The following is a 115,343-nucleotide window of genomic DNA, read 5'->3' as shown; positions in this document are numbered from 1 at the left end:
TAGCCTTGAATAAACCCGCTTTTTCAATCTACGATGCCTCCGCCGGATCGGGTAAAACGTTTACTTTGGTAAAGGAATATTTAAAAATTATTCTCTTATCCAAAAAAGAAGATGCCTATAAAAATATATTGGCTATCACTTTTACCAACAAAGCTGTAGGTGAAATGAAATCGCGAGTAGTTGAAACCTTATCGCAATTTGCCGCAGACGAACCATATGCAAAAGCTTTGGCAGTGATGAATGCAATCGTTCAAGAAACCGGTTTGTCCGTTCAGGAAATTAATCAAAAATCGAAAGCCATTATTCGAAATATCATTCATAATTATGCCGCTTTTGATATTTCCACGATTGATAAATTTACGCACAAAGTCATTCGAACGTTTGCACATGATTTGAATTTACCATCCACATTTGAAGTTTCGTTGGAAACGGATAACCTTCTGCAAGAAGCCATTGATGCCATTATTGCTCAAGCAGGTGATGATGAAATGCTCACACGTTTGCTGGTAGATTTTACGTTAGAAAAAACCGACGATGACAAATCATGGGATGTTACTCGCGACATCAAAGAAATTTCAAAATTGTTGACTAATGAAAACAACCGAAACGAAATTGTTCATTTTAAAGACAAACAAATTCCGGAATTCATTGATTTGAAGAAAAAAGTAATCGAAAAAATTAAATCAATTGAAAAAGAGTGTTTCGAAGCCGGGCAAAAAGCGATGCAACTAATTCATTTACAACAGTTGGATGCCAAATCATTTAATAGAAGTGTAGTTTTCAATTATTTCACCAAAATAGCTCATGGCGAAATCATCAATAATCCCAAAATAGAAGACTATTTAGCAGAAGGAAATCGCTATTCCAAATCCATTCCACAATCACAAAAAGAGGCAGTGGATTCAATTGCAACTGAATTACTGAATTTTTTCAAATTGATTCATTCTTCCGTTAAAGAATACATGTTGTATGTAGCTTTTTTGAAAAACATCACACCCTTATCGCTTTTAAATCGAGTGAGTCAGGAATTGGATAAAATTCAAGAAGAACAAAATATTTTATCAATTTCAGAATTCAATGCCATCATTCACAATGAAATTCAAAACCAACCAGCTCCTTTTATTTATGAACGAATGGGTGAACGGTATAAACATTTTTTTATTGATGAATTTCAGGATACCTCACAAATGCAGTGGGAAAATCTTATTCCGTTGATTGATAATGCTTTGTCAAGCGAAGATTTGAACCAAGAAAGGGGTTCGTTGATGATTGTGGGCGACCCAAAACAATCGATTTACCGTTGGCGTGGCGGAAAAGCCGAGCAATTTATTGAATTAAGTAAAGAAGAAAATCCATTCAATAACCCTGAAAAAAAACTTTTTCATTTAGATACGAATTGGCGAAGTTATAGCCAAATTATCGATTTTAATAATCAGTTTTTTGCCTTTTTGTCCACTAATTTTGAGCATCCGGATTATAAAGATTTGTATGAAAATCATAGCCATCAGAATGAAAATGATAAAAAAGGTGGTTATGTGAGGCTTTCTTTTATTCCATCCAAATCAGAATGGGAAGAAGAGGTTGAAAAAGATGATTTGTATTTAGAGGCCGTCCTTCAAACGATTGAAGAATTAAATGCAAAAGGATTTTCGTATCGCGATATGGTTGTTTTGACTCGGAAAAAAGAACCAGGTGTAAAAATTGCTGCTTTTTTAACGGAGAAAAGTATTCCGATTGTTTCTTCTGAATCATTGCTGTTGCAAAATTCTTCCGATGTAAATTTGATCATTACATTGTTGCGATTTTTAAAAAACGGAGCAGATAAAGAATCAAAAGCACATTTTTTATATTATGTGGCAAAAAATCTTCAGCACGAAATGCCAACCCACGATTTTGTAGCAAAAGGAATGGAGTTTGAACAAGAAAGTGAATTAGAAACTTGGTTAACTTCCCTAGATTTATCTTTTTCGTTTCAACAAATTAGAAAAAAATCATTGTACGAAGCAGTTGAAATTATTGTTCGAACTTTCATTAAACCCAAACAATCCAATGCATACATTCAAGATTTTTTGGATAGAGTTTTAGATAGAGATAGTAAAAATCAATCCGGGATATCCGATTTTTTAGAATATTGGGATAATAATAGTGCCAAATTCAGTATTCCATCGCCGGAAGGGAATAATGCTATTCGGATTATGACCATTCACAAATCAAAAGGATTGGAGTTCCCAGTGGTTATTTTTCCGTTTGCCGAAGAAAGTTATACCAATTCACCCAAAGATAAATTATGGATTGAACCGGAATCTGATTTAATCGAACTGCCCAAAGTTTTAATTGATAATAATAAAAACGTAGAAGAATTTGGCGAATCGGCAGCCCTCGTGTTTCATCAAAAAAAGGAGGAAGAATTATTGGACAATACCAATATACTTTATGTAGCATTAACCCGAGCAGAGGAGCAACTTCACATTATTTCGAGTATGAATTTGACTTCCAAAGGAGAAATTGTTTCCAATAATATGTCTACTTTCTTTCTCACTTTTTTACAAGACATTCATTTATTCGATTCGCAAAAAAAAGTGTATGAGTGGGGAAATGGGGAAAAAGTTTCAAACGAAAGTAAAAAAGTTCAAGAGTTAATTCCGATTAATTTGGTTAGGAAAAATCTCCATCCAAATTCCATCAAAATAACTCAACGCGAAAGCTTAATGTGGGGGACGCATCAACAAAAAGCCATTGAATATGGCAATGTGATTCATGAAATTTTATCCTATATAAAAACCAAAAACGACATTGATTTGGCGGTTACAAAAGCATTGGAAAACGGAATTATTGCCTTGAGCCAAAAAGAAGCTGTTTTATCAATTGTTAATAAAATTTGTTTGCATCCGGAATTATCCCTCTTTTTTGATGAATCAAATAGCATATTGAACGAGCAGATTATTTTACGAAAAGAAGAGACAGTTATAAAACCCGATCGCATTGTCATTAATCAGCAAAATCAAGCCATGATTCTTGATTACAAAACAGGAGAACCGCTCGCTAAACATCATAAACAGTTAGAAATATATGAATCTGCTTTACAAAACATGGGTTTTAAAGTCGTTAAAAAAGCACTGGTTTATATTGGTGAAACATTGGAAATAGTAACTTTGTAAAAAATAAATCAACATGTACGGTAAAATACAACAGCATTTACAAAACGAATTAGATACGATTCAACAAAATGGATTGTTTAAAAAAGAACGCATTATTACTTCGCCACAAGGAGCAGAAATCACCATTTCTACCGGTGAAAAAGTTTTGAATTTTTGTGCGAATAATTATTTAGGACTTTCTTCGCATCCGGAAGTGGTTCAAGCGGCTAAAGATGCTTTAGATACTCATGGTTTCGGAATGTCGTCTGTTCGATTTATTTGCGGAACGCAAGATATTCACAAACAATTAGAACAAAAAATAGCCGAATTCTATGGAACCGAAGACACCATTTTATATGCGGCAGCTTTTGATGCCAACGGAGGCGTTTTTGAACCTTTGTTAGGCGAAGAAGATGCCATTATTTCCGATAGTTTGAATCATGCGTCTATTATCGATGGTGTTCGATTGTGTAAAGCAGCTCGTTACCGTTATGAAAACAACAACATGAACGAGTTGGAACAACAATTAATCAAAGCCAATCAAGAAGGAAGACGCTTTAAACTAATCGTAACCGATGGTGTTTTTTCGATGGACGGTTTAGTAGCTCCGTTAGATAAAATATGTGATTTAGCTGATCAATATGATGCGATGGTAATGGTAGATGAATGTCATGCTGCCGGATTTATAGGAGCAACCGGAAAAGGAACATTGGAAGCAAAAGGAGTAATGGGTCGTGTAGACATAATAACCGGTACACTAGGCAAAGCATTAGGCGGAGCAATGGGCGGTTATACTACTGCTAAAAAAGAAATTATTGAAATTCTAAGACAACGTTCCAGACCGTATTTATTCTCAAATTCCTTAGCACCTTCAATTGTTGGTGCCTCTTTAAAAGTTTTTGAATTGTTGGAAAAAGACACAACACTTCGTGACAAATTGGAATGGAATACCAATTATTTCAAAAAAGGAATGAAAGAGGCCGGTTTTGATATCATTGATGGAGACTCTGCTATAGTTCCCGTTATGCTTTATGACGCAAAATTAGCACAACAAATGTCGAATGAATTGCTAAAAGAAGGCGTTTATGTAATTGGTTTTTTCTTTCCTGTAGTTCCTAAGGATAAAGCAAGAATTCGCGTACAACTTTCTGCAGCTCACAGCAAAGAACACCTCGATAAAGCTATTGAAGCGTTCACAAAAGTGGGTAGACTGTTGAATGTCATCTAGTTTTCTTATTAATATTTTTAACATTAAGTTTTGTAGTTAGCGGAAAACAACTTATTTTTGCACCAATTAACAATGTATTGTAATCAAAACAAATCAAGTATGAAACATCTTAACAAATTAGTTGTCGCTATCTTTATGTTTGCTGGACTAAGTTCTCAGGCTCAGGATAGTAATAACCCATGGGCAATCTCTTTTGGAGCGAATGCCGTAGACGGAGGTAGAGTTAGTGCTGCCGAAAGTGTTAAAAATCAGTTTTCTGAATATTTTAATGCGAAAGATTTTTGGAACATCGTTCCTTCAGTATCTTACTTAACAGTATCTAGACACGTTGGTGACAATTTCTCTTTTGGAGTAACTGGATCTTTTAACAAAATTGACAAGTTTGTAACTGAAAAATCACCAATGAACAATAATGATTATGTGGTTACAGATATTGATGAAATGTACTATGCGATTGATGGTACAATCAATTATAGCGTGGGTACTTACTTCAAATTTATTGAGCCTGTTTTACACATTGGTGGAGGTTACACTTTCTTAGGTGATAACAGTGCTGGAACAGTTAACGGAGGATTAGGATTTAACTTTTGGTTCTCAGAAGTAGTTGGTCTTTCAGTAAAATCTACATATAAGCATTCTTTCGAGGATGACAGAACTGTTATGCCTGCTCATTTACAACACTTTGCTGGTCTTACTTTCAAATTTGGAGGTAAAGATACAGACGGTGATGGAATCTATGACAAAGACGATGCTTGTCCAGAAGTATTTGGTTTAAAACAATACAATGGATGTCCTGATACTGATGGAGATGGAATTATTGATGGAGATGACTCTTGTCCAGAAGAATTTGGTTTAGCTGAATTCCAAGGTTGTCCTGATACTGATGGAGATGGAGTTGCTAATAAAGATGACGAATGTCCAGAAGTTGCCGGCTTAAAAACAATGAAAGGATGTCCTGATACAGACGGTGACGGAATTGCCGATAAAGAAGATACTTGTCCAAACGAAAAAGGACCAAAAGAAAACAAAGGATGTCCATGGCCAGATAGAGATGGTGACGGAGTTCTTGACAAAGATGACAGATGTCCAGATGTAAAAGGAACTGTTGCTAATAACGGTTGTCCTGAAGTATCAGAAGAAGTTGTTAAACAATTGAATGATTACGCAAAATCAATCTTATTTGACACAGGTAAATCTACTATCAAATCCGGTTCATTTGAAACGTTAGCTTCAATCAAAAATGTAATGAATGAGTATTCACATGCAAGATTTAGAATTGAAGGACATACTGATAGTACAGGTAGATTAGCTACAAATGAAAGACTTTCTAAAGAAAGAGCTGCCGCTGTAAAAGATTACTTAATCGCTAACGGTGTAGATGCATCAAGATTAGAGTCTGAAGGTTATGGTCCATCTAGACCGGTTGCTGATAACAAAACAGCTGCAGGTAGAGCACAAAACAGAAGAACAGAAGTTGTTGTTATAAAATAATTTCTTTTTAAATAATTGAAGAAACGCTCCGATTTATCGGGGCGTTTTTTTATTTTTATAACATGAAGACAATTTCTTTTTTATCGTTACTTGCAAAGCATATCGTTACCAATTATTCAGCTACAATTGAAGAATTAGTTATTGTTATGCCCAACAAAAGAGCAAAAGTTTTTTTGTTGGAAGAACTAAAAAAGGAAGTTAAACAAAACAGTTTTGCTCCCAAAATAATCAGTATCGAAGACTTTATTCAAGACATTGCAGGAATACGTTCGGTAGATTCCGTTGAATTGTTATTTGAATTCTATACTGTTTACACTAGTTTAACTGAAAAAGACCAGCAACCTTTTGAACAATTTTCCAATTGGGGGAAAACTTTATTACAAGATTTTAACGAAATAGATCGCTACTTACTCGAGCCTAACCATGTCTTTTCGTATTTAAAAGATATAGAAGCAATCAAACGATGGAACCTTGAACCACAAGACAAGACAAAACTAATAGATAATTATCTCTTGTTTTGGGAAAACATGCCTTTGTATTATGATGCATTTTATAAACACCTACTTTCCAAAGGAATTGGTTATCAAGGTTTGATATATAGAGAAGCGGTTGAAAATTTAAATCATTTCTCAAATTCTATCCATCATAAAATTATTTTTGCCGGATTCAACGCATTAAATCAAGCAGAAGAGAAAATTTTCCAACATTTGCTTTCCCTTGAAAAAGCAGTTGTTTTGTGGGATGTGGAAGAAACTTTTCTCAACGATCCTTACCACGATGCCAGTTTGTTTGCCAGAAAAATCAAGAAGTCTTGGCCGCATTACAAATCAAATCCGTATGAATGGCTTTTTAATGAGTTCAAGCAACCCAAGCATATCCAAATTATGGGAACACCCAAAATGATTGGACAAGCCAAATTGGTTGGTGAAATCATTGAAACCATTTCATCCGAACAAAATCTTGAAAATATTGCAGTTGTTTTAGGTGAAGAAAATATGCTTATTCCGCTTTTGCATTCGTTGCCTGAATCGGTTTCGCACCTCAACATAACCATGGGTTATTCAGGAAAAAACAATCCTGCTCAGTTGTTGATTTCCAAGCTTTTTAAAATGCATCAAAACGCATTTAATCGAAGCCAAACCAGTTATGTTTTTTATTATAAAGATGTGTTGGAGGTACTTCAAAATCCGCTCGTAGAACCTTTCGCAAAAGCAAAAGCCGTTGTAAAGAAAATAAACGAAAACAATTATACTTTCATCACACATTCCAAATTAGTTGAATTCTGTGAAAAAGGAAATGATTTTTTTACCCTTTTATTCCAAAAATGGGAAGCCAATCCAATTACGGTTTTAGAGAAAATATCATCTGTACTACTTCAAATTAGAAATTTTTTGCTGGATGAGTCTTCCAATGATAAACTAACCAATGCCTTCGTTTATGCGGTTTTTAAAGTAATAAACAAGTTAACAACCTATTGTGAAGAACATAAACATATTACATCCATCGAGGGATTGTTTTCGCTTTACAAACAAATTATTGATTTTGCTGAAGTTTCTTTTGAAGGAGAACCACTTCAAGGATTGCAAATCATGGGTGTTTTAGAAAGTCGTGTGCTCGATTTTGAAACGGTCATCATCACTTCAATGAATGAAGGGGTTTTTCCCGCCGGGAAATCGCAAAATTCGTTTATTCCCTTGGATGTAAAACGAGAGTTAGGTTTACCTACTTTTAAAGAAAAGGATGCCATTTATACGTATCATTTTTACCACCTTTTGCAAAGAGCCAAAAACGTTTATCTGCTTTATAACACAGAATCAGAAGGAATCGATGCAGGCGAAAAAAGCCGTTTTATCACGCAATTGGAAGTGGAAAAACAACCCAATCACACCATTACGCATCAAATTTATAACGCATATTTACCGGAAAAAGCCAGGGAACTCATTCAAGTAGAAAAATCTGATTTGGTGATGGAACGATTGAAAGAAATGGCTGAAAATGGATTTTCACCATCCACTTTAACAACGTATATTCGTAACCCCATTCAGTTTTATTTTCAACGAATTTTACGAATCTCTGATGTAGATGAAGTGGAAGAAAATATAGCGGCCAATACACTCGGAACCATCATTCACGGTGCTTTGGAAGAATTGTATAAACCCTATTTGAATACTTTTTTAAGTGTTTCTATCATTGAAAGCATGTTGCAATTGGCCAATGAGGAAGTTTTAAAACAATTTAAATACGTTTACAAAGAAGGAGAAATCACCAAAGGTAAAAATCTACTCGCTTTTGAAGTGGCCAAGCGAAATGTTTTTAATTTTCTTCAGCTGGAAAAACGTTTGCTCGAACAAGGTGATGCTGTAAAGGTGCTGTTTTTAGAGCAAAATTTCGAACAAATATTGACTGATGAGCGTTTACCTTTTCCTATCAAAATAAAAGGAAATGTAGACAGAATTGAACTGAGAAACGGAAAAATCCGCATCATCGACTACAAAACCGGAAAAGTTGAGCAAAACGGATTGGCCATTCAACATTGGCAAGGCTTAACCGAGGACATTAAATACGACAAAATCATTCAATTGTTGTGTTATGCCTTTATGGTTCAATCGGAATTCCCGAACAAGGAATTGGAAGTCGGCATTATTTCCTTCAAAAATTTAAAAGTAGGTTTTATGCCTTTTCAAATTAAAGAAGGTAGAGAATTGGTAAGTGATTTGGTAGATGATTCTGTTTTGAATGATTTTAAAACCGAATTGATTGTGTTGCTAAATGAAATTTTGAATGTAGAGTTGTCTTTTGAGGAAAAAATAATATAAACCTTATAACCCTATAAGTTTAATTAGCTTTTCTTATATGACTTATATGGTAAAAGAAATTATATTTTTTTCAGAAAGTTAACCAAAACCGTTTTTAATTCCACTTCATTTTCAATATGACTCATGTGTCCGTCAGGAAAGGAAACTAGTTCTACTTTCGTGTTTTCAATTTGTTCCAAACTGTCTTCGAAGTTCAAAACACCATCTTTTTTACCTAAAATTAATAAAATGGGATAAGGCGAAAAATGCAATAAAACCTCTCTGTCTTTTCTAATTTTCATCCCTTCTAATGCGGCGACAATGCCTTGAAGTGGCGTTTTTAAAGCTTCGTTACGAACTGCTTCAATTTTATCGGCTAAGCGTTCCCGATTATCTTCGCTGAATAAATTGGCAATACTCATACGGACAAAAGCGGTGTAATTTTGTTTCACAGCCGCAATGGCTCGATCTCGATTTAGTTTTCGTTCCTCACTATCGGCACGCGAAGTTGAATTCAATAAAACCAATCCTTTTACATTATCAGGATACAATTCGGCGAATGCCAACGCCACATAACCACCCATCGAATGCCCAATCAAAACCGCTTTTCTGATTTTGAGTTCATACAAAACGTGATGAACCATATCCGCCTGATCTTCCATGGTGTGAATGTAACCCAAACATTCTGTTTCGCCATGACCCAATAAATCAATGGCGATAATGCGATTTTTCTTCGAAAATTCATTCACAAACGCATTCCACATTCCTAAATTTTCCAAAAAACCGTGCAATAAAACCACGGCTGTTCCTTTTCCGGTATCGGTATAGTTGATTTTGGTGTTTTTGTAGAGGATGGATTTCATTGTTGCAAAAATAGATTTTAACCACGAATTCGCGAATTAATTTTTCTTAAATATGTATTTCAAAAAAAACGACCCACATTCCTGCAAGTCGTCTATTTTCTATACTCTATTTTCTATATTCTTTTAACTATTCATTAAAGATTCAATTTCTTCAATTTCAATCGGAATATTTCGCATCAAATTAAACGGTTCACCACTTTTTTGAATCACTACATCATCTTCCAAGCGAATCCCAAAACCTTCTTTCGGAATGTAAATTCCCGGTTCCACCGTAAAAACCATATTGGCTTGCATCGGTTCATGCAACAATCCGTAATCGTGCGTATCTAAGCCCAAATGATGAGAGGTGCCGTGCATAAAATATTTTTTATACGCCGGCCATTCCGGATTTTCATTTTGCACATCGGCTTTGTCCAAAAGTCCTAAACCTAACAATTCGGAAGTCATGATTTTACCCACTTCCACATGGTATTCTTTCCATAACGTTCCAGGAACTAATAGTTTAGTTGCTTCGTTTTTCACTTTCAAAACGGCATTGTAAACCGCTTTTTGTCTATCAGTATATTTCCCCGAAACCGGAATCGTTCTCGTCATATCGCTCGAATAATTGGCATATTCTGCACCTACATCCAACAAAATCAAATCGCCGGCCTTGCATTGTTGGTTGTTTTCAATATAATGAAGAACATTCGCATTATTACCGGAAGCAATAATCGGCGTATAAGCAAATCCTTTCGAACGATTTCGAATGAATTCGTGGGCAAATTCGGCCTCAATTTCATATTCCATTACGTTCGGTTTCACAAAAGATAGCACTCTACGGAAACCTTTTTCAGTTAAATCACACGCTTTTTGCAACAAATCAATTTCTTCACTTTCTTTCACTGAACGAATTCGTTGCAAAATCGGATTGCTTTTTTCTACTTTATGAGCCGGATAATTTTCTTTCCACCATTTGATAAAGCGAGCCTCACGGGTTTCTGTTTCAATCGAAGCACGGTAATGTTCATTAGTGTTAATGTACATCGTATCCGAATAGGCCATCACTTCTTTCAAAATCTTATAAAAATCGGTTAACCAATACACACTTTTGATACCCGAAACTTCAAAAGCACGTTCTTTGGTTAGCTTTTCGCCTTCCCAAACGGCTATGTGTTCGTTGGTTTCTCGTAGAAATAAAATTTCTTTCAAATGTGCATATGGTGCATCGGGAAACAAAAGCAAAATACTTTCTTCCTGATCCACGCCAGATAGATACAAAATGTCTCGGTGTTGTGCAAACGGCAACGTCGTATCGGCACTCACCGGATAAATATCATTGGAATTAAAAACAGCCACACTATTTGGCTTCATCTGAGCGGTGAATTTCGCTCTGTTTTTGATATATAAATTGCGATCAATCGGATGGTATTTCATAGTAGAAAATTGTAAATTAAATAATTTCAAAAATAGCAAGAATACAACGATTTGCGGTTAATTCAACGATAAAATTTTGTCAACAGCGTAGTTTTGCCTAATTTTCCGTACTAAATTTATTCAAATGAAGAAAGAACGCTTCGGTTTGGTTTGGCTTTTCTTTTTTGTTTCCTTTTCATGGGCTCAAAACACCTCAATTTCACATGAACATTCTCTTGTAAAAAACATTGCTTTTCAAAGTGTTGGACCAACCATCATGAGTGGAAGAGTGGTGGATGTAGAGGTAAACCCCAACAATCCAATTGAATTTTATGTGGCGTATGCGTCGGGCGGTCTCTGGTATTCCAACAACAACGGAATGAGTTTTGAACCCGTGATGGATTCTGCACCAACGCAAAACATTGGCGAAATTGCGGTAGATTGGAAAAACGGCACCCTTTGGGTGGGTACCGGAGAACACAATGCCTCTCGTTCATCCTATGCCGGAATCGGAATGTTAAAATCTTCCGATAAAGGGAAAACATGGCAAAACATGGGTTTAAACGACAGTCATCACATCGGAAAAATCGAAATTAATCCGAATAATTCCAATGAAATTGTAGTTGGGGTGACCGGACATTTGTATTCAAAAAACACCGAAAGAGGCATTTATAAATCAACTGATGGCGGGAATTCGTGGAAAAAGACACTTTATATTGATGATGAAACCGGAATTGTTGACATTTCTGTTTCGCCAAAAAACTTCAATATTCAATATGCTGCTGCTTGGAAAAAAGACCGAAAAGCATGGAATTTTTTAGGAAATGGTTCTACATCAGGAATATATAAAAGTGAAGATGGCGGAAATTCCTGGAAACTGATTTCAACACCGGAAAGCGGTTTTCCAACTGGAGACGGTGTGGGCCGAATTGGTTTAGCTGCTTTTGATGACCAAATCGTCTATGCCGTTGTAGACAATCAATTCAATCGACCTAAAAGTGAAGAAAAGAAAAGCAATTTGCCAACCATGTTTAGTGTACCGGGTGATGTTTTTTTGCAAATTTCAGATAAAGAAATCAACACTGTTCTAAAAAAGCACGGACTTACCGAGAAATACAGAGCACAAAATCTAAAAAACATGGTTAGTAATGGTAAAATGCTACCCGAAGAAGTGAAAAATGCAATTTCTGATGCAAACAAAGCGTTATTCGAAACCGAAGTCATTGGAGCCGAAGTTTATAAATCCACCGATGGAGGAAAAACTTGGAAAAAAACACATACCGATTTTATTGATGATTTCTTTTATACGTATGGCTATTATTTTGGACGAATTGCAGTTGATCCGTCTAATGCGGATAAACTTTATGTATGTGGCGTACCGTTGATTAAGTCGGACGATGGCGGAAAAACCTTTGTTTCTATCAATCGGGAAAATGTTCATTTAGATCATCATATTGTTTGGGTTAATCCGAAAAAACCAGGTCATTTAATTAATGGGAATGATGGCGGATTAAACATTTCGTATGATGATGGAGCAAACTGGACAAAATGCAATTCACACGGAGTGAGTCAGTTTTATTCGGTGAGTGTAGATTATCAAAAACCGTATAACATTTATGGTGGAATGCAGGATAATGGCGTTTGGGTCGGCCCTAGTAATTATAAATACAATGTAGAATGGCATCAGGAAGGAAAATATCCGTTTGAAAGCATAATGGGCGGCGATGGTATGCAAACACAAATTGACCGAAGAAATCCCAACATCGTTTTTACCGGTTTTCAGTTTGGGAATTATTATCGTATAGACAGAAGTAAAGATGAATCAAAATACATTTCGCCTAAAGCAAAAAAAGACGAAAAACCCTTGCGATTCAATTGGCAATCTCCGATTTTATTGTCTTCGCACAATCAGGATATTTTGTACATGGGTTCGCAATATTTGCACCGTTCTTTCGATCAAGGGGAAACGTGGACACCCATTTCTTCTGATTTAACACAAGGAGGAAAAGAAGGAAATGTGGCCTATGGAACGCTCACCACTATTAGCGAAAGCAAAAACCAATTCGGAGTAATTTATGTGGGAAGTGATGATGGTTTGGTGCATGTTACAAAAGATAGTGGAGTAAATTGGCAGAACATTTCAACGAGTTTCCCAAAAGATTTATGGGTTTCCAGGGTTGTGGCTTCTACACACAAAACTGAACGTGTTTATGTCACATTGAATGGTTATCGTTGGGATGATTTTAAGCCGTATGTATATTTTTCTGATGATTACGGACAAAATTGGACTTCCATTGCTCCAAAATTTCCAACGATTTCAGTGAATGTTTTGGTGGAAGACAATGTAAATCCAAATATTTTGTACTTAGGTTCAGATAATGGTGTGTATATTTCATTCGATCAAGGGAAAAATTGGCAGATTTTCAATAATGGAATACCTCCGGTTGCCGTTCATGACATGGTTATTCAAACGGATGCAAAAGATTTAGTGGTTGGAACGCACGGAAGGTCAATTTATAAAGTGAATCTAAAATCAATTCAGCAATTGAATGACGAAACGTTGGCTTCGGATTTAAAAATATTCTCAGTTGATAATCTTGCTCATTCGAAATTTTGGGGAAGCACTTGGAGTAAATGGTTGCCTGCCAATGAACCAAAAATTAACGTGGATTATTTTGTAAAAAACCAAGGCGAAGTAACCTTTCAAGTCATTCACGAAAACGGAATTGTTGTGTTCGAAGAAAAACAAACTGCTTCAACCGGAATCAATCAATGGAACTATGACGTTGAAATTTCAAAATCAGGAATGGAAAAATGGAAGAAAAAAGACAAGAAAGTTACTTTAACAGCTTCCAAAAACGGAAAAACGTATTTAATTCCCGGGAAATATCAAATCAAAATTACTCAAGGAAAAGTTTCACAATCCACCCCTTTTGAAATTGTAAAAAATGAAAGAAATAATTATGAATAATTTTTTAAGTAAGTTTCTGTTAGAGCGTTTTTTATTGGTATTAATAGCAACATCTTCATATTCTCAGAACAAATCCCCTTACCAAGTTTTCGATAAAAACGGTAAAAAGTCATCCTATGAAAAAATTCTAAAAGCAGCCCAAAAATCTGAGTTGGTTTTATTTGGTGAACACCATGATAATTCGGTGGTACATTGGTTGCAATTGGAGTTTACCAAAGATTTAGCCGAAAAAAAAACATTGGTTTTAGGTGCAGAAATGATTGAAGCCGATATTCAAACGCAATTAAATCACTATTTGAATGACGAAATCGATCAAAAGCAATTTGACACAACAGCTCGTTTGTGGAACAATTACAAAACAGATTACAAACCATTAGTTGATTTTGCGAAAGCGAAAAAATTCCCTTTCATCGCTACCAATATTCCACGCCGGTTTGCCAGTATTGTTTTTAAAAAGGATTTTGCAGGTTTAGATGATTTGTCAGTTGAAGAAAAAAGTTGGATCGCTCCGTTACCCATACCATTTGATATTAATTTGCCCGGGTATCAAAAAATGTTAGAAATGATGGGCGGTCATGCCGGAGAGAAAATGCCAAAAGCACAAGCGATTAAAGATGCAACGATGGCTCATTTTATTATTCAAAACCTAAAAAGCGGTACCGTTTTTGTTCACTATAATGGAACCTATCACAGTGATTTTTTTGAAGGAATTAGTTGGTATGTTAATCAGTACAGAAAAGACACTAAAATTGTAACAATAGCTACCGTTGAACAAAAGGAATTAACAAAACTAGAACAAGAACATTACAATAAAGCCGACTTTATTCTCGTTATAGACAAAGATGTGACCAAAACCTACTAATATGACCAAACTGATTAAATTGACAACTGTAATTTTTCTCCTAACGATAAGTTACGGATTTTTTTCGTGTAGTTCCGAGGATGGAGCTACCGAGCCGGCTAATTTAATCATCAAAATTAAGTTTGACTCCAATCAAATTCGGTTGAATAACCTAGGTCAACCTTCGGTTATTCCCGACGGAAATGCAGCTCAAACTCCGGATATGAAAAATATCAGTGCTCATTACTTAGAATTAGCACCGTCTGCAACTACTTTATTAGGTCAAGGAAAAGTGCTTTATCATGCTCCTGAAACTGATTTAGGCGACTCAATGGCGATTGATTTCAGTCAGGCAAAAATAGTAGGTCAAAATGAAGTTTTTCTAACCATTCCTATCACACCACAAATGGCAGGGTCATATGAATGGGTACGACTTTCATTGTCTTACCAAAGTGGAAAAATACAAGTACTTAGCCAAGGCACAACCTATACGGGTACTTTAGACAGCTTTTTAGGTTATAATACATATATTGGCACACACAGCATAGGAAACAACGTTTTCCCTGTGAATGGAAACAAATTACAAGGCTATTGGGCTTTTGCATTGGATTCCTTCCCATATATGACATCCGGTCAAGCTCCTGCTGGTGCTACAACCGTGCCTAATCCTTTATTTCAAACTTCGCCCGTTCCTCAAGGTTCTTGTGTGGTTACCGGTAAATTTGAAAACAGTCTTGCCTTGGTTGGTAACGAAAAAAACGATGTGGTTGTAACCTTATCACTTTCAATTAATAATAGTTTTGAGTGGACAGAAGTAAATACGGATGGTAAATATGAGCCCTCTGTAGGTGAAAGCGTCGTTGATATGGGAATACGCGGAATGATTCCGAGTTTTGTTCAGTAAATTGTGTTTAATTTTTTTTGAAATAATAAGCTTTCAAAGAATTCCTTTTTAAACACATGTTAATCCTTCTTTAAAATCGTTTTAAATAATAGCGAAAAGGTTGTAGTTAATACTAAATAGCTGTAAATTTGTGTGAAATTTTTAAAAATTTATTTACACAACGTTATGGCAAAATCTGCACTTTTAAAGTCGTCCATTGGAAAAAAATATTGGATGGCTCTTACGGGTTTATTTTTATGCTTGTTTTTAGTGGGTCATTTGGCGGGTAATTTACAATTACTTATGCCAAACAGTCAATTGCAATTTAATCAGTATGCATTGTTTATGACTACTAATCCGGCCGTAAAAATTCTTTCTTATCTTACTTACATTTCAATTCTATTCCATGCTGTCGATGGAATTCTGTTAGCTATTCAAAACAAAAAAGCAAGACCGGTTGGTTATGCAAAATCAAACCCTTCTGCCAATAGTAGTTTCGCTTCAAGAAACATGGCGGTTTTAGGAACGTTGGTGTTAGTATTTATTGCTACACATATGATTAATTTCTGGGCAAAAATGCATTTTGATGAAAAAATGCCTTTAATGACTCAAACAATTGAGCCTGCTCCCGGAATGAAGAGTGAATATTATGTAGGAAGAGCCGTTGGTCAATATTATCAAGTTGATCAGGTAAAATTACCAGGAGAAAAAGAACCTGAAGCCGGTTTACCACCAAAACAATTAGAAGTTAAAAACGGAACAGATTTATACAATGTGCAAGCCAATGTAAAAGTGGGTGAACTTTACAAGGATTTACATAAAATTACTTTCGATTTCTTTAAAGACAAGAAATACGGTTTATATTTTACACTTTTTTACGTTTTTTCAATGCTAGTTTTGGCATTCCACTTATGGCATGGATTCCAAAGTGCTTTTCAATCACTTGGTCTAAATAATCCAAAATGGACACCCATCATCAAATTTGCAGGAAAAGCTTTTGCGGTAATAGTGCCAATACTATTCGCCATCATCCCGCTGTATATTCATTTTAGTAAATAATCAACATCAGATATAGTATGAAGTTAGATTCAAAAATACCGGAAGGTCCATTAGCACACAAATGGACAAACCATAAAAATCATTTAAAATTAGTTGCTCCCAATAACCGTCCAAAAATTGATATTATTGTAGTAGGTACCGGATTAGCCGGAGCTTCTGCTGCCGCATCTTTTGGAGAGATGGGTTATAATGTAAGTGCTTTTTGTTTTCAAGATTCACCTCGTAGAGCTCACTCAATTGCCGCACAAGGAGGAATAAACGCTGCCAAAAATTATCAAAATGATGGTGATAGTGTTTACCGTCTTTTTTATGATACAATTAAAGGAGGTGATTACCGTGCTCGTGAAGCAAACGTACACCGTTTAGCCGAAGTTTCCGGAAGCATCATTGACCAATGTGTGGCTCAAGGTGTTCCTTTTGCTCGTGAATATGGTGGAATGTTAGACAACCGCTCTTTCGGTGGAACGCAAGTACAACGTACATTTTACGCAGCCGGTCAAACCGGACAACAATTACTTTTAGGGGCATATTCTGCTTTATCCAGACAAATCGGTTTAGGACGTGTAAAAATGTATAACCGTCACGAAATGCTAGAATTGGTGAAAGTGAATGGAAAAGCCCGTGGAATTATCGCTCGTAACTTGATTACCGGAGAATTAGAAAGACATTCAGCTCACGCTGTAATTATTGCATCAGGAGGTTATGGAAATGTTTATTTCCTTTCTACTAATGCAATGGGAAGTAATGTAACCGCTTCCTGGAAAATCCACAAACAAGGAGCGTTATTCGCCAACCCTTGTTTTGTGCAAATTCACCCAACGTGTATTCCGGTTCACGGAACCAATCAGTCCAAATTAACGTTAATGTCTGAATCATTGCGTAATTCAGGACGTATTTGGGTGCCTAAAAAGAAAGAAGATGCCGAAGCGATTCGTGCCGGAAAATTAAAACCAACTCAAATTACCGAAGAAGACAGAGATTATTTCTTAGAAAGAAGATATCCTGCGTTTGGAAACTTGGTACCTCGTGACGTAGCTTCCAGAGCTGCCAAAGAGCGTTGTGATGCCGGTTACGGAATTGAAGCAAACGACACCAACGAAGGCGTTTACCTTGATTTCTCTACCGAAATCAAAAGCAAAGGAAAACAAGCCGCTTATGCTCAAGGAAATCACAATCCTTCTGAAGAAGAAATCATCAAATTAGGTAAAAAATGGTTGGAAGAAAAGTATGGAAACCTTTTCACTATGTACCAAAAAATTACTGATGAAAATCCATACGAAACCCCAATGAAGATTTATCCTGCCGTGCATTATACCATGGGTGGCGTTTGGGTAGATTACAACTTAATGTCAACCATTCCGGGTTGCTTTGTGGCGGGAGAAGCCAATTTCTCTGACCATGGAGCCAACCGATTAGGGGCTTCTGCCTTAATGCAAGGTTTAGCCGATGGTTATTTTGTATTGCCATATACCGTTTCCAACTATTTAGCAGACGAAATCAGAACAGGGAAAATTTCAACTGATTTACCTGAATTTGCAGAAGCAGAAAGCAATGTTAAAAAACAAATTGATACGTTTTTAAACAATAATGGCTCTAAAACCGTAGATCATTTCCATAAACGTTTAGGTTTAATTATGTGGAATAAAGTAGGTATGGGGCGTAACGAACAAGGTTTAAAACAGGCTATTGCTGAAATTGCTCAATTAAAAGAAGAATTCTACAGCGATGTTTTTGTGCCCGGAAGTGCAGATGAGTTAAATCCTGAATTAGAAAAAGCTTTACGTGTAGCCGATTTCATTGAATTAGGACAATTAATGGCGATGGATGCTTTACAACGAAATGAATCCTGTGGAGGTCACTTCCGTGAAGAATACCAAGATGCCGAAGGCGAAACACTGCGTGACGATGAAAACTTCAAATTTGTGGGTGCTTGGGAATACAAAGGTTCAGACATATCAAAAGCCGAGTTACATAAAGAAGAATTGAAGTACGAAGAAATTAAAATTGCAGCTAGAAATTATAAATAAAAGACTATGAGTGCAGCTAAAAATATAAATATTACCTTAAAAATTTGGCGTCAAAAAAACGCTAAAACCAAAGGTGGAATAGAAACTTATAAACTAGATAACGTTTCAACAGCGAGTTCGTTTTTGGAAATGTTAGACCAATTAAACGAACAATTAGTTAACGAAAGAAAAGAACCGGTTGCGTTCGATCACGACTGTCGCGAAGGAATCTGCGGAAGTTGTTCATTGTACATCAATGGTCGTGCACACGGTCCGGATACCGGCATCACCACTTGTCAATTACACATGCGTATGTTCAACGACGGTGATACCATCTTTGTAGAACCATGGCGAAGCAAAGCTTTCCCGGTTATCAAAGATTTAGTAGTAGACAGAAGTGCGTTTGACCGTATCCAACAAGCCGGTGGTTTCGTATCGGTTAACACTTCCGGAAGAACCATCGATGCCAATTCCATTCCGGTGCCTAAAGACGATGCCGACAAAGCCTTTATGGCAGCCGCTTGTATCGGTTGTGGTGCGTGTGTGGCGACTTGTAAAAACGGTTCAGCCATGTTGTTCGTAGGAGCAAAAGTATCACAATATGCTCTTTTACCACAAGGAAAAGTAGAAGCAACAGAACGTGTATTAAATATGGTGCGTCAAATGGACGAAGAAGGTTTCGGAAACTGTACCAACACCGGTGCTTGCGAAATCGAATGTCCAAAAGGCATTTCTTTAGAAAACATCGCTCGTATGAACCGCGAATATTTAAAAGCGAGTTTATAAAACATACATAAACCACGAATGAATTTGAGAAAATTCGTGTAATTTGTGGCAAAAATAGAAAGCATTCAGCACTAGTTGAATGCTTTTTTTGTGGGCGTTACCCAAGGGTCGGGCTTTCCGCTCTATCTTTTGTTCCGCAAGCTCCACAAAAGGATGCCGCTGCAATCCCTAACGCAAATCCTGCTCTAAAAAGAAATTTCAGTATATTTGAACAACAAACAAACAACAACGAATGCGATTCATTATTCTCTCAGTATTTCTATTCATTTCCGGAATAAATTTTAGTCAAAACTACCAACAATACGTCAACCCTTTCATCGGAACGGGCGGAACCGGACACACTTTTCCCGGAGCCACAGTGCCTTATGGAATGGTGCAACTTTCCCCCGACACCCGAATCGATGGCAGTTGGGAAGGCTGTTCCGGTTATCATTATTCCGATAATCGCATTTATGGATTTTCACATACACATCTTAACGGAACCGGCGTTTCTGATTATGGTGATATTTTGTTAGTGCCCACCATGGGCGAACCTTCTTTTGACAACAAAATCTATTCTTCCTCTTTTTCACATGCCAACGAAAAAGCTTCTGCCGGATTTTATTCCGTCAAATTAGATAAACACAATATTGATGTGCGTTTAACCACTTCTACACGAGTAGGTTTTCACGAATATACCTTTAATGAAAGTGGACAAGCCAACATTATTTTAGATTTAAATCACCGTGATGTGTTGTTAGAAGGCAGAATTCGTATTATTGACGGAAGAACTATAGAAGTTTTAAGACGAAGTGAAGCATGGGCAAGAGATCAATATGTTTATGCAAGAATAGAATTTAATATTCCAATGAATATTTCCAAAATTTTGGCCGATTCTGCAGATGACAATGGAGATTACTATGGTAAGAAAGTGGCTTTATGTTTCTCCAAAAAAGTCAAAAAAGGCGAGAAACTACTCGTAAAAGTAGCCCTTTCACCAACAGGATATGACGGAGCACAACTCAACAGCACGGAAATTCCTCATTGGGACTTCGAAAAAATAAAAAAAGAGGCAGAAGAAATGTGGAACAAAGAATTGTCTAAAATTGAAGTCACTTCTTCCGATAAAAATAAACTCACTATTTTTTACACCGCTTTGTATCACACGATGATGCAACCCAACATCGCTCAAGATTTAGATGGAAAATACCGAGGCCGAGACAATAAAATTCACCAAGCCGAAGGATTTGATTACTACACCGTTTTTTCCCTTTGGGACACCTTTCGAGCTGCTCATCCACTGTATACGTTGATTGATAAAAAGCGAACTTCCGATTACATCAACACCTTTATCAAACAGTTTGAACAAGGCGGTCGCTTACCCGTTTGGGAATTGGCTTCCAACGAAACCGATTGTATGATTGGCTACCATTCCGTTTCCGTGATTGCCGATGCTATGGTCAAAGGCATCGAAGGTTTTGATTATGAAAAAGCGTATGAAGCCGCCAAACACTCTGCAATGCTCGATCATTTAGGGTTGGATGCCTACAAAAAACAAGGTTTTATTTCCATTGATGATGAACATGAAAGTGTTTCCAAAACATTAGAATATGCGTATGACGATTGGTGTATAGCTCAAATGGCTCAATTACTTGATAAAAAAGAAGATTACAAGTATTTTATGCTTCGCTCCCAAAATTGGAAAAATCTTTTTAATTGGGAAACCGGATTTATTCAACCTAAGAAAAATGGCGGCTGGGATAAACCCTTCGACCCCAAAGAAGTCAATAATAATTACACGGAAGCCAATGGTTGGCAATACACTTTTTTTGTGCCACAAGACATACCGGGAATGATAGAAGCAATGGGTGGTAATGAAAAATTTGAAGCCAAATTAGACGAAATGTTTAATTCAGTCAGCGAAACTTCAGGTCGTCATCAAGTCGATATTACGGGTTTAATCGGGCAATATGCTCACGGAAACGAACCAAGTCATCACGTAGCGTATTTGTACGATTATGTGAACAAACCTGAAAAGACGAAAGAAAAAGTACATTTTATTTTAGACAATTTCTACAAAAATGACCCTGACGGCTTAATTGGAAACGAAGATTGCGGACAAATGAGTGCGTGGTATGTATTGAGTTCAATGGGAATTTACAATGTTACTCCCGGTCAACCAAGTTGGGAAACTGTAAAACCATTTTTTGAAAAAGTTAAGGTAAATTTTGAAAATGGAAATGAAGGCATTATTTCTAATTTAGATTCTCATTACCAGAATAATAGTTTTGGATTTTTTAGCATGAAAAGTTTTGGTTCTTATTATGATATTGAAGGTATAGAATCTGATAAATATATTTCTGTTCCAGTAATTGAGGCTCAAAGTAAATCCTTTAAAGATAAAATGAAAATAGAAATAAAAGCCAATAAGCTTTCATTCGAAAAATTAAATAAACCTGAAATTCTTTTTAGAGTCATTCAAAATGATTCTGTTAAAACTAATTTTAGTATCTATAAAAATCCAATTGAAATAGACAAATCTTCAAGAATTGAGGCATATTTAGTTGATTTATTTGAAGCTGTAGAAACAAAAAGCAGCACTGTCTCCGCCACCTTCTTCAAAAAACCCAACAATTTCACCATCGATATTAAATCAACCTACAATCCGCAATACCACGCCGGTGGTCCGGACGGCTTGATTGACGGCATTTTTGGTACCGAAAACTGGCGAAAAGGTGATTGGCAAGGCTATCAAACCCATGATTTTGAAGCGGTAATCGATATGCAATCTACCCGCGAAATAAGTCAAATCACCGCCAATTTTCTACAAGACACCCGTTCGTGGATTTTGATGCCAACCAAAGTGGAATACTATATTTCAAATGACAACGTGAATTTTACCCTTTTTGACACGCAAAACAACACGATTGACCCGAAAGACTACAATTCTATTATTAAAGGATTTAAAAGCGTTAAAAAGCCTGTAAAAGCTCGTTACGTGAAAGTAAAAGCGAGCAACTTTGGTAAACTACCGGAATGGCATCAAGGTTTTCCATTTGATGGGGAAGCGTTTATTTTTGTGGATGAGATTACGGTGGAGTAGTAGAAAGTTGTCCGTTGTCTGTTTTCAGTTTTTGATTCTGAAATATAAAGTATTCAGTCGCAGTCACAGTTTTCAGCAGTAGTTAGCAGAAAGAAATTCGTTTCAATCCATTTTAACCGAAGCGAATCAAAGGAATCAGAAAAAATCTATTAAATCCATACTATCTGTGTTCCATTAAAAGGTTTACTGTTTTAAGTGGGCAATTAATCCTTCCAACCCCAAGGCGATTCAGGATTTTCAACCGGTTCGCTTAAGTCAAACGACACCGAAAAAACCCGATCTGTTCCTATTCGGCGTAAATTATAGGTAAATTTCTTATCATCCACGGTAATCCACCAGACATTCATAGAAGCATACGGAATTAACTCGCTCGTAAATTCATCCGCAGGAAAAAATTGCATGTTGTGCGAACCTCCGTTGGTTGAGGTTCCACCATATTGCGTTACTTTGTCCGGATTGCCATCTTCGTGACGGTGGTCGTGTTTGAGTGTAATTTTACCATTTTTATAGGTCAACACCCAAGTTCTGGATTTATCCTCTCCCACAAAAAATGGAATTTGAATTTTGTTTTTTTCACAGCTTTTTACATGCATGACCAACTTTTTTCCCCGAAATTCATCGTTGGCAGGAGCTTCAATTATTTCGCCTTCAAACGATTTTCCACAGTGTTTTTGAAGAGCTTCCCAAAATTTTTGAGTAGTTGATTTTTCTTGAGCATTCATTGAAAAGCAAATCAATAAAGCCAATAAAAAAGCCAATTTTTTCATACAGATGTTTTTTGTGAAGATAAGAAAAAATCTCAAATTCGTATTTTGTATCTTTATCAAAAAAGAAAAAATGATAGTTTCACTCATTCAAGCTCCTTTAGTTTGGGAAAGTCCTTCAGAAAATCGACTTTATTTTGAACAAAAGATAAAAGCAATTTCGCAACATACTGATTTAATTGTGCTTCCCGAAATGTTTAGTACCGGATTTACAATGAATCCAAAACAAGTTGCGGAAACCATGCAAGGCGTCACGATTTCTTGGTTAATTGAAATTGCAAAAGCAAAGAATACGGCTATAACTGGTAGTTTAGTCATTCAAGAAGAAGAACAATTTTTTAATCGGATGGTGTTTGTTTTTCCTTCCGGTAAATTAGAATATTATGACAAAAGACATCTTTTCACTTTAGCAGGCGAAGAAAAAGTGTATCAACCCGGAAAAGAAAAGAAAATAATTGAATATAAAAACTGGAAAATCTGTTTACAAGTGTGTTATGATTTACGTTTTCCTGTTTTTGCCAGAAACATAGAAAATTATGATTTACTGATTTATGTGGCAAATTGGCCAAAAGTAAGAATAAATACGTGGGATATTTTGCTGAAAGCCAGAGCAGTAGAAAATTTATCCTATGTCATTGGTCTAAACAGAATTGGTTTGGATGATAACGAACATGAATACATTGGTCATTCACAAGTGATTGATGAATTAGGGAATTATCTCTTGGAACCACAACGCGATGAACATGTTTTTCATCTCGAGTTAGATAAAGAAAAAATGCTTGAAACCCGAAAAAAATTGAATTTTTTGAATGATAGAGATGAATTTTCCATTTCATATTAAACTGTCATCATCCACCACTAAACTTCAAGGTTTGATTCACGTCCCAATTGGCTCGGACTTCTACAGGTGTTGGGAAATAGCGGACTTCTTCGGTTTGGCGTTTTTCTAAATAATTTCCGGTATCCCAAACCTTGTTTTTGTTCTCGTCATAAATGATTCTAACTGTAAACATTGCCGGTTCTATCAAATCAAAATTCAATACCGTTTCTCCTTCTGAGTAGGCAGTAGCCAATACTTTTCCTTTATCATCGGTCAATTCAATAATGATTGGAAACGATTTTATTCCTTCCAATTGAAGCCGCAGATTGCCATAATCAGCCACATCTTTCGTCGAAACTCTATACCCGGTAGAATCGCTTTCGCGTTCCAACAAATCAGTAAAAGCACCTTTTTCAAGGATGAAATTATACTTTTCGAGCGGTTCTTTTTTAAAATCTATTTCAACTTCTTGTTTTTCGGCAATGTATTTTGTTGAAAAAGGAACAGCAACAGAATCTTTGTTGATCAATTTAATTTTTGATTCATCAATTTTTATCAATGGAATTGAACTCGAGAGTGTAAATTTATTCCTAAAATGGAGCGTTCCGCTTTGTTTGGTTTTAATAATCAATGAATCAGCTTTTTGATTTTTCATTTTTACCGTAAATTCTTTTTCAAAAGCATTTCGGTTTAATTTTAAAGAAAGTGAATCGGTTTTAATCGGTTTAAACCAAATTTGAACAGAATCTTTTCCCTCAAATGGTGTAATGATGGTGGGAATAATTTCGTTTCCGTTTTTCAGTTCTGCTATTAAGCCATCTGCTTTTCCTTCGTGGCCAACGATTATTCTATTTCCGGAGGCTTGTATCGGTTTTAAAGGCTTAAAAGGCAATTCTTCTTTGAACAATTCTAATTCATAAGCAAAATCGCTTGGAACGGTGATAATTTCATTAAAAAACGCAATTTTATCGGTTTTGGGGTCAAATTTGTTATTATTATTTGCGTCTTTTAGAGCAATTAAGAGATAATTTCCTTCTTTTAAATTTTCAAGTTTAAATGTTTTTAAACTGTCTAAAGTATTGGTTACATAACGCGGAACTTCTTTATAAACAACTGAATCATTAAACTTTTCGTTTTTTTCATACAACATCACCGAAACAAAATTGTCTGTTTTACGATCAAAAGCATCCTTAATTGTTCCGTTTAATTCGAGTGAGTCGATATATGTTCCGGTAGAAAAAATATATTTAAATTGTTGATAAGGGTTCCCTTCGTTGTTGTCTTGAATACTATTTCCAAAATTGAGACTGTACGTCGTATTTTCCAGCAAAGTATCTTTTATCGTGATTTTAATTTCCTTAGAAGCGGCCATAGGCGAGAGGAGTGGCTGCGTTTTCATCGGAGGAGAAATAATCATTTGCTTATTCACATCTTTCAATTTCACGTATTCATCAAATTGAAGTTTAATGGTATTTCCTTTAAAATTGGTTGAAAAATTCTTCGGCTCACTCAGTTTCAATACAGGTGCAATGGTGTCTTTCATACCACCCGTAATATAACCTCGCTTGGCACAGCTTGTAAACAAAACCGAAATAAGAAGAAAAAAAAGAATTCTCATAATTTTATTTGATGCTTAAAGTGACCACAAAATAACAATTATATTTAGTGTAAAAGAAATGTTTTAGGTTTTTCTTTACGTATAATTAGTGCGTGTAGGCCATGCATACTATACTTAAACGAGCTCCCGGAATTTTAAGTATTGCTTTTCCGCATTGTTCTAACGTTGAACCGGTTGTAATGACATCGTCAATTAAAAGAAAATGTTTGTTGTGGTGATTTTCATTGAATTCAACTTCAAAAACGGTTTTTTTTGCCTCAGTTCGCTCTAAAAAAGACTTCTTGGTTTGGGTGATAGCATAAGTGTTTCGATGTAAAACATCTTCAAAAAAGGGTATTTGTAGTGATTTTGAAAGTGCTTGACCAAATGTGGTTAATTGATTATAACCTCGCTCTTTCATTCTCTTTTTGTGTAAAGGAACCGGAATAATGGCGTCAAATTTTACTTCTGAATGAATTTTTTGCAGCTCTTCACCATACCAATCACCTAAAAATTTACCCACTTGTTGCCGATTTCTATATTTAAGATGATGAATCAGTTCTTGCACTATTCCTTTTTTGTGAAAATACAGCAAGGAGGAAACGTGCTCTACCGGTAAACGACCATAAAATTTTCGTATTACTTCATTATCCGGATTTTCAATGTGTAAGGTTAATGGCAACTGATGTCGGCATTGTGCACAAAGGGAAATTTCATTGGTAAACAGTGGATTTTTGCAGGATAAGCAAACTTCGGGATAGAATAAATGGAGTAAACTTTTTAGCATTTTGGCTTATATTTTATTTAAAACTGCTCACAGCAGACAAACAAATTTATAATTTTTTTTAAAACTTTAACAACTTTGTCGCTTATCGAGCCACTTTTTATATTTTTGCACCATTATGGCGAAACAAGAAGATAATTTTAAGAATGTAATTTCACACGCAAAAGAGTACGGATTCATTTTCCCGTCCAGTGAAATTTATGACGGTTTGAGTGCCGTTTATGATTATGCTCAAAATGGAGCAGAATTAAAGAAAAACATCCGTGAATATTGGTGGAAATCGATGGTGCAAATGCATGAAAATATCGTGGGGATTGATGCGGCGATTTTTATGCATCCTACGACATGGAAAGCTTCCGGGCACGTAGACGCGTTCAATGACCCGTTGATTGACAATAAAGATTCGAAAAAAAGATACCGTGCCGATGTGTTAATTGAGGACTATGCCGAAAAATTAAATCAAAAAGCACAAAAAGAAATCGATAAAGCCAAAGAACGTTTTGGAGAGGCATTTGACGAAGGGCAATTTGTGACTACCAACGCCCGTGTGATGGAATATAAAGCCAAACAACGTGAGATTTTGGAAAGAATGGCACGTTCTTTAGGCAATGAAGATTTGGCTGATGTAAAGGCTTTAATTGAAGAATTAGAAATTGCTTGTCCGGAATCCGGTTCACGCAATTGGACCGAAGTGCGTCAGTTTAACTTGATGTTTGGCACCAAATTAGGAGCTTCTGCCGATTCTGCGATGGATTTGTACTTGCGTCCCGAAACGGCACAAGGAATTTTTGTAAATTTCTTAAATGTTCAAAAATCAGGGCGTATGAAAATTCCGTTTGGAATTGCTCAAACCGGAAAAGCATTCAGAAACGAGATTGTGGCTCGTCAATTCATCTTCCGTATGCGTGAATTTGAACAAATGGAAATGCAATTTTTCGTAAAGCCGGGCGAAGAAATGAAATGGTATGACTACTGGAAAGAAACCCGTTTAAAATGGCATTTATCATTGGGTTTAGGCAAAGAAAATTACCGTTTTCATGACCATGAGAAGTTAGCACATTATGCCAATGCGGCAGCCGATATCGAATTTAATTTCCCCTTTGGATTCAAAGAATTGGAAGGAATTCACTCCAGAACCGACTTCGATTTGAAAGCTCATGAGCAATATTCCGGTAAAAAACTGCAATACTTTGATACAGAGGAAAATAGAAATTATGTGCCGTATGTAGTGGAAACTTCGGTTGGTTTGGATCGAATGTTTTTAGCTGTTTTCTCCAATTCTTTGGTCGAAGAAGCGTTAGAAGACGGTTTGACCCGTACCGTCTTACGTTTGCCCTCGGTTTTAGCTCCTACCAAAGCCGCCATTTTACCTTTGGTAAAAAAAGATGGTTTGCCTGAAATCTCCAGAAAAATCGTGGATGAACTAAAATGGGATTTCAACGTGGCGTATGATGAAAAAGATGCCGTAGGACGACGTTACAGAAGACAAGATGCGTTGGGAACACCTTTCTGCATCACAGTTGACCATCAAACCATAGATGATGAAACAGTTACCATTCGTCACCGCGACACCATGCAACAAGATCGTGTGAAAATCTCTGAATTAAGAGCAATTATTGCCAATGATGTTTCAATGCGAAATTGGTTGATGAAAATGTAAAATTGATATATTCACAAGTATAAACAGTCCAAGTACTATCAAAACAGTACTTGGACTTTGTTTTTAAACGACATTTTTTTACACCTTATCGAAAGCTTTGCCCGTTACTTTTTTTCGATTATTTTTTAACTTATGTTTGTTAATAATTATAAAAAACGAAATCATTTTACATTCTTTATTATAATTAACATTGCAGTGTAGAAAAACCGCCCTGTTTTATACATTTTAACCTACAAATCAATTTTTTTTAACGAATAAAGGCAGGAGTGATGTCCTGATTTTGAATTCAGAAGATTTTGTAGGTTTATGATGCATTCTTACCTCATTCTTGACGATGATAGCAAAAGCATTTTGAAAATCCAAGCCGTGATGGAAGGGTTTTCAAATTTTCAGCTTATGGCTACTGCGACCAATTATGAGGATGGATTAAATGCCATTTTAGAATATCAACCGGATTTTGTTTTTTTAGAGATTAATCCACTTTCTGCCAATTCCAACCTTTCTCTTTTGCTAATTAACGAATTACATCGTTTTTTAAAGAAGATTCCAAAAATTATTGCGATTTCACACGATACAAGCAAAGCGTTTGAAGCGGTGAAGTATGATGTGCTGGATTTTTTAGTAAAGCCATTTGCTGAATCAGATGTTCGCAAAGCCTTATTGCGTTTTGAAAAAAACAACGATACTCCTGTCATCCGGTTAAATCCTGAGCCTAGAAAAATTTCCGAGTTTAAAGTTGTAGAACCAAAATTAGAGGTTCAAGAAAATGACAATTTAGCAAGAGAATTAATTTCGATTCAACCGGAGTATGTTCAAGTAAATTCGGTGAACGAGGAATTAATTACATTACTGAAAACAGAACTATCCGGTTTAAAGGAAGCTATTTTAGAAATAGCCAATCAACAAAAGCCAACGTTTGATTCTGACGCGATTACTTCTCAAATCATTGAAAAGTTAGAAGAGGCTCTTCCTAAAGAAAATTCGTCAGTAGATTTAGAACCTTTACTTTCCGAAATTAAAAACATCACATTAGATGCTCCTAAAACGATTGTTTCAAATGAGGAAGTACATCGTAATTTAATTTGCATCAAATCATACGGCGATTATCGCTTTTTAGAATTAGACGAAATTGCTTTTCTAAAAGCGGATAATAATTCCACCGATATTACATTAAATAACGGGGAGGTAATTACAGCATTTAAAACTTTAAAATATTTTGAAGAAAATCTTCCTTCCTACTTCTTTAGGATACACAATAGTTATATTGTGAATAAAAACTATGTTTCCCGAATTCATACCGGAAACACGGTTTGTTACATCAAAAATTCGAAGACACAACTCCCGTTTTCCAAGAGCTACAAAGAGAATGTAGAGCAAATAATAGCCCAATTAGCAGGCTCTGAATTCAAAGACATCTAAAAAGAGTTATTTCACCAGTATTTTAGCTTAATCCACAATCAAACGAACACCATCTACCAATCATCCCTTGATTTTATTGGCTGTGCGTGATATGCACTATACTTTTACACCGTGAATGATTGTCTCCACGTGATACAAATAAAAATACAATATACAGTATTAGAAATTCACTCAAAAAAAAAGAAATTCAAATCATAACTAAATATCACAACATTATGAAAACTTTATTCGCATTATTAGGACTTTTTATGTTTGTTTCAGTATCTTCATCTGATTTATCAGTAAATTCTACATCTGAAAATGGAGATGGATCTGCTGTAACAGGAGGTAAAAGAGCATTGGTTATCCAAATGTCTGAGAATGGAGATGGATCAGCTGTAACAGGAGGTAAAAGAGCTTTAGTTATCCAATAATTAAAATAAGTATATAATTTCTCTACATTAGAGAATTATTTTCTACAATATATAAATCTTTTTAATATTTTTGATGTAAATATCAGAAGTATTGAAAAGATTTTTTGTTTTTACTATTATACTAATTTCTGTGTTTGCCTGTAATAATATTTCTTCGACAAAAGAAAATAACAGTGCGATTCAGGACAGTATTCAATATTATATTCAAAACGCACATAATTTTGAATTGCCAGAGAATGAAGTAGTCCAATCATTAAATAAAGCTCAGGACTTAATTAAAACACTTCCAAGAGATTCAGTTTATTTTAAAAATAAAATTTATGTTGCTTTTATTTATGATAACATTGGAAAAAAGCAAGAGTTTAAAAATACAGTTTTAGAACTCATAGATGAAGCGATTCAAGCTAAAGATTCGTTTTATCTTGCTAGAGCCTATACTTACTTAGGAGAATATTATGCCGATAATGTCGTGATGGATAGTGCGGTTATCAATTTTCAAAATGCAGAAAAAATATATTTTGGAATCAAAGACAATATTGGGATTGGCCGTATGCATGTAAAAATGGCTACAGCTAAACACAAGGTTAGAGATTACTTGGGTAGTGAGAAATCGGCTGTTTTGGCTTTAACTTATATTCGATTAGAGAATAATAAACTTTTAGAATACGAGGCTTATAATATATTAGGAATAACTTGTTTGGATATAAAAGATTATGAAAAAGCGAAAGAATATTTTCAAAAAGCCTTTAAAATAGCCAGTGAAGAACAATTAATAAATTTTGGTTCTTACCAAACAATGGCAGTTTCATTAAATAATTTAGGCTGGATTAATTTAAAAACAAGTAATTACAGAGAAGCTTTATCTTATTTTAATCAAGCTATTCAAGAGCCGGATTTATTACAAGAGTACCCGGCTTTGTATGCAACAATATTAGATAACAAAGCAAAAGCAAAATTAAGACTTGGTGATTTTTCTAATTTACCTAATGATTTTTATGAATCCTTAAAAATACGTGAAGAACTTCAACTTGTCCCTGAAATTGTAAACAGCCGTATAAATTTATCAGAATATTATGAAAAAAAGGGTGTTTTAGATAGTGCAAAGCAATATGCAGAAGAAGCCTATAAATTAGCAAAGCAAACAAATATTATTAATCTGCAACTTTCAGCCATAGATCAACTTAACACAGTTGAACCGGAAAACCAAAGTATTTTTGCGAAAGAATACGTTAAGTTAACAGACAGTTTATTTCAAGGAGAACGTCAAGTTTCTGAAAAATTCGCACGCATTGAATACGAAACCGATGAAATCAAACGACAAAAAGAGCAATTAGCAGCTCAAAACCGCAATATTATTCTTTTTGCTTTATTGGCGGTTTTTATTGTGGTACTTCTTTATATTATACGTGACCAACGGAGTAGAAATAAATACTTTCGATTGCGGGAAGAACAACAAAAGGCGAATGAAGAAATTTATAGTATGATGCTTAGCCAGCAAAAGAAGATGGACGAAGTGGTTTTAAAAGAAAAACAACGCATTGGTCAGGAATTGCATGATGGAGTGCTGGGGCGTTTGTTTGGAGCACGACTCAATTTAGACAGTTTAAATAAAAAAAATGATGAACTTGCCATTGCCGGCAGAAATCATTACATATCGGAGCTAAAGTTCATTGAACAAGATATTCGTGAAATTTCGCACGAGCTTAGCCGTGAAAAATTTGCGTTAATCAATAATTTTGTTGCTATTTTAACCAATTTGTTTGAAGAACAAAAAAATCTTTCCGAAGCAACCGATTTGAAATATTCAATTGACCAAGCCATTAAATGGGATAAGGTGGATAATGATTTAAAAATTAATCTTTACCGAATCATTCAAGAATCATTGCAAAACATCAATAAATACGCCAAAGCAAAAAATGTTTCAGTAAACTTGTTAAAAGATGCCGAACATTTACATGTTACTATTATAGATGACGGAATTGGATTTGATGTGTCGAAAAAAAGCAAAGGGATTGGTCTTCAAAATATCACTTCCCGAGTGCAAACCTGCAAAGGAACTTTTGAACTAAAATCTAATCCGGGGAAAGGTACAAGAATTACGATTGACTTGCCGTTTAAAAAATAATTTTAAAACAAACACTTTTGAATTTATCAAAAGTGTTTTTTCTTTTTTATATTTGACTGTTATTTTCAACCAAATAGACAACCAACAACTAAATCATGTCAAAAAATTACCAAATTGTTATTGTGGATGATCATCCGTTTATCATCGAAGCCTATAAAAATGCTTTAAAAAGCTACAGTGCTAATTCGTTTGAATATACGACCACACAAGCCAATAATTGTAAAACGGCGTATGAAACCATTACAACGGCCACCCAGGCATTTGACATTGCATTTTTAGACATTAGTATGCCGCCTTATGAGGAAAAAGGGATTATGTCAGGTGAAGATTTGGCTAAATTACTTCGTAAACTCATGCCGGACTGCAAAATTATTTTGCTCACCATGCATACCGAATTAATTAAAATCAATACCATTATTAAAGAAATTAACCCTAACGGATTAATCATAAAGAACGATTTAACCTTTGATGAGTTATTGAATGCGTTTGATAAAATTCTAAACAACGACAATTACTACAGCCAAACCGTAGTGAAGTTCGTGAGTCAATCACAATATGAAAATTTACAGGTAGATGAGTTTGATAAACAGATTTTATACCATTTATCAAAAGGAATAAAAACCAAAGATTTACCGAGCTATGTGCCACTTTCCTTAAGTGCCATTGAAAAGCGAAAGCTCAATTTAAAAGAAATTTTAGGCGTTAAAGGAAGTAGTGATATCGAACTGATTACCGAAGCAAAAAACAAAGGGTTGATTTAGTCAACCCTTTTTTAATACACAAAACCGTACTAAAATTGGCAGGAAACCACAATGAATTTTGCGGTTAACCGTAACTAATTGTCTGAAAATCAAACTACTTTTACATCGAGTTAGTGAACATACTGAAGTTTCTGAGTAACCTAGGAACGAAAGAAGAGTAAACCGAAAAAATACCACCCTTTTGTAAGTCCCCAAAGACTTAACCTACTAATCGGAACTCAAAAAATCTAAAGAGCGATAGGCCCCAAACTATCGCTTTTTTGTTTTAATGAGCTAGTAAAAACCAATGAATTAAAACCTAACATTTAATTTGCGAATTTGCGGTTACATCAAGTTTACGGGAAACCACAATGAAAAAGGCAGAAACCCGTAACACATTCTGAGTAAAACCGTATTTAAATTTCTAGTAGGTCGCTATATCTTTACATCATCAATAACGAAGTAATTATTCATAATTAAAATATTGACCCAAGGACGTTCTGAGTAGCCAAATCGAATTAAAATACCACCCTTTTGCCCCAACAAAGGTTTATTTCATAAAAAAGCTACTGTGTTTTTGAAAGTTTAGATAAAAAAAGCGATAGCCCCAACTATCGCTTTTTTTATTATTCTGCTAAGGCATTCCAGCCTCTGGCTTTGAGTTCTATTTTTTGATTGGCTCTAGTGACTAAATGTTTGCCTTCACTTTCTTTTACCATGTGACCAATTACAGTTAAGTTTGGATTGGCTTTGATTTTATCGAAGTCTTCCAAAGCTATCGTAAATAACAATTCGTAATCTTCACCGCCGTTAATGGCTACTGTAGTGCTGTCGATGTTGAATTCTTCACATACCGAAATCAACTGAGGATCTAATGGTAATTTTTCTTCGTAAATCGTACAACCTACGTTAGATTGCTTACATAAATGCATGATTTCAGAGGAAAGTCCGTCGGAAATATCAATCATCGAAGTAGGTTTTACTTCCAGTTTTTCGAGTAATTCTTTGATGTCTTTTCGAGCTTCGGGCTTCAACTGTCTTTCGATTAAATAGGTATAATTATCCAAATCCGGTTGGTTGTTGGGATTCACCTGGAAAACTTGCTTTTCGCGTTCTAAGACTTGCAAACCCATGTAGGCCGCACCGATATCGCCGGTTACCACTAACAAATCGTTTGCTGCGGCTCCGCTTCGATACACAATATCTTCAGCATTCGCTTCGCCTAATGCGGTAATGGAAATGATCAATCCTTTTTGAGACGAAGTGGTATCGCCACCAATCACATCTACCTTATAGTGTTTTGAAGCAAGTGTAATTCCGGCAAATAATTCTTCCAACGCTTCGAGCGGAAATCGATTCGAAACCGCAATGGAAACCGTTATTTGAGTAGGCGTTGCATTCATCGCACAAATGTCGGAAACGTTCGCCACCACAGCTTTGTAGCCCAAATGTTTTAACGGCATATACGCCAAATCAAAGTGAACGCCTTCGATTAATAAATCGGTGGAAACAACGGTTTTTTTATCCTTGAAATCCAACACAGCTGCATCATCACCAATTCCTTTTAAGGTGGAAGATTGATTGATTTCAAAATGCTTCGTTAAATGGTCAATTAAACCAAATTCGCCCAATTGAGCAATGGAGGTGCGTTGAGGTGATTTTTCTTCTAACATAGTTTTTTTTCAAAAGACAAAGGTACGAAGGTTTTGAAAATAATTGAATTTAAAAAAACCCAACAACGCTCGTCATTGGGTTCTCATATACTTCTCAGCCACTCAGCATCTCTACTAATCATTCAACTTCAACACCGCCATAAACGCTTCTTGCGGAATCTCTACATTCCCCACCTGACGCATTCTCTTTTTCCCTTTTTTCTGTTTTTCCAACAGTTTTCGTTTACGAGAAATATCTCCTCCATAACATTTTGCTGTAACGTCTTTACGTAAGGCTTTTATCGTTTCACGAGCAATGATTTTGGCTCCAATAGCCGCCTGAATAGGAATGTCAAACTGTTGTCTTGGAATCAATTCCCGCAGTTTTTCACACATTTTCTTACCAATATTATACGCATTGTCTTCGTGAATCAAAGCGGATAAAGCATCCACTTGATTGGCATTCAAAAGCACATCCAATTTCACCAATTTCGAAGCACGCATCCCAATGGGGTGGTAATCAAAAGAAGCATATCCTTTGGAAACCGTTTTCAAACGGTCATAAAAATCAAATACAATTTCGGCCAACGGCATATCAAAATTCAACTCCACTCGCTCTGTAGTCAAATAGGTTTGATTAGTAATGATTCCGCGTTTTTCGATACACAAACTCATGACGTTCCCCACAAAATCGGATTTCGTGATGATGGTAGCTTTGATAAACGGTTCTTCAACTCGATCTAGTTTTGAAGGTTCCGGTAAATCAGAAGGATTATTTACAATCAAAGCTACATCCGGTTCTTTTTTGGTATACGCCAAATACGAAACGTTAGGAACAGTTGTAATCACCGTCATGTCGAATTCACGCTCCAAACGCTCCTGAATAATCTCTAAATGCAACATTCCCAAGAATCCACAACGGAAACCAAAACCAAGAGCCGCTGAACTTTCCGGAGCAAAGACCAAAGAAGCATCGTTCAGTTGTAATTTCTCCATCGAAGCCCGTAAGTCTTCAAAATCTTCAGTATCTACCGGATAAATTCCGGCAAAAACCATCGGTTTTACGTTTTCAAAACCGGTAATCATATTGGTCGTTGGGTTTTTGGCATCGGTAATCGTGTCACCCACTTTTACCTCTTTGGCTTCCTTAATTCCGGAAATCAAATAACCTACATCACCGGTAGAAATGACGTCTTTCGGAACTTGATTTAACTTCAACGTACCTACTTCATCGGCAAAATATTCTTTGCCGGTAGCCATAAATTTAATTTTCTGGCCTTTTCGAATCTCGCCGTTTTTCACACGGAAAATAACTTCAATACCACGAAACGGATTGTAATGTGAGTCAAAAATCAACGCTTGTAACGGTTCTTCTTTTTCCCCTTTTGGTGGCGGAATTTTCTCGATAATTGCCGCTAAAATATTCTCCACACCAAAACCGGTTTTTCCCGAAGCATGAATAATATCTTCTAAATCACAGCCTAATAAATCAATGATATCGTCGCTCACTTCCTCCGGATTGGCACTTGGTAAATCCACTTTGTTCAACACCGGAATAATTTCCAAGTCGTTTTCCAAAGCCAAATATAAATTGGAAATCGTTTGAGCCTGAATGCTTTGAGCCGCATCTACAATCAATAAAGCTCCTTCACAAGCGGCAATGGATCGCGAAACTTCATACGAAAAATCCACGTGTCCCGGCGTATCAATCAAATTCAAAATATATTTTTCGCCTTTGTAGGTATATTCCATCTGAATCGCGTGACTCTTAATCGTAATCCCACGTTCACGCTCCAAATCCATGTTATCCAGCAACTGAGCCTTTTCCTCACGAGCCGTAACGGTTTGAGTAGCACTTAGCAATCGGTCGGCTAGCGTACTTTTTCCGTGGTCAATGTGAGCAATAATGCAAAAATTTCGTATGTTCTTCATCTTCGTTTAATTCAATTTTTTTTGGGCGTTTTCTTTGGGCGTTCCCCAAGGGTCGGGCTTTTCGTTCCAAGTCCTCGTCACGGTTTCGCTATCGCTACACCGTTCCTGTGGGCTTTCCACTGCAATCCCTAACGCAAACCCTGCTCCATACAGAATTGTGTGCAAATATAAAGCAAAGTTTTGGATTTTAAAGGGATTAAACCTGACAGGTTTTCAAAACCTGTCAGGTTTAAAATTACCCCATTTTGCAAACCCCACCCGTTTCCCTATCTTTGCAAAAAAAATTCAATGCCAACAATCGGAAACATCATCTTACCCGACTTTCCCTTACTTCTTGCTCCCATGGAAGATGTGAGTGATCCGCCGTTTCGTCGCTTGTGCAAATTGCATGGAGCCGATTTGATGTATTCTGAATTTATTTCGTCTGAAGGATTGATTCGTGATGCGATGAAAAGCAAACAAAAATTGGATATTTTTGATTACGAACGTCCGGTGGGTATTCAAATTTTTGGTGGCGATGAAGAAGCGATGGAAATGTCTTCCCGCATTGTAGATGCAGTGCAACCCGATTTAGTAGATATTAACTTTGGTTGTCCGGTTAAGAAAGTGGTGTGCAAAGGTGCCGGTGCCGGCGTTTTAAAGGATGTTGATTTAATGATTCGCTTGACCAAAGCAGTGATTAAAGGAACCAATCTTCCGGTAACAGTAAAAACCCGTTTAGGTTGGGATGAAAACTCAATCAACATTGATGAAGTCGCGGAACGTTTGCAAGACATTGGTGTGCAAGCGTTAACTATTCACGCAAGAACGCGTGCTCAAATGTATAAGGGCCATTCCGATTGGTCGCACATTGCTCGTGTCAAAAATAATCCTAGAATTACGATGCCAATCTTTGGAAACGGCGACATCGATTCGCCTGAAAAAGCATTGGAATACAAAAATAAATATGGTCTTGACGGAATGATGATTGGCCGTGCCGCCATTGGTTATCCGTGGATTTTTAACGAAATCAAACATTATTTCAGAACCGGAGAACATTTACCGGAACCCTCTATGAAAGACCGTATTGAAGCCGCCCGAAATCACCTAATCTGGTCAATGGAATGGAAAGGAGAACGAGTTGGGATTTTTGAAATGCGTCGTCATTACACCAATTATTTCAAAGGCATACACGGATTCAAAGAATACAAACAAAAATTAGTTACCACCGATGGAGCAATGGCTTTAATGGATGTTTTTGAAGAGATTGCACAGGTATATGCGAATTACCAGACAGTTTAATTTATTCCAGTAGTTTTTTATTTACTCTACTACTGGCAATCCAAGAGGCAAGAAATCCTAAAACGGCAATCGTAACAATCACAATTAATACATTTGTAAAGGAAAACCGTACCGGATAGGCCATGCTTTGATTAATCATAATAAACCCAAATTGTTGTTGAAGAAGCGTGACAATAATTCCCATTACCAAACCAATCACACATCCTAAAAAGCAAATTAAAAACCCTTGATAAAGGAATATTTTTCTTAAATCTTCTACATCAGCACCTAAATTGAACAAGGTTTTTAAGTTTGATTTCTTTTCTATGATAATCATAATCAAAGCACCTACTAAAGTGAAAAGCGTCACAGTAATTACCAAAGAAAAAATTAAATATAAAACCAAATTTTCTGTGTTCAACATTTTATAGAGCGATTCATTGAGTTGAGCTCTGTTCTTGATGACAACAGTATCTTCCAGAATTTTTTCAAGCGAAGCAATAACCTCCGATTCGTCGGCATTTGGTTCAAGTTTTACCTCGATTCCTGAAATTTGATTGGGTTGATAGGCCAATAATTCTTGAACAATACTTAAATCGGCAAAAACATATTTTTGGTTGAGGTCTTCATTGATAAAATAAAACCCAACCGGAACTAAAACGGAACGGTTAAATGCTCCATCCGGTGAATCAATTGTCCCTTTTCCCGGTTTAGGGACGAAGGTTTCAAATACATTGACCAAATCAAACAAACCCATGGAAAGTTTTTGACTTATCCCATGTCCAACCACAACTTGCTCTGAATTTTCTTCAATCCATTGCCCTTGAAAGATAGTTTTTTCAACTTGGTTTACTTGATTAAAATTTTTGTCAACACCTTTAATGTTGGACAAAATATCTTTTCCGTTAAAGGTAAAAAGAGCTCGTTCTTCAATGATTTTACTGAAATGAGATACTCCTTCGATTTTGCTGATTTCGTTTTCCTGTTGCGGACTGATAAAGATTGTTTTTCCGGTTTTGGCAACCGCCTTTAAATCCGGATCAAAGTCGTTTGAAAAGGATAAACTGAAATCTTTTAATCCACTGAAAACAGACATAACCACAAACAAAGCCATAGTTCCAACAATTATTCCCACGGAGGCAATGATTGTGATGATGTTTATAGCAGTGTTTTTACTACCGCTAAATAAATAACGTTTGGCTATGTAAAGCGGAAATTTCACGTTAGAATTTCTTTCTTTTTTCTAGAAGATTTGGGTTTTCAATTGGGTTTTCATCACCGGTAAGGGCTTTGTCAATTTTTTCTATATAATCTAATGAGTCATCTATATAGAACGATAAGTTGGGTACTTTTCTCAATTGAAGCTTTACCCGCTGTGATAAGTCATGTTTAATTAAAGGCGTATTCGATTTTATAGCCGCTAAGATTTCCGGACCTTTATCAGTCGGAAATACACTTAAATATACTTTAGCAATTGATAAATCGGTTGTAACCGAAACTTTTGAAACGGAAATGATTAAGTTAGTAATTCCGTTTTTACGTACTTCTCCTTGCAAAATATCTACCAAATCATTTTGCAAAACGGTTCCTATTTTCTTTTGTCTGTTTGTTTCCATGATGCAAAAGTACAGATTTTTGTGCTTATTTAAATTTTAAATGGTTTCACTTCCAATTTATTTATTGAATCTTTAGCAATAAGTTAGAAAATTTATAAAAGGCAACTTCTTATCTTTGCACAAACAAATAACTTATGAAGTTCAATACAAAAGTCATACATGGTAATCAACACCATGATCCAAGTACGGGAGCGGTTATGCCACCGGTTTATAACACCTCTACTTTTGCACAAAAAAGTCCGGGTGTTCCGATTAATCATTACGAATACAGTAGAGCAGCCAATCCTACTCGTCAAGCATTAGAAGATGCCTTGGCCAGTATTGAAAACGGTGTTCGCGGTTTAGCATTTTCATCAGGTTTAGCGGCAACAGATTCCGTTTTAAAATTGCTTAAACCTGGTGATGAAGTAATCTCAATGGATGATTTATACGGAGGAACGTATAGAATGTTCTCTCGTATCTATCAAGATTTTGGGATTAAGTTCCATTTTGTGGATATGAATGATTTGGAGAAATTTCAATCGTTAATCAATGCCAATACAAAATTAGTTTGGGTTGAAACTCCCACTAATCCATTGATGAAATTAGCGGATATAGCTGCAATTGCTAAAATTACAAACGAAAGAAAACTGCTATTTGCTGTTGACAACACTTTTGCCACAGCATATCTTCAAAAACCATTGGATTTGGGTGCGGATATTGTCATGCATTCCGCAACCAAATATTTGGGAGGACATTCCGATGTGATTGCTGGAGCTCTAGTGGTGAAAGATGCGGAATTAGGAGAAAAATTACACTTTGCTCAATTTGCTACCGGAGGAACGCTAGGGCCACAAGACAGTTATATGGTATTGAGAGGAATTAAAACCTTACACCTTAGAGTACAAAGACATTGCGAAAACGGCATGAAAGTGGCTGAATTTTTGAGCAACCATCCGGAAGTAGAGAAAGTTTTTTATCCGGGTTTACCGGATCATCCGTTTCATGCCATTGCCAAAAAACAAATGATTGGCGGTTTTGGCGGAATGGTTTCCTTTACTTTCAAATCTGGAAAAAAAGCTGATTCAATTTCTTTTTTAGAAAAATTAAAAGTGTTCACTTTGGCAGAATCATTGGGGGGAGTTGAATCATTGGCGAATCATCCGGCTTTGATGACACACGCTTCCATTCCGGAAGAAAAACGAAAAGAAATCGGAATTTCAGACGATCTGGTTCGTTTAAGCGTTGGCGTAGAAGATATTGATGATTTGTTAGCCGATATTGAACAGGCTTTCAGATAAAACAAAAACCCGTCAACTTTTTGCTGACGGGTTTTTTGTTTTGTATTATAAAAATTCGATTAATCTAAATAATAAATGTAACCTACATTTAACCAAACCAACCAGTCGTTCGCTTTATTTTCTTTGTACACATCCGGATTCGGATTTAAACCATCCACCCAGTTGGAGAAATAATATTGCCAACGCAAATCAATCATTAAATCGGAAAGAACGGTTAATTTATATCGCGTTCCAATACTAGCCACTACAGACCAAACTGTTCCGGCTTCGTTAGTCACTCCATCGATATATTTCACCGGAGTAACTTCTAATAACTCACCTAAACCTGGTCCTAATGTGGAATAAGCCTCTGGTTTGTAGAAACTAAATTGTGCTCCTAAACTAACAAAAGGGCCTAGCTTACCTTGCGTGGCAGAAAATTCTCTTATACTTAATGGGAAATATTCCAATTGCATTCCAATGTTGGTTACAGATGTGCTTCCTTTCATACCTCTTAACTGTTGAGCAAAGACTGAAGTTCTGCTGTCATCAACCCATTTTCCATAATGCTCCAAGTTAGTTTTATTGTATGATAGTTCACTTCTTAACTTAAAATGGTCATTAAAATAAGTAGGAGTTGCATAACAGTTACAATCTGCTCGGTAGGAAAAGTTCATGTAATGAATAATTCCAATTCCAAAGCCGGTATTTCCAAAGTTTGTTTCGCCGTCGCCACGAACGCCATAGTCTGATTGAAAAGCAACCGGACCAACAATCGCACCAACTTCATGCGAAAAACCAAACTGTGCTTTAACGGTATTGTTAAAACCAAATAATAGCAATAAGGTAATTATAAGATATTTGGGCATTTGCATATATTTTAAATGACAATTCTCGACAAATATATAAAAACATAATTCACTTGTAAAATAAAATGAAAAAATACTTCTATATATACGAAAAAAACTAAAATTTGTTTTAAATGTTGTGAATTTGTATTGATTTAATCTTGATTCCTTAACAAAAAAATAAATCTACTGAGAATATAAAAAAAATTATACCTATATTTTAATAAAATGTATATTTGTCGCAACAAACGAAAACGTTTTCATAAAGCGTTATTAAACTAATAATCATGACAGAAAGTATTCACTCTTTTGTTGAAGCAGTAGCTAAAAAAAATCCAAACGAACCTGAATTTTTACAGGCTGTTAAGGAAGTTGCCGAAACGGTTATTCCTTTTATTGAGCAAAATAAAAAATACCAAAACCAAATGCTTTTGGAGCGTATGGTTGAGCCGGAACGCGTGATCATGTTTCGAGTAACATGGATTGATGATGCCGGAAAAACACAAGTAAACCGTGGTTACCGAATTCAAATGAATTCTGCCATAGGTCCATACAAAGGTGGAATTCGTTTTCATCCTTCTGTTAATTTAAGTATATTAAAATTCTTGGCTTTTGAGCAAACATTCAAAAATAGTTTAACAACTTTGCCAATGGGTGGCGGTAAAGGAGGTTCAGATTTTGATCCAAAAGGAAAATCAGATATTGAAATTATGCGTTTTTGCCAAAGTTTCATGACTGAATTGTCCAAACACATTGGAGCAGATACCGATGTTCCTGCCGGAGATATTGGTGTTGGAGGTAGAGAAGTTGGCTATATGTTCGGTCAATACAAAAGACTTAGAAACGAGTTTACAGGCGTTTTAACCGGAAAAGGGATTTCTTTCGGAGGATCGTTAATTCGTCCGGAAGCTACCGGTTACGGGAACGTATACTTTGCTCAAAGTATGTTAAACACCAAAGGAGATAGCTTTAAAGGAAAAATTGTAACTGTTTCCGGGTCCGGAAACGTAGCACAATATGCAGCTGAAAAAGCAACCGAATTGGGTGGGAAAGTAGTAACATTATCTGATTCATCAGGATATATTTATGATGCAGACGGAATTGATGCTGAGAAATTAGCTCACGTCATGCACATCAAAAATGAATTAAGAGCTAGAATCAGTGAGTATGTAAAAAAGTATCCAAACGCAAAATATGTTGACGGGAAACGTCCATGGGAAGTAAAATGTGATATTGCATTGCCTTGTGCTACTCAAAACGAATTAAACGAAGCAGAAGCAAAAGCTTTAATTGCCAATGGATGTATTTGTGTGTCTGAAGGAGCCAACATGCCTTCTACACCGGAAGCTATTGAAGCATTCTTAAAAGCAAAAATATTATTTGCCCCGGGAAAAGCATCTAATGCAGGTGGTGTAGCTACTTCTGGTTTAGAAATGTCGCAAAATTCCTTGCGTTTAAGCTGGACATCTGAAGAAGTTGACCAACGTTTAAAAGGAATTATGGCCAATATTCACGAAGCATGTGTAAAATATGGTTCAGACGGGAAGGGCTATGTTGACTATGTAAAAGGAGCAAATGTGGCCGGTTTTGTTAAAGTAGCCGATGCCATGTTAGGTCAAGGAGTAGTATAATTTCAACCTTAATAATTAAAATAAAGAGCTGTCTGAAAATGACAGCTTTTTTTATTCTCCAAATATTAAAAGTAGGATTCTTTCGTTTTAACTATATTTGTGTGTCAATTTAATCTGCTGATGAAGAACTTTTTTTGGATTGTAGTATTATTTATATTTCCGTTTGAGAATATTTCACAAAACCTTTTGTGGCAAGGTTATTTTTCCTATAACGAAGTTCGCGATCTGTCAGAATCTGAAAACCGACTTTTTGCCGCTTGTGAAACAGCATTGTTTTCTAAAAATCGTTCTACCAACGAAATAAATACAGTCAACACGGTTGATGGACTTTCCGGAGAAACCATTTCCACAGTTTACCACAGTCAACAATATAACAGAACTTTTGTGGGGCATAACAACGGGTTATTAATTATGATTAATGAAGCCACTGAAGAAATAACTTTATTAGTTGGAATTCGTGATCAAGCCGGTGGAATTCCGCCCAATAAAAAGAAAATCAATCACATTTATGAGTACAATGATAAACTCTATATTTCCACAGATTTTGCTTTAGTAGAATTCAAATTAACCGATTTTACATTTGGCGACACGTTTTATATCAGTCCAACCGGAGCCCAAGCAGAAGTATTAGAAACGACAGTATTAAACGAAGAAATTTATGCTGTTACCTTAAATCACGGGATTCGTCAGGCTCCATTATCTAATCCAAATTTGGTTAATTTTAATGCTTGGCAAACGTTCTATGGTGATTTTTGGAAAGGGATTGTTACGTTTAACAATCAACTTGTAGCGATTAACTCCAATAACATACTGTATAGGTTTAACGGAACCAATCCAATTGCAATATTAAATGTTGGTCAGCCTTTTGTTGATTTACGAAGTAGGGGAGATAAATTGGTGGCAACTACATCCTCTCGTGTTGTGGTGATGAATGAATCGTTTGCACAAATAGTAACGGTTCAAAGTTCATCAATCCCGGATTTAACCTTAACTTTTACATCAGGCACTATCATCGGAGACTCCATTTATATTGGCACATTTGAAAACGGTGTGATAGAAACAACAATAACGAATCCATCTTTATTCGAAGTTTTGTTACCACAAGGACCAAATAAAAATAATATTTTTTCGATCACCATTACACCATCAGGAACGTTATGGGCTACTTTTGGGGATTATTCTCAATTCAACAATCCTTACCCTTTAGACGAATTTGGAATCAGTAAATTGTCTCAAGAAGAATGGTTGAACATACCCTATGAAGAATTACTTGAGGCAAAATCTATTGTTCGTGTAACCGTAGACCCAACCAACGAAAACATTGTTTATGCAAGTTCTTATTTTTCTGGTTTATTAAAATTAGAAGATGATGTTGCTACCACAATTTATAACACTACAAATAGTGGGTTACAATCTTTAGTTATCCCCGGTAACCCAACCTACGGTCCTGATATTCGGGTTGAACAAACCGCTTTTGACAAAGAAGGTAATCTTTGGGTTTCAAACGGTTTAATTGCCAATATGCTTAAAGTGTTTCGTGCAAATGGACAATGGCAGTCTTATGATGTAAGTGATGTTTTAGGAGGTTTTACCAGTAACTCCAGAATGTCTGTAGACAAGAACAATACCAAATGGCTTTGTACTTTAGATGAGGGACTTCTTGCTTTTAACGAAAATTTCGGCAACCGTTTGATAAAAATTACAGAAGGACAAAACGAAGGGAATTTACCCTCATCTGCTGTGCAATGTGCTGTTGTGGACAATAGAAATCAATTGTGGATTGGCACCCGAAGAGGATTACGCGTTTTGCCCTCTGTTGATCGTTTTTTAAATGAAGAAGAACTCACTACCAATTCCATTATTATTTTAGATGAAGGTTTGGCTCAAGAACTTTTATTCGGTCAATTTATTACCGATATTGCTGTAGATGGAGCCAACAACAAATGGATTGGTACAGCCGATGCCGGTGTGTTTCAGTTTTCGCCAAATGGTCAGCAAACGTTACAGCGTTTTACTTCGGCCAATTCGCCTTTGCCAAGCAATGTTATCAATGATATCGAAATAAATGGAACCACAGGTGAAGTTTTTATTGCCACTTCCAAAGGAATGGTGTCTTTCAAAGGAACCTCCACCAAACCCAATGACAATCTTAAAGACGTGTATGTTTACCCCAATCCGGTTCGTCCTGGGTTTGAAGGTACTGTAAAAATCTCCGGACTCACAAGCAAAGCCAACGTAAAAGTGACCGACATCGAAGGGAATCTAGTCTACGAAGAAATCTCCGAAGGTGGCACGATTGAATGGGATACCACCGCATTTGGAAAATACAAAGTAGCTTCCGGTGTCTATATGATTTTTATTTCTACGGATGATGCGTTGGATACTACGGTTAAGAAGGTGATGATTGTAAGGTAGATAATTGAAAATCGTTTATTTTTTTTAAATAAAAAAAGACCTCACATTTCTGATAAATTTTAAATGAATATTATTTTGTTAAATTGTGTTTAAAAAATCTATAAGCCAAAGAAATAGCAAAACACCATAAGTAATTACAAGCACACCAATACAGCCTATTACAAACGCAAATTTATGCTTTCTACATTCAGTAAAGGATTTACTTTTATTTGAAAAAATCCATATAAAAAATCCACCTAATACTACTATAGTAAAATGACCTCCAGACATTTTTTTTGTTTTGAATCTATAAAATTGGTTTTGGACTTGATCCCTTTCCATCTTATAACAAAAATAGAAAATGTTTCAGATATGTTTCAGTCAATAAAAAAAAGCCTGACATTGCTGTCAAGCTTTTTGCTCCCCCTCTTGGGCTCGAACCAAGGACCCTCTGATTAACAGTCAGATGCTCTAACCAACTGAGCTAAGGAGGAAGGTGTATAACCTTTTTTGCGAGTGCAAATATAAAGCGAAAAATGATTTATCCAAACAAATTCTGCACTTTTTTACACTTTTTACTTTATTATTTTCCGGTGACCAAATGCCAGATGTCGTTACCAAATACTAATGCCATCAATGTCAGCAAAATAACTACACCAATCGTTTGAGCCACTTCTAATGTTTTTTCCGTTGGTTTTTTGCGGGTTATCATTTCGATTAGAATAAAAACAGCATGACCGCCATCTAAGCCAGGAATCGGAAGCACATTCAAGAATGCTAACCACACTGAAAACATCGCCGTAAACGACCAAAAGAAGGTCCAATCCCACGTTGGTTTGAAAATTTTAAACATTCGCAACGGACCACTCACTTGTTTGTATGCTTCGGTTTTGGTATTAAAGATAATTTTAAATTGTTTGATTTGTCCGGTTAAGGTGGAAATGGTTTTATGAAAGCCGGCAGGAATAGATTGTATAAAAGAAACTTCTTTTGTTACATATGCTTTTTCCAAAACACTAAAACGGTTTGCAAAACCAAGTTTTCCTTCTTTGGTTGTTTTGGCTTTTATGTTTAGCGTTTCATTTCCTCTAATTACTTTTAAATCTATGGAATCATTTTTATGTTGACCGATTACCGTGTTGAATTCATCAAAAAAAGTGGTATTTTTATCATTAATAGCCACAATTTTATCACCCACTTTTAATCCGGCCATTTCTGCTTGCTTCCCGGGAAGTAGTGAATCCACAACGGTTTCTTCTCGTGCAGCTAAAAAGTTTTTTCCGGCTCTTTTGATTACATCACGTTTACCTTCGTCAGACAAATCAAAAGTCAATTCTTTGCCATCTCTTAAAATGGTAATATTATCGCCAAATAAAATTTCCAAAGGCAATTGCTCAAATTTTGTTTGCGTTTTTCCATCCACTTTTAAAATTTGATCTCCGTTTTTTAATCCCAAAATGGTTCCAACCGAATCGACTGCAATTCCGTGTTTAATTTTTGAATTATCTACAAAATTATCTCCGTGGTTAATGAATAAACACGCATAAATGATCCAAGCCAAAAAGAAATTGACAATCACACCACCCATGATGATGATTAAGCGTTGCCAAGCCGGTTTACTGCGGTATTCCCATGGTTGAGGTTCTTGTTTCAATTGCTCCTTGTCCATGCTTTCATCAATCATTCCGGCAATTTTTACATAACCACCCATTGGCAACCATCCGATACCGTATTCGGTTTCGCCGATTTTTTTCTTTACCAACGAAAACCAAGGATTAAAGAAAAGATAGAATTTTTCAATTTTTGTTTTAAAATATTTTGCCGGTAAAAAATGACCTAACTCGTGCAGAATAACCAAAAAAGAAAGACACAAAATTAATTGTGCTATTTGAATTAATGTTTCCATTGATGTGTTTTAAATTTCAAAATCGTGCACAAAAGTAAGGTTTTCACATTACAATTGAATTGATTTTGTAGAAAGGCATTAGTTTTTTATAAATTTTTTATGAAAAGTTCCTTCAGAAGTAGATATTGTCATATAATATACGCCGGTTGATAAGGAATTCACATTCAACAACGGATTTTGAGATTCTAAAACAAGTTGACCTAAATTAGAAAAAACCTGAATGTTCTCTATGTTGATGTTTTGAGGATAGTCCACTCTCAAATCAGCTTTAGTCGGATTTGGAACAAGTTGAATGACATTTGATAAATCCAATGTGTTGAGCCCCAAAGTAGCCGAGTTATTTCTTGAAATGATGTGTCTGTTTGGGTCAAAATCAACATCCGTCACTACAAAAGGAACGTTTACAATGAATTGTTGTCCGTTAGTGGTGTGTTCTAACACCACGTCAAAAACTTGATTCCCTTGGCCATAAAGTCTAACTTCTACCGGCATTTCGAAAAAATCTACACTTGCATTTGATTGACTTTGGTTTATTGTGATTGCAGCTTGATTGTTTCCACTATTACTCACCGAAACGGTATAAGAAGGATGTCCTTGACCATATACCCAATCTTCAAAAAACTCCGTTAAATCCATGCCGGAGGCGGCTTCCAAATGTATTTGCAAATCGTCTGTCACCACATAGCCAAAAGCCAAAAGAGGATCTGCTAAGTAATTCTTAATTCCTTGATAAAAATCTTCATCACCCATTTTCCATCGTAACATGTGTGCAACCATCGCTCCTTTGTTATAGCTCAATCGACTGTTGAAAATTCGATTGACACTTGTAGCTTCTGAATCAGTTAAATAAACCGCACCATTATTCGATGAGGTAATGTTGTTGATTAAACTGTTTTTCCAACTCACAAAACTGGTTGGGCCATCAAAATCCTCAACTACTAACCCTGATAGATAGGTTGCGAAACCTTCGTTTAGCCAAATGTCTTTCCATGTTCCACAAGTGACTTTATTGCCAAACCATTGGTGAGCCAATTCGTGAGCAATTAAATTTCGACCAAAACTTCCCATAAACGAAACCGTCGTGTGCTCCATTCCTCCGCCCATGTTCGTTTGAGCATGACCGTATTTTTCGTTGGCAAACGGATAGGTTTCAAACAATTCTTCAAACAAATCCATGATAGGTAAAGTGACCGCCAAACTGTTTTGAGCCGAAGTTAAATTTTCCGGATAAATGTAATTTACAACCGGAAAGTCGTTGGGAGCTGTTCCTGCTTGTTGATTAAATATACTGTAATTCGTTACTGCAATGGCAATTAAATAGGCGGGAATTTTGTAATTGTGTTGAAAATGAGTTGTTTTAGTGCCGTTCCCGTTGTCAACCACACTTTGTTGCACACCATTGGAAACACTTACATACTGCGAGGGAGCCGTAATAAAAACATCAATTGAGTCGATTTTGTCATTTAAATCTTGTTTACATGGCCACCAATCCCTAGCCCCAAAAGGTTCAGATAATGTCCATAAAACAGGCACACCACTATGCGTACTTATTGAAAAACCTTGTTCGGTTGTATTGGGAGCTCCGACATAACTGATGGATACGGAGTTGGTTGTTCCCGACAAAAGAGTGTTTGGAAATTGAATAATCAATTCTTTTGATGCTGAATTATGTTCAAAATCTAGCGGTTCTTCATTCATCATTACAGAACCTACCGTAATTCTGTTGTTGTAGTAAGGATTATTTGTGTTGGTAATTCTTCCCAAATCAAATGTAATCGAATTCATGTTTTCCAAAGCAATGAAATCGGTGGTCACATTGCCGCTGATAAAATATTCTGCCGGATCTACCTCAAATTCTAAACGATGATAAACCACATCATAATTCAAAGTATTTGGATTAACTTGAATATCAACAAGGGAAGAAGAAGATTTTAATTCCGCTTCTGCAATTTCATTAATTTCTTTCAAATAATCTTGTGCAGAAATTGAAAAGCTTAACAAAAGAAAGAAATTAAGTAGTATTTTATTCATTTTATTTGAAAATTGATTGCCAAATGTAGAAAATTGTATTGATTTATCATATTTCTTTCTGTTTTTTAGCATTTGTTCAAACGTGCTTCATTTTCAAAATCCTTTCTTTTCGTTCCAAAACATTTATGTACATTTGCCTTCGCAAAAAAAGTATTATTATGTTACAATTGGCTGTTATCCGTGAGCAGAAAGAAAAAGTGATTAAAGCGTTGGCTAAAAAAAATTTAGACGCCAACCGTTTAGTGGAAACTGTATTAGATTTAGATGAAAAACGCAGAGCAACACAAGTTGAATTAGACAATATTTTGGCTGAATCCAATTTACTTTCCAAAGAAATTGGCGAAATGATGAAATCAGGCGAAAAAGCAAAAGCGGAAATCGTCAAGCAAAAAACAGCTCAATTAAAAGAGAAAAGCAAAGAATTGTCTGAAAAATTGGAAGTGTTTACTACTTCTCTTTCCGAAGAATTATATAAAATTCCAAACACGCCAGCCGATATCGTTCCGGAAGGAAAAACACCTGACGATAACGTAACGGTACATCAAGAAGGTGCTATTCCGGTTTTACATGAAGGTGCTTTGCCACATTGGGATTTAGTAAAAAAATACGACATCATCGACTTTGAATTAGGGGTGAAAATCACCGGAGCCGGATTTCCTGTTTATAAAGGAAAAGGAGCTAAATTACAACGTGCATTGATTGCTTATTTTTTAGATAAAAATACCGAAGCAGGTTACCAAGAATACCAAGTGCCACACTTGGTGAACGAAGCTTCTGGTTTTGGAACAGGTCAATTACCAGACAAAGAAGGACAAATGTACCACGTAGGGGTAGACGATTTATATTTGATTCCAACCGCTGAAGTTCCGGTTACAAACTTGTTTCGCGATGTGATTTTAAACGAAAATGAATTGCCGGTTTTATGCACCGGTTACACCCCTTGTTTCCGAAGAGAAGCAGGTTCATATGGTGCTCATGTTCGAGGATTAAACCGTTTGCACCAATTTGACAAAGTAGAAATCGTTCGTATTGAACATCCGGATAATTCCTATACCGCTTTGGATGGAATGGTGGAACACGTAAAAACTATTTTGAAAGAATTGAAATTACCATATCGAATTCTACGTTTATGCGGTGGCGATATGAGTTTTGCTTCGGCTTTAACCTATGATTTTGAGGTGTTTTCAACCGCTCAAGAACGTTGGTTAGAAATTAGTTCTGTCTCTAATTTCGAAACGTTTCAATCCAATCGTTTGAAGTTGCGTTTTAAAGACAAAGACGGGAAAAATCAATTGGTTCATACCTTAAATGGAAGTTCGCTGGCTTTGCCACGCGTTATGGCAGGAATCATCGAAAATTATCAAACGCCGGAAGGAATTGTGATTCCGGAAGTATTACGTCCGTATACCGGATTCGACATTATCAATTAAAAAAGTTAATCTTTCTACAATCAATGTACTAATTGGCCAAAAAAAGCTATTTTAGTACATTGTTTTTTAAATACTATGCACAAATTTTTCATTTTACTGTTTCTGATTTGCTCGTCGATAGTTTCATCGCAAAATGAACAATTGGCACAGCATTATTATGAACGAGGCGAATTTGAAAAAGCATTGCTGAGTTATCAAGAACTTTTGAAAACTCAACCATCCAATGGAGTTTATTTTCTTCGAGTGATTGATTGTTATCAACAGTTACTTCAGTTTGATAAAGCAGAGACAGCTCTTCAGGAACGATTGACTAAATTTAATATGGCCAATTTGTATGTGGAATTGGGTTATAATTTTCAATTACAAAAAAATCAGGAAAAAGCCGATTTAAATTATAAAATCGCCATTGAAAAAATAAAAGAAAATCCATCGAATGTATATGGAATAGCTTCTTCTTTTGAAAAGAAAGTGCTATTGGATTATGCATTAGAAGCGTATCAAACGGCTATTTCTTTAGACCCGAAATACAAATTTAATTATCAAATGGCTCAAGTTTACGGACAAATGGGCAAGCAAGATTTGATGATCGAAAAGTATTTGGAAGAAATGTATGAAAATCCGCAAAACAGCGTCATGGTTCAAAATCAATTGACACGATTTATGAATGATGAAGCCGGAGATTCTTTCAATGAAATGCTTCGAAAAGCGTTACTGGTTAAAGTTCAAAAAAACCAAGATCTTTTTTGGAATCAAATGCTAAGTTGGTTTTTCGTACAACAAAAAGAATACGGAAAAGCTTTTATTCAAGAAAAAGCCATATATAAAAGAGAGCCGGATTCTTTTTCCAATATTGTTAATTTAGCCGAGTTAGCTATTGAAGAAGGTGAAAATGAAATTGCCGGCGAAATTCTGACTTTCATTTTAGAAAATACCCAAGATTTGGACTTGCAAATTTTTGCCCAAGAATATTTGATGCGAATTAAAATTGAAAAAGCCCAAAAATCCGATTATTCAAAAATTGAGTCTGAACTGGAAATTCTTTTAAAACAATACGGCGTTAGTCCGTATTCATTGGCTTTACAACGCTTACTGGCAGAATTTTCAGCCTTTTATCAAAATAATCCAGAAAAAGGAAAATTAGTTTTGCAAAAAGCGATGGAATTACCGTTGAATAAATTTCAATTAGCGGAAGCCAAAATGGAATTGGCTGATATTTTATTGTATGAAGAGAAATTCAATCAAGCCTTATTGTATTATTCACAAATTGAAGAAGATTTAAAAAATGACGTTTTGGGTCATGAAGCCAGTTTGAAAGCAGCCAAAACCAGTTACTTTAAAGCCGATTTCGATTGGGCTTTAACGCAGTTAAAAGTCTTAAAATCGGCTTCTACTCAACTCATTGCCAACGATGCATTAGAATTGTTCCTGCTAATCAACGACAACACGGTCGCCGATTCGACCCGAACCGCTTTAAAGAAATTTTCGAAAGGCGATTTTTACCTTTATCAAAACAAAAACCAAGAGGCTTTAACGCAATTTCAACAGATTTTAAAAGACCATAAAGGCGAAGAAATTGAAGATGAAACAATCTTAAGAATAGGGCAAACCTATCAAGAATTAACGGATTACAACAACGCCTTGTCGTTCTACCAACAAATCATTGACAATCATCCGGAAAGCATTTACCGAGATGAAGCTTTATTTTTCTCGGCAGAAATCTACAACAAGCACCTTAATCAACCTGAAAAAGCAAAACCATTATACGAAGCCGTACTTTTTAATCACCAAGACAGCATTCATTTTGTCGAGGCCAGAAAGAATTTCAGGCAACTTCGTGGTGATTCAAATTTATAAAAAAAATATTTTACTAACATAATCACACCTTGTCTCCCCCTCTTTTGGAGGGAGAGCGGGTGGAGGAAAAAATATGATACTATACAACGTAACCATCAACATCGATCAAAGCGTACACGACCAATGGCTCCATTGGATGCAAAGTAAACACATTAGTGACGTTTTAGCCACCGGAAAATTCACTTCTGCCCGCATGGTAAAAGTATTAGTGGAAGAAGAAAGCAGTACGACTTACTCCATTCAATATACTGCAGAAAACAAAGAAAAATTAGAAAGCTATTACCGTGAGGATGCTCCACGTTTACGGCAAGAAGGACTGTCACTTTTTGCGGATAAGATGCTCTCATTTCGAACAGAATTACTAGTCATCAGTGAACATTTCCCGAAATCTGCCTTGCAGTAACTTCAGTTCCTCAGAACCTTAGCCTAATATGGAAAAAGTAAAAGCAAAAAAACACCTCGGTCAACATTTTCTAAACGATGAAAACATCGCTCAAAAAATTGCCGATTCACTCACGTTAGAAGGTTATCAAAACGTATTGGAAATCGGTCCCGGAATGGGTGTGCTTACCAAATACCTGCTCGAAAAACCCATTACAACGTATGTAATTGAAATTGATACTGAATCAGTAACTTATTTACAAAACCATTATCCAAAATTAGATGAAAAAATCATTTCAAAAGATTTTCTAAAATACAATTTAACGGAAGTGTTAGGAACCGAACCCTTTGCCATCATTGGAAATTTCCCTTACAATATATCTACTCAAATTGTTTTTAAAACGTTAGAACTTCGCAATCAAATTCCCGAATTCTCCGGTATGTTTCAAAAGGAAGTCGCCGAACGCATTTGCGAAAAAAAAGGAACAAAAGCCTACGGCATACTATCGGTGTTAACCCAAGCTTTTTATGAAGCGGAATACCTTTTTACGGTTTCTGAACATGTTTTCACACCACCACCAAAAGTAAAATCGGGTGTTTTACGATTAAAGCGAAAAGAAAACTATCATTTGCCTTGTGACGAAAAATTGTTTTTTACTGTGGTGAAAACAGCATTTAATCAACGCAGAAAAACATTACGTAACAGTTTAAAAACATACCAACTGTCTGATAATTTAAAAGAAGATAGTATCTTTGACCTCAGACCGGAGCAACTTTCGGTTGAACAGTTTATCGAACTCACGCAAAAAATAGCCGCCGATGGAGTTTAAAATCAGCAGAGAATTTCTCAGTCAAATTGAGCAATTAATTAAGGAAAATAAGGAGCAGGAACTTCTCGACTTGCTTCAGGAAATCCATTATGCTGATATTGCCGAAATCATGGAAGAACTTGATGATTACGGAGCTATTTATATTTTTAACACGCTTGATTCCGAAAAAACATCCGAAATTCTTCTCGAATTAGATGAAGAAGTACGTGAAAAAATCCTGCGAAAACTAACCCCAAAAGAAATTGCCGAAGAGTTAGACGAGCTTTCCACCGATGATGCGGCCGACATTATTGCTGAACTTCCGCAAGAGCGAAAAGAACAGGTAATTTCCGAATTAGAAGATGTTGAACACGCCAAAGACATTGTCGATTTGTTGCGTTACGACGAAGATTCTGCCGGAGGGTTAATGGGGAAAGAGCTCGTGAAAGTCAATGAAAACTGGAACGTACTCACTTGTGTGAAAGAAATGCGAATCCAAGCCGAAAATGTTTCACGTGTTCATTCTATTTATGTGGTGGATGACGAAAATCGACTCAAAGGACGATTATCGCTTAAAGATTTATTAACCACTTCCACCAAAACACCTATTAGCGAAGTCTATATTCCAAAAGTGGATTATGTAAAAGTAGATACCAAAGACGTTGAAGTCGCTCGTATCATGCAAAAATACGACTTAGAAGCCATTCCGGTTGTGGATGAATTAGGACGATTAGTGGGTCGAATTACCATCGACGACATCATCGATGTCATCAAAGATGAAGCCGATAAAGATTACCAATTAGCCGCCGGTATCTCGCAAGACGTTGAAGCAGATGACAGCATTCTCGAACTCACCAAAGCAAGACTTCCTTGGCTGGTTTTAGCACTTTTGGGTGGATTCATCGCCGTTAAAGTCTCCGGACAATTTGAAGGAGCCATGGAAAAATACGGCGTTTTATTCTTTTTTACACCTCTTATTGCCGCCATGGCAGGAAATGTGGGTGTACAATCATCCGCAATTATTGTGCAGGGTTTAGCCAATAATACATTAGGTGGAACTATTTGGCAACGGCTTTATAAAGAAATGCGATTGAGCCTTTTTAACGGACTTATTCTTTCCATAATTCTTCTTCTCGGTAGTCATTTTCTACTCGGAGTTGAATATATTATCGGCATCACTGTGGCCATCGCACTTATTTCCGTCATCGTCATCGCATCACTCATCGGAACGTTTGTGCCCATCACTTTAAATAAATATGGTATCGATCCCGCATTGGCCACCGGACCATTTATTACCACCAGTAACGACATCTTTGGGATTTTAATCTATTTTTCCATCGCAAAAGCCATCTTGGGATTCTAAAATTTGTATTTTTAGGGTGCCAAAACCTGCTATCCGCTTCAATCTTTTTCAGTCAGGCTTGTTTTTATAAGCCCAAAAATGTGCTTCCTTTGGTCGCAATTTTTGAGCAACAAAAACTAAGCCCGCCTTTCAAAAGGATTTCCGCTACTATCAGGGGCACAAACCGTAAATCAATCTATAACCATGAACATTCATATCATCGGAGGAGGTAACCTTGGTGTTGCCATTGCAGTTGGATTAGCCAATTTTTCCAAAGGAAATCACATCACGATTACCCGAAGAAATACGGCTCAAATTCAGCATCTTTCTCAAAACGGAATCACTGTTTCCTCCAACAACATCGAAAATATTGATCAAGCTGATGTAATTATTCTCACCATTAAACCCTATCAAATTGACACGGTAGTAAACGAGATTTTACCACATATTTCCAACAAAATAATCGCTTCTGCAGTCAGTGGCGTTTCATTGGAAACTTTACAACAAAAAACAAAAGTAGCACATCCCATCGTTCGGATTATGCCAAACATTGCCGCACAATTTGCCGAAAGTGCTACGTGTATTTCGTTTTCAGAGAAAAATAAAGAAGCTGGAGAACAAGTTGTTTCGCTATTTAACCACTTAGGAACAGCAATTGTTATTGAAGAAAAATTAATGGATGCCGCCACGGTTCTGGGTGCGTGCGGCACTGCTTATGCCTTGCGATACATCCGTGCTTCGATGCAAGCCGGCATCGAAATCGGTTTTGATGCTCAAACCGCCTTAGCCATTGCCTCCCAAACCGCCAAAGGAGCAGCCAAAATGGCTTTAGAGGAAAAAATTCATCCCGAACAATTGATAGACCGAGTAACTACTCCACAAGGTTGTACCATTGTTGGTTTAAATGAAATGGAGCATCAAGGATTTAGTTCGGCTTTGATTCGTGGGATAAAAACGTCGTTGCTAAAGATTAAAGAGTAGTGGTTTTATACAAATAAAATGGAAAATTTAAAAAAAATAAAAATCCTTCACCTCGATTCCAATCATTCGCTTTTGTGGAAACAATTGGAAGAGTTAGGTTTTGAAAATCACCAAGATTTTGCTTCTACCAAAGAAGAAATTGAAGCAAAAATTCAGGATTATCAAGGCATTGTGATTCGAAGCCGATTTAAAATTGATAAAGTATTTTTAGACAAAGCCACCAATTTAGAATTTATCGCCAGAGTAGGAGCTGGTTTAGAAAGTATCGATTGTGAATATGCGAATGCTAAAAAAATTCATCTTATTGCTGCTCCCGAAGGCAACCGAAATGCGGTTGGTGAACACGCTTTAGGCATGTTACTTTCACTAATGAACAAGTTAAACCAAGCCAATCTATCGGTCAAAAACGGAAATTGGATTAGAGAAGGTCATCGCGGCCATGAATTGGAAGGAAAAACCGTTGGGATTATTGGGTTTGGCAACATGGGGAAATCATTCGCCAAAAAATTACGCGGATTTGAGGTTGAGGTGTTGTGCTATGATATTCTTCCCAATGTAGGCGACCAAAATGCTAAACAGGTTGCATTGGAAGAATTACAACAAAAAGCAGATGTACTTTCGCTTCATACACCGTGGACACCGGAAACCGATAAAATGGTAGATAAAGAATTTATCAATGCATTTGCCAAACCGTTTTGGTTCATCAATACCGCCAGAGGGAAATCGGTGGTTACAGCCGATTTAGTCAAAGCTCTTCAAACCGGAAAAATTCTGGGAGCCGGATTAGATGTGTTGGAATACGAAAAACTTTCCTTCGAAAAATTATTCGATGGTGAAAAACCAGCTGCTTTTACTTATTTATTAGAAACTGAAAATGTCTTGCTTTCGCCACACATTGGCGGTTGGACGTTTGAAAGTCATGAAAAATTGGCACAAGTGATTGTTGATAAAATCAAAGCCATTTATTTTCCAACAAAAGAAACAGCAGAACTAAAACGAGTAACCGGAATAGGTGGATTTTTCTTCAAATCAAAAGATTCTAAAAAACTAATTGAATGGTATAATAAACATTTAGGACTAAAAACAGACCAATATGGTTCTACTTTTTGGTGGAAAGACAAAGAAGGAAACGATTGTTCTACGCAATGGTCACCATTTTCTGATGACACCACCTATTTTTCTCCTTCAAAGAAACAATTCATGCAAAATTTCCGTGTTGAAAATGTAGAATTACTATTGAATAAATTAAAACAAGAAGGTGTTACCATTGTAGGTGAAATGGAGACTTATGATTACGGAAAATTTGGTTGGATTTTAGATCCGGAAGGAAATAAAATTGAACTTTGGGAACCAATTGACAAAGCATTTCAATAATTTTTATATTTTTATAATCAATTATCAACTAATCAATCAACTTTTATGGAAACAACTAGACCAACAGAAGATTGGAATAAACCAAATCATGATGTACCAAGACAAGAAAACAAAAAGATTTTAGCCGGGATTTTAGCCATTTTATTGGGTTCGCTTGGTGTTCATAAATTTATACTTGGCTATAACCAGGAAGGAATAATTTTACTGGGGATAACAATTGTTGGCTATGCAACCCTTTGCTTACTAATTGGTGCTTTTATTGTTTGGATTCCGGGGATTATCGGTTTAATTGAAGGAATAATTTATCTAACCAAAACTGACGAAGAGTTTTACAATACTTATCAGGCCAATAAACGACCTTGGTTTTAAGATAAAGAGTCCCGTTTGGGACTTTTAACCTTTATCTTTTTTCTCCAATTCCGCTTGAAATTCTTCCATGACGGGTTTTACTGTACTTTCCGGTAAGTCGGAAATTCGAATATACATCAAGCCATCTACTGCATTATTAAAGAGTGGGTCCACGTTAAAGGCAACTACGCGAGCATTTTGCTTGATGTATTTTTTAATCAAAACCGGTAAACGTAAATTACCCGGTTCTACTTCATCAATGATTTTATCGAATTTATTTAAATCGGATTCCGTTTCGTTAAAAACAAAGTCTTTGTCAGCATCTTTCAATTTTACTTTGTATTCTTTTTTCGGATGAATGTATTGTGCGACCCACGGATCATAATAGTGGGATTTCATAAACTCAATCATCAATGATTTTGAAAAATCGGAAAATTGATTACTTATACTCACGCCTCCAATTAAGTATTTATGTTCCGGATGACGTAGTGTCGTATGTACAATTCCTTTCCATAACAAGAACAACGGCATGGGTTTTTGTTGGTATTCTTCTATAATAAAAGCACGTCCCATTTCGATAGACTTGCTCATCATGTCATATAACTCCGGTTCAAATCGAAACAATTCGTGTAAATAGAAGCCGTCAATACCGTATTTGCCATAAATTTCAGACCCCAATCCCATTCGATAAGCTCCGGCAATCATTTGTGCATCTTCATCCCACAAAAACATGTGGTGATAATATTTGTCATATTGGTCTAAATCCAACGATTCATTGGTTCCTTCACCAATTGCTCTAAAGGTAATTTCACGTAATCGTCCAATTTCATGCAAAATATTTGGAATTTTATCCGCTGTAACCAAATAGACTTGATAGTTTTTACTCTGTAATAATCGGAAATCACTGTTTTCTTTCAACATGGCCATTTCCTCCAAAATTTTATCATGATTGGCCGGTTTGGCAATTTCTTTCGGACTTTTAGGAAATTTCAAATTTGGAGCAGCTAATAATTTATTTCCTTTTTCAAAAGCATTGGCTAACATGTAGGTTTTTTTGCGAAGAAACTCCGAATACGATTCTAATGTATCATACTCGTTTTGTTCAGCCACAGATATTGGTTTCCCGATGCGAACTTTAATCACACGCTTTTTTTGGGTTAACAATTCCGAAGGTAATTTAGCCGTCCGAAGCGTGTCATTTAAATTGGATAAAAAATAAAATAATTTACTGTTTTTAGCGTGAAAATAAATGGGAACCACCGGAACCTGAGCTTTTCGAATTACTTTAATAGCTCCTTCTTCCCAAGGTTTATCAACGACCAAAATACCGTCTTTATAGGTGGAAACTTCTCCGGCAGGAAACATCCCCAACGGTTTTCCATCACTCAAATGGCGGAGTGTTTCTTTTAGACCTACTACACTGGATTTTGCATCTTTATGATTTTCAAACGGATTAACCGGCATGATATACGGTTTCATCGGTTCGATTCTATGCAATAAAAAATTGGCAATGATTTTGAAATTGGGTTCACGTTCCAACATCAATTTCAACAATAAAATTCCATCAATTCCTCCCAATGGATGATTGGAAACAGTAATATAAGGACCTTCTTTCGGGAGGCGTTTTAAATCTTCCTCCGGAATTTCGAATTTAATTTGAAATTCATCTAAAATGCTATTGAGGAAATTTAATTCAGTTAAATGTTTTTTTCGGTTATAAATTTTGTTTAACGTAGAAATCTTCAACACTTTCATTAGCAACCAACCAATGGCAGTACCAATAAAACCGTATTTGTCAACCTTGATTGCTTTGGCAACCTCTTTTGCGGTAACTAACCCCATTCGTTATTTATTGTTTGTATGGTTTTGGAGAAAGTAACAAATATAGTAATTCTGATAGTATCAAATTCACAAAAATGAATAAAAACAATAAGTTGTTAAACATTTATTATAATATGGCATTCACGTTTTGATACTAAAGGTTTTTAACTATTTTTGAAAAACGTAATCAAAAAATAGTAATGAAGATTATCTCTTATAATGTAAATGGAATTCGGGCCGCAATCACTAAAGGTTTTTTAGATTGGCTCCAACAAGCAAATCCGGACATCATTTGTTTACAAGAAATCAAAGCCACGGAAGATCAGATTCCTACTGAAATAATCACTGCCGCCGGTTATCCTTATCAATATTATTTTTCGGCTCAAAAAAAAGGGTATAGTGGTGTTGCTATTCTTTCTAAAACTGAACCTAAAAACGTGGTTTTCGGTACAGGAATCCCTGAAATGGATTTTGAAGGAAGAAACCTAAGAGCCGATTTCGACGATTTTTCAGTGATGAGTTTATATCTTCCATCGGGAACAAACATTGACCGATTGGAACATAAATTCAAATACATGGATGACTTTCAACAGTACATCAACACGTTAAAAGTAGACATTCCAAATTTAATAATTGGTGGCGACTATAATATTTGTCACGAAGCCATCGATATTCATGACCCTATTAGAAATGCTACAGTTTCCGGATTTTTACCCGAAGAACGCCGTTGGTTGGACGGTTTTATGAAAAGTGGATTCATAGACAGCTTTCGTCATTTTAACAAAGAACCCCATCATTATTCATGGTGGAGTTACCGAGCTAATGCAAGAAATAATAATAAAGGATGGCGGATTGATTATAATTTAGTCAGTGAACCCATGCGAAACCGATTAAAAAGAGCGGTGATTCTTCCGGAAGCCAAGCATTCCGATCATTGCCCGATTTTAGTAGAAATTGATTAACAATAAAACCTCAAATAAATAACAAAATGATTAAAAAAGTTTCCTTACTCTTACTTGTTGCTGCTTTGTCTACCTCGTGCGTTTCTAAAAAAGTGTATAATGAATTAGAAGGAAAATACGCTACCTTAAAAAAACAACAACGTGAATTATCCGACGAAAACCACGGTTTAGAAAAAGCAAAAAATCAATTGGAAAATGATTTAAAACTCAACCAAGGTGAATTAGCGAAAATAAAAGCTGAACGTGACAAATTAAAAACCGATTACGATGCCGCTTCCAATAATTTAAAAACACTTCAATCTTCTTATGCGGCGTTAGAAAAGAATTCGGATGAAGCGTTACAGGCCAATATGAAGAAAAACAGAGAATTATTAGCTGAATTGGATGCCAAAGAAAAAGCCTTAGCAGCCGAGCAAGAACGTTTAAATAAATTACAAGCCGATTTAAAAGATCGATCGCAACGCGTGGATGAATTGGAAGGACTGATTTCTGCCAAAGAGGAAAACATGCGAAAACTAAAAGAAACGCTTTCCAAAGCCTTGAACAGTTTTGAAGGGAAAGGACTTACTGTGGAACAAAAAAACGGGAAAGTATATGTTTCAATGGAAAATAAATTACTTTTTCAAACCGGAAGTTGGGCTGTTGGAGCCGAAGGGAAAAGAGCAGTTGTGGAAGTTGGAAAAGTATTAGCTCAAAACCCTGACATTTCTGTTTTGATAGAAGGACATACTGACAATGATAAAATTACCGGAACATTAGGAGGCGGAATCGAAAACAATTGGGATTTATCAACCAAAAGAGCTACAGCAATTGTCAATATATTAGCAGAAAACAAAAATATTTTAAAAGAAAACTTAACTGCTGCCGGACGTGGGGAATTTGCCCCATTGATGTCAAATGATTCTCCGGAAGGCAAAGCCAAGAACCGCAGAATTGAAATTATTTTGACACCAAAATTAGATGAAATTTCTAAAATGTTGAACGAATTATAAAAAACAGGTTCTGAGTCGCTAAGGTGCTGATTTACTTAGGTTTTCAATCTTAACGCTGCAGCTTAGTACTTTATTACCTTAGCATCTAAAAATGAAATACACGATTATTCCTAACACCAACCTTTCCATCAGTAAAGTCTGTTTGGGAACCATGACTTTTGGAGAACAAAATACAGAAAGCGAGGCTCATGAGCAATTGAGTTTTGCTGTTTCCCAAGGCATTAATTTTATTGACACGGCTGAAATGTATCCCATTGCCGCCCGAAAAGAAACTTTGGGAAGCACTGAACGATTTATAGGGAGTTGGTTAAAAAAAAGAGGGAAACGTGACGACTTAGTCATTGCTACTAAAATCGCCGGTCCTAATCGTGGGATGGAGTACATCAGGAAACCACTCGATTTTTCTGCCAAAAGCATCAATGAAGCAGTTGATTTGAGTTTAAAAAACCTTCAAACGGATTACATCGATTTATACCAAATGCACTGGCCGGAACGCGTCATGAATATGTTTGGGAAAAGAGGTCTAACCGAAATTGATTCAAATTGGAAAGAAAATATCGCAGATGTTTTATTCGTGTATGACAAACTCATTAAAGCCGGAAAGATTCGACATATCGGTGTTTCCAACGAAGCTCCGTGGGCAGTGATGAAGTTCATCAGCGAAAGCGAAAAAAATAATTTACCTCGCATTGCAACGATTCAAAATCCGTATTCACTATTAAACCGATTGTTTGAAGTAGGATTGACCGAAGTTTGTATGCGAGAAAATATTGGGCTAATGGCTTATTCTCCGTTAGGTTTCGGCATTTTATCCGGCAAACATTTAAACGGTACACAGCCCAATTCCCGAATTGCTTTGTTTCCGCAATTTACACGTTACACCTCTGAAAATGCTACCAAAGCAACAAAATTATACCAAGAATTGGCCAATAGCCATGGTTTAACTTTATCTCAAATGGCATTGGCTTTTGTGCAACAACAACCTTTTGTGATGAGCACCATAATCGGAGCAACTTCTATTGAACAACTAAAAGAAAATATTGATGCTCATAAAATTGTTCTGTCAAAGGAAATTTTAAATGAGATTGATTTAATTCAAGAGATGATTCCGAATCCGGCTCCATAAGTTAGTTGGAAGTTGGTACATCTAACAGAAAAAATTAGAAATATTTTGCAAAAGAAAAATTCTTGTTAATTGATGTAATTTGCTTCTCACAATTATTCAAAACAAAAAAAGCGTTGCATTGGGGTGCATCGCTTTTTCTAGTGTTTAACTTTGCTAAGTAGTTGTTTTTGGTTGAATCAGATCTTTCGTTGGGGCAAAAGGGTGGTATTTCTTTTTCGATAATGGCTACTTAGAACGTTCTTGGGTCAATATTTTTAATTATGAATAATTACTTCGTTATTGATGATGTAAAGATATAACGGCCTACTTGAAATCTAAATACGGTTTTACTCAGAATGTGTTACGGTTTTCTGCCTTTTTCATTGTGGTTTCCCGTAAATAGTAATCGAAAAAAATTCCTTAGGAATCTCATATCACTGAGATTCCTACGGAATGACAACTTTTTTAGATATTAAATATTGTTATTTCACCATCAATTTACTAGTAAAACTAGCTCCATTCAACACTGCTACCGAAACAAAATACAAACCGGGAGAAAGGTTATCAATGGCTACTTCAGTTAATTCTAAACCATCTATTGTTTGGCTAGCCACTCTTTTTCCCATCGAATCATAAATAGAAAGGTCATATAAATTCAATAAATTTGAATTTCTTATAGTAAATGAATTATCGGCCGGATTTGGAAATAAACTCAACCCATTTTGCTCAAAATCAGTTGTACTTAAGCTAGTATCAACGACTCTTGAAATAATACCATTTGAGATTCCTGCTACATACAATTCTCCGTTAACATCTTCCCCAAACGAAGCGATATTTCCGGTAAATGAATTGGGTGTCCAAGTAATTGCTCCACCACCGGTCGAAACAAAACCGATTCTATTGTTACAATAATCGGCAAAAAGGTATTTGTTTTGTAAGTTTGGATAAGTTGTGCCTGTGTAAACATAACCCCCAGTTAAGGAACAACCCCCAGTAGACGCATGAGTATACTGAGCCACGGGAAAAGTATAGTTGGATGAACCACCGCAACCGGTTGTGTTGTAAGGAGAATTTCCTTCATAACAACGCCAGCCGTAATTTAAACCAGCCTCGGAGGAAGCCGCTTTGTTGATTTCTTCAATGGCGTTTTGTCCCACATCAGCAATCCAAAGATCGCCGGTTTGCCTGTCGAATGAAAATTTCCAAGGATTTCGCATTCCAACCGACCAGATTTCATCTTCACCGGCAATGTCTGCATACGGATTATCTGCCGGTATTGTATAACCGGTTTCTCCGTTAACATCTATACGAAGCATTTTGCCTAAGAGCGAATTGAGGTTTTGTCCGTAATTATTTGGATCGCCACCACTTCCGCCGTCACCCATTCCGATATATAAATAACCATCCGGACCAAAATTAAGCGAGCCACCGTTGTGATTTGAAAATGGTTGTGCAATGGTTAATAAAATTTCGCCACTATTTGCATTAGCTATATTTTCATCGGTATCGCTTACATTATATCTTGCAATCACGGTCGCACCATCGCCCGAACGGGTGTAGTTAACATAAAATCGCCCATTCGTGGCATAATCAGGGTGAAAAGCTAAGCCCAACAAGCCGCGTTCACCACCCGCTGTTATGATGGATGTTAAGGATAAAAATGGGGTAGTATTAACCGTTCCATTTGGATTGACAATACGAATTAAACCGCCACGTTGGACCACAAATAAACGGTCATCGCCAGCATTCACGATAGCAACCGGACTTGAAAAACCGGTGGCAAACGTTTCTAACGCAATGGTTTGCGAAAAAGAGGCAGTGGTTAGAAATAAAACACAGAATTGTAGAATTTTTTTCATAGCATTTTTAGTTTTTGGATTTCGTAAAAATAATAAAATATTTTTAAATAGTTTTCATTTTTAATTAGTTACAAAAAAAACCGCCTTAAATTTCTTCAAGGCGGTTCAACCACAATCCAACTAAAATTAGTTTACTACAACATAACCTTTTGTTTTGGCAACGCTATGAATGGAGGTTGTAATGGCATTACCCAAATCGTCTTGCGTCTTAGTTTTTTTTGATTCGGCATCAATGAAAGCTTGTCGTTTTTTGGAAAGTTCTTCCATTTCTTTTTGAATGGTTTCACGTTCTTTCGTTTTTTGAGCTACGATGGTTTTAATTTCTTCTTTCGATTTGTTTTTCAACTCCGAAGGCAATTCTTCTTTTTTCAAATTGTCTAAAGCTTTGCTGTCGTTTTTAGCTTTATCCACCAAATCCCAACTGTCATTTTTATATACGGCTTTTGATTTACTTACCGCTCGTTCAGCATAATTCGCTCCCGAAATGGATTGAGCATTGGCATCTTGCACTTCCTGAGCCATTTTTTTCTCCACTCCTTTAGAACCATACCCAATATACGTTTTGTTCAATCGCACGTTGCATTGTGAAATCTGATCGTCAAAGGGCGTCACGATATACCGCACTTTGGCATTGGAATCGATGTTAAAATATTTTCCTTGTCCTACATCGGCACCGTCTTTCCACAATCCACGAATACCTTCTTCCGCACCACCACAATAAATGGTGTTGATATAAATGCCTTTTATTAACGCATCGGCAATGGCTTCTTTGTAGTTGATGGCACCTTGAGTAAAGGGCTCATTTCCTGCAATGTAAATGAGTTTCATGTTTTTTAAGCCGTCTTTCCAGGTCAGTTTTTGCGAGGCATCTTGAATCACTGCACCACAATATTCGCTGCCGCCATTGGTTCGCAAATCGAAAAGTTTTTCCGAAATTAAATCCAAATCATTGGTCAACGGGGTTACTTGTCGGATATAATTGGATGCACTGCTCAATCCATCGTTGCCGTATTCATACAAAGCAATTTCAATATCGGGTGTTTTTCCTTCGTATTTCAAAGTGGTCAGGGTGTTTACAATGTTCCACAAACGGGATTTGGCTTGTTCAATCAGTCCATCCATGCTGTTGGACGTGTCTAACAATAAAGCAACTTGAATGGTTCCTTCAGCTGTGGTTTCTTCTAGTTGTGGACTGTTTTTTCCATTTGTATTATCAGCAAGAGTAGCAGCGTTGATTTTCTTTTCGCAGCTGAATAGCACCATCGAAGTGAGTAAAGAAAAGGTTAAAACTAAATTTTTCATAAGATTGTGTTTTTAAATGGTTGAAATTATTTTTGAAGGTTTTGAATGTCATTTTCTATCGAAAGGATCATTAAGCAAGTGGCAGTACAAAAGGAAGGACTTGTGATGCAGTGGTGACCGTTCCAGCTACCGTCGGGATTTTGAATTTGCATCATTCTGCCGCCGATGTTGTCATACCATTTTTTCCAATCGTCATCGTGATTGACCACCATCGATTCGCCGGTTTGAAGGAAACTCAAGAATTCCTCACCGCCGTTGTTGCCAAAGCCATTTAATACATCTTCTCGCATCGCAGTAACTTTTGCAGATTGATAGACTTTAGTTGCCACATCATACGATTTTGCTTTTTCTTTGGAGTAACCTAAACGCTCTAAATTTTGTTCGTTTAAAACGGCATCGCGTTCCATTTTGCCTTCGGCTTTGGCTTTTTTAAAGAGTTGTTCAGCTTCTTTGGCTTCTTCGGCACTGTTTCGAACCGAACTACTCACGGCATACAACATAATTCCGGCACCATCTTCGGTTTTTGCCGATTGACTTTCCGGATTGTAATTGCTTTTTTGGTAGGCTCTGGCTTGTTGAATTTTGTCTTTATTCACTTTAACATCTTCAATTTTAGCCGCCATTTCTAATCCGGAATTGGCAAAAGATGATTGCAAAACGCCCGCCCAACCGGAGCCTCCCACTTTTCCGGAATCGCCCATTGATTTTTCAATTTTGTCCACACAAACCTGAATACCGTCTTTCACTCTTTTTTTCATCGTAGCATCCTTCAGAGTAGGAAGCAATTGATTGAAAAATTGTAAGGTCATAATGGCATCAATATGTTCGCCTAATTTTCCCTGAATTTGTGTTCCTCTGATTTGTGTGATGTAAGGTGAATTTTGGTTTTTTTCGATTTCGTTTAAAAGGAATAAAACCGATTTTTTAAGGGTTTCTTTGTGCTGACCTTTTTCCATTGAATGACCACAACGGTACAACGCCATTGCCGACATGGCTGTGGTAGCCGGATCGGAAGAAACGGCATGCGGATTTCTTTCCTTTTGATTATTTCGAGAACCCGCTCCCCAACCACCATCAGCATTTTGAGCTTGAATGAGCCATTCTTCCCCTTTAGAAATGGTTTCGATGAATTTTTGGTTGGTTTTGACTTCGGCAGCTCCTTCAATGGATTGTTCTCCCATCAACGACATAAAAACACAAGGTTGTTCTTCGTCTTCCATAATTTGATTTTGAGCAATTTCTTTTTTGGGAAGTAGTTCTTTTGTTGGTGCTGAATCATTTCCCAACAAATAAATAAACGGAACACAGCTTACTAAAGCGGATATTCCTAGCATGATTTTTGTTTTCATATTGTATTGATTTTGATTATTACGTATTATTTTGACACTAATTCACTGATTTATTTTTAACCACATAGAAACATAGTTATTTACAGATTTTAAAGGCGTTTCACTTTGCAATAGAAAAGGATAGTTATGTGAACCAAAGTTTTGGACTATATTTTCCTGTGTTTCTATGTAGTTAAATGGCATTTACAATAAATAATCTGCGAATCTGCGGCTTGTTATTTTTTTTATGTATTCAACACAGTTAATTATTTGCCGCTGATTCACAGATTATTTTGTGATGATATGCTAAAAAATCAGCGAATCAGTGGCTCATTACATCATCTGTGAAAAAGATTTTGCGTTGATTTTTTGATAAAATTACCAAGATGAACAACCCAACTTTGGGCGACTTGGTGAAACCCATTTCTGACTTGGTGAAATCGTTTTTTAAACCCGAATTAATTTTCGTACTTTACACTATAATATAAATGAGATGTATAATCGACTGAAAATAATACTGTTTGCTTTGCTTTTCCCTTTGGTGATGGTGGCTCAAGACAGCACTAAAACGAAATCGGGTAAAACTTCTGTGAGCAAAAAAGCTAAGGAAGTGGAACAAACGTTGTCTAAAAGTAATCCGGAAGCCACCGCAGATAAATATGTAGAATTGGCGAATGAATTAGATAAAAAAGGGGATTATGCCAAAGCAGAAGATTATCTGAAACGAGCTTTACCAATTTATCAAAAGCAAAAAAATAAAGACAAAATAGCGAGTACAACACGTTCGATTGCTCAAATGCAAGAGAAGCAGAATAAGGTGAAAGAAGCGATTGTTAGTTATCAATCAGCGAGTGAAGAAGCGGTTGATGTGGGTTATTCACGTGTGAACTCGAATGACGCGAGCCGATTGCAAAACAAAAGTCCGAAAGTGCAAGCCGAATATTTAGATTCGAATATCAAAATTTTAGAAAATAATGGGAAATTGGATGATGCAGCTGAAGCCTATAAACAAAAAGCGGTAGTTGATTTAAAATCGGAAAATAAAGAAATGGCGATTGAAAATTATGAAAAAGCCATTGCTGTTTCCAAAGATAAACCGGAAGAAGTGTTGAAATTAAAAAGTGAAATTTCAAAAGTCTATGCTTCGGAAAACAACTTGGATAAAGCGATTGAAATTACAAAAAACACCATTTCGGAAGCGGAAAAAATCGGAAGTGTTTCGCAACAAATTGAGCAACAGCAAACGTTGGCCGATTTGTATTTTAAAAATGAAAACCAAGACGATGCGATTGTTTTATTAGAAGAAACCTATAATTTGGCGTTAAAAAACGGACGTACTTTTGATGCCAAAAAAGCAATGTTGGCTCTGTCAGATTATTATCGAGAAAAAGGCAATCAAGCAAAAGCAATTGAGTTATATGATCAATTTCTAAATGATTTTGACCGCATGATTCAAGCAGACAGTTCGTTGGTGGATGCGAAGATTTTTCAAGTTACGGAAGAAAAAATAAAGCAATTGGAGAAAGAACGAGCGTTAAAAGATGAGTTGATTACGAAGAAAAATAAATTCAATTACGTCTTGATTGGTTCGGTGATTTTGATGCTGATTTTATTGGGATTAATTGCAAAAGCGTTGTTTTCCATCAAAAAAAAGAATAAAAAAATTGCGTTGCAATCGTTGCGAAGAGAAATGAATCCGCATTTTATTTTCAATAGTTTGAATAGTGTGAACCAATTTATTGCTCAAAATAATGAGTTGGAAGCCAATAAATACTTGACTTCCTATTCTAATTTGATGCGGAATATGATGGAAACCTCGAACAAAGATTTTATTTCGCTAGCCAATGAATTAGAGCAGATAAAGAAGTATTTAGATTTAGAACATTTACGTTTTCAAGACAAATTTAAGTATGAAATTAAGGTGGATGAAAAGCTGGATACCGATGCGATTTTAGTTCCGAATATGTTGATTCAACCCCATTTGGAAAACGCCATATGGCATGGTTTGCGGTACAGAGAAACAAAAGGAAAACTGAAAGTGACCTTTACGGAAGAAAATCAATTAATCAAAGTTTCGATTGAAGATAACGGCATAGGTGTTGAAAAAAACAAAGAATTGAAAACGCAAAACCAAAAAGTGCACGAATCCAGAGGATTAAACAATGTGGAGGAACGAATTAATTTACTAAATGATTTGTATCATCAACAGATTTCTTATACGATTTCTTCCGGTTCAGACGGAAACGGAACGTTGGTCACACTTTATTTTTCTAAAACCACCAAAGTGGTATGAACGATTTTCAAAAAATAAAAAGTGTCATTGTTGAGGATGAATCGGCGGCTCGCGAAGCGTTGAAAAATTACTTGGCCAAATATTGTCCTCAAATTCAAATCATTCGCGAAGCACAAAACAGTCGGGAAGCGATTCCGTTGTTGCACGAACTACAACCACAATTGGTTTTTTTGGATGTAGAAATGCCGTTTGGCAATGCGTTTGATGTGTTGGAAGGCTGCAAAGATTTGCATTTTGAAACGATTTTTGTCACTGCTTTTTCCGAATATTCGTTGAAAGCGTTGAACCAAAGTGCGGCGTATTATTTGCTGAAACCCATCAGCATTGAAGAATTGATTTTGGCCGTCAACAAAGTACAGCAACAATTGATGAAACAGGAATTATTCAACCGAAATCAAATCATTGTTCAAAATTTTAGGGAACCAAAAATTGAAAAGCAACAAGTCATTCTGCCCACCTTAGAAGGTTTTGAAGTGGTGAAAATGGAAGAGATCGTCCGTTTGCGAGGCAATGGCAACTTTACGGATATTCATTTAGCCGATGGTTCAAAAAAAATGGTCTGCCGTTTTTTGAAACACTTTGATGAACTATTGGATTTTCCGTTTATGAGGGTGCACAAATCGCACATCATCAATTTGAATTATGTGAAATCCTATCACAAATCATTGGGTGGTTATGTGATGCTTTTTGATGAAACAGAGATTGAGATTTCTGTGGGTTATAAGGAGGAGTTTTTGAGAAAATTTAAATAAGCGTGCTCAATAACATTTCGACCTTTACTTTTTGTTCAACATATTTTTTCTGCAATTCCGAACCAACTTCCATTCGGTTATAATAGTCCAATGCTTTACTTGCAAATGCTTTTTTATGGAAATCAGAAAGTTCCGGAATTTGAGGAAATTGTTTATGAAATAAATTTTCGTAGTAGGCTTGCCATTCGCGTTCGTTTTTATCTTCTACAAGTGTTTCTATTGCTTTTTGTTGCACATGAATCATTTCGTGTGCCAATAAATTCAGCATCAGATTTAAAGGAAATTCAAATGTATTTTCCGGAATTCGAATGATTTGCGGACCACCCAAAATTCCTTCGGTAGTCATTAAAATAAAATCAGGTTTGGCTTTTTCTCTCAACTCAAAACCTTTGAAATTGGGATGGTTTAAGTTGTATTCTGTAATTAAAAATTCGGCAACATGAATCGTTTCACCTTGTTCGTGAAAACTATTCACCCATTGAATGATTTCTTGATATGCTTTCAAAAGTCATTTCTTAGCCAAATAACTAAGGTTTAATTTTTACGATTTTGTCTTTACGTATCACAACTAAATATGATTGCTTCTGCTTTTTAAAAACAAGTAATTTTTCATACGTTTTTTCGAGACCTTCGATTATTTTATTTTTTATTTCGATTTGTTTCTCAATTGTTGTCATAGTATTTTATATACTTAAGGGTTACTATTTTTTGGGAACTTAGAATACACTTTTTTGATTTTTTCAATTCTTTCTATGTCTAGTTTTGTGATAATTCTATCTGAACTATCAAAACAATCAAGAATTGCAAAAATAGTTGCTATTTCATATAATTTATTGGTAGAATCAACAGGGCTGTAGCCTCCATCAATCATTTCAACTTTGAAGTACATGTCTTCATTTTTCAAAACTTTTACTAATGAAATAAAAAAGTTTAATACATCTATTACGGTTTCTGAAAATTCTAATGGGATTAAGTCCTCATTCCATTCAATAGTTGAAACAAATGATTCTTTAATATTGACAGATATTTTTAACTCAATATACGCATACTTTTCCATCTTTTTATACAATCCTCTTCCATGTAAATCAGAATTATCCCATTCAATTATTTTAGGAATGATTTTATTGAATATCTTTTCATTTGAAAACTGTTCTTTAATTAGTTTAATTTCCATAATTTTAAATTTATCAAACTTTGGTATCCTTTCGTTTCCTGATATGCTTTCAAAAGATATTTTTTAGCCAAATAGTTCGCTTACCACATCTTCAATCTTCGCCACTAATTTCACTTGAATCAAGGTTTCTTTCAACGAAATTTTATTGTATTTCGAAACAAAGATGGTCGAAAAACCTAATTTTTCCGCTTCCAAAATACGTTGTTCCACACGGTTCACGGGACGAATTTCTCCGGCTAAACCTACTTCTCCGGCAAAGCAAAAATCTTTCCCCACCGGAATGTCTTCATTGGAGGATAGAATGGCAGCAACTACAGCTAAATCAATCGCCGGATCATCGACAGAAATTCCGCCGGTCACATTCAAAAAAACGTCTTTTGCTCCCAAACGAAATCCGGCTCGTTTTTCTAAAACCGCCAAAATCATATTGAGCCGTTTGGCATTGTATCCTGTCGTACTGCGTTGAGGTGTACCATAAACTGCGGTGCTGACTAACGCTTGAATCTCTATCATCAGCGGTCGCATACCTTCTAACGTAGAAGCGATGGCAGTTCCGGACAGTTCTTCGTTTTTATGCGAAATCAGTATTTCGGATGGATTGGCGACTTCACGCAAACCGGAACCTTGCATTTCATAAATGCCGATTTCGGCGGTAGAACCAAAACGGTTTTTGAGTGAACGTAAAATTCGGTACACGTGATTGCGGTCGCCTTCGAATTGCAGAACGGTATCCACCATGTGTTCTAAAATTTTTGGACCGGCAATGGTTCCGTCTTTCGTAATGTGACCAATCAAAAGCACTGGGACATTCGTTTCTTTGGCAAATTTGATGAGTTCTGCGGTACATTCGCGGATTTGCGAAATACTTCCGGCAGTCGATTCAATATAATCGGTATGTAAGGTTTGAATGGAATCGATGATGACTATCTCCGGTTCCATTTCCTGAATTTGTTTGAAGATGTTTTGTGTTTTAGTTTCCGTAAGAATAAAACAGTTTTCAAATCGGTTTTCAATTCGCTCCGCACGCATTTTGATTTGTTTCTGGCTTTCTTCTCCGGAAACATATAAGGTTTTATAAGGTAATTTTAAAGCAATTTGTAATAAAAGCGTACTTTTTCCAATACCTGGTTCGCCGCCCAAAAGAGTCAAAGAGCCGGGCACTAATCCGCCACCAAGCACTCGATTCAATTCGCCGTCTGAAGTATCCAGACGAATTTCTTGAGTGGAATCAATATCTTTAATACGAAGGGGTTTTGGAGTTTTTTTTACTTCAGAAGTGGGCTTCCAACTGGTTTTTTCTTCTTTTTGAATTACTTCTTCAACGATAGTGTTCCATTCTTTGCAAGCGTTACATTGACCTTGCCACTTAGAATATTGTGAGCCGCAATTTTGACAAAAAAAGGAGGTTTTAATTTTAGCCATTTAGTTCATTAATTGCTTCATTTCTTCCGATTTGTCATACATCATATCTTTGGTCAATTCACCAATTGGTTCCTTCTGAAAAGCACTTAAGTATTTTTTCTGAGCTCTTTTATAATCTTCTTTGCGTTCATACATTTGAGCCATATAATAATCCGACAACATTGATTTTCCATAATGTTTGTCTGCCAAAATGGCTAATTCATCGAATTCATTATACATTTTATTCTTGACAATAGCGGCTTCTATTGCTCTAAAATCATTTAAACGAATGGGCATTTGAATGTTAAGTGTTTTTTCTAAGGTGTTATATTTTTCTTTTAAATACTCAACATAACCGTATTCTAACTTTACAATTTTATCGTTGAATTCATTGGTTGTTATCGGCTGATAAACGGCAAAAAATTGATATAAAGCATTTGGTATAGAATGTAGAACGAGTGAGTAATGTGAAGCACCAATGAATTCATCAAATTTATAATTCAACGTTTCTTTTTGAATAACTTTTACTTTTTCATCTAATTCTTTTGTTTGTTTTTGAATTTTTTTCAAATCACCATCTGCAGTAGATTGATAATAATAGATTGGTTTTGCAATGGCATTTAATCGTTCCGGAATACGGTTTTCCATATCTAAAGCTAGTTCTGGGCTTAATGAAATAAATGCATCAAATATGGGATTATCTTTATATAAAAAGAAGTTTATAAAACCAGCGGTAGTGTCATGTCCGGCAATAATTTTAAAAGGAGCAACTCGATAGGTTTTTTGTAAATAAGGCATTAATTCTGTACCGATAAAATCAAAAAAATTAGCACCTGTTTCAATGGGTAAGCCACTTTCTTCATCATACTCACTATCTGCGTATCGTTCTTCTTGTTTGTTTTGAGAAATCCCCACTAAAATCACTTCAGGTAAATCATCCCAATAATTTCCAAATTTTAAAGCACCTTGAAATGGCTCGAATAAATATTCACCATCCAAAACCAACAACAACGGAAATTTTTGATTATTATCTTTTTCGTATGAAGGAGGAAGCGTTATATAAATGTCGCGATCTCCACCTAGTTTTTGAGAAGAAAAGGTTTCTACTGTTTTTTGAGCATAACCACTCAATGCAAAAAATAAAACGGCAATAATTTGAACTAATTTCATCTGTTTTCGGTTTTGGAAATGAAGTGATTCACTTCAATTTTTTCGAAAGCAAGATAGTAAATTATTTGTTTTTGTTTAAAATGGGAAGCAATAAAAATGAAAGAGTACCTAAAAGGACAACCATAAGTGTTTGCGAAGTCCATACCAACCAACCAAACGCGGTTCCGGCTGTTTCAGGAACATTATACAATAAAAGAATTTCTGCCATCAAAAACGGATAGGCTCCAAAACCGGAATTGGTTAATGTGATGGCAAGTCCACCCACTATAAAAGAAATGACAACAGTACTTAAAGTCAAGTCACTTGTTTCGGGTAGGGCAAAAATGGTAATGTAAAACATAAAAAAATAACTGGCCCAAATCAGTAATGAGTGAAATAGGAAAGCCCATTTTTTCTCCATTTGCCAGATGCTGAAAACACCATCCAATAAACCGGAAATTTTTTGTTTTATAGTTTGGATTAATTTAAACTTAGAATAGCGAAACATCAAAATAACACTTATCAATAAAGTCACACCAATTCCTATAATAAACATTAATTTTTGGAATGGAATTTTATCTAAAACAAATGCTTTTAAAACATCAAATTCCAGAAAAAAAGCTAATCCAATAAATGATAATAGAAAAAAAGTATCGACTACTCTTTCAGCAATGATGGTACCGAAGGCTTTATCAAACGGAACATCCTCATATTTTTTTAGAATCAAAGCCCTAGAAACTTCGCCAGAACGCGGAATCGACATGTTGATGAAATAGCCAATGCAAACAGCCATTACATTTGTAGAAATTTTTGGTTTATAACCCAAATGTTCCAAGGTGTATCTCCATCGATAACCTCTTGACCACAAAGCCACTGCACTAATTAGCAACGAGATATAAATATAGAAATAATCTGCATTTTTAAATTGCAGTTTAATTTCTTCTAATTGTTCCGGAGTAAATTTATTGTAAGTATAAATAACTAATGCCAATCCCAATAAAATTGGGAGAAGAATTGAAAGCCATTTGCCGATTTTTTGTTTCAAGGGATTAGGTCAACGAATTATCGTTTTCATTAGGAAAAACCAAGGCTGGTTTGAAAGTTTTTGCTTCCTCAAAATCAAGAATTCCGTAGGCTATAATGATTATAATATCTCCTTTTTGCACTTTTCTTGCGGCCGGACCATTCAAAGTAATTTCGCCGCTATTGCGATTTCCCTTAATTACATAGGTTTCTAATCGTTCGCCATTGTTTATGTTCACGATAGCAACTTTTTCACCTTCCACAAGATTGGAAGCTTCCATGAGGGCCTCGTCGATAGTAATACTACCGATGTAATTTAAATCTGCTCCAGTCACCTTAACACGGTGAATCTTGGATTTTACAACTTGAATTTGCATGGTGCAAAGGTAATTAATTTAATGAAATAGTATCAATCAATCGAATGTTGTTAACAAAAACAGCAATAAAAGCACGGTATTTTTTGTTTTTCGATCTGCGTAAACAAGGTTTTAACGTGGCTTCATCGGCAATTTGAAAATATTCCAATGAGAATTTCGGATAATTTTCAAATGTTTTTTTAACAAAATTCGAAACTTCATTAGCAGATTTCGTGCCAAACATTTTTTTAGAAGCGGTTAATGTTTTGAAAATCAATGCGGCTTCTTCTTTTTCTGTGACTGATAAACGTTCGTTTCGTGAACTCATGGCTAAACCGTTTTTTTCACGATGGATTGGACAACCAATGACATTTACCGGTATTTTATATTTCTGAACTAATTTTTTGATAATCTGTAATTGTTGAAAATCTTTTTCGCCGAAATAGGAATTGGTAGGTTGAACGATTTCAAATAATCGTTTTACAATTGTTCCAACTCCGTCAAAATGTCCCGGTCGGTGTTTACCTTCCATTTGATGTTCTAAACCATCATAATCAAACGATTCTGAAACAGTATTTCCCTCGTAAATATCATCAACAGATGGAGCAAAAACTATTATTTTATTGCTTATTGTTGCAATTTTCTTTACATCTCTTTCTAGTGTGCGGGGATATTTTTCTAGATCTTCGGCATTGTTAAATTGCGTAGGATTTACAAATATACTCATCACAACGATTTCATTTTCTTGTAGTGCTTTTCTGAGTAACGACAGGTGTCCGTCGTGCAGTGCTCCCATAGTAGGTACAAATCCGATGGTGGTTTTTGAAGCCAAAAAAGGAAATAAATAGGCTTTAAGATCGGTTTGTTTGTTGAAAATGAGCATATATTTTTTATTTGTTTCGGTGCAAACTTACTATTTTACTTAAATATCTGCATAAAATTTTGTAATTTTGCATGCTTTAAAAACCTAAACGATAAAGTTCAAAACGTATGGAGGATAAGAGGATATTGTATGTATCATCTGAGGTAGTGCCTTATTTAGCAGAAAATGAAGTGTCAATCATGTCGTATGATGTTCCCAAAATGGTCAATGATTTGGGTGGTCAAATACGAATTTTCATGCCAAGATATGGAAATATTAATGAGAGAAGACATCAATTGCATGAGGTAATCAGGTTGTCTGGAATGAATTTGGTGGTGAATGATTTAGATATGCCTTTGATTATTAAAGTTGCTTCCATTCCTAAAGAAAGAATTCAGGTTTATTTTATTGACAATGATGAGTATTTTAAACGGAAAGCAACTTTTACTGATGAAGACGGAAAATTATACGCAGATAATGACGAAAGAGCTATCTTTTTTGCCAAAGGAGTGGTTGAAACAGTAAAAAAATTAAATTGGGTTCCGGATATTATTCATGTACACGGTTGGTTAGCTTCATTATTGCCTATTTACATGAAACATTACTACAAAGACGAAGCTCTTTTTTCGGACACGAAAATTGTGACATCCGTTTACGCCCAAACTTTTGAAGGTAACTTAGACATGGAACTGATTAATAAAATTAAATTTGATGGAGTTCCTCATGAATCAGTTTCGGTATTAGAACTACCAAATTATGAAAATTTGATTAAAGCTTCGGTAGAAAATTCTGATGCTGTGATAATTGCCTCTGAAAATTTATCTTCAAGTTTAACAAAATTTATAGAAGCTTCAGGAAAACCTTTTTTACCTTTCATCCCGAAAGAGGAATATCCAGAACATTATACTAATTTCTATAAAAACAAGGTTCTTTAAATTTTATTTATTACAAATGATTTCAAAAAAAATAATTCAATATACTTCTATTGCAGTACTTTTTTTATCACTTTTTTCATGTGACAAGGAGTTTAATACAATAGGGGGTAATGTGATTGGCGATGATCACTTTCAATTTGGAATAAAAGATCAAAACGCTACCGTAATTGCTTTTAACCAAGATTTAGGAGCTGTACAAACCAATAATTTAACGGTTAATCCTTTAGGGATTTATCATAACACGGCATTTGGTAGAACTACGGCTCATTTTGTGACCCAGTTGTCTCTTCCTACAACTGTTCCAGCATTTACTATGATTAACAATCCTCCAATGATAGAGGAGGTAACACTTTATATTCCATATTTCAGTAATAAAGGTATAACTGATGATGAAGGTATTACTAGTTACACAATTGATTCAGTTTATGGAACATCAAAATTAAAATTAAGTGTTTTTGAAAACGGATACTTTCTTAGGGATTTTGATCCAAACACTCAGTTTACAGAAGCACAAAAATATTATTCTGATCAATTAGTTGACTTCGAAAATAATAAAAGAGGGGCATCAGCTGATGGGACTTCTATACTAGGTGGAGAACGATTGAATAATGCATTAGATATTGCCGAAAATGATCAATTCTTTTTTGATAATTCTGAAATTAGTGTCATTAATGTCGATGAAGAAGGTGAGTTTCAAACAACCAAATTAGCACCCGGAATTTATCTAAATTTGAATAAAGACTTTTTTCAAAAGAAAATTATTGGGGGCTACAATCAAAACAAGCTAATCAACAATAACGTATTTAAAGATTATTTTCGAGGTTTGTATTTTAAAGTTGAAGCTTCAGACGTAGAACCAAATGGTAATGGTTTAGCAATGCTTAATTTTGCCGGAGGAAAATTAAGCATAAAATATAAGGAAGATAAAGAGACAAATGTTAACGGAACAAATGTAGTTGAAAGAACAAATAAAATATTAGATATTAATTTAAGTGGAAATACAGTCAGTTTGATAGATCAAGATAGAACAACCAATTATACGAATATATTAAATTCTACTAACACGACTCAAGGAGATGAACGGTTATATATGCATGGAGGACCTGGTTCTATGGCTGTAATTAATTTATTTAACCGTGATGAAAATGGCGAATCGGCCGAGTTAGAGGAATATCGTTCTAATAGATGGTTGATTAATGAAGCTAATTTAACTTTCAGAATCGATCGTGATATTATGGGAGATAATAATGAACCAAGAAGAATATATTTATATGATTTGAAAAATAAAAGAGCACTAATAGATTATGTAAACGATTTTACTGTGAATGCTAGTAAACCTAAATTTGGTAAATCTGTCCATGATGGTATAATCAGAATAGAAGATGAAAAGGGAGTTATGTACAAAATTAGAATAACAAATCATATTTCAAATTTATTAAAAAACCCAGATTCTACTAACGTACAGTTAGGTTTAGTTGTAACGGAAGACATTGCAAATGTTGGAAATTATAAATTAAAAAACTCAACGACAAGTGGTATAAGCGACGTACCTATTGCTTCTATTATGAATCCTTTGGGGACGGTGTTGTACGGAAGTAAATCTTCTGTACCTTTGGAAAAAAGATTAAAATTAGAAATTTACTATACTAAACCTGACTAAATAGTTAAAATTATGTGTGGAATTGTTGGATATATTGGAAAACGTGACGCTTATTCAATTGTTATAAAAGGACTTAAGCGTTTAGAGTACAGAGGTTATGACAGTGCCGGAATCATGCTACATGATGGCAAAGACCTCAAGGTTTCAAAAACCAAAGGAAAAGTAACAGACTTAGAAGAAGTGTCATCAAAAGATAATAATTTCTTTGGGTCTATTGGAATGGGTCACACGCGTTGGGCTACGCATGGAGTACCAAATGATGTGAATTCACATCCTCATTTATCAAATTCAGGTAACATTGCAATAATTCATAATGGTATCATAGAAAATTATGAACCTTTAAAAAAGGAGTTAATGAAACGAGGTTATGTATTTCATTCTGATACTGACACCGAAGTTTTAGTTAATTTAATTGAAGACGTTCAGAAAAATGAAAATTTAAAACTCGGAAAAGCCGTTCAAGTTGCCTTAAACCAAGTTGTTGGAGCTTATGCTATTGCTGTTTTTGACAAAAATAAACCTGACGAAATAGTAGTAGCTAGATTAGGAAGTCCTCTTGCTATTGGAATTGGCGAAGGCGAATTTTTTGTAGCTTCCGATGCTTCTCCATTTATTGAATATACCTCCAATGCGATCTATTTGGAAGATGAAGAAATGGCAATTGTTCGTTTACACAAACCTATTAAAGTACGCAAAATTAAAGACGACACTTTAGTAGATCCTTATGTTCAAGAGTTAAAAATGAACTTAGAACAAATTGAAAAAGGCGGCTACGATCATTTCATGTTGAAAGAAATCTATGAGCAACCCAACGTAATTAAAGATACCTATCGCGGAAGATTACTTTCAAACAAAGGTATTATTCAAATGGCAGGAGTGGAAGATAATTTGGAAAAATTCCTAAATGCGGAACGTATCATTATCGTTGCTTGTGGAACTTCATGGCATGCCGGATTGGTCGCAGAATACATTTTTGAGGAATTTGCCAGAATTCCGGTAGAAGTAGAATATGCATCTGAATTCAGATATAGAAACCCAATTATCAATAAAAAAGATATTGTTGTCGCTATTTCTCAATCAGGAGAAACAGCTGATACTTTGGCTGCTATCAAATTAGCTAAAGAAAACGGAGCTTTTGTTTTTGGCGTTTGTAACGTGGTTGGTTCGTCCATTTCAAGAGAAACGGATGCAGGAGCCTACACACATGCCGGTCCGGAAATCGGAGTGGCATCCACAAAAGCATTTACAACACAAATTACGGTTTTAACCCTTATTGCTTTACGTTTGGCAAAAGCAAAAGGAACCATGTCAAATTCTGATTACCATCGTTATTTATTAGAATTGGAAATGATTCCGGAAAAAGTAGAAGAAGCTCTTGAAACAAATGATATTGCTAAAGAAATTGCAGGAATTTACAAAGACTCTCCGAACTGTTTGTATTTAGGAAGAGGGTATAATTTCCCTGTAGCATTAGAAGGGGCTTTGAAATTAAAAGAAATTTCCTATATTCATGCAGAAGGATATCCTGCGGCAGAAATGAAGCACGGACCAATTGCTTTAATTGATGAATCGATGCCTGTGGTTGTAATTGCACCAAAAATGGGTCACTATGATAAAGTAGTGAGTAACATTCAAGAAATTAAATCCAGAAGTGGAAAAATAATTGCGGTCGTAACCAAAGGAGATACACAAGTAAGAGAATTAGCAGACCATGTGATAGAGATCCCTGAAACATCAGATGCTCTTTCACCTTTATTGACAACCATACCATTACAATTACTTTCCTATCACATTGCAGTAATGAGAGGTTGTAATGTAGACCAACCAAGAAATTTAGCCAAATCAGTTACGGTTGAATAAATTTAATTTCTACAATTATATCTTGAAGCGAACATTTTTATGTTCGCTTTTTTATTTTTTTTATTTTTTCAATAAAGTTGCTAAATTGTTAACTAAAGCTTAAAAATTTATATGAACGCATAGTAAATAATGTTAAATTCTTCAAATTCTTAAAAATAATTCAATGATTTGTGTTACGAAATGTTTAAAAATGAAATATTTTAAATGATAAAAGTTATAAATTATGTCACTTTTTTTATTAATTTCAAAAATATTTGTACTTTGGTAACGTAAACTAACAAAAACTCTAACTTTATGAAATTGAAATTAATTCTTCTCACATTGTTTTTTTGTAGCATTTCTCTTGCTCAAACAACAATTAAGGGATCAGTTGCTGATAATACAAATCAGCCAATTCCGGGGGCTAACATCAAAATTGTTGGCGAAGATATAGGTACAACAACCGATTTTGACGGAAATTTTACCTTAACCACACAAAAAAAACCACCTTTTACAATAGAGATTTCTTCAATTGGTTTTGCAACCAAAAGAGAAGAAATTAAGTCTAATAACCAAAAAATCAGTGCCGTTTTGGCTGAGGAAGAAACAAGACTTGATGAAATTGTAGTATCAGCATCAAGAGCACCGGAAAGGGTAAGGGAGTCTCCGGTTACAATTGAAAGAATGAGTGTTAGAGATATAAAAAAATCGGCATCCGTTACTTTTTATGATGGTCTAGAAAACCTTAAAGAGGTACACATGAATACTAGTAGTATGTCATTTAAATCTATCAATACTAGGGGTTTTGCAACTGTTGCTAACACACGTTTTATGCAATTGGTTGACGGAATGGACAACTCATCTCCATTATTAAATTTTGTATTAGGAAATTTAATTGGAGTATCTGAAATCGATGTAGCTAGTGTTGAATTATTACCGGGTGCATCTTCTGCATTATATGGGGCAAATGCTTTTAATGGTATTTTGTTCATGACCAGCAAGAGTCCATTTACTCACCAAGGAATAAGTGCTTATGCCAAGGTTGGACAAACCAGCCAAGAAGCAGCAGGAAATAACTTGTATTATGATTACGGAGTTAGAGCAGCCAAAGCATTTACACCTCATTTTGCAGCCAAAGCAAATTTCACTTTTATGAGCGGAACAGATTGGTTTGCTACAGATTATAGAGATAAAGATTTGGTAAATAAAATTGGGGCTGATAGAACAGATCCAAACTATAATGGTATTAATGTATATGGTGATGTGGTTTCCACTAATATTAGAAGTGTAGCTTCAGGATTGCTTAATGCAGGTGCAATTACACCAGCTCAATTTACTGTTTTCAATGCAGTATTGCCAAACGTAAATGTTTCTAGAACTGGATATAACGAAGTTGATATTACTGATAATAAAGTTAGAAATGCAAAAATTGATTTTTCTTTACACTTTAAACCTTGGGCTACCGGAAGTACAGAGTGGGCAAAAGAGATAGAATTTATATGGCAAAGTAAATTTGGATTCGGAAATACAGTTTATCAAGGTGCAAATAGATATTACTTAAACGGTTTTGAAATGCAACAGCACAAAATAGAAGTAATAGGTAAAAATTTCTTTGCTAGAGGATATGTAACCTCTGAAGATGGAGGTAACTCCTATGATATGGAATTTACTGCGGTAAATGTAAACAGAAGATGGAAACCCGATTCTACTTGGTTTGGTCAGTATGCTGGGGCTTATGTGCAATCTACCCTAGCTGGAGCTACACCTGCTCAAGCTCATGCTTCAGCAAGAAATGTTGCCGATACAGGAAGATTTTTACCGGGAACGCCTGAGTTTATTAATGCATTCAATCAGGTGATTGCTGATCCAGATGTTTTAACTGGTTCTAAGTTAGTGGATAATTCAAAAATTTATCATGCAGACGCTAATTATAACTTTAGAGACCTTTTAAAATTTGCTGAAATTCAAATAGGAGGTTCGTATAGAATTTATGATTTGAATTCTTTTGGAAGAATTTATACGGATACACCTGAATTTGGACCGATAGATTACGAAGAATATGGTGTTTATACTCAAGTTCAAAAGAAATTTTTAAAAGATAAATTCAAATTCACAGGTTCGGTTCGCTATGATAAAAGCCAAAATTTCGACGGCAATTTTTCTCCTAGAGTATCTTTGGTTTTTTCACCGGATGAAAGAAAAAACCACAACTTTAGAGCTTCATTTCAAACCGGTTTCCGTAACCCAACTACACAAGATCAATACATTGGGTTTAATGTAGGGAATGCAGTTTTAATCGGTTCTGCACCGGATAATTTAGATCGTTACAGAGAAACGTTACCTGTAACAACAGCTGAGGGACAATTTTTCGCTGGAGGTAACTCTGTTGTGTTAACTGGACAAAACGCCTATTACAATTCCTATACTGCTACCTCTGTTCAGGCATTTGCAGCTTTAGCTGGTTCAGACCCTGTTGCAGCTTCAGCATTATTAAGAAGAACAAATGTAGATCTAGTAAAACCAGAAACGGTAAAAGCTTTTGAATTGGGCTACAGAGGTCAGTTTGAAAATTTCTCATACGACATTAATGGATACTATAATATTTATAATGACTTTATTGGTAATCTTAACGTTGTTGCTCCTTTATATGGAATAGCACAAGATTCTCCTAATCCTGCTGCAGGTCCAACCGATTTAGGTTTCCAAACTCTACACGCTATTCAAACAGGAAATATCAGAGCTTATCAATTATATACAAACACTGACATCGAAATTAAATCATTAGGTTTTGGTTTAGGCCTTTCCACTAAAATCTACAAAGATTTTGAAATTGGAGCTAATTACAACTATGCTGAGTTTAGCTTTGACCAAGCTTTAGATCCAAGTTTTGAAGCCGGATTTAACACACCAAAACATAGAGTAAAAGGATCGTTAAGTAATGATAAATTGTTCAAAAACTTTGGATTTAACGTTAGTGCAAGATGGAATTCAGAATATTTATGGCAATCCACTTTTGTTGATGGTATAATAGAAGAAGCTACCGTTATCGATGCACAAATTAACTATGCTATTCCTAAATTAAAAACAATAGTGAAAGTGGGAGCAACTAATCTAGGAGGACAAGAGTATATTCAAGTATTAGGTGCAGGTGCAATTGGTCAACAATTCTTTGTTGGATTAACTATTAACCAATAATCAACGAATTTAAATTTATATGAAAATGATAAAAAATAATAAATGGCTTTTATTGGTTGCTATGACCATGATAGCATGTAGTGACGACGATACAGTAGTTGTTAATGAAACTGCTGATGGATTACCTTTAACTGCTGGTTCTGCTGATTTTTCTAAATATGTTTCTTTAGGAAATTCATTAACAGCAGGATATAGTGACAATGCCCTTTTTATAGAAGGACAAACGAATTCATTTCCGGCCATTTTAGCAAGTCAATTTGCCTTAGTGGGTGGTGGAGAATTCAAAATTCCGTTCATGAATGATAACGTTGGTGGATTACTCCTAGGAGGAAATCTAATTGCAGGTCCAAGACTATATTTTAATGGTTCTGGTCCGGTTCCGGTATCAGAAATTCCTTCGACAGAGGTTTCAACTGTTTTGTCAGGACCTTTTAATAACATGGGTGTTCCAGGAGCAAAAAGTTATCATTTGGTAGCTCCTGGTTACGGAAACGTTGCAGGTGTAGCTTTAGGACAATCTAATCCTTACTATGTTCGCTTTGCATCTTCTCCGTCTGCAACAGTATTAGGAGATGCAGTTGCTCAAAACCCAACATTTTTTTCATTATGGATTGGAAATAATGATGTATTAGGTTATGCCACCTCTGGAGGAGCCGGTACAAATCAATTAGGAAATTTAAACCCAGCTACTTATGGTGGAAATGATATTACAGACCCAACCGTTTTTGCAAGCGTTTATTCCACTATTTTAGATGGACTAACTGCAGGAGGAGCCAAAGGGATTGTAGCTAATATTCCTGATGTTACTTCAGTTCCATATTTTACTACTGTTCCTACCAACCCAATACCAGGATTGCCAAGTGCTAATGCAACTTCATTAAATCAATTATTTGGTGGAATCAATGCAGCTCTTGCAGGGGCAGGATTACCGGCTCGTTATGTAACATTGTTGGCTGATGATGGAAATTCGGCTACTGTTGAGGCAAATCCTTTGTTAATAGTTGATGAATCCTTAATCAATATTTCAGCTCAAATAACAGCAGCACTTACGCCTATTTATGGAGCTCCTACAGCGGCTTTCTTAGGGAATTTGTTTGGACAAACAAGACACGCCAGTAATGCATCGGGTTCGAGAGATTATATTGTTTTAACCGCTAGCGGATTGATTGGAACGACCACATCAGCTGCTCCGGCACCATTTAACACTGTTGGAGTTTCTTATCCAATGCAAGATAACACAGTGTTGACAGCTGATGAGACTGCTCAAGTCAAAACTGCAACTGACGCTTTTAATGCAACTATTCAATCTTTAGCTTCAGCTAAAGGACTTGCTTTTGTTGATGCTAATTCACTTTTAAATCAAGTTTCAAACGGAGGGATTACAGCTAATAACTTTACAGTTACTTCAAACTTTGTAACTGGAGGAGGGTTTTCATTAGACGGAGTTCATCCTAGCCCAAGAGGCTATGCATTAATTGCTAATAAATTTTTTGAAGCAATTAACGCAACGTATGGTTCAAACTTTAAAGGGGTTAATATAGGTGATTACAGAATATTGTATCCCCAAAATTCAGCAAACTTTTAATTAGATTAAATATTATCAAAACCACCTCTAATACAGGTGGTTTTTTTATTTTTCTACACTATTTTTAGGTCTTGAGAAGCATTACTTCGAATACTTCAAAAAAACCTAAAAAAAACATCCATTTACTATTGATTATATATTTTTAAAAATTATCTTTGCACTCTGAAAAAAGACGTGTTTTTCATAAACATAAATAGCTATTAAATAAATACATAAGCAATGTCAAAAGTAATAGGAAAAGTTGCCCAAATCATCGGACCGGTTGTAGACGTAGTGTTCGATTCTAAAGTTGCCGATTTACCAAAAATTTATGATTCGTTAGAAATCATTAAAAAAGACGGTTCTAAATTGGTATTAGAAGTTCAATCTCATATTGGTGAAGACACCGTTAGAACTATCTCTATGGACTCTACCGATGGTTTAAGTCGTGGAACAGAGGTAGAAGGAACCGGTGCTCCAATTCAAATGCCAATTGGACCAGACGTTTACGGAAGACTTTTCAACGTTATTGGTGATGCCATCGACGGATTAGGAGATTTGCCAAAATCTGGTGATAATGGAATTTCTATCCATAGACCAGCACCAAAATTTGACCAATTATCAACTTCAACGGAAGTTTTATTCACAGGGATCAAAGTAATTGACCTTATCGAGCCTTATGCAAAAGGAGGAAAAATTGGTTTGTTCGGTGGTGCCGGTGTAGGTAAAACCGTATTGATTCAAGAATTAATCAACAATATTGCAAAAGGTCACGGAGGTCTTTCTGTATTTGCTGGTGTAGGAGAAAGAACGCGTGAAGGAAATGACTTACTTCGTGAGATGTTAGAGTCAGGAATTATTAAATATGGAGAAGATTTCATGCACTCTATGGAAAATGGTGGATGGGATTTAACCAAAGTAGATAAAATAGGTATGAGAGAGTCTAAAGCTACTTTCGTATTCGGTCAGATGAACGAACCACCGGGAGCACGTGCTCGTGTGGCTTTATCAGGTCTTTCTATTGCTGAGTATTTCCGTGATGGTGCTGGATCTGACCAAGGAAAAGATGTACTTTTCTTCGTAGATAACATCTTCCGTTTTACTCAAGCAGGTTCTGAGGTATCGGCTCTTTTAGGTCGTATGCCGTCAGCGGTAGGTTACCAACCAACACTAGCAACCGAGATGGGTGCGATGCAAGAGCGTATTACATCAACCAAAAAAGGTTCGATTACTTCTGTACAAGCGGTATACGTTCCTGCGGATGACTTAACCGACCCGGCTCCTGCTACAACTTTCGCTCACTTAGATGCAACAACCGTATTGTCTCGTAAAATTGCTGAGTTAGGAATTTATCCGGCAGTGGATCCGTTGGATTCTACGTCGCGTATCTTAACACCGCTTATCTTAGGAGATGATCACTACAATTGTGCTCAAAGAGTGAAAGAAATTCTTCAAAAGTACAAACAATTACAAGATATTATTGCTATCCTAGGTATGGAAGAGTTATCGGAAGAAGATAAATTAGCTGTGTCACGTGCTCGTCGTGTGCAACGTTTCTTGTCTCAACCTTTCCACGTGGCAGAGCAGTTTACTGGTATCCCGGGAGTTTTAGTTGATATTAAAGACACGATCAAAGGATTCAACATGATTATGGACGGAGAATTAGATCATCTTCCTGAGGCCGCTTTCAACTTGAAAGGAACCATTGAAGATGCCATCGAAGCCGGACAAAAAATGTTAGCAGAAGCATAATCAAGTTGTCAGTTTTCAGTTTTCAGTTTTCAGGACTGAGACTGCAAACTGAGACTGTAAACTAAATAAAATGATTTTAGAAATAGTATCCCCGGAAGCCACTTTATTTAAAGGCGAAATCAACTCAATCACCCTACCGGGTGTTGACGGATCCTTTCAAATTTTAAATAATCACGCACCTATCGTTTCTATTTTAAAGCAAGGAACTATAAAAATTTTTGCTCCAAGTTTCAAAATAAACAAAGAGGTAGCCGGAAAGTTTGCCAAAGTAAATGACCAAACTTATACATTGGAAATTGCTTCGGGAACAATCGAAATGAAAGACAATAAAGTAATCGTTCTAGCCGATTAATCTTTTTAAAAATAACAAAGACTAAAGTCATACAGCAATGTGTGACTTTTTTTTTGAAGCTATTTTCCGCTATTCGTTACAAGCTTTTTTGTCTTGTTGCTTTTTTCTAAGTCAAAAAAGTAGCTCCCAAGGTCGCTCTTTTTTACCAAGAAAAAATGCAACAATCCTGCAAAAGGCTTTTCACTACTATCGGGGCTATAACCGACTTCGAAACCAATTCCTTTCAAATTCTTCTTATTTCAACTTTCAATTCGTACATTTGAAAATCAATTCAACAATCATGTCAAAAGATAAAAAAGGAATCTACACCGGCATCATCGAAAAGGATGAGAAGGGGAATTATTTCTGTGGAGAATATTTGTTAGACTACAAATATACCGAAGCCAATTTCAATCTCGGCGACGAAATTAATATTAAATCGGTAATTGAAAACCCAAGCGATATCAGTTATAATCAATACCCAAAGAAATCTAAAATATTCTTCTTAGCAAACGACAAAAAGTAAGTTCAATGATTGATTTACTTCGCACAACATCAGATCATACAGATTTTCAAAGTTTGGTAGTTCAACTCGATGCTTATTTACAGGAGATTGATGGAGAAGACCATGCATTTTATTCCCAATACAATAAATCGAATTTATTAAAAAATGCACTAATAGCGTATGAAAATACAATTCCTGTTGGCATTGGGGCTTACAAAGAATACGATTCTGAAACAATAGAAATAAAAAGAATGTTTACCTTTCCAGAACAAAGAGGAAAAGGAATAGCAAAAACAATTTTAACTGAATTGGAAAATTGGGCAAGAGAAGAAAATTATTCTATAGCTATTCTTGAAACCGGTGTAGAGTTAAAAGTTGCCATTTCTTTATATCAAAAAATGGGCTATCAGCTAATTGAAAACTATGGACAATACAGCGGGGTTGAAAATAGTATTTGCATGAAAAAACACCTTTAGAATATACTAGATATTATAAAATTAAACTATGAAGTGGGAACAACTTTTATCCTTAAAACGTCAAGGCGATAAAGGAAAACGACTTAGAATAGAACAAGACGACACCCGTTTGGGTTTTGAAGTAGATTATGACCGAATCATTTTTTCGGCAGCGTTTCGAAGCCTGCAAGATAAAACGCAAGTTATTCCGCTTTCAAAAACCGATTTTGTTCACACACGTTTGACACATAGTTTGGAAGTTTCCGTTGTCGGCCGCTCCATCGGACGATTAGTGGGGAAAAAAATCATCGAAAAATATCCCTATCTCAAAGAGGCTCATGGTTTTCATATGAACGATTTTGGAGCCATTGTGGCCGCAGCTTGCTTGGCTCACGATATCGGAAATCCACCTTTCGGACATTCAGGCGAAAAAGCGATAGGAGAATATTTTAAGACCGGAAACGGTCAGCAATACAAAGACCAACTCACGGAAAAAGAATGGCAGGATTTAATCGATTTTGAAGGAAATGCCAATGGTTTTTCAGTTTTAACCGGAAATCGTGCCGGTATCGAAGGGGGATTGCGAATTTCGTATGCTACATTAGGTGCTTTTATGAAATACCCCAAAGAAAGCTTACCTAAAAAACCGACCAATGCCATTGCTGATAAAAAGTATGGATTCTTTCAACAAGATAAACCCTTTTTTAAAGAAGTAGCAGAGGAATTGGGCTTAATTCCAAATAAATCAGGCGAAGACATAGGCTATGAACGTCATCCGTTAGCCTATTTAGTAGAGGCTGCAGACGATATTTGTTACACCATTATCGACTTTGAAGACGGAATTAATTTAGGATTAGTAGAGGAGGATTTTGCTTTAGAATATTTAATAAAATTAGTAAAAGATAGTATTGATTCATCTAAATATAACTCCTTAACCACAAAAGAAGACCGAATAAGTTATTTGCGAGCCTTGGCAATTGGGAGCTTAATTAATGATGCTGTTCGTGTTTTTATCGAAAACGAAGAAGCTATTTTGCAAGGAAAATTCCCGTACGCGTTAACTGACAAAAGCAAATACAAAGCCCAAATGGATGATATCATCAAATTGAGTGTCAAAAAGATATACCAAAGTCAAGAAGTCATTCAAAAAGAGATTACCGGATATCATATCATCAATAACTTGTTGGATAAATTTATTACTGCATTTAATAACAAGCATGAAGGGAAAATGTCAAATTACGATCAATTGTTGTTGAAACTTTTGCCTGAAAAATACCAAGTGGAGAAAGCAAATTTATACGAACGATTACTGCATATTTCACATTTTATTTCTTTGTTAACGGATGGAAACGCAGTTTTGTTGAATAAGATTATTTCTTCTAATAATAGTTAGAAAGCATAAGTAACACCAATTCCTAAAGCTTGTTTAAGTTGTATTTTTGGACCAACAATCACTTGTTCTCCAGCAATTTCTTCTTTGGCTTTAATATCATCATCATAAATCAAATGAATACCTACGTTGGCTTTAAAATATTGATTAACAACTAAATCTACATTCAATTGCCAATCAACATCAATATTACCAAACTTGTTGATATAATCAGAATACAAAGAAAGTCTATTTTCAAAAAACATATTTTTATAGAATTCTTTTTTCCAATAACTAGTAAAAAGCAAACCGAATTCTGTTCTCGATTTTCGACCTCTTCGTAATAAGTTACCTTCTTCATCAAAAATTGCTTTTGAAACCCCAAAAGATCCTAAATCTGCCAAGCGTTGATCTAAAACAAGTGTGGTTTTTACGGTTAAAGGGGAGAAATAAAAATTCATATTCAATTCCTTCCGGTTATATTCTGAACCAATTCCCAAAAAAAGATATGCCGGAGCAAATAATCTTGATATAGGATCCTCAGTATTCGGATAGGCATATCCATCCGTAAACTGTGTATTGAAACTAAATCGGGCAGAATAATACCAGTTTGAAATGGGGTCTTTTTTATATCCGTAATTGGAAAGTAATGAAAAAGCATCGTCTGTTTTTCTCAGTTCCCTACCTTCTTGCTTATTGACACCATATCGAAGTGACATTTCATTATTCCAAATGACGTTCCCTCGAACATATTTTCTGGAAAAGTCTCCTTTCAAAAGTCCTGAAACTGAACTATTCCCCCCTGCATTCCAATTCATGAAAGCAATTTGACTAAAATCTAAACCGGTAATGTTCTTTTTTGTCCAATATGTAGTATCTCTTGGAATTGTATCGCTTTCAGTAACAAGTGTTTGAGAAAAAAGTAATTGCGAAACAGGAAAAAATAAAAAAAGCAGATAATACCTCATTTATATTTAAAGTTGATTAGGAATTGCAAAATTGACCATTTTCAATAAGTTGACAAAATTGAAACCAGACTTTTCACATTAATTTCACAATAAGGTTGTAGTTCTTCAATAGTTCCTTGCTCAATAAATTGGTCAGGAATTCCTAGTATTTGAACATCATTTTTGTAGTTATATTTTGATTTGAATTCCGCAATACTCGAACCAAATCCACCAATGATGGTGCCATCTTCAATCGTTATGAGGCTTTCATAATTCGAGAAAATTTGATGTAACATTTCTTCGTCTAACGGTTTTATAAAAGGAAAATCATAGTGCGAAAAAAGCTCTGCATTATCTATTTCGGCAAAGGATAAAGTTACATTTCTTCCAATAAATCCATTCGATAAAATGGCTACTTTTGACCCTTTTTTCAACAAAGTTGCTTTTCCAATTTCAATTTTTTGAAGCGGTTGTTGCCAATCGACTATTTCGCCTCTTCCTCTCGGATAACGAATTGAGATGGGATGATTTAATCCCAATTGAGCGGTGTAAAGTATATTTCGTAATTCAATTTCATTTCTTGGTGAGAAAATGATCATATTCGGGATGCATCGCAAATACGCCAAATCAAAAACGCCGTGATGCGTTGCTCCATCTTCACCAACTAAACCGGCTCGGTCTAAACAAAAAATAACCGGTAAATTTTGCAACGCCACATCATGAATTACTTGGTCATAAGCCCGTTGCAAAAAAGTGGAATAAATGTTGCAAAAAACAACCATTCCTTGCGTAGCCATCCCTGCTGATAATGTCACGGCATGTTGTTCGGCAATACCCACATCAAAAGCTCTTTCCGGGAACGTATCCATCATGAATTTGAGGGAACTTCCGGTTGGCATGGCAGGTGTAATACCAATAATTTTTTCGTTTTGCTCGGCCAATTCCACCAACGTCAACCCAAAAACATCTTGAAATTTTGGAGGTAAATGACTTTCTTCTTTTAAATGAATTTCTCCGGTAATTTTATCAAATTTCCCCGGAGCATGGTATTTCACTTGATCTTCTTCTGCTTTTTGCAATCCTTTTCCTTTAGTGGTGATGACGTGCAGAAACTTCGGTCCTTTTACTTTCTTCAGCCGTTCCAATTCCGAAATCAACGCAAAAAGATCATGACCGTCAATAGGTCCTGAATAATCAAAATTCAATGATTTGATCATATTGTTGACTTTCGGATTTTTTCCCTCTTTGACAGCCGTAAGATAATTTTTTAACGCTCCAACGCTTGGATCAATTCCAATTGCGTTGTCATTTAATATTACTAATAAATTAGCATCAGTCACCCCGGCGTGATTCAAGCCTTCAAATGCCATTCCGCTGGCAATCGATGCATCGCCAATCACCGCAATATGATGTTTGTCTTCCTCTTTTAATTGGGAAGCAATCGCCATTCCCAAAGCGGCTGAAATAGAAGTAGAAGAATGCCCGACACCAAATGTGTCATAATCACTTTCACTTCGTTTAGGAAATCCTGAAATGCCATTCCATTGCCTATTGGTATGAAAAACCGATTTTCGACCGGTTAAAATTTTATGACCGTAGGCTTGATGACCTACATCCCAAACCAATAAATCATTAGGTGTATTGAAGACATAGTGCAAAGCAATGGTCAATTCCACCACACCTAAACTTGCACCCAAATGCCCCTCTTTTACGGAAACAATATCAATGATAAAGTCGCGTAATTCCTGAGCCAATTGCGGCAACTGATTTACCTTTAGTTTTCGTAAATCCGAAGGAAATTCGATATGTTGCAGTAAATATTCAACCATAGCACAAATGTACGAATTGAAATTGTATTTTTGTTTCTATGGAAAATCCTTTCAACGATAACTATTTCATGAAAAAAGCTTTGCAAGAAGCTGAAATTGCTTTTGAAAAAGGCGAGATTCCTGTTGGTGCCGTAATTGTGGTGGATAATAAAATCATCGCTAGAACGCATAATTTAACCGAATTGCTCCACGATGTGACGGCTCATGCCGAAATGCAAGCCATTACCTCAGCTGCCAATTTCTTAGGCGGAAAATATTTAAAAGGATGCACGCTTTACGTTACTTTAGAACCTTGTCAAATGTGTGCCGGTGCGTTGTATTGGAGTCAGATTACTAAAATCGTTTTTGGAGCCCGTGACGAACAACGCGGTTTTATGACGATGGGCACGCAACTTCACCCGAAAACAGAGGTGGTTTCAGGGGTTTTAGCTGATGAAGCCTCCGATTTAATGGTGCGTTTTTTCGCCTCCAAACGGAAATAATTTATTCCAAAAATTCTTCTTAAAAAATAATTAACTTTAACACAATATTTGGAATACTTTTTGTGTTATCGTCAATAAGTACCCACACCTTTTTCGTTTCATTTTTAATCTTTTTGAACAATGTCAATCCAACGTTTGATGCAACTTTTTGTTGCGGTTGTTGTGCTACACTCTTGTGGCAAAAAAGTTTCTACCGAAGAATTCAATTCTGATTTTTCGAAGTACGAAAACTATATCCTTAGTTTTAGTTCCGGATTGCAATCGGCTCACTCGGACATCAGGGTGACGTTAGCGTTTGACAAAACAGAATGGCAGCCGAATCAGGAAATTGATGCGGGTTTATTTGACATTTCTCCGAGTATTAAAGGTAAAATGGTTGCATTGGCGACCAACACTATTGCTTTTGTGCCTGAAAAACCATTGGAACAAGACACCGAATATCGTATTATTTTCAAATTAGCCAAGCTTATCAAAACGGAAAAAGGATTGGAAGAATTTAAGTTTTCTGTTAAAACAGTCAAACAAGATTTTACAGTGAACCTTTTGGATTTACAATCGTATAGCCGAGAGTTGAATTATTTAAACGGAACCATTCAAACCAGTGATTGGATGGATTTTGAAACGGCTTCACAATTGGTAGAGGCTACACAAGACGGGAAGAAATTAAAAATGAAGTTCGATAAATCGCTTAGCACGAAAACCGAATTCAAATTCATCATCGATAGCATTCAACGTAAAGTTGAAGACAGTAAAATCACTATTTCATGGAACGGAAAACCGTTCAACATCGACCAAAAAGGAAGTGTAGAGTATGACATTCCGGGCAAAAACAATTTTAAAATTGTTGGAATGGAAGTAGGCGATGAAGACAATCAATCGTTGTTCATTAATTTTTCTGACCCTATCAAAAAAGGACAGGATTTACAAGGATTAGTGGCGGTTGAATTGGCTCAAACTTCTAAATTTATTATCGAAGGTAATTTACTTAAAGTCTTTTTTAGTGAACCACTCAAAGGCGATTTGTTGGTAGAAGTTTTTCAGGGAATTTCGAGCGACGAAGGCTATAAAATGAAAGAAACGCATTCGCAACGTGTGGCGTTCAACGAAATGAAACCCAATATTCGATTTGTGAAAAATGGAACGATTTTACCGAGTTCTAACAATTTAAAAATCAATTTTGAATCGGCCAACTTAAAAGCGGTGGATGTCAAAGTATATAAAATCTACAAAAACAACATTCTTCAATTCTTACAAGACAACAATTTGAACGGCAAGCGAAACCTGCGAAAAGTTGCTTCGCCTGTAGCCAAACAAACAATTAATTTGTTAGATAAAAAATTACCCAATTACAGTAAGTGGAACACATTTGCTATTGATTTATCTAAAATTATCACTCCCGAACCAGGTGCGATTTATCGGGTGGAAATGTCGTTCAAAAAAAGTTATTCTTTGTACAGTTGTAGTAATTCTGTAACGGAATCGGAATCCGATAGTGAAGAAGAAAGTGAAGAAGTGCGTTCCAACGATGACGATTATTACGATTATTATTGGTATGATGATTACGATTGGTATGACAGTCAAGACCCATGCGAATTAGATTATTACCGTCGTGGTCCAATCGGCATGAATGTATTGGCTTCCGATTTGGGTGTAATTGCCAAACGTGGGGAAAACGGTTCTTATACTTTGGCGGTTACCAACATTGTTACGACACAACCAATAAGCGGAGCAAAAGTAGAATTGTATGATTTTCAACAACAAAAATTAGCATCCGGAAACACTAATGCGGAAGGAATGACTTCGTTTCAAGTGGATAAATATGCCTTTTTTGCTATTGTTTCCAAAGATAAACAAGCTACTTATGTGAAGTTAGATGAAGGCTATTCGCTCTCCGTGAGTAATTTTGATGTATCCGGTGAAAAATTACAAAAAGGACTCAAAGGCTATATTTATGGCGAAAGAGGCGTTTGGCGTCCCGGTGATACCTTGTTTTTAGGGTTTATGCTGAATGATGCTGCCAGTAAATTGGATAAATCACATCCGATTAAATTCAAATTGAATGACCCTACCGGAAAATTGACGTTTCAATCCGTTCAAAAATACAATGAACTTAATCATTATAAATTTATCATTCCTACTCGTGAGGCTCATCCTACCGGAAGTTGGGAAGCGGTAATCAGTGTCGGTGGAGCTCGGTTTTACAAAAACATCAAAATTGAAACGATTAAACCTAACCGGTTAAAAATCAAAAACAAATTTAATGCTGAGATGTTATCCACCTCAAAAATCAATACGAGTCAAGTGGAAGTCGCTTGGTTGCATGGTGCTGTAGCGAAAGACCTCAAAATGGAAATGCAAGCCAAAATCATGCAACAAAAAACGACGTTCAAAGGATTTGCTAATTACAATTTTGATGACCCGATTCGGCAATTTGAAACGGAAGAAACCAATATTTTCAGCGGAAAAGTAAATGCAGAAGGAAAAGCAACCGTCAGTTTTCAACCGAAAGTAAGCACCGAATCACCCGGCATGTTGAAAGCCAGTTTGATGACCAAAGTCTATGAAAACGGGGGCGATTTTAGTACCGATGTGATGGCGGCGACACTTTCGCCTTACCAAACGTATATTGGACTTAAAACGCCTGATCCAAACCGTTACGGTTTATTGGAAACCGGAAAAATGAATCGCTTTGACATTGTAACCTTAGATGAAAAAGGAAATCCAAAAGCAGTTCAAAACCTAAAAGTACAAGTGTATAAAGTAGAATGGCGTTGGTGGTGGGATGCGAGTTATGATAACCTTTCCAGCTATGTGTCGTCTAATTCCACAACAGCGTTTAAGAATTTCACCGTAAATACGAATGCAAGTGGCAAAGCCAGCATTCAATTCAAAAACGAAGAAAATGAATGGGGTCGCTATTTAATCCGAGTAATGGATGAAGAGGGTGGACACGCTACCGGTTCTACCGTAATGATTGATTGGCCGTATTGGTCGGGAAAAACTCGAAACACCGATTCCTCCAACGCTTCGATGTTGCTATTTTCTACGGATAAAAAGAACTATTCCGTAGGCGAAAAAGCCAAAATTTCCTTTCCATCGAGTGCCGGAGGAAGAGCCTTAATTTCGTTGGAAAATGGTTCACGTGTGGTAAAAACCCTTTGGGCAACCACACAAAAAGGAGAAACCAAAGTGGAAATTCCAATTACGGGCGACATTGCTCCGAACGTGTTTGTCCACATTACCTTATTACAACCGCATGCGTCCACTTTGAATGATTCGCCTATTCGTTTGTATGGCATTGTTCCAATAGAGGTCATCGATAAAAACACGATTCTAGAACCACAAATCAGTATGCCCGAAGTGTTGAAACCGGAAAGCAAAACCAGTATCCGTGTAAGCGAAAAATCAGGAAAAGCCATGACTTATACTTTGGCTATTGTAGATGATGGTTTGTTGGATTTGACCCGTTTCAAAACTCCCAACGCATGGAATAGTTTCTACACGCGTGAAGCATTAGGCGTAAAAACTTGGGATATTTTTGATGACGTAATTGGAGCATACGGCGGAAGAATCAACCAAGTGTTCAGTATTGGTGGGGATGAAGATTTAGGCGGAAGTAAAGCCAAAAAAGCCAATCGTTTTAAACCGGTGGTCATTTATTTAGGACCATTCAAGTTGGAAAAAGGACAAAGCAAAACGCATCAAATCAAGCTACCCAATTATGTCGGTTCGGTTCGCACGATGGTAGTGGCGGGCGATGTAAAATCTAGTGCTTACGGAGCAGCTGAAAAAACCACTCCGGTTCGAAAACCGTTGATGGTATTGGCTTCGCTGCCACGAAAAATTTCACCTTCCGAAAAAGTAACGTTACCTGTGACCCTTTTTGCAATGGAACCCCAAGTGAAAAATGTTAACGTACAAATCAAAACCAATAACGGCGTGAAAGTAGTGGGAAGCAGTTCACAAAGTGTGACTTTTTCTCAACCCGATGAAAAAATGGCGTATTTCAATTTGGAAGTCGGCAGTGCCACCGGATTGGCTAAAGTACAAATCATCGCCACTTCCGGAAACGAAAAAGCCACATACGAAGTAGAACTCGATATCACAAACCCAAATCCGATAACGAATGAGTTTACCGATATTGTGTTAGAGCCCAATGCTTCAAAAACAATAGCTGTTTCTACCTTTGGTGTCGCCGGAAGCAACAAAGCTCAATTGGAAGTTTCGTCTTTCCCGACCATTGATTTTAGCAGAAGATTACAGTATTTGATTCAGTATCCACACGGTTGTTTGGAGCAAACCACGTCGAGTGTGTTTCCGCAATTGTATTTGGCCGATATTTTCGATTTAGACCAAAATCGCAAAAACGAAATTCAGAAAAACATCAAAATCGGCATTCAAAAATTAGGCGGTTTCCAAATATCAAATGGCGGATTCTCATATTGGAGCGGACAAAATTATGCCGACGATTGGAGTTCATCCTACGTAGGACATTTCTTGATTGAAGCCGAGAAAAAAGGCTATGTATTGCCACTGAATTTCAAAGCCAAATGGATAGGATACCAACAAAAAACAGCCAAAGAATGGCGATTTGCCAAAAACGGAAACGATTTTGCTCAAGCCTATCGCTTATATACGTTGGCTTTGGCCGGCTCACCCGATATGGCTTCGATGAACCGTTTGCGTGAAACCACAGGAATTTCCAACGAAAGTAAATTGCGTTTAGCGGCTGCGTATGCCTTGGCCGGCCAAAAACAAGCGGCTCAGAGCGTATTCAACCAAAGTAAAATTGACGATTCCAACCCCAATTATTACTACTATTACGGCTCGTCTGACCGCAATAAAGCGATGGCATTGGAAGCCTTAATTTTAATTGGCAACAAACAGAGAGCGTTCAAAATGGCAACCGATTTGGCTAAAAATATGGCTTCTGATCAATGGATGAGCACCCAAACCACGGCGTATAGTTTGTATGCCATGTCCAAATTTGCTCAACAAAACGGCGGAAAAGGGGTAGCTGTTACGTATTCCGTTAATGGAAAACCGCAAAATATTAAAACCGCCAAATCGTTGGCCAATCGAAATTTGGAAATCAAAACCGGAAGCAATTCCATTACGCTCAAAAACACCCAATCCAATACCTTGTATGTGCGGGTGCTAACGAGTGGCATTTTACCAATCGGGCAGGAAAAAGCCATGCAAAGTAAGTTGTTCACCAATTTGGTTTTCAAAAACCGAAGCGGAGCACCGATAAACGTGACTAAAATTGCTCAAGGCACTGAGTTTATTGCTGAAATCACTGTTCGAAATCAAACTAATGAACGAATAGAAAACGTGGCGTTGACGCAAATTTTACCGTCCGGATTTGAAATTGTGAATACGCGTTTCACCGATTTTGGCAGTTTTGGCAACAATGTAGCTGACCATATTGACATTCGTGACGACCGCACCAATTTCTATTTTGGTCTCAAAGCCTACGAGTCCAGAACATTCCGGGTGCTGTTGAATGCGTCGTATTTGGGTCGTTACTATTTACCCGGCATGCAAGCCGAAGCGATGTACGACAACACGTATGCGGCACGAACCTTGGGGCAGTGGGTGGAAGTGGTGAAGGAGTAGTTTTATTAGAAGCCAATCCCGCTTTCCATTCCAAGCTTGTTTGTTAAAGCTGTTTTTTCTAAGCCGCCCCAAGAGCTTCCGCCGGTCGCTTTGGGTCAGCAAGAAAAAATCAGCTTTGACTGCACAAGGCTTCCATTGCAATCGGGGCTAGGGGGTTGGTGCTTAAAGATGAAATGCTTAATAAATTTAGATTTTAGTTGTTTTATGCTAAATGTTTGTAATTCTAAAATAAGGTATTAATATGAAAAGAATATTTTCAATAGTTATTTTAGGTTTGATTATTTTTTCTTGTGAAAGTAAACAAGACGAACAAGGTTATTGGACTATACATTTTGATGAAGTAAAAGACAGCTCAATTTATCCTGATGTATTATATTTTAAAAAAGATACATTAATAATTCAAAGCAGTCATAACTTTAAACAGATTGCTATCTACAAGAAAAAAAATGATACGATCTTATTAAATTTTAAAAATGGAATTGAAAAGAAGTATCCCATTTCAATAATATCAGACAGTATTATAGAGTTTGCCAAAATGAAATTTATTAGAACCAATGAAGATAATCTTTCAAAAACCGAGCCATATGAATTAACTGGATTTCAATCAAAAAGCAGATTTAAACCTCACTCTAATTCTATGATTATTCACTTAATTAAGAACAACTCTGAAGCGAAAGTGATATTGAATGATAAGATATCTGATTTAAGCTCAATTCCAGAATTTCTTAATTATGGACGATATAGTAAGCCAAAATTATATCTATATTTAGGTACAGAAATTGAAATTAATGATTTATTAAAAACTTATTGTTGGACTTTATTGTGTGAAATTTATAAAGTGGAGCTAATTACACATAGTGAATCATTCGAAGATTTTTATACGGTAAAAGATTACTTGTATATTGAAGATAGTTTATTTATGAATTTTATTAAAGAAAATAAGATTCCACAATCAGGACTCTTACATACTTTTAATACAGAAAGTGATTATGTAAGGGAGAAGATAAAATATTTTCAGAATGAATCAAATCATTCGTCAATGATAGAATATTTAAAATTTACGGAACAATTAAATTTTAGAATGAAAGTTAATTATAATTAGTTTTTATCATAACTCATCAGATTCTTCTTTTCTTATAATAAGTCTTTAAAGAAATAAAATGAAAAATTTCAAAATTATATTCGTTGTACTTTTCCTTTCAATTTCCTGTCAAAAAAAAGAAATTGAACCACCACTATTTTGCGAAAACGAACTCCAAATATTCAAAACATTTGATTCGTTACCAAAAACCAATTTTTCATTAGTAGATTTCAGAGACGATTATAAAACTAAGTTGGATAGTTTGTTTAGAAATTCAGACTCGGGTTATGCTGATATTATTCTAAATTTAGAATTATCAGAAGATGTTAAAATCCCATTGGCTTTTCATTCCTGTAATTACACATTTGTTGAAAACCCTCCTTTTTTTTCAATTAGAAATTTTTTTCATATTTATTTGTCTGAAAATAATTCTATTTTTATTGAAGAAGAAAACAAAAGATTAAATCAAGTTGGTCAAAGTATCGAAGATTTTTATTTTGAAAGAGGAGAAGATAATTTTCAATATATAATTATTACCTTTTTTTGGGATAAGAAAGTTAATAAAAGTCTTTTATAAGAATTGATTTTGGAAACGCTAAAAGGATATGCCGGATTTTTAAATAAACAAGCATATAGAAAGTTTGGAAAGCTAGTTTGCGATTTGTCAAAAGAAGAATTAGAATTACTTTCAGAAGAAATTCCATTTCACATAAGAACAGATTTTTCGGAGAATTATGATGATTTAAAAGGTGATTTTTCACCATATGATTCGCCACCCCCGCCCCCGCCGCCAATGGAAGAAACAAATAAGTAAAACATCTTAGAATTATAAAAAGCTACACTTTCGCATCGTGCTTAAACCCTTCCTCCATAAAACAAAAACCAAAATCCTTCAAGACAAAATCAAATCCATTTTGATTTTGCTATTGTTGGTTGGTTATTACTTTTGTTTGCCACGAACGCTTTTTAACGAACCGTATTCCACCGTGATTGAAAGCAAAGAAGGTAATTTATTAGGAGCCAAAATCGCTCGTGATGGGCAATGGCGGTTTCCGGCTTCGGATAGTGTGCCGGAGAAGTTTCAACATTGTATCATTGCTTTTGAAGATCAACATTTTTATTATCATCCGGGTTTTAACCCGATTTCAATGTGGAATGCCTTTCGGCAAAACCGCAAAGCCAACAGAGTAGTTCGAGGCGGAAGTACCTTAACCCAACAAGTTATTCGCCTTTCCCGAAAAGGACAAAACAGAACGTATTTTGAAAAAGTCATTGAAGTGGTTTTGGCTACGCGTTTGGAACTTCGTCATTCAAAAAAAAATATCCTAAAATTGTATTCCGCTCACGCTCCGTTTGGTAGCAATGTGGTGGGATTAGAAATGGCTTCGTGGCGGTATTTTGGTGTGCAATCGCATCAGTTATCGTGGGCAGAAACGGCTACATTGGCGGTTTTACCGAATGCTCCAAGCTTAATTTATCCCGGAAAAAACCAACAACGATTACTCGAAAAACGCAATCGGTTGTTGCAAAAATTGTATGAGAATAAGGTAATAGACCAACTTTCATACGAAATGGCGTTGCAAGAACCCTTACCTCAAAAACCTTATGATTTACCGCAAATGGCTCCACATTTATTGCAACGCACGGCCAAAAATCAAGAAGGACAAAAAATAAAAACCACGATTGATTTTGCTTTGCAAGAACGCTTGAATCAAATTGCTCAAAATTATTATTACCAGTACAAACAAAATGAAGTCTATAATTTGGCCATTTTGGTGGTGGATGTGGAAACTCGAAACATTGTGGGTTATGTGGGTAACGCTCCCACGGATAAAAACCACCAAAAAGATGTCGATATTATTTCGGCTCCGCGTAGTACGGGAAGTATTTTGAAACCGTTGCTTTTTGCCGGAATGTTAGACGATGGCGAATTGTTACCCAACACCTTAGTTCCTGATATTCCAACCCAAATTTCAGGCTACACTCCGCAGAATTTTAATTTGACTTATGATGGAGCGGTTCCGGCACGACGGGCTTTGTCACGTTCGCTAAATATTCCGTCAGTATTGATGTTGCAGGATTTTGGGGTCTATCGCTTTTATGACCAATTACAACAATATGGTTTTTCAACGATGAAACGACATCCGAATCATTATGGATTGTCGCTCATTTTAGGAGGAGCCGAAAGCAATTTGTGGGATTTGTGTAAAACCTATGCCGGACTCACCGGAACATTGAATCACTATCAGAAAAATAAGTTTCAATACCGCAAAAACGAGTTTTCGGAGTTGAATTATGATGCGACTCAAAAAATTGATTTTGGAAAATTATCGTATCAAAAAAATATCGTAGGAGCCGGTTCAATTTACCTAACCTACGAAGCGATGAAGGAAGTCAACCGACCCGAAGGCGATGAAGCGTGGCGTTTTTACGATTCTTCCTTACCCATTGCTTGGAAAACCGGAACGAGTTTTGGGAACCGCGATGCGTGGGCAGTGGGAACAAGCAAGAAATATGTCGTTGGAATTTGGGTTGGTAACGCCACAGGAGAAGGTCGTCCGTTGCTTACCGGTGTCAGTCATGCGGCTCCTATTTTGTTTGACGTGTTTAATTTATTGCCTAGAAGTAATTGGTTTGAAAAGCCATTGAACAATATGCAACAAGCCGAAGTATGTGCTAAAAGCGGTTATTTAGCCAGTGAAAATTGTCCAAAAAGCATGCAATGGATTCCGGTAACGGCCAAACAGACTGTTCAATGTTCGTATCACAAAATTGTTCATTTGGATAAAACAGAACAATTTCGGGTGAACAGCAGTTGTGAAAATGTGGATGAAATGGTTACCAAAACCTGGTTTGTGTTGCCTCCGGTGATGGAATGGTATTATAAAAGCAAAAACATGGATTATTGGGTTTTGCCGCCTTTTCGTTCGGATTGTGATGACAATCAAACCCCTTTTATGGATTTTATTTATCCAAAAACGAACAGTAAAATTTATTTGACCAAAAACTTTGACAGCGAAGTACAACCGGTCATTTTAAAAGTGGCCCATTCGCAACCCAATATAAAATTGTATTGGTATGTGAACAATACGTATTTAGGAATCACGCAAAACTTTCACGATATGCCATTGAAAGCGACATCCGGCATTCATTACATAACGGTGGTAGATGAAAATGGGGGAGAGATTAAGCGGAAAGTGGAGTTGGTGAGGGAGGATTAAAAATCCAAATCACTATCTTTTCGCATGTAAAATGTCTAATTTAACTACGCATTTCGGCAATACTAAATAATCATAAAATTCTTCTGAATAGATGTCTAAATCATATAACAAAGAAGCGACATAAATACAGTTTTTTCGGTGTTGTCTTACGGTCATTAGCAGTCTTTTAAAAATTTTATCAAGAAATAAATCCTTAATAATCAAAGAATATAAATAAGATTAATTATAAAGATAGAAATTTTTCAGGAATTTTCACTCCTATTTTTAGTAATGATGTGCAAATTTTTAAATTATTTTGGACTAACATCCAATGAAAAAAAATGCAACTGTTGTTGAATTGTTCCAATCAATTTTTTTGTAAATCCTTCGTTTATAAGAAAATAATCTAGACCGTTGGTTGTACTAATCCCTTCAATTTGGTGAAATGGCAGTTGAAGTTTAATTTTACGTTGATTCGTTTTTTCAAAATTTAACTCATTCCAATCGGAAATGAGATATATAAATGGTTTTAATTTTTTTGAATAACCACAAAGTGAGATTAGGTTTTTAGATGCTAAATAATTGGCTCCAGTTATCAAACCATTAACTTGTAAACTGGTAATGTATTCTGCTTTATGATTTCCGGGTTCTTTAGGTAAACGATAAACGGCTGTTTGTTTAGTTGACCATTGTTTGGTAAACAAAATTAATTCATTTTCGGTTGCAATAAACGCTTCACAATCAAAGTTGGTTGTATTGCTTTTTTGCTTGGAAAAGTCAGTTTGTTCAGGATAAGAAAAGGTAATTTTTTCAATTTTGGGATGGTCAAAAAGAGATTCTTTTGCGATTTTGTAAATGGATAAATCAGTTCGGTTACCTTTGGAATTATTACCAAAATCACCTAAATATATATGAGTATCATCTTGTGAAATTTCCTCACAATCCTTGTTTTTTATTCCCTCTAGCTTAATGCTTCTTGTAATGTTTCCTTCTTTATTTAATTGATAAAGATACAAATCGGTGTCATCGTTATGGGTGTAAAGATGATTTTCCCATTCCATCAATCCGGAAACTTCATTTAAAGAATCGCTTAAAATTATGGATTTAAATTCTTTTATTTTTAGTTTTTTATAGCGACAACTGCCATCATTTTCAGTGGCATTGCCATCGTAATTTTTAGCAAAAACGTCTTTGCAGCCCGATTGAGCTGAGGTTGAAGTATGGAAAAGTATCCAACATAAAATAGTAATAATAAATTGAAATTTCATCAAAAGAAGTAAAAAGTAATTTTCAAAATTAGCGGAATTAGAGTAATGCGTGGCAAATCAAATGAACAAATTAGTTAAAAACCAAAAAAAAACGCCCACCAAAAAGGCAGACGTTTATTTTTAATCTTTGATTTCATTACCATCTTTGTCAAAAAAATGATATTGTAAAAACGTGTAAGCATCACGAGGTATAATTTTCACCCATTTTTTATGTTCAAAAAACCATTTTGAACGTAATGATGGAAAACCTTTGGTTAGGTAGGCTGCCACAAAGGGATGGGCATTTAGCACCAATTTTTTGTGGTCTTTTAGTCGTTCAACATCGAGAGAGATTTTATCAATTACTTGAATGGGAGCATCTATTTCTCCAGTTCCTTTGTTTGGATCTTCTTCTCTTGTTTTAATGTTAACTTCCGGTCTTACGCGTTGTCGTGTAATTTGGATTAATCCAAACTTACTTGGCGGTAAGATTTTGTGTTTGGCTTTGTCATCGCTCATTTCCTCTCGCAAGAAATCAAAAAGCACTTTTCGGTTTTCGGGATTTTGCATATCGATAAAATCGACTACAATAATTCCGCCCATATCTCGCAAACGCAATTGTCTGGCAACTTCTGCTGCAGCAATTAGGTTTACTTCTAAGGCAGTATCTTCTTGATTTTGAGCTTTATTGGAACGATTTCCGCTGTTCACATCAATAACGTGAAGAGCTTCGGTGTGTTCAATAATTAAATAAGCTCCTTTGCTCATCGATACCGTTCTGCCAAAAGACGTTTTGATTTGTCTTTCGATATGGTATTTTTCAAAGATGGGCAATTCTTTCGATTGGTATAACTTGACAATAGATACTTTTGAGGGATCAATTTCTTCAATTGATTCCTTGGTTTGCTCAAACAACTCTTCATCGTCGATGTAAATTCCGGTAAAGGAATCATTAAATACGTCTCTAAGGATGGATGAAGCTCTGTTCATTTCACTTAAAACTTTTGACGGATGATGAGCCGTTGGTAATTTTTTACACATGGCAGTCCATTTACTGAGTAAATTCTGCATGTCTTGGTCTAGTTCGGCTATTTTTTTGCCTTCTGCTACTGTGCGAACAATAACACCAAATCCTTTTGGTTTGATCGATTGTACAAGTTTCTTTAAACGGTCTTTTTCTTCTTTCGATTCTATTTTTTGAGAAACAGAAACGCGATCTGAAAATGGAACCAGAACGATATATCTTCCGGCCAATGATAGCTCTGAGCTAATTCTTGGACCTTTGGTAGAAATAGGTTCTTTAACGATTTGTACTAAAACCGACTGATTGGCACTCAACACATCGGTGATGATACCGTCTTTGTCGATTTCTTTTTCAAACTGAAAGTTTTTAAGGGAGAAATCTTTTTGTTTACCTGTGCTTACAAGTTTTGTGAACTTCAACATCGAAGCTAAGTTGGGTCCTAAATCGTGATAATGTAAAAAGGCATCTTTTTCAAAGCCTAAATTTACAAAAGCCGCGTTAAGACCGGGAACCGGTTTTCTGATTTTGGCAATAAAAATATCACCCACTTGAAAACCGCTCTTTTGCTCTTCTTCTTTGTGTAATTCTACTAGTTTTCCATCTTTTAATAAGGCAAAATCTACAGCTTCAGAACCTGACCTGATGATCAACTCTTTATTCACGTTGTAAATTTTTATCTATACCTTTTAGCCAGAAGCTGGAAGTTTAAAGCTGGAAGTTAAAAATTAGTATAACCAACTTGAAACTTGAAACTTGAAACTACTCACCACCAACTTAATTGTACAGATGGATTAAACAATATTTTAAACAGGTAGTTTGTACCCGGTGAAACAGTTATTGTTTTTTACTGTTTCATTTCAAAGAACTTTTTGTAAAAGAAAAAAGTAGTTTAGAACTACTTTTTCTTTTTGTGACGGTTAGCTCTCGCTCTTTTCTTGCGTTTGTGCGTCGCTACCTTATGTCTTTTTCTCTTTTTTCCACTTGGCATAGTGTGATCTTTTTGGTATTAATAAATGAGTTATACTGCTACTTCAGTGTTGGTTTTCACACCTTCTACAAATACTTTTGCAGGCTTGAATGCCGGAATGTTGTGAGCAGGAATTTTAATTGTTGTGTTTTTAGAAATGTTTCTTCCTGTTTTTTCAGCTCTAGTTTTGATAATAAAACTTCCAAAACCTCTTAAGTAAACATTGTCTCCGGTTTCTAATGAGTTTTTAACTTCTTCCATAAAAGACTCTACTGTTGCTTGAACATCTCCTTTTTCAAGTCCTAATTTTTCTGAAATCTTCGCTACGATATCTGCTTTCGTCATTTTCTTGCGTATTAAATTTTATGTGTAAATTTTTGAGAGTGCAAATATACAAATTAAAAAAACAAATATTCAAGCATAATTGATTAAAATTTAATTACATAAACTTATACTTTTGTTAACCAATTCAAATTTATGACTTTTTCTAATCGGCTTATTCAATGGTATTTAGAAAATAAACGCGATTTACCATGGCGAAATACTACTAATCCCTACCCGATCTGGCTCTCAGAAATTATTCTGCAACAAACCAGAGTGGCTCAAGGGTTACCCTATTATGAGCGGTTTATCGAAACTTTTCCAACCGTTTTTGATTTAGCCAACGCTTCTGAAGAACAAGTTTTAAAACTTTGGCAAGGATTGGGTTATTATTCCAGAGGTAGAAATTTGCATAAAACAGCTCAAATTATTGCTTTTGAACTCAACGGAACCTTTCCGACAACCTATACAGAATTACTAAAATTAAAAGGAATCGGATCCTACACGGCAGCAGCCATTGCTTCATTCAGTCAAAAAGAAGTTGTTCCTGTAGTGGATGGCAATGTTTTTAGAATCTTAGCACGTTATTTTGATGTGGAAACCGATATTTCATCGGCTACAGCCAAAAAAGAATTTACTGCTCTTGCCAATGAATTGATTGATAGCAAACAACCGGATGTATTTAATCAAGCTTTAATGGAATTTGGTGCTTTGCAATGTGTTCCAAAAAATCCAAATTGTTCAATTTGTGTATTTAAAGATAGTTGTGCCGCATTACAAAAGAAAAAAGTAGATTTGCTTCCGATAAAATTAAAAAAAACGAAAGTAACTGAACGGTTTTTTAATTATTTGGTTTTGGAGGATGAACGTGGACATTCTATAATTCAACAACGGACTGCTAAAGGAATTTGGCATAATCTTTATGAATTTCCTTTGATAGAATCAGATAAGGAACTCAACGAGAAAGAAGTTAAAGAAAAAATTTCCACCACCACTTTTCTTACAAACGAATTAATCTCATTAAAACCTTATGATGAGAAAAGTGTTTTACATATTTTATCTCATCAACGACTGAAAATAAGGTTTTGGGAACTAAAAGTAGAAGGGATGCTTAAAAACGGAATAGCAAGAGAAGCTGTAAAAAAGCTTCCTTTCCCAATCGTGATTTTTAATTTTATTGAAAAGAATTTCTAAACTGTTATTAAATTTGTAACTTTGATATTATCCAAAAACAACTCTAGAATATTATGAATGGAACTTTAAACAAAGTGATGTTAATTGGTCACTTAGGCGATGATGTAAAAATGCACTATTTTGAAGGGGGCAATTGTATAGGTAGATTTCCGTTGGCAACCAATGAAGTCTATATCAATAAAACTACCAACGAAAAACTAACTTCAACAGAATGGCATAACTTGGTGGTGCGAAACAAAGCGGCCGAAATTTGCGAAAAATACCTTTCAAAAGGCGATAAGATTTACGTAGAAGGAAGAATTAAATCGCGACAATGGCAGGCAGAAGACGGACAGACCAAATATACCACCGAAATACAGGTAACTGAATTTACTTTTTTAACCACTAAAAAAGAAACGGAATTGAACAAACAAAATCAAGATTCAAATAAAAACACTAATTTTGACAGCCACGGTGTGAGAAATTCAGACAATGACGATCTGCCGTATTAATGTATAACCAATTTTTAACCATTTGGACGCAGACCCCGCGAGTTTTCCGGAACTAATTAATACAAGCTTACTCTTTGGAGTACTTGGAATTATAATCTTGTTGTTTTTTTCTGCACTTGCTTCAGGTGCCGAGGTGGCTCTTTTCTCGCTTTCTCAAAAAGATATTGATGATGCCATTGAACAAAATGAAACAAAGGGAAATTTAATTTCCAATCTTTTAAAAAGACCAAAAAAATTGTTGGCTACTTTATTAATAGCCAACAATTTTATTAATATTGGTATCGTAATCATCTTTTCCTTTATTAAAAATGATTTGTTGGGAACAATTTATCCCGAATGGTTGAAATTTGCTATTGAAGTCGGAGTAGTTACCTTCTTAATTTTACTTTTCGGCGAAATTTTACCAAAAGTCTATGCCAATCGAAACAATGTGAAATTTGCCAAAATGGTGGCACAACCTATCCATTTTCTCAATGTAGTCTTGTCACCTATCAATATGCCGATGCGGGCTGCAACTATTTATTTTGAAAACAAATTGGGCAAACAAAAGACCAATATTTCAGTTAATCAACTTTCTCAGGCGTTGGAGCTTACTTCTTCGGATGACACTTCGCAGGAGGAGCAAAAAATACTGGAAGGTATTGTATCCTTTGGAAATACGGATACCAGCCAAGTTATGAGTCCGCGAATTGATGTGTTTGCTTTGGAAATTGAAGAAACATTTAAAGAAATTTTAACTAAAATTTTAGACAAAGGTTATTCCAGAATTCCGGTGTACCGAGACAATATTGATCAAGTAGAAGGCGTTTTGTATGTAAAAGATTTGCTGCCACACATTGACAAAACTGAATTTGATTGGATAACCTTGCTGAGAGAACCGTTTTTTGTGCCCGAAAACAAAAAGTTAGACAATTTATTGAAAGATTTTCAAGGAATGAAAAACCATTTGGCCATTGTGGTAGATGAATACGGTGGAACATCCGGTGTAATCACATTGGAAGATATTATCGAAGAGATTGTGGGCGATATCAGTGATGAATTTGACGATGAGAACATAAACTATTCACAAATTGACGATAAAAATTTTCTTTTTGAAGGAAAAATAAACCTGAAAGATTTTTACAGAATTGTGGATGTTGACGAAGATTTATTTGAAGATAAAAAAGGCGAAGCCGAAACCTTAGCCGGATTTATTTTAGAAATCATCGGAACCTTTCCTAAAAAGGGACAAAAGATCTTTTTTGATAAATGTTTGTTTACTATTGAATCGGTAGACAAAAAACGTGTAAAACAAATTAAAGTGACCTTAGATGCATAAATCGATTGTATATTTTGGATTCCTGTTGGTCTTTTGTTTATTGATAGGATGTAAAGAAGATGTTTTACCTAAACCTTCTGCACAATTGCGATTGGATTATGAAATGGCTAATTATATGCAATTTGATAGTCCGTGTGATTTTAATTTTGATCATAATACGGAAACTAAAGTAAACGTGAAAGACAATTGCGATGTCACAATTCAATATCCTAAAATGAAAGCTACGGTTTATTTAACCTATCGAAAAGTGGATAACAACATTGATGAATTGTTGAAAGATGCTCAAAAACTTACCTACGAACACGTCATTAAAGCCGATGATATTGTTGAAACGCCTTTTATCAACACCAAAGACAAAGTGTACGGTATGTTTTATCAAGTGGGTGGAAATGCGGCTACCAATACGCAATTTTATTTAACCGACAGCATTCAACATTTTGTAACCGGTTCGGTTTATTTTTATGCAAAACCCAATTTTGACTCGATTATGCCGGCAGCGAGTTACATTAAGGATGATATGCAAACGTTGATGGAGACGATGCGGTGGAAGAAGTAATTATTTATTTTCTTGTTTTTAACTAATTAATAAATTGTATATATTAAAGTATCTATCAATTGTTAAATTTCTAGTTATAGATAATAATACTATCAATTAACTGTTATGACTATAAGAAAAAACGTATTTAATTACCTCTTTATGAAAAAATTTGTTTTTTATATTTTTGTATTCTTTTTAACCGTGCTTTTATCAAATTGTCAGGATGAGTCAATAGATGCGAAAAATTCTGATACTAAAATATCTTCTAGGTTGATAACTTTAGAGGAAGTAAAAAAAATTCCTAATGCTTATCAAAAGTTACAACAAATTCAGAACTATCAACATCTCCATGGCAGAATGGTTTATGATAGCATTAATGATTTTACCGTTAATACTTCAACCATCTATATTTCAAACGTAGGATCTTCACACTCCATCACCTTTAAAATTACACGTACTGTTTCCAATGGATTATTAGAAAATTTGGTGCTTATAAGTGATTTTAATGGTGGTTATATTGCCCAATTATATCAATATGACCTTACTCAGGAGGAGATAGCCCAACTCGAAAATGGTGGACAAATTGAAGATTTAAAAAATAAATTAACTATTGTACCGTTGTCTAATTACAATCAGGGGATATTTGAGAGAAATGAAGTGGGAGTAGTTCAAACATATGCAATTGGCGACGGCAGGTGTGGTATTTTTCTTGGAGCAGAGGAAGTAGATGGGATTCTTCTTATCTTCTACCTCGTTGTAGAAGGCACATGCAATGGAGGAGCTAACAGTCCAAACGGAAACTATTCTCCCGGCGAAGGTGGGATTCCAGGAGCAGGTTATGACTGGGGATATATTTTTAACGATTGGAACAGCAATGGAGGGCAATCTACAGGAGCAACATTTACTAATGGAACAATTAATTTACCCAATGACCCGAATGACTATTTTGTCACGCCAAGTACTCCTATTGTTAATCTACCCCAAGACGATTCACATATTACAGATTTGAATATCATATCGGTTAATTCGGTTATCAAGCCAAAATTTTTTGAACTTTCAGATGAATATAATGGTACAACAGAATACGGTTGGGAGTTTAGGGTGAACAGCAGAGGCGAATTTGTGCCGGTTGAAGCACAAGTTGTTTACACCTCTACAGGTGGAGCTGTACAGTTTCCTCCGGTTCAGGCAAACACATTGATCAGGATGCATTTGCATTACAATGGGTTAGACCCTGTTTTTAGCGAAGATGATTTAATAGGGATGTTTAGTCTGTTTGTAGAACGAAACCAACTAAACCCAACAGACAGTGATAAAGTAACCTCTATTTTAGTAACAGCCGGCACGACGGTTTATGCCCTAAGGGTAGATGATCCACAAAAAGCACAAACTTTTTTTGATGATATTATTTCTGATCCGGTGAAGTTAGAAAAGTTTGAAATGCAATATGAAGAATATGTTGTAAAAAGAGCTTTCAGAGATGCAATTCCTAATAATCTTACAAGTAGAGAAAATCTTTTAAATAAATATTTATCTTTTTTCTTAAGTGATGATTTTTATGAAACCGGTTTAGTACTTTATAAAGCAACTTTGAATTTAACTAATAATACCATCTCCGCATGGGAAAAAGTGACCTATTAAATTTAAACATTATGAAAAATAAATTAAAATATTTTATAATTATAGCATCCATTTATTCTTTTACAGGAGAGGCTCAAACAATATATCCACTAGAAAATCTTTTTCACTCTAAAGAAAACGACATTTACTACAAGGATATAAATTTTAGATTGTCAAAATTTATTGGTACATGGGTTTATAATGAAACAGTTGAAGGAACTCAGCATTATTTTAGGGTTTCTTTTTATAAAAAAGAAAAAAAGAATTTTGGTGAAGAAATTAAACAAACCATTTATCTTGATGAACTTGTTGCTCATTTTGAATATAAAAGAAACGGTATAACAATTTATAACACATACCCTCCTTTTGGATTAGTTTTTGATGAAGTTTTGAATAGTTACAATGCAAATGGTATTCGGGGTAGTAGTTTAAGCAAAAATAATTTAAATGCTATAACTCTAATGTATGATGAACCCACGCTGAGCTGTCGTAGAAATAAAAAAGCCTCCTTAGATTTAATTTATATCCCTCCAATACAAGGTCAACCCGCTAAACTTCAATGGCAAGTGAATAGAATTACCTATTCTATTTTAAATTGTCAGGATGGTTCATTGCGTGATACTTCTGATTATCAGATTCCTTTAAATATGGTTTTAACAAAACAGCAATAGAGATTGGTTTTAAGAAACTCCATAACAATAATTTTTCATTTTTTAGGGTTTTAATCAACTATTTGTCAGTTAATTCAGTTATCAAACCAAAATTTTTTGAACTTTCAGAGGAATATAATGGCACAACAGAATACGGTTGGGAGTTCAGGGTGAACAGCAGAGGCGGTTATGAAGTTTTAGTTAAGTAATTTTTCCAAACCCAATTTTGACTCGATTATGCCTGCAGCGAGTTATATTAAAGATGATATGCAAACGTTGATGGAGACGATGCGGTGGAAGAAATAATGAAGTAATTTTCAGATCTCCTCCCAGTTTCAGTAAAACGGCCAATTAAGAATCTTACAATAATTTTATTCTTGTTTTTTAAGTAGGTTATTTTCCTTAAATAAGACCATTTTATGACAACCGCCCTATTGTTTTCACTATTAATCGGTTTTGCCATTTTTGCTATCAATACCAACCAAAAAAAGAAAGTAGAACAATTTCCACCCAAGTGGCACAATTTGCTTTTAAAACATGTGGCATTTTACGACGACTTGTCATTGGAAGAACAAAAACGTTTTCAAAATCGAATCATGGTTTTTTTAAGCGAAGTTCATTTGGAAAGCGTTGGTTTTGAGTTGAATGATTTAGATAAAGTATATATTGCTTCCAGTGCCGTGATTCCGGTTTTTAATTTTCCCGAATGGCATTACCGCAATTTAAGTACAGTGTTGGTTTATCCTGATCATTTTAATGAAGACTTGGGTTTTGCTCAGAACGATAAAGACCGTAAAATTGGCGGTTTGGTTGGCACCGGACGTTTTGAAAATCAGATGATTCTCTCCAGAAAAGCATTGCACGATGGTTTCTCGCCGCATTCATCAAAAAACAATACAGGGATTCACGAATTTGTGCATTTGATTGATAAACTCGATGGCAGTACCGATGGCGTTCCCGAAGTGTTGCTGCAAAAACCCTACGTTATTCCGTGGCTTAAAATTATTCATGAAAAAATGGAGGAAATCAATAACAATCAATCCGACATTAGACATTACGGAGGCACCAACCAAGCCGAATTTTTAGCCGTAGCCGCCGAATACTTTTTTGAAAAACCGGAGCAAATGAAAAAGAAACACCCGGATTTATATCAAATGTTGAAGGTTTGTTTTCAGGGAAAATGAATATTTTAAATCAGCACTAACTTATCGACAAACAAATATCTGTTTAACAGAATCATCAGTAAACGGTCCTTCTTCAAAGTCGCCAAACTTATGAATAATAGAAAAACCACATCGTTCCAAATAGGCATCTAATTCTTGAGGAAATAACAACCTAAAATCTAAATTCTGAACAGAGTCAAATGCACCATTGATAAAATAATGCCATTCGATACGGTTAATCTGCGTTTTGCTTTCATACCGCATGGTTTGCTTGATGACAACTGCTCTTCCATCTGTGGTTGTGTAGGAAGCAATTTGTTGTGGTTCTTTTTCGGCTTCAACGATGTAGCGAATGTTTGGGTTAAAGCAATCCAATAACAACAATCCACCTTCTTTTAAATGTTTTTTAACGCCTTGCAATGCTTGAAATAAATCGTCGTTTTGATACAAATGATGAATGGAATTAAACGGAATAAAAATCAAATCGAATTGCTCCTTTAAATCCAGTGTTCGAATATCGGCCTCGATGAAAGGAATTGTCAACCCGGCTTCCAATGCTTTTGTTTTGGCATGTGCGAGCATGGAAGGCGTAAAATCTACTCCGGTAATGGCATAACCTTCTTTGGCAATTGGAATCGTAAGTCGGCCTGTGCCACAACACAACTCCAAAATTTTGGCTTCTTTGTTTTTGGGTAACCACTTTGTATAAAAAGGCAAATCGAGGAGGTTGCTGTTCATCCCATCATAAATATGGGCGTCGTAAATTAAGTTGCCTACAGTATAGTGAGTGGTCATGTTTTTTGGATTATATATTAATAGGAGTAATAAGTTTTTACTAAAATAATTAAAAATAGCGTATTTTAAAAAAAGTGTTAGATAATCTATAAATGCAAAAAACCTTCATCAATTCTCACTGACAAAGGTTTCTTTTTTCTCTTAAACCAAGTTGCTTAAAGCGTTTCTGCTTTTTTATTTGCACAACAGGCTTTTTTCTCACCGGATGAACATGATTTTTTTTCTTCCACAGTGTTTTCTTTAGCTGCTTCTTCTTTTTTAGCTTTCTTTTTCTTTTTGTCTTTGTTCAAAAGCATCGCTTTGTCGGCAGTGTTCACTACATCAGATACTTTATAGGTCTTTCCGTCGGCAGCATTTTCTACGGTTTGAACCAATATTTCCGGAGTAAGAATGTTCGCATCATATTCAATGGTTGCTTTTTTGGCTTCAAAATCAATTTCTGCTTTTTGAACACCTTCCAATTTGGCTAATTTTTTTTCTAAATGACCGGCACAACCCACTTCGCAGTGCATGCCTTCAACGGTGAACGAGGCAGTGGCCAACTGAGCCGGTTGTGCTTGCTCTGTTGTTGCGGTTGCATTTTCTGTGTTTTCAGTTGCTTCTTTTTTGCAACTTACCATCATCAATGTTGTGAAAGCGATGGCTGCGATTGTTTGAGTGATTCTCATAGTTATATTGTTTAAAATGAATGATATAAATTTTATTTATAAGACATTACAAAAATAACATTTTTTTCGCTTTTTATTTGCCAAAATTAACGGAGTTTTGTGATGCGAAAATATCAACCATGGAAAATAAAAACTTACGATTCGTTTTTTTAACAATTTTGGCCTTGGTTTGGGGTAGTTCATTTATCCTCATCAAACGTGGATTGACAGGTTTAACGCCTTTTCAGTTGGGATCGTTGCGAATGGTTTTTGCCGGATTATTTTTGTTGCTTATTGGATTCAATAGTTTAAAGCAAAT

At 35.7% G+C, this 115,343-nt stretch carries 89 protein-coding genes, 1 tRNA gene and 2 pseudogenes (1 of these 92 cut by a window edge); 60 read left to right on the top strand and 32 right to left on the bottom strand.

Going from position 1 to position 115,343, the window contains the following annotated elements; all coding sequences use genetic code 11:
• The first annotated feature begins 5 nt into the window (after window positions 1-5).
• The 4 genes from EQG68_RS03920 (at window position 6) to EQG68_RS03905 (ending at window position 8,672) form a co-directional block, all read left to right on the top strand.
• On the top strand, window positions 6-3,158 hold the full coding sequence (locus EQG68_RS03920) for a UvrD-helicase domain-containing protein (RefSeq protein ID WP_129463476.1): 3,153 nt from the start codon (window positions 6-8) through the stop codon (window positions 3,156-3,158).
• A 13-nt stretch (window positions 3,159-3,171) separates the two neighbouring features.
• Window positions 3,172-4,365 carry a glycine C-acetyltransferase gene (gene kbl / locus EQG68_RS03915; protein WP_129463475.1) on the top strand — a complete coding sequence of 398 codons (1,194 nt, stop codon included), beginning with the start codon at window positions 3,172-3,174 and terminating at the stop codon, window positions 4,363-4,365.
• 99 nt (window positions 4,366-4,464) lie between these two features.
• Entirely contained in the window at window positions 4,465-5,856 is a 1,392-nt protein-coding gene (locus tag EQG68_RS03910) for an OmpA family protein (protein WP_129463474.1), read from the top strand.
• 62 nt (window positions 5,857-5,918) lie between these two features.
• Complete coding sequence (locus EQG68_RS03905) at window positions 5,919-8,672, top strand: PD-(D/E)XK nuclease family protein (RefSeq protein ID WP_129463473.1); 2,754 nt, start codon at window positions 5,919-5,921, stop codon at window positions 8,670-8,672.
• Between the two features lie 59 nt (window positions 8,673-8,731).
• Here EQG68_RS03905 and EQG68_RS03900 read toward each other — a convergent pair whose 3' ends face one another.
• Together EQG68_RS03900 and EQG68_RS03895 are read right to left on the bottom strand one after the other, a co-directional pair.
• Entirely contained in the window at window positions 8,732-9,514 is a 783-nt protein-coding gene (locus tag EQG68_RS03900) for an alpha/beta fold hydrolase (RefSeq protein ID WP_129463472.1), read from the bottom strand.
• 123 nt (window positions 9,515-9,637) lie between these two features.
• Window positions 9,638-10,930 (bottom strand): aminopeptidase P family protein, encoded by a 1,293-nt coding sequence (locus EQG68_RS03895; RefSeq protein ID WP_129463471.1) that lies wholly within the window; start codon window positions 10,928-10,930, stop codon window positions 9,638-9,640.
• 124 nt (window positions 10,931-11,054) lie between these two features.
• Between EQG68_RS03895 and EQG68_RS03890 the strand changes: the two genes are divergently transcribed.
• The 7 genes from EQG68_RS03890 to EQG68_RS03860 all read left to right on the top strand — a co-directional run bounded on the left by EQG68_RS03890 (window position 11,055) and on the right by EQG68_RS03860 (window position 22,537).
• Window positions 11,055-13,880: a WD40/YVTN/BNR-like repeat-containing protein gene (locus EQG68_RS03890; protein WP_129463470.1), complete on the top strand. Its 2,826-nt coding sequence runs from the start codon at window positions 11,055-11,057 to the stop codon at window positions 13,878-13,880.
• On the top strand, window positions 13,858-14,742 hold the full coding sequence (locus tag EQG68_RS03885) for a ChaN family lipoprotein (protein ID WP_246011629.1): 885 nt from the start codon (window positions 13,858-13,860) through the stop codon (window positions 14,740-14,742). Before EQG68_RS03890 ends, EQG68_RS03885 begins: the two co-directional genes overlap by 23 nt.
• 1 nt (window position 14,743) lies before the next feature.
• The gene (locus tag EQG68_RS03880) at window positions 14,744-15,625 is read left to right on the top strand and encodes a hypothetical protein (protein WP_246011627.1); all 882 of its coding nucleotides are present in this window, start codon (window positions 14,744-14,746) and stop codon (window positions 15,623-15,625) included.
• A 165-nt stretch (window positions 15,626-15,790) separates the two neighbouring features.
• Entirely contained in the window at window positions 15,791-16,663 is an 873-nt protein-coding gene (locus EQG68_RS03875; RefSeq protein ID WP_129463469.1) for a succinate dehydrogenase cytochrome b subunit, read from the top strand.
• Between the two features lie 17 nt (window positions 16,664-16,680).
• Entirely contained in the window at window positions 16,681-18,690 is a 2,010-nt protein-coding gene (locus tag EQG68_RS03870; protein ID WP_129463468.1) for a fumarate reductase/succinate dehydrogenase flavoprotein subunit, read from the top strand.
• Window positions 18,691-18,696: 6 nt separating this feature from the next.
• Complete coding sequence (locus EQG68_RS03865) at window positions 18,697-19,455, top strand: succinate dehydrogenase/fumarate reductase iron-sulfur subunit (protein WP_129463467.1); 759 nt, start codon at window positions 18,697-18,699, stop codon at window positions 19,453-19,455.
• A 232-nt stretch (window positions 19,456-19,687) separates the two neighbouring features.
• Window positions 19,688-22,537 carry a GH92 family glycosyl hydrolase gene (locus EQG68_RS03860; protein ID WP_129463466.1) on the top strand — a complete coding sequence of 950 codons (2,850 nt, stop codon included), beginning with the start codon at window positions 19,688-19,690 and terminating at the stop codon, window positions 22,535-22,537.
• A gap of 203 nt (window positions 22,538-22,740) precedes the next feature.
• Here the strand turns inward: EQG68_RS03860 and EQG68_RS03855 are convergent, their stop codons facing one another.
• On the bottom strand, window positions 22,741-23,304 hold the full coding sequence (locus EQG68_RS03855; protein ID WP_129463465.1) for a hypothetical protein: 564 nt from the start codon (window positions 23,302-23,304) through the stop codon (window positions 22,741-22,743).
• A 70-nt stretch (window positions 23,305-23,374) separates the two neighbouring features.
• On the opposite strand from EQG68_RS03855, the gene EQG68_RS03850 reads away from it, so the two are divergent.
• The gene (locus EQG68_RS03850) at window positions 23,375-24,142 is read left to right on the top strand and encodes an amidohydrolase (RefSeq protein ID WP_129463464.1); all 768 of its coding nucleotides are present in this window, start codon (window positions 23,375-23,377) and stop codon (window positions 24,140-24,142) included.
• 7 nt (window positions 24,143-24,149) lie between these two features.
• On the opposite strand, the gene EQG68_RS03845 is transcribed toward EQG68_RS03850, so the two are convergent.
• Together EQG68_RS03845 and EQG68_RS03840 are read right to left on the bottom strand one after the other, a co-directional pair.
• Window positions 24,150-25,739, bottom strand: coding sequence for an Ig-like domain-containing protein (locus EQG68_RS03845; RefSeq protein ID WP_129463463.1), 1,590 nt, complete (start codon window positions 25,737-25,739; stop codon window positions 24,150-24,152).
• Between the two features lie 85 nt (window positions 25,740-25,824).
• Window positions 25,825-26,505 (bottom strand): ComF family protein, encoded by a 681-nt coding sequence (locus EQG68_RS03840; RefSeq protein WP_129463462.1) that lies wholly within the window; start codon window positions 26,503-26,505, stop codon window positions 25,825-25,827.
• 115 nt (window positions 26,506-26,620) lie between these two features.
• Between EQG68_RS03840 and EQG68_RS03835 the strand changes: the two genes are divergently transcribed.
• The 5 genes from EQG68_RS03835 (at window position 26,621) to EQG68_RS03815 (ending at window position 32,880) form a co-directional block, all read left to right on the top strand.
• Window positions 26,621-28,162: a glycine--tRNA ligase gene (locus EQG68_RS03835; RefSeq protein WP_129463461.1), complete on the top strand. Its 1,542-nt coding sequence runs from the start codon at window positions 26,621-26,623 to the stop codon at window positions 28,160-28,162.
• A gap of 306 nt (window positions 28,163-28,468) precedes the next feature.
• A complete protein-coding gene (locus EQG68_RS03830; RefSeq protein WP_129463460.1) occupies window positions 28,469-29,581 on the top strand; it encodes a LytR/AlgR family response regulator transcription factor in 1,113 nt (370 codons plus the stop codon).
• A 215-nt stretch (window positions 29,582-29,796) separates the two neighbouring features.
• Entirely contained in the window at window positions 29,797-29,994 is a 198-nt protein-coding gene (locus tag EQG68_RS03825; protein WP_129463459.1) for a hypothetical protein, read from the top strand.
• A 91-nt stretch (window positions 29,995-30,085) separates the two neighbouring features.
• On the top strand, window positions 30,086-32,119 hold the full coding sequence (locus EQG68_RS03820; protein WP_129463458.1) for a tetratricopeptide repeat-containing sensor histidine kinase: 2,034 nt from the start codon (window positions 30,086-30,088) through the stop codon (window positions 32,117-32,119).
• Window positions 32,120-32,214: 95 nt separating this feature from the next.
• Complete coding sequence (locus EQG68_RS03815; RefSeq protein WP_129463457.1) at window positions 32,215-32,880, top strand: response regulator transcription factor; 666 nt, start codon at window positions 32,215-32,217, stop codon at window positions 32,878-32,880.
• Between the two features lie 605 nt (window positions 32,881-33,485).
• On the opposite strand, the gene thiL is transcribed toward EQG68_RS03815, so the two are convergent.
• Window positions 33,486-34,532, bottom strand: coding sequence for a thiamine-phosphate kinase (thiL, locus tag EQG68_RS03810; RefSeq protein ID WP_129463456.1), 1,047 nt, complete (start codon window positions 34,530-34,532; stop codon window positions 33,486-33,488).
• 114 nt (window positions 34,533-34,646) lie between these two features.
• Window positions 34,647-36,443 (bottom strand): translation elongation factor 4, encoded by a 1,797-nt coding sequence (lepA, locus tag EQG68_RS03805; protein ID WP_129463455.1) that lies wholly within the window; start codon window positions 36,441-36,443, stop codon window positions 34,647-34,649.
• Window positions 36,444-36,731: 288 nt separating this feature from the next.
• Between lepA and dusB the strand changes: the two genes are divergently transcribed.
• Entirely contained in the window at window positions 36,732-37,724 is a 993-nt protein-coding gene (gene dusB / locus EQG68_RS03800; protein ID WP_129463454.1) for a tRNA dihydrouridine synthase DusB, read from the top strand.
• Window position 37,725: 1 nt separating this feature from the next.
• Here dusB and EQG68_RS03795 read toward each other — a convergent pair whose 3' ends face one another.
• On the bottom strand, window positions 37,726-38,925 hold the full coding sequence (locus EQG68_RS03795; RefSeq protein WP_164975382.1) for an ABC transporter permease: 1,200 nt from the start codon (window positions 38,923-38,925) through the stop codon (window positions 37,726-37,728).
• Window position 38,926: 1 nt separating this feature from the next.
• A complete protein-coding gene (rbfA, locus tag EQG68_RS03790; RefSeq protein WP_112087008.1) occupies window positions 38,927-39,319 on the bottom strand; it encodes a 30S ribosome-binding factor RbfA in 393 nt (130 codons plus the stop codon).
• Between the two features lie 134 nt (window positions 39,320-39,453).
• On the opposite strand from rbfA, the gene EQG68_RS03785 reads away from it, so the two are divergent.
• Window positions 39,454-40,599, top strand: coding sequence for a cystathionine gamma-synthase (locus tag EQG68_RS03785; protein ID WP_129463453.1), 1,146 nt, complete (start codon window positions 39,454-39,456; stop codon window positions 40,597-40,599).
• A 59-nt stretch (window positions 40,600-40,658) separates the two neighbouring features.
• On the opposite strand, the gene EQG68_RS03780 is transcribed toward EQG68_RS03785, so the two are convergent.
• Window positions 40,659-41,447, bottom strand: coding sequence for a THC0290_0291 family protein (locus EQG68_RS03780; RefSeq protein ID WP_129463452.1), 789 nt, complete (start codon window positions 41,445-41,447; stop codon window positions 40,659-40,661).
• 266 nt (window positions 41,448-41,713) lie between these two features.
• Between EQG68_RS03780 and gdhA the strand changes: the two genes are divergently transcribed.
• Complete coding sequence (gene gdhA / locus EQG68_RS03775; RefSeq protein ID WP_129463451.1) at window positions 41,714-43,057, top strand: NADP-specific glutamate dehydrogenase; 1,344 nt, start codon at window positions 41,714-41,716, stop codon at window positions 43,055-43,057.
• 120 nt (window positions 43,058-43,177) lie between these two features.
• Window positions 43,178-45,472, top strand: coding sequence for a type IX secretion system anionic LPS delivery protein PorZ (gene porZ, locus EQG68_RS03770; RefSeq protein ID WP_129463450.1), 2,295 nt, complete (start codon window positions 43,178-43,180; stop codon window positions 45,470-45,472).
• Between the two features lie 399 nt (window positions 45,473-45,871).
• Here porZ and EQG68_RS03765 read toward each other — a convergent pair.
• From EQG68_RS03765 to EQG68_RS03755, 3 genes are all read right to left on the bottom strand, one after another.
• A tRNA-Asn gene (locus tag EQG68_RS03765) sits at window positions 45,872-45,945 on the bottom strand.
• Between the two features lie 89 nt (window positions 45,946-46,034).
• Window positions 46,035-47,357 (bottom strand): RIP metalloprotease RseP, encoded by a 1,323-nt coding sequence (rseP, locus tag EQG68_RS03760; RefSeq protein WP_129463449.1) that lies wholly within the window; start codon window positions 47,355-47,357, stop codon window positions 46,035-46,037.
• Window positions 47,358-47,435: 78 nt separating this feature from the next.
• Entirely contained in the window at window positions 47,436-49,388 is a 1,953-nt protein-coding gene (locus EQG68_RS03755; RefSeq protein ID WP_129463448.1) for a M1 family aminopeptidase, read from the bottom strand.
• 158 nt (window positions 49,389-49,546) lie between these two features.
• On the opposite strand from EQG68_RS03755, the gene serS reads away from it, so the two are divergent.
• The 9 genes and pseudogenes from serS (at window position 49,547) to EQG68_RS03715 (ending at window position 57,928) form a co-directional block, all read left to right on the top strand.
• Window positions 49,547-50,818, top strand: a complete 1,272-nt coding sequence (gene serS, locus EQG68_RS03750; RefSeq protein ID WP_129463447.1) for a serine--tRNA ligase — start codon at window positions 49,547-49,549, stop codon at window positions 50,816-50,818.
• Between the two features lie 75 nt (window positions 50,819-50,893).
• A complete protein-coding gene (locus tag EQG68_RS03745; RefSeq protein ID WP_129463446.1) occupies window positions 50,894-52,672 on the top strand; it encodes a tetratricopeptide repeat protein in 1,779 nt (592 codons plus the stop codon).
• A 73-nt stretch (window positions 52,673-52,745) separates the two neighbouring features.
• Complete coding sequence (locus EQG68_RS03740; RefSeq protein WP_129463445.1) at window positions 52,746-53,075, top strand: DUF4286 family protein; 330 nt, start codon at window positions 52,746-52,748, stop codon at window positions 53,073-53,075.
• Between the two features lie 28 nt (window positions 53,076-53,103).
• Window positions 53,104-53,883: a 16S rRNA (adenine(1518)-N(6)/adenine(1519)-N(6))-dimethyltransferase RsmA gene (rsmA, locus tag EQG68_RS03735; RefSeq protein WP_129463444.1), complete on the top strand. Its 780-nt coding sequence runs from the start codon at window positions 53,104-53,106 to the stop codon at window positions 53,881-53,883.
• Window positions 53,873-55,225 (top strand): magnesium transporter, encoded by a 1,353-nt coding sequence (gene mgtE / locus EQG68_RS03730; RefSeq protein ID WP_129463443.1) that lies wholly within the window; start codon window positions 53,873-53,875, stop codon window positions 55,223-55,225. Before rsmA ends, mgtE begins: the two co-directional genes overlap by 11 nt.
• A gap of 183 nt (window positions 55,226-55,408) precedes the next feature.
• A complete protein-coding gene (gene proC, locus EQG68_RS03725) occupies window positions 55,409-56,185 on the top strand; it encodes a pyrroline-5-carboxylate reductase (RefSeq protein WP_129463442.1) in 777 nt (258 codons plus the stop codon).
• A gap of 18 nt (window positions 56,186-56,203) precedes the next feature.
• A pseudogene (locus EQG68_RS03720) lies at window positions 56,204-57,151 on the top strand (2-hydroxyacid dehydrogenase); the annotation flags it as partial.
• Window positions 57,125-57,559: a VOC family protein gene (locus EQG68_RS15350; RefSeq protein ID WP_394343606.1), complete on the top strand. Its 435-nt coding sequence runs from the start codon at window positions 57,125-57,127 to the stop codon at window positions 57,557-57,559. The pseudogene EQG68_RS03720 and the gene EQG68_RS15350, both read left to right, overlap by 27 nt.
• 45 nt (window positions 57,560-57,604) lie before the next feature.
• Window positions 57,605-57,928, top strand: coding sequence for a TM2 domain-containing protein (locus EQG68_RS03715; RefSeq protein WP_129463440.1), 324 nt, complete (start codon window positions 57,605-57,607; stop codon window positions 57,926-57,928).
• A gap of 24 nt (window positions 57,929-57,952) precedes the next feature.
• Here the strand turns inward: EQG68_RS03715 and EQG68_RS03710 are convergent, their stop codons facing one another.
• On the bottom strand, window positions 57,953-59,749 hold the full coding sequence (locus EQG68_RS03710; RefSeq protein WP_129463439.1) for a GNAT family N-acyltransferase: 1,797 nt from the start codon (window positions 59,747-59,749) through the stop codon (window positions 57,953-57,955).
• 179 nt (window positions 59,750-59,928) lie between these two features.
• Between EQG68_RS03710 and EQG68_RS03705 the strand changes: the two genes are divergently transcribed.
• From EQG68_RS03705 to EQG68_RS03695, 3 genes are all read left to right on the top strand, one after another.
• Window positions 59,929-60,690: an exodeoxyribonuclease III gene (locus EQG68_RS03705; RefSeq protein WP_129463438.1), complete on the top strand. Its 762-nt coding sequence runs from the start codon at window positions 59,929-59,931 to the stop codon at window positions 60,688-60,690.
• Window positions 60,691-60,716: 26 nt separating this feature from the next.
• A complete protein-coding gene (locus EQG68_RS03700; protein WP_129463437.1) occupies window positions 60,717-61,682 on the top strand; it encodes an OmpA/MotB family protein in 966 nt (321 codons plus the stop codon).
• 91 nt (window positions 61,683-61,773) lie between these two features.
• Window positions 61,774-62,808 carry an NADP(H)-dependent aldo-keto reductase gene (locus EQG68_RS03695; RefSeq protein ID WP_129463436.1) on the top strand — a complete coding sequence of 345 codons (1,035 nt, stop codon included), beginning with the start codon at window positions 61,774-61,776 and terminating at the stop codon, window positions 62,806-62,808.
• A 461-nt stretch (window positions 62,809-63,269) separates the two neighbouring features.
• Here the strand turns inward: EQG68_RS03695 and EQG68_RS03690 are convergent, their stop codons facing one another.
• The 3 genes from EQG68_RS03690 to EQG68_RS03680 all read right to left on the bottom strand — a co-directional run bounded on the left by EQG68_RS03690 (window position 63,270) and on the right by EQG68_RS03680 (window position 67,297).
• A complete protein-coding gene (locus EQG68_RS03690) occupies window positions 63,270-64,646 on the bottom strand; it encodes a PQQ-dependent sugar dehydrogenase (protein ID WP_129463435.1) in 1,377 nt (458 codons plus the stop codon).
• A 126-nt stretch (window positions 64,647-64,772) separates the two neighbouring features.
• The gene (locus EQG68_RS03685) at window positions 64,773-65,948 is read right to left on the bottom strand and encodes a vWA domain-containing protein (protein ID WP_129463434.1); all 1,176 of its coding nucleotides are present in this window, start codon (window positions 65,946-65,948) and stop codon (window positions 64,773-64,775) included.
• A 26-nt stretch (window positions 65,949-65,974) separates the two neighbouring features.
• The gene (locus EQG68_RS03680) at window positions 65,975-67,297 is read right to left on the bottom strand and encodes a hypothetical protein (RefSeq protein ID WP_129463433.1); all 1,323 of its coding nucleotides are present in this window, start codon (window positions 67,295-67,297) and stop codon (window positions 65,975-65,977) included.
• Window positions 67,298-67,769: 472 nt separating this feature from the next.
• On the opposite strand from EQG68_RS03680, the gene EQG68_RS03675 reads away from it, so the two are divergent.
• Both EQG68_RS03675 and EQG68_RS03670 read left to right on the top strand, forming a co-directional pair.
• Window positions 67,770-69,569, top strand: coding sequence for a tetratricopeptide repeat-containing sensor histidine kinase (locus tag EQG68_RS03675; protein WP_129463432.1), 1,800 nt, complete (start codon window positions 67,770-67,772; stop codon window positions 69,567-69,569).
• Window positions 69,566-70,321 (top strand): LytR/AlgR family response regulator transcription factor, encoded by a 756-nt coding sequence (locus EQG68_RS03670; protein ID WP_129463431.1) that lies wholly within the window; start codon window positions 69,566-69,568, stop codon window positions 70,319-70,321. The genes EQG68_RS03675 and EQG68_RS03670 overlap by 4 nt, the downstream gene beginning before the upstream one ends.
• On the opposite strand, the gene EQG68_RS03665 is transcribed toward EQG68_RS03670, so the two are convergent.
• From EQG68_RS03665 to panC, 7 genes are all read right to left on the bottom strand, one after another.
• Entirely contained in the window at window positions 70,314-70,826 is a 513-nt protein-coding gene (locus tag EQG68_RS03665) for a hypothetical protein (RefSeq protein WP_129463430.1), read from the bottom strand. The genes EQG68_RS03670 and EQG68_RS03665 overlap by 8 nt on opposite strands.
• 186 nt (window positions 70,827-71,012) lie before the next feature.
• The gene (locus EQG68_RS03660) at window positions 71,013-71,495 is read right to left on the bottom strand and encodes a hypothetical protein (RefSeq protein WP_129463429.1); all 483 of its coding nucleotides are present in this window, start codon (window positions 71,493-71,495) and stop codon (window positions 71,013-71,015) included.
• 63 nt (window positions 71,496-71,558) lie between these two features.
• Window positions 71,559-72,917, bottom strand: coding sequence for a DNA repair protein RadA (gene radA, locus EQG68_RS03655; protein ID WP_129463428.1), 1,359 nt, complete (start codon window positions 72,915-72,917; stop codon window positions 71,559-71,561).
• Entirely contained in the window at window positions 72,918-74,066 is a 1,149-nt protein-coding gene (locus EQG68_RS03650) for an alpha/beta hydrolase (protein WP_129463427.1), read from the bottom strand.
• 61 nt (window positions 74,067-74,127) lie between these two features.
• Window positions 74,128-75,090, bottom strand: a complete 963-nt coding sequence (locus EQG68_RS03645) for a lysylphosphatidylglycerol synthase transmembrane domain-containing protein (RefSeq protein WP_129463426.1) — start codon at window positions 75,088-75,090, stop codon at window positions 74,128-74,130.
• Window positions 75,091-75,094: 4 nt separating this feature from the next.
• Window positions 75,095-75,445: an aspartate 1-decarboxylase gene (gene panD / locus EQG68_RS03640; protein ID WP_129463425.1), complete on the bottom strand. Its 351-nt coding sequence runs from the start codon at window positions 75,443-75,445 to the stop codon at window positions 75,095-75,097.
• Between the two features lie 13 nt (window positions 75,446-75,458).
• Entirely contained in the window at window positions 75,459-76,307 is an 849-nt protein-coding gene (panC, locus tag EQG68_RS03635) for a pantoate--beta-alanine ligase (RefSeq protein WP_129463424.1), read from the bottom strand.
• Between the two features lie 107 nt (window positions 76,308-76,414).
• Here panC and EQG68_RS03630 point away from each other — a divergent pair, with 107 nt between their 5' ends.
• The 10 genes from EQG68_RS03630 to EQG68_RS03585 all read left to right on the top strand — a co-directional run bounded on the left by EQG68_RS03630 (window position 76,415) and on the right by EQG68_RS03585 (window position 89,915).
• Window positions 76,415-77,221, top strand: coding sequence for a glycogen/starch synthase (locus EQG68_RS03630; RefSeq protein ID WP_129463423.1), 807 nt, complete (start codon window positions 76,415-76,417; stop codon window positions 77,219-77,221).
• Between the two features lie 16 nt (window positions 77,222-77,237).
• Complete coding sequence (locus EQG68_RS03625) at window positions 77,238-78,881, top strand: DUF4270 domain-containing protein (protein ID WP_129463422.1); 1,644 nt, start codon at window positions 77,238-77,240, stop codon at window positions 78,879-78,881.
• Window positions 78,882-78,893: 12 nt separating this feature from the next.
• Entirely contained in the window at window positions 78,894-80,741 is a 1,848-nt protein-coding gene (gene glmS / locus EQG68_RS03620; protein WP_129463421.1) for a glutamine--fructose-6-phosphate transaminase (isomerizing), read from the top strand.
• Window positions 80,742-81,035: 294 nt separating this feature from the next.
• Complete coding sequence (locus tag EQG68_RS03615; protein WP_129463420.1) at window positions 81,036-83,915, top strand: TonB-dependent receptor domain-containing protein; 2,880 nt, start codon at window positions 81,036-81,038, stop codon at window positions 83,913-83,915.
• A gap of 25 nt (window positions 83,916-83,940) precedes the next feature.
• The gene (locus EQG68_RS03610; protein ID WP_129463562.1) at window positions 83,941-85,500 is read left to right on the top strand and encodes an SGNH/GDSL hydrolase family protein; all 1,560 of its coding nucleotides are present in this window, start codon (window positions 83,941-83,943) and stop codon (window positions 85,498-85,500) included.
• A gap of 219 nt (window positions 85,501-85,719) precedes the next feature.
• Window positions 85,720-87,231, top strand: a complete 1,512-nt coding sequence (gene atpD, locus EQG68_RS03605; protein ID WP_129463419.1) for a F0F1 ATP synthase subunit beta — start codon at window positions 85,720-85,722, stop codon at window positions 87,229-87,231.
• A 70-nt stretch (window positions 87,232-87,301) separates the two neighbouring features.
• Entirely contained in the window at window positions 87,302-87,583 is a 282-nt protein-coding gene (locus EQG68_RS03600) for a F0F1 ATP synthase subunit epsilon (RefSeq protein ID WP_129463418.1), read from the top strand.
• A gap of 280 nt (window positions 87,584-87,863) precedes the next feature.
• The gene (locus tag EQG68_RS03595; protein ID WP_129463417.1) at window positions 87,864-88,088 is read left to right on the top strand and encodes a hypothetical protein; all 225 of its coding nucleotides are present in this window, start codon (window positions 87,864-87,866) and stop codon (window positions 88,086-88,088) included.
• A gap of 5 nt (window positions 88,089-88,093) precedes the next feature.
• Complete coding sequence (locus EQG68_RS03590; protein ID WP_129463416.1) at window positions 88,094-88,543, top strand: GNAT family N-acetyltransferase; 450 nt, start codon at window positions 88,094-88,096, stop codon at window positions 88,541-88,543.
• Between the two features lie 28 nt (window positions 88,544-88,571).
• The gene (locus EQG68_RS03585) at window positions 88,572-89,915 is read left to right on the top strand and encodes a deoxyguanosinetriphosphate triphosphohydrolase (RefSeq protein WP_129463415.1); all 1,344 of its coding nucleotides are present in this window, start codon (window positions 88,572-88,574) and stop codon (window positions 89,913-89,915) included.
• Here EQG68_RS03585 and EQG68_RS03580 read toward each other — a convergent pair.
• The gene (locus EQG68_RS03580; RefSeq protein ID WP_129463414.1) at window positions 89,912-90,859 is read right to left on the bottom strand and encodes a DUF3078 domain-containing protein; all 948 of its coding nucleotides are present in this window, start codon (window positions 90,857-90,859) and stop codon (window positions 89,912-89,914) included. The genes EQG68_RS03585 and EQG68_RS03580 overlap by 4 nt on opposite strands.
• Window positions 90,860-90,900: 41 nt before the next feature.
• Window positions 90,901-92,667, bottom strand: coding sequence for a 1-deoxy-D-xylulose-5-phosphate synthase (locus tag EQG68_RS03575; protein WP_129463413.1), 1,767 nt, complete (start codon window positions 92,665-92,667; stop codon window positions 90,901-90,903).
• A gap of 38 nt (window positions 92,668-92,705) precedes the next feature.
• On the opposite strand from EQG68_RS03575, the gene EQG68_RS03570 reads away from it, so the two are divergent.
• From EQG68_RS03570 to pbpC, 6 genes are all read left to right on the top strand, one after another.
• Window positions 92,706-93,149 (top strand): nucleoside deaminase, encoded by a 444-nt coding sequence (locus EQG68_RS03570; protein ID WP_129463412.1) that lies wholly within the window; start codon window positions 92,706-92,708, stop codon window positions 93,147-93,149.
• A 120-nt stretch (window positions 93,150-93,269) separates the two neighbouring features.
• Complete coding sequence (locus EQG68_RS03565; RefSeq protein WP_129463411.1) at window positions 93,270-98,768, top strand: alpha-2-macroglobulin family protein; 5,499 nt, start codon at window positions 93,270-93,272, stop codon at window positions 98,766-98,768.
• A 241-nt stretch (window positions 98,769-99,009) separates the two neighbouring features.
• Window positions 99,010-99,870 carry a hypothetical protein gene (locus EQG68_RS03560; protein WP_129463410.1) on the top strand — a complete coding sequence of 287 codons (861 nt, stop codon included), beginning with the start codon at window positions 99,010-99,012 and terminating at the stop codon, window positions 99,868-99,870.
• Between the two features lie 58 nt (window positions 99,871-99,928).
• Window positions 99,929-100,426 carry a hypothetical protein gene (locus tag EQG68_RS03555; RefSeq protein ID WP_129463409.1) on the top strand — a complete coding sequence of 166 codons (498 nt, stop codon included), beginning with the start codon at window positions 99,929-99,931 and terminating at the stop codon, window positions 100,424-100,426.
• Window positions 100,427-100,435: 9 nt separating this feature from the next.
• Complete coding sequence (locus EQG68_RS03550) at window positions 100,436-100,663, top strand: hypothetical protein (protein ID WP_129463408.1); 228 nt, start codon at window positions 100,436-100,438, stop codon at window positions 100,661-100,663.
• Window positions 100,664-100,697: 34 nt separating this feature from the next.
• A complete protein-coding gene (gene pbpC / locus EQG68_RS03545) occupies window positions 100,698-103,070 on the top strand; it encodes a penicillin-binding protein 1C (RefSeq protein WP_164975384.1) in 2,373 nt (790 codons plus the stop codon).
• A gap of 12 nt (window positions 103,071-103,082) precedes the next feature.
• Here the strand turns inward: pbpC and EQG68_RS15005 are convergent, their stop codons facing one another.
• The 4 genes from EQG68_RS15005 to EQG68_RS03530 all read right to left on the bottom strand — a co-directional run bounded on the left by EQG68_RS15005 (window position 103,083) and on the right by EQG68_RS03530 (window position 106,632).
• Window positions 103,083-103,226 (bottom strand): hypothetical protein, encoded by a 144-nt coding sequence (locus EQG68_RS15005; protein WP_164975381.1) that lies wholly within the window; start codon window positions 103,224-103,226, stop codon window positions 103,083-103,085.
• 134 nt (window positions 103,227-103,360) lie between these two features.
• Window positions 103,361-104,317 carry a T9SS C-terminal target domain-containing protein gene (locus tag EQG68_RS03540; RefSeq protein WP_129463407.1) on the bottom strand — a complete coding sequence of 319 codons (957 nt, stop codon included), beginning with the start codon at window positions 104,315-104,317 and terminating at the stop codon, window positions 103,361-103,363.
• Between the two features lie 120 nt (window positions 104,318-104,437).
• Window positions 104,438-105,982 carry an Rne/Rng family ribonuclease gene (locus tag EQG68_RS03535; protein ID WP_129463406.1) on the bottom strand — a complete coding sequence of 515 codons (1,545 nt, stop codon included), beginning with the start codon at window positions 105,980-105,982 and terminating at the stop codon, window positions 104,438-104,440.
• 356 nt (window positions 105,983-106,338) lie between these two features.
• Window positions 106,339-106,632: an HU family DNA-binding protein gene (locus EQG68_RS03530; protein WP_112085891.1), complete on the bottom strand. Its 294-nt coding sequence runs from the start codon at window positions 106,630-106,632 to the stop codon at window positions 106,339-106,341.
• Window positions 106,633-106,764: 132 nt separating this feature from the next.
• Between EQG68_RS03530 and mutY the strand changes: the two genes are divergently transcribed.
• From mutY to EQG68_RS03490, 8 genes and pseudogenes are all read left to right on the top strand, one after another.
• Window positions 106,765-107,802 carry an A/G-specific adenine glycosylase gene (gene mutY / locus EQG68_RS03525; protein ID WP_129463405.1) on the top strand — a complete coding sequence of 346 codons (1,038 nt, stop codon included), beginning with the start codon at window positions 106,765-106,767 and terminating at the stop codon, window positions 107,800-107,802.
• Window positions 107,803-107,855: 53 nt separating this feature from the next.
• The gene (locus EQG68_RS03520; RefSeq protein WP_129463404.1) at window positions 107,856-108,293 is read left to right on the top strand and encodes a single-stranded DNA-binding protein; all 438 of its coding nucleotides are present in this window, start codon (window positions 107,856-107,858) and stop codon (window positions 108,291-108,293) included.
• Window positions 108,294-108,315: 22 nt separating this feature from the next.
• Window positions 108,316-109,611, top strand: coding sequence for a gliding motility-associated protein GldE (locus EQG68_RS03515; RefSeq protein ID WP_129463403.1), 1,296 nt, complete (start codon window positions 108,316-108,318; stop codon window positions 109,609-109,611).
• Window positions 109,604-110,167 (top strand): gliding motility lipoprotein GldD, encoded by a 564-nt coding sequence (gene gldD / locus EQG68_RS03510; RefSeq protein WP_129463402.1) that lies wholly within the window; start codon window positions 109,604-109,606, stop codon window positions 110,165-110,167. The genes EQG68_RS03515 and gldD overlap by 8 nt, the downstream gene beginning before the upstream one ends.
• Before the next feature lie 141 nt (window positions 110,168-110,308).
• Window positions 110,309-111,790, top strand: a complete 1,482-nt coding sequence (locus tag EQG68_RS03505) for a hypothetical protein (RefSeq protein ID WP_129463401.1) — start codon at window positions 110,309-110,311, stop codon at window positions 111,788-111,790.
• Between the two features lie 11 nt (window positions 111,791-111,801).
• Complete coding sequence (locus tag EQG68_RS03500) at window positions 111,802-112,440, top strand: DUF6705 family protein (RefSeq protein WP_129463400.1); 639 nt, start codon at window positions 111,802-111,804, stop codon at window positions 112,438-112,440.
• Between the two features lie 189 nt (window positions 112,441-112,629).
• A pseudogene (locus tag EQG68_RS15220) lies at window positions 112,630-112,725 on the top strand (gliding motility lipoprotein GldD); the annotation flags it as partial.
• 113 nt (window positions 112,726-112,838) lie between these two features.
• Window positions 112,839-113,603 carry a M90 family metallopeptidase gene (locus EQG68_RS03490; protein ID WP_129463399.1) on the top strand — a complete coding sequence of 255 codons (765 nt, stop codon included), beginning with the start codon at window positions 112,839-112,841 and terminating at the stop codon, window positions 113,601-113,603.
• Window positions 113,604-113,624: 21 nt separating this feature from the next.
• On the opposite strand, the gene EQG68_RS03485 is transcribed toward EQG68_RS03490, so the two are convergent.
• Both EQG68_RS03485 and EQG68_RS03480 read right to left on the bottom strand, forming a co-directional pair.
• Window positions 113,625-114,377, bottom strand: a complete 753-nt coding sequence (locus EQG68_RS03485; protein ID WP_129463398.1) for a class I SAM-dependent methyltransferase — start codon at window positions 114,375-114,377, stop codon at window positions 113,625-113,627.
• 155 nt (window positions 114,378-114,532) lie between these two features.
• A complete protein-coding gene (locus EQG68_RS03480) occupies window positions 114,533-115,045 on the bottom strand; it encodes a heavy-metal-associated domain-containing protein (protein WP_129463397.1) in 513 nt (170 codons plus the stop codon).
• A gap of 119 nt (window positions 115,046-115,164) precedes the next feature.
• Here EQG68_RS03480 and EQG68_RS03475 point away from each other — a divergent pair, with 119 nt between their 5' ends.
• Window positions 115,165-115,343, top strand: the 5' portion of a protein-coding gene (locus EQG68_RS03475) for a DMT family transporter (protein ID WP_129463396.1). The gene runs 688 nt beyond the window's last position; 179 of the gene's 867 nt are visible here — the first part of the coding sequence; its start codon is at window positions 115,165-115,167; the stop codon falls past the right edge of the window.

It is taken from the genome of Flavobacterium piscinae (assembly GCF_004122145.1).
Classification (GTDB): Bacteria; Bacteroidota; Bacteroidia; order Flavobacteriales; family Flavobacteriaceae; genus Flavobacterium; species Flavobacterium piscinae.
Note: the sequence above shows the minus strand (reverse complement) of the source record. Positions and strands in the feature narration are given on the sequence as shown.

Bases quoted from the DNA above. Each gene is read 5' to 3' on its own strand.
- EQG68_RS03570 (WP_129463412.1), top strand. From the start codon at position 92,706: ATGGAAAATCCTTTCAACGATAACTATTTCATGAAAAAAGCTTTGCAA.
- EQG68_RS03755 (WP_129463448.1), bottom strand. From the start codon at position 49,388: ATGAATAAAATACTACTTAATTTCTTTCTTTTGTTAAGCTTTTCAATT.
- EQG68_RS03680 (WP_129463433.1), bottom strand. From the start codon at position 67,297: ATGAAAACAAAAATCATGCTAGGAATATCCGCTTTAGTAAGCTGTGTT.
- EQG68_RS03575 (WP_129463413.1), bottom strand. From the start codon at position 92,667: ATGGTTGAATATTTACTGCAACATATCGAATTTCCTTCGGATTTACGA.
- EQG68_RS03875 (WP_129463469.1), top strand. From the start codon at position 15,791: ATGGCAAAATCTGCACTTTTAAAGTCGTCCATTGGAAAAAAATATTGG.
- EQG68_RS03830 (WP_129463460.1), top strand. From the start codon at position 28,469: ATGATGCATTCTTACCTCATTCTTGACGATGATAGCAAAAGCATTTTG.
- gdhA (WP_129463451.1), top strand. From the start codon at position 41,714: ATGACAGAAAGTATTCACTCTTTTGTTGAAGCAGTAGCTAAAAAAAAT.
- EQG68_RS03895 (WP_129463471.1), bottom strand. From the start codon at position 10,930: ATGAAATACCATCCGATTGATCGCAATTTATATATCAAAAACAGAGCG.
- EQG68_RS03675 (WP_129463432.1), top strand. From the start codon at position 67,770: ATGTATAATCGACTGAAAATAATACTGTTTGCTTTGCTTTTCCCTTTG.
- EQG68_RS15005 (WP_164975381.1), bottom strand. From the start codon at position 103,226: ATGACCGTAAGACAACACCGAAAAAACTGTATTTATGTCGCTTCTTTG.
- EQG68_RS03615 (WP_129463420.1), top strand. From the start codon at position 81,036: ATGAAATTGAAATTAATTCTTCTCACATTGTTTTTTTGTAGCATTTCT.
- glmS (WP_129463421.1), top strand. From the start codon at position 78,894: ATGTGTGGAATTGTTGGATATATTGGAAAACGTGACGCTTATTCAATT.
- EQG68_RS03540 (WP_129463407.1), bottom strand. From the start codon at position 104,317: ATGAAATTTCAATTTATTATTACTATTTTATGTTGGATACTTTTCCAT.
- EQG68_RS03840 (WP_129463462.1), bottom strand. From the start codon at position 26,505: ATGCTAAAAAGTTTACTCCATTTATTCTATCCCGAAGTTTGCTTATCC.
- EQG68_RS03705 (WP_129463438.1), top strand. From the start codon at position 59,929: ATGAAGATTATCTCTTATAATGTAAATGGAATTCGGGCCGCAATCACT.
- EQG68_RS03860 (WP_129463466.1), top strand. From the start codon at position 19,688: ATGCGATTCATTATTCTCTCAGTATTTCTATTCATTTCCGGAATAAAT.
- EQG68_RS03580 (WP_129463414.1), bottom strand. From the start codon at position 90,859: ATGAGGTATTATCTGCTTTTTTTATTTTTTCCTGTTTCGCAATTACTT.
- EQG68_RS03870 (WP_129463468.1), top strand. From the start codon at position 16,681: ATGAAGTTAGATTCAAAAATACCGGAAGGTCCATTAGCACACAAATGG.
- EQG68_RS03685 (WP_129463434.1), bottom strand. From the start codon at position 65,948: ATGAAAAATTTAGTTTTAACCTTTTCTTTACTCACTTCGATGGTGCTA.
- EQG68_RS03690 (WP_129463435.1), bottom strand. From the start codon at position 64,646: ATGAAAAAAATTCTACAATTCTGTGTTTTATTTCTAACCACTGCCTCT.
- EQG68_RS03890 (WP_129463470.1), top strand. From the start codon at position 11,055: ATGAAGAAAGAACGCTTCGGTTTGGTTTGGCTTTTCTTTTTTGTTTCC.
- gldD (WP_129463402.1), top strand. From the start codon at position 109,604: ATGCATAAATCGATTGTATATTTTGGATTCCTGTTGGTCTTTTGTTTA.
- EQG68_RS03595 (WP_129463417.1), top strand. From the start codon at position 87,864: ATGTCAAAAGATAAAAAAGGAATCTACACCGGCATCATCGAAAAGGAT.
- panC (WP_129463424.1), bottom strand. From the start codon at position 76,307: ATGCTCATTTTCAACAAACAAACCGATCTTAAAGCCTATTTATTTCCT.
- EQG68_RS03845 (WP_129463463.1), bottom strand. From the start codon at position 25,739: ATGAGAATTCTTTTTTTTCTTCTTATTTCGGTTTTGTTTACAAGCTGT.
- panD (WP_129463425.1), bottom strand. From the start codon at position 75,445: ATGCAAATTCAAGTTGTAAAATCCAAGATTCACCGTGTTAAGGTGACT.
- EQG68_RS03695 (WP_129463436.1), top strand. From the start codon at position 61,774: ATGAAATACACGATTATTCCTAACACCAACCTTTCCATCAGTAAAGTC.
- EQG68_RS03745 (WP_129463446.1), top strand. From the start codon at position 50,894: ATGCACAAATTTTTCATTTTACTGTTTCTGATTTGCTCGTCGATAGTT.
- porZ (WP_129463450.1), top strand. From the start codon at position 43,178: ATGAAGAACTTTTTTTGGATTGTAGTATTATTTATATTTCCGTTTGAG.
- EQG68_RS03885 (WP_246011629.1), top strand. From the start codon at position 13,858: ATGAAAGAAATAATTATGAATAATTTTTTAAGTAAGTTTCTGTTAGAG.
- EQG68_RS03530 (WP_112085891.1), bottom strand. From the start codon at position 106,632: ATGACGAAAGCAGATATCGTAGCGAAGATTTCAGAAAAATTAGGACTT.
- EQG68_RS03660 (WP_129463429.1), bottom strand. From the start codon at position 71,495: ATGGAAATTAAACTAATTAAAGAACAGTTTTCAAATGAAAAGATATTC.
- radA (WP_129463428.1), bottom strand. From the start codon at position 72,917: ATGGCTAAAATTAAAACCTCCTTTTTTTGTCAAAATTGCGGCTCACAA.
- rseP (WP_129463449.1), bottom strand. From the start codon at position 47,357: ATGGAAACATTAATTCAAATAGCACAATTAATTTTGTGTCTTTCTTTT.
- EQG68_RS03815 (WP_129463457.1), top strand. From the start codon at position 32,215: ATGTCAAAAAATTACCAAATTGTTATTGTGGATGATCATCCGTTTATC.
- rbfA (WP_112087008.1), bottom strand. From the start codon at position 39,319: ATGGAAACAAACAGACAAAAGAAAATAGGAACCGTTTTGCAAAATGAT.
- EQG68_RS03585 (WP_129463415.1), top strand. From the start codon at position 88,572: ATGAAGTGGGAACAACTTTTATCCTTAAAACGTCAAGGCGATAAAGGA.
- EQG68_RS03740 (WP_129463445.1), top strand. From the start codon at position 52,746: ATGATACTATACAACGTAACCATCAACATCGATCAAAGCGTACACGAC.
- EQG68_RS03505 (WP_129463401.1), top strand. From the start codon at position 110,309: ATGAAAAAATTTGTTTTTTATATTTTTGTATTCTTTTTAACCGTGCTT.
- EQG68_RS03555 (WP_129463409.1), top strand. From the start codon at position 99,929: ATGAAAAATTTCAAAATTATATTCGTTGTACTTTTCCTTTCAATTTCC.
- EQG68_RS03560 (WP_129463410.1), top strand. From the start codon at position 99,010: ATGAAAAGAATATTTTCAATAGTTATTTTAGGTTTGATTATTTTTTCT.
- EQG68_RS03710 (WP_129463439.1), bottom strand. From the start codon at position 59,749: ATGGGGTTAGTTACCGCAAAAGAGGTTGCCAAAGCAATCAAGGTTGAC.
- EQG68_RS03480 (WP_129463397.1), bottom strand. From the start codon at position 115,045: ATGAGAATCACTCAAACAATCGCAGCCATCGCTTTCACAACATTGATG.
- EQG68_RS03520 (WP_129463404.1), top strand. From the start codon at position 107,856: ATGAATGGAACTTTAAACAAAGTGATGTTAATTGGTCACTTAGGCGAT.
- EQG68_RS03490 (WP_129463399.1), top strand. From the start codon at position 112,839: ATGACAACCGCCCTATTGTTTTCACTATTAATCGGTTTTGCCATTTTT.
- EQG68_RS03855 (WP_129463465.1), bottom strand. From the start codon at position 23,304: ATGAAAAAATTGGCTTTTTTATTGGCTTTATTGATTTGCTTTTCAATG.
- lepA (WP_129463455.1), bottom strand. From the start codon at position 36,443: ATGAAGAACATACGAAATTTTTGCATTATTGCTCACATTGACCACGGA.
- EQG68_RS03850 (WP_129463464.1), top strand. From the start codon at position 23,375: ATGATAGTTTCACTCATTCAAGCTCCTTTAGTTTGGGAAAGTCCTTCA.
- EQG68_RS03825 (WP_129463459.1), top strand. From the start codon at position 29,797: ATGAAAACTTTATTCGCATTATTAGGACTTTTTATGTTTGTTTCAGTA.
- EQG68_RS03865 (WP_129463467.1), top strand. From the start codon at position 18,697: ATGAGTGCAGCTAAAAATATAAATATTACCTTAAAAATTTGGCGTCAA.
- serS (WP_129463447.1), top strand. From the start codon at position 49,547: ATGTTACAATTGGCTGTTATCCGTGAGCAGAAAGAAAAAGTGATTAAA.
- mgtE (WP_129463443.1), top strand. From the start codon at position 53,873: ATGGAGTTTAAAATCAGCAGAGAATTTCTCAGTCAAATTGAGCAATTA.
- EQG68_RS03625 (WP_129463422.1), top strand. From the start codon at position 77,238: ATGATTTCAAAAAAAATAATTCAATATACTTCTATTGCAGTACTTTTT.
- EQG68_RS03880 (WP_246011627.1), top strand. From the start codon at position 14,744: ATGACCAAACTGATTAAATTGACAACTGTAATTTTTCTCCTAACGATA.
- EQG68_RS03670 (WP_129463431.1), top strand. From the start codon at position 69,566: ATGAACGATTTTCAAAAAATAAAAAGTGTCATTGTTGAGGATGAATCG.
- proC (WP_129463442.1), top strand. From the start codon at position 55,409: ATGAACATTCATATCATCGGAGGAGGTAACCTTGGTGTTGCCATTGCA.
- EQG68_RS03610 (WP_129463562.1), top strand. From the start codon at position 83,941: ATGATAAAAAATAATAAATGGCTTTTATTGGTTGCTATGACCATGATA.
- EQG68_RS03835 (WP_129463461.1), top strand. From the start codon at position 26,621: ATGGCGAAACAAGAAGATAATTTTAAGAATGTAATTTCACACGCAAAA.
- thiL (WP_129463456.1), bottom strand. From the start codon at position 34,532: ATGTTAGAAGAAAAATCACCTCAACGCACCTCCATTGCTCAATTGGGC.
- EQG68_RS03785 (WP_129463453.1), top strand. From the start codon at position 39,454: ATGAAGTTCAATACAAAAGTCATACATGGTAATCAACACCATGATCCA.
- EQG68_RS03485 (WP_129463398.1), bottom strand. From the start codon at position 114,377: ATGACCACTCACTATACTGTAGGCAACTTAATTTACGACGCCCATATT.
- EQG68_RS03700 (WP_129463437.1), top strand. From the start codon at position 60,717: ATGATTAAAAAAGTTTCCTTACTCTTACTTGTTGCTGCTTTGTCTACC.
- EQG68_RS03910 (WP_129463474.1), top strand. From the start codon at position 4,465: ATGAAACATCTTAACAAATTAGTTGTCGCTATCTTTATGTTTGCTGGA.
- dusB (WP_129463454.1), top strand. From the start codon at position 36,732: ATGCCAACAATCGGAAACATCATCTTACCCGACTTTCCCTTACTTCTT.
- EQG68_RS03630 (WP_129463423.1), top strand. From the start codon at position 76,415: ATGGAGGATAAGAGGATATTGTATGTATCATCTGAGGTAGTGCCTTAT.
- atpD (WP_129463419.1), top strand. From the start codon at position 85,720: ATGTCAAAAGTAATAGGAAAAGTTGCCCAAATCATCGGACCGGTTGTA.
- EQG68_RS03900 (WP_129463472.1), bottom strand. From the start codon at position 9,514: ATGAAATCCATCCTCTACAAAAACACCAAAATCAACTATACCGATACC.
- EQG68_RS03905 (WP_129463473.1), top strand. From the start codon at position 5,919: ATGAAGACAATTTCTTTTTTATCGTTACTTGCAAAGCATATCGTTACC.
- EQG68_RS03650 (WP_129463427.1), bottom strand. From the start codon at position 74,066: ATGAAATTAGTTCAAATTATTGCCGTTTTATTTTTTGCATTGAGTGGT.
- kbl (WP_129463475.1), top strand. From the start codon at position 3,172: ATGTACGGTAAAATACAACAGCATTTACAAAACGAATTAGATACGATT.
- EQG68_RS03565 (WP_129463411.1), top strand. From the start codon at position 93,270: ATGTCAATCCAACGTTTGATGCAACTTTTTGTTGCGGTTGTTGTGCTA.
- EQG68_RS03500 (WP_129463400.1), top strand. From the start codon at position 111,802: ATGAAAAATAAATTAAAATATTTTATAATTATAGCATCCATTTATTCT.
- rsmA (WP_129463444.1), top strand. From the start codon at position 53,104: ATGGAAAAAGTAAAAGCAAAAAAACACCTCGGTCAACATTTTCTAAAC.
- EQG68_RS03590 (WP_129463416.1), top strand. From the start codon at position 88,094: ATGATTGATTTACTTCGCACAACATCAGATCATACAGATTTTCAAAGT.
- EQG68_RS03715 (WP_129463440.1), top strand. From the start codon at position 57,605: ATGGAAACAACTAGACCAACAGAAGATTGGAATAAACCAAATCATGAT.
- mutY (WP_129463405.1), top strand. From the start codon at position 106,765: ATGACTTTTTCTAATCGGCTTATTCAATGGTATTTAGAAAATAAACGC.
- EQG68_RS03600 (WP_129463418.1), top strand. From the start codon at position 87,302: ATGATTTTAGAAATAGTATCCCCGGAAGCCACTTTATTTAAAGGCGAA.
- EQG68_RS03780 (WP_129463452.1), bottom strand. From the start codon at position 41,447: ATGCCCAAATATCTTATAATTACCTTATTGCTATTATTTGGTTTTAAC.